General features: G+C 42.2%; 101 protein-coding genes and 2 tRNA genes (1 of these 103 cut by a window edge). 48 read left to right on the forward strand and 55 right to left on the reverse strand.

Annotation, left to right across the window (positions count from 1 at the left end):
- From A0128_RS03835 to A0128_RS03870, 7 genes are all read right to left on the reverse strand, one after another.
- A protein-coding gene (locus A0128_RS03835) for a M48 family metallopeptidase (protein WP_069606309.1) crosses the window boundary here: on the reverse strand, positions 1 to 490 show its 5' portion. 224 nt of this gene lie to the left of the window's left edge; only the first 490 of its 714 coding nucleotides appear in the window; the start codon lies at positions 488 to 490; its stop codon lies beyond the left edge, outside the window.
- Position 491: 1 nt separating this feature from the next.
- Positions 492 to 3,524: a type I restriction endonuclease subunit R gene (locus tag A0128_RS03840; RefSeq protein WP_069606310.1), complete on the reverse strand. Its 3,033-nt coding sequence runs from the start codon at positions 3,522 to 3,524 to the stop codon at positions 492 to 494.
- A 1-nt stretch (position 3,525) separates the two neighbouring features.
- Positions 3,526 to 4,452 (reverse strand): endonuclease NucS domain-containing protein, encoded by a 927-nt coding sequence (locus A0128_RS03845; RefSeq protein WP_069606311.1) that lies wholly within the window; start codon positions 4,450 to 4,452, stop codon positions 3,526 to 3,528.
- Complete coding sequence (locus A0128_RS03850) at positions 4,449 to 5,699, reverse strand: restriction endonuclease subunit S (RefSeq protein ID WP_069606312.1); 1,251 nt, start codon at positions 5,697 to 5,699, stop codon at positions 4,449 to 4,451. The genes A0128_RS03845 and A0128_RS03850 overlap by 4 nt, the downstream gene beginning before the upstream one ends.
- Positions 5,690 to 8,095 (reverse strand): type I restriction-modification system subunit M, encoded by a 2,406-nt coding sequence (locus A0128_RS03855; RefSeq protein ID WP_069606313.1) that lies wholly within the window; start codon positions 8,093 to 8,095, stop codon positions 5,690 to 5,692. The genes A0128_RS03850 and A0128_RS03855 overlap by 10 nt, the downstream gene beginning before the upstream one ends.
- A 191-nt stretch (positions 8,096 to 8,286) precedes the next feature.
- The gene (locus A0128_RS03860) at positions 8,287 to 9,180 is read right to left on the reverse strand and encodes a hypothetical protein (RefSeq protein WP_069606314.1); all 894 of its coding nucleotides are present in this window, start codon (positions 9,178 to 9,180) and stop codon (positions 8,287 to 8,289) included.
- A gap of 180 nt (positions 9,181 to 9,360) precedes the next feature.
- Positions 9,361 to 9,969: a TetR/AcrR family transcriptional regulator gene (locus tag A0128_RS03870; protein ID WP_069606316.1), complete on the reverse strand. Its 609-nt coding sequence runs from the start codon at positions 9,967 to 9,969 to the stop codon at positions 9,361 to 9,363.
- Positions 9,970 to 10,128: 159 nt separating this feature from the next.
- Here A0128_RS03870 and A0128_RS03875 point away from each other — a divergent pair, with 159 nt between their 5' ends.
- The 4 genes from A0128_RS03875 to A0128_RS03890 all read left to right on the forward strand — a co-directional run bounded on the left by A0128_RS03875 (position 10,129) and on the right by A0128_RS03890 (position 13,040).
- Entirely contained in the window at positions 10,129 to 10,992 is an 864-nt protein-coding gene (locus tag A0128_RS03875; RefSeq protein WP_069606317.1) for an SDR family oxidoreductase, read from the forward strand.
- An 88-nt stretch (positions 10,993 to 11,080) separates the two neighbouring features.
- Positions 11,081 to 11,692 carry a DUF1326 domain-containing protein gene (locus A0128_RS03880; RefSeq protein ID WP_069609095.1) on the forward strand — a complete coding sequence of 204 codons (612 nt, stop codon included), beginning with the start codon at positions 11,081 to 11,083 and terminating at the stop codon, positions 11,690 to 11,692.
- A gap of 4 nt (positions 11,693 to 11,696) precedes the next feature.
- Complete coding sequence (locus tag A0128_RS03885; protein ID WP_069606318.1) at positions 11,697 to 12,485, forward strand: DUF2182 domain-containing protein; 789 nt, start codon at positions 11,697 to 11,699, stop codon at positions 12,483 to 12,485.
- Positions 12,486 to 12,674: 189 nt separating this feature from the next.
- Positions 12,675 to 13,040 (forward strand): DoxX family protein, encoded by a 366-nt coding sequence (locus A0128_RS03890; RefSeq protein ID WP_069606319.1) that lies wholly within the window; start codon positions 12,675 to 12,677, stop codon positions 13,038 to 13,040.
- Between the two features lie 390 nt (positions 13,041 to 13,430).
- Here the strand turns inward: A0128_RS03890 and A0128_RS03895 are convergent, their stop codons facing one another.
- Positions 13,431 to 13,646, reverse strand: a complete 216-nt coding sequence (locus A0128_RS03895; protein WP_156781763.1) for a hypothetical protein — start codon at positions 13,644 to 13,646, stop codon at positions 13,431 to 13,433.
- Positions 13,647 to 13,892: 246 nt separating this feature from the next.
- Between A0128_RS03895 and A0128_RS03905 the strand changes: the two genes are divergently transcribed.
- Positions 13,893 to 15,389 (forward strand): ABC-F family ATP-binding cassette domain-containing protein, encoded by a 1,497-nt coding sequence (locus tag A0128_RS03905; protein ID WP_069606322.1) that lies wholly within the window; start codon positions 13,893 to 13,895, stop codon positions 15,387 to 15,389.
- A 93-nt stretch (positions 15,390 to 15,482) separates the two neighbouring features.
- On the opposite strand, the gene A0128_RS03910 is transcribed toward A0128_RS03905, so the two are convergent.
- Both A0128_RS03910 and A0128_RS03915 read right to left on the reverse strand, forming a co-directional pair.
- Entirely contained in the window at positions 15,483 to 15,920 is a 438-nt protein-coding gene (locus A0128_RS03910) for a carboxymuconolactone decarboxylase family protein (RefSeq protein ID WP_069606323.1), read from the reverse strand.
- A gap of 73 nt (positions 15,921 to 15,993) precedes the next feature.
- Complete coding sequence (locus tag A0128_RS03915) at positions 15,994 to 16,650, reverse strand: TetR/AcrR family transcriptional regulator (RefSeq protein ID WP_069606324.1); 657 nt, start codon at positions 16,648 to 16,650, stop codon at positions 15,994 to 15,996.
- Positions 16,651 to 16,789: 139 nt separating this feature from the next.
- On the opposite strand from A0128_RS03915, the gene A0128_RS03920 reads away from it, so the two are divergent.
- Entirely contained in the window at positions 16,790 to 18,178 is a 1,389-nt protein-coding gene (locus tag A0128_RS03920) for a flavin-containing monooxygenase (protein WP_069606325.1), read from the forward strand.
- A gap of 49 nt (positions 18,179 to 18,227) precedes the next feature.
- Here A0128_RS03920 and A0128_RS03925 read toward each other — a convergent pair whose 3' ends face one another.
- A complete protein-coding gene (locus A0128_RS03925; protein WP_069606326.1) occupies positions 18,228 to 18,584 on the reverse strand; it encodes a MerR family transcriptional regulator in 357 nt (118 codons plus the stop codon).
- 184 nt (positions 18,585 to 18,768) lie between these two features.
- On the opposite strand from A0128_RS03925, the gene A0128_RS03930 reads away from it, so the two are divergent.
- The gene (locus A0128_RS03930) at positions 18,769 to 19,191 is read left to right on the forward strand and encodes a nuclear transport factor 2 family protein (RefSeq protein ID WP_069606327.1); all 423 of its coding nucleotides are present in this window, start codon (positions 18,769 to 18,771) and stop codon (positions 19,189 to 19,191) included.
- A gap of 292 nt (positions 19,192 to 19,483) precedes the next feature.
- Here A0128_RS03930 and A0128_RS03935 read toward each other — a convergent pair whose 3' ends face one another.
- From A0128_RS03935 to A0128_RS03965, 7 genes are all read right to left on the reverse strand, one after another.
- Positions 19,484 to 20,344: an SDR family NAD(P)-dependent oxidoreductase gene (locus tag A0128_RS03935; protein WP_069606328.1), complete on the reverse strand. Its 861-nt coding sequence runs from the start codon at positions 20,342 to 20,344 to the stop codon at positions 19,484 to 19,486.
- 154 nt (positions 20,345 to 20,498) lie between these two features.
- The gene (locus A0128_RS03940) at positions 20,499 to 21,260 is read right to left on the reverse strand and encodes an ABC transporter permease (protein ID WP_069606329.1); all 762 of its coding nucleotides are present in this window, start codon (positions 21,258 to 21,260) and stop codon (positions 20,499 to 20,501) included.
- Positions 21,257 to 22,192 (reverse strand): ABC transporter ATP-binding protein, encoded by a 936-nt coding sequence (locus tag A0128_RS03945; RefSeq protein ID WP_069606330.1) that lies wholly within the window; start codon positions 22,190 to 22,192, stop codon positions 21,257 to 21,259. The genes A0128_RS03940 and A0128_RS03945 overlap by 4 nt, the downstream gene beginning before the upstream one ends.
- Before the next feature lie 114 nt (positions 22,193 to 22,306).
- Positions 22,307 to 24,679, reverse strand: a complete 2,373-nt coding sequence (locus tag A0128_RS03950) for a SpoIIE family protein phosphatase (protein ID WP_083244048.1) — start codon at positions 24,677 to 24,679, stop codon at positions 22,307 to 22,309.
- A 91-nt stretch (positions 24,680 to 24,770) separates the two neighbouring features.
- Positions 24,771 to 26,630, reverse strand: coding sequence for an exodeoxyribonuclease V subunit alpha (recD, locus tag A0128_RS03955; RefSeq protein ID WP_069609096.1), 1,860 nt, complete (start codon positions 26,628 to 26,630; stop codon positions 24,771 to 24,773).
- Positions 26,630 to 29,806, reverse strand: a complete 3,177-nt coding sequence (locus A0128_RS03960) for a UvrD-helicase domain-containing protein (protein WP_069606332.1) — start codon at positions 29,804 to 29,806, stop codon at positions 26,630 to 26,632. The genes recD and A0128_RS03960 overlap by 1 nt, the downstream gene beginning before the upstream one ends.
- Entirely contained in the window at positions 29,803 to 33,222 is a 3,420-nt protein-coding gene (locus A0128_RS03965; RefSeq protein ID WP_069606333.1) for an exodeoxyribonuclease V subunit gamma, read from the reverse strand. The genes A0128_RS03960 and A0128_RS03965 overlap by 4 nt, the downstream gene beginning before the upstream one ends.
- A gap of 110 nt (positions 33,223 to 33,332) precedes the next feature.
- Here A0128_RS03965 and A0128_RS03970 point away from each other — a divergent pair, with 110 nt between their 5' ends.
- Together A0128_RS03970 and A0128_RS03975 are read left to right on the forward strand one after the other, a co-directional pair.
- Positions 33,333 to 34,784: a RecQ family ATP-dependent DNA helicase gene (locus tag A0128_RS03970; RefSeq protein ID WP_069606334.1), complete on the forward strand. Its 1,452-nt coding sequence runs from the start codon at positions 33,333 to 33,335 to the stop codon at positions 34,782 to 34,784.
- A 256-nt stretch (positions 34,785 to 35,040) separates the two neighbouring features.
- Entirely contained in the window at positions 35,041 to 36,042 is a 1,002-nt protein-coding gene (locus A0128_RS03975; RefSeq protein WP_156781764.1) for a hypothetical protein, read from the forward strand.
- 53 nt (positions 36,043 to 36,095) lie between these two features.
- On the opposite strand, the gene A0128_RS03980 is transcribed toward A0128_RS03975, so the two are convergent.
- Complete coding sequence (locus A0128_RS03980) at positions 36,096 to 37,439, reverse strand: adenylate/guanylate cyclase domain-containing protein (protein ID WP_069609097.1); 1,344 nt, start codon at positions 37,437 to 37,439, stop codon at positions 36,096 to 36,098.
- A 303-nt stretch (positions 37,440 to 37,742) separates the two neighbouring features.
- On the opposite strand from A0128_RS03980, the gene A0128_RS03985 reads away from it, so the two are divergent.
- Positions 37,743 to 38,285 carry an SRPBCC family protein gene (locus tag A0128_RS03985; RefSeq protein ID WP_069606336.1) on the forward strand — a complete coding sequence of 181 codons (543 nt, stop codon included), beginning with the start codon at positions 37,743 to 37,745 and terminating at the stop codon, positions 38,283 to 38,285.
- Between the two features lie 25 nt (positions 38,286 to 38,310).
- Here A0128_RS03985 and A0128_RS03990 read toward each other — a convergent pair whose 3' ends face one another.
- From A0128_RS03990 to A0128_RS04040, 10 genes are all read right to left on the reverse strand, one after another.
- Positions 38,311 to 39,582, reverse strand: coding sequence for an amidase (locus A0128_RS03990; protein ID WP_245667196.1), 1,272 nt, complete (start codon positions 39,580 to 39,582; stop codon positions 38,311 to 38,313).
- A gap of 58 nt (positions 39,583 to 39,640) precedes the next feature.
- Entirely contained in the window at positions 39,641 to 40,057 is a 417-nt protein-coding gene (locus tag A0128_RS03995) for a DoxX family protein (protein ID WP_069606337.1), read from the reverse strand.
- A 296-nt stretch (positions 40,058 to 40,353) separates the two neighbouring features.
- Positions 40,354 to 41,886, reverse strand: coding sequence for an MFS transporter (locus A0128_RS04005; RefSeq protein ID WP_069606339.1), 1,533 nt, complete (start codon positions 41,884 to 41,886; stop codon positions 40,354 to 40,356).
- A 106-nt stretch (positions 41,887 to 41,992) separates the two neighbouring features.
- Positions 41,993 to 42,460 carry an SRPBCC family protein gene (locus A0128_RS04010; RefSeq protein ID WP_069609099.1) on the reverse strand — a complete coding sequence of 156 codons (468 nt, stop codon included), beginning with the start codon at positions 42,458 to 42,460 and terminating at the stop codon, positions 41,993 to 41,995.
- A gap of 65 nt (positions 42,461 to 42,525) precedes the next feature.
- Positions 42,526 to 43,035: an SRPBCC family protein gene (locus tag A0128_RS04015; protein ID WP_069606340.1), complete on the reverse strand. Its 510-nt coding sequence runs from the start codon at positions 43,033 to 43,035 to the stop codon at positions 42,526 to 42,528.
- Positions 43,036 to 43,037: 2 nt separating this feature from the next.
- Positions 43,038 to 43,586: an SRPBCC family protein gene (locus A0128_RS04020; protein WP_069606341.1), complete on the reverse strand. Its 549-nt coding sequence runs from the start codon at positions 43,584 to 43,586 to the stop codon at positions 43,038 to 43,040.
- A 15-nt stretch (positions 43,587 to 43,601) separates the two neighbouring features.
- On the reverse strand, positions 43,602 to 44,087 hold the full coding sequence (locus A0128_RS04025) for an SRPBCC family protein (protein WP_069606342.1): 486 nt from the start codon (positions 44,085 to 44,087) through the stop codon (positions 43,602 to 43,604).
- 50 nt (positions 44,088 to 44,137) lie between these two features.
- Positions 44,138 to 44,623, reverse strand: a complete 486-nt coding sequence (locus A0128_RS04030; RefSeq protein WP_069606343.1) for an SRPBCC family protein — start codon at positions 44,621 to 44,623, stop codon at positions 44,138 to 44,140.
- Between the two features lie 65 nt (positions 44,624 to 44,688).
- A complete protein-coding gene (locus A0128_RS04035; RefSeq protein ID WP_069606344.1) occupies positions 44,689 to 45,084 on the reverse strand; it encodes a DoxX family protein in 396 nt (131 codons plus the stop codon).
- Positions 45,065 to 45,460 carry an ArsR/SmtB family transcription factor gene (locus tag A0128_RS04040; protein WP_069606345.1) on the reverse strand — a complete coding sequence of 132 codons (396 nt, stop codon included), beginning with the start codon at positions 45,458 to 45,460 and terminating at the stop codon, positions 45,065 to 45,067. Before A0128_RS04040 ends, A0128_RS04035 begins: the two co-directional genes overlap by 20 nt.
- A 247-nt stretch (positions 45,461 to 45,707) precedes the next feature.
- Between A0128_RS04040 and A0128_RS04045 the strand changes: the two genes are divergently transcribed.
- The 4 genes from A0128_RS04045 (at position 45,708) to A0128_RS04060 (ending at position 49,068) form a co-directional block, all read left to right on the forward strand.
- Positions 45,708 to 46,139 (forward strand): acyl-CoA thioesterase, encoded by a 432-nt coding sequence (locus tag A0128_RS04045; RefSeq protein ID WP_069606346.1) that lies wholly within the window; start codon positions 45,708 to 45,710, stop codon positions 46,137 to 46,139.
- 49 nt (positions 46,140 to 46,188) lie between these two features.
- On the forward strand, positions 46,189 to 46,356 hold the full coding sequence (locus tag A0128_RS04050; protein WP_156781765.1) for a hypothetical protein: 168 nt from the start codon (positions 46,189 to 46,191) through the stop codon (positions 46,354 to 46,356).
- A gap of 188 nt (positions 46,357 to 46,544) precedes the next feature.
- Positions 46,545 to 47,360: a class I SAM-dependent methyltransferase gene (locus A0128_RS04055; RefSeq protein WP_069606348.1), complete on the forward strand. Its 816-nt coding sequence runs from the start codon at positions 46,545 to 46,547 to the stop codon at positions 47,358 to 47,360.
- A gap of 325 nt (positions 47,361 to 47,685) precedes the next feature.
- Positions 47,686 to 49,068, forward strand: coding sequence for a PP2C family protein-serine/threonine phosphatase (locus A0128_RS04060; RefSeq protein ID WP_069609100.1), 1,383 nt, complete (start codon positions 47,686 to 47,688; stop codon positions 49,066 to 49,068).
- Here the strand turns inward: A0128_RS04060 and A0128_RS04065 are convergent.
- The 6 genes from A0128_RS04065 to A0128_RS04090 form a co-directional block, all read right to left on the reverse strand.
- Entirely contained in the window at positions 49,046 to 50,623 is a 1,578-nt protein-coding gene (locus A0128_RS04065) for an aldehyde dehydrogenase family protein (protein WP_069606349.1), read from the reverse strand. The two genes, A0128_RS04060 and A0128_RS04065, sit on opposite strands and share 23 nt — an antisense overlap.
- Positions 50,607 to 51,971, reverse strand: coding sequence for a proline dehydrogenase family protein (locus A0128_RS04070; RefSeq protein ID WP_083244050.1), 1,365 nt, complete (start codon positions 51,969 to 51,971; stop codon positions 50,607 to 50,609). The genes A0128_RS04065 and A0128_RS04070 overlap by 17 nt, the downstream gene beginning before the upstream one ends.
- Before the next feature lie 158 nt (positions 51,972 to 52,129).
- Positions 52,130 to 53,371, reverse strand: coding sequence for a M48 family metallopeptidase (locus A0128_RS04075; protein ID WP_069606350.1), 1,242 nt, complete (start codon positions 53,369 to 53,371; stop codon positions 52,130 to 52,132).
- A 253-nt stretch (positions 53,372 to 53,624) separates the two neighbouring features.
- Positions 53,625 to 54,008, reverse strand: a complete 384-nt coding sequence (locus A0128_RS04080; protein ID WP_069606351.1) for a hypothetical protein — start codon at positions 54,006 to 54,008, stop codon at positions 53,625 to 53,627.
- 255 nt (positions 54,009 to 54,263) lie between these two features.
- Positions 54,264 to 54,923, reverse strand: coding sequence for a TetR/AcrR family transcriptional regulator (locus A0128_RS04085; RefSeq protein ID WP_069606352.1), 660 nt, complete (start codon positions 54,921 to 54,923; stop codon positions 54,264 to 54,266).
- A gap of 8 nt (positions 54,924 to 54,931) precedes the next feature.
- Positions 54,932 to 55,933: an NAD-dependent epimerase/dehydratase family protein gene (locus A0128_RS04090; protein ID WP_069606353.1), complete on the reverse strand. Its 1,002-nt coding sequence runs from the start codon at positions 55,931 to 55,933 to the stop codon at positions 54,932 to 54,934.
- A 177-nt stretch (positions 55,934 to 56,110) separates the two neighbouring features.
- Between A0128_RS04090 and thiM the strand changes: the two genes are divergently transcribed.
- The 11 genes from thiM (at position 56,111) to A0128_RS04145 (ending at position 65,696) form a co-directional block, all read left to right on the forward strand.
- The gene (thiM, locus tag A0128_RS04095; RefSeq protein WP_069609102.1) at positions 56,111 to 56,902 is read left to right on the forward strand and encodes a hydroxyethylthiazole kinase; all 792 of its coding nucleotides are present in this window, start codon (positions 56,111 to 56,113) and stop codon (positions 56,900 to 56,902) included.
- The gene (locus A0128_RS04100) at positions 56,899 to 57,720 is read left to right on the forward strand and encodes a sulfurtransferase (protein ID WP_069606354.1); all 822 of its coding nucleotides are present in this window, start codon (positions 56,899 to 56,901) and stop codon (positions 57,718 to 57,720) included. Before thiM ends, A0128_RS04100 begins: the two co-directional genes overlap by 4 nt.
- A 191-nt stretch (positions 57,721 to 57,911) precedes the next feature.
- The gene (locus tag A0128_RS04105; protein WP_069606355.1) at positions 57,912 to 59,045 is read left to right on the forward strand and encodes a sensor histidine kinase; all 1,134 of its coding nucleotides are present in this window, start codon (positions 57,912 to 57,914) and stop codon (positions 59,043 to 59,045) included.
- A 151-nt stretch (positions 59,046 to 59,196) separates the two neighbouring features.
- Positions 59,197 to 59,736 carry a TetR/AcrR family transcriptional regulator gene (locus tag A0128_RS04110; protein WP_245667197.1) on the forward strand — a complete coding sequence of 180 codons (540 nt, stop codon included), beginning with the start codon at positions 59,197 to 59,199 and terminating at the stop codon, positions 59,734 to 59,736.
- Positions 59,733 to 60,689: an MBL fold metallo-hydrolase gene (locus tag A0128_RS04115; protein ID WP_069606356.1), complete on the forward strand. Its 957-nt coding sequence runs from the start codon at positions 59,733 to 59,735 to the stop codon at positions 60,687 to 60,689. Before A0128_RS04110 ends, A0128_RS04115 begins: the two co-directional genes overlap by 4 nt.
- Before the next feature lie 124 nt (positions 60,690 to 60,813).
- The gene (locus A0128_RS04120; protein ID WP_069606357.1) at positions 60,814 to 61,560 is read left to right on the forward strand and encodes an enoyl-CoA hydratase/isomerase family protein; all 747 of its coding nucleotides are present in this window, start codon (positions 60,814 to 60,816) and stop codon (positions 61,558 to 61,560) included.
- A 12-nt stretch (positions 61,561 to 61,572) separates the two neighbouring features.
- Positions 61,573 to 62,370 (forward strand): alpha/beta fold hydrolase domain-containing protein, encoded by a 798-nt coding sequence (locus A0128_RS04125; protein WP_069606358.1) that lies wholly within the window; start codon positions 61,573 to 61,575, stop codon positions 62,368 to 62,370.
- A gap of 15 nt (positions 62,371 to 62,385) precedes the next feature.
- On the forward strand, positions 62,386 to 63,279 hold the full coding sequence (locus A0128_RS04130; protein WP_069606359.1) for a fatty acid desaturase family protein: 894 nt from the start codon (positions 62,386 to 62,388) through the stop codon (positions 63,277 to 63,279).
- A gap of 236 nt (positions 63,280 to 63,515) precedes the next feature.
- On the forward strand, positions 63,516 to 64,106 hold the full coding sequence (locus A0128_RS04135; RefSeq protein ID WP_069606360.1) for a CDP-alcohol phosphatidyltransferase family protein: 591 nt from the start codon (positions 63,516 to 63,518) through the stop codon (positions 64,104 to 64,106).
- A complete protein-coding gene (locus A0128_RS04140; protein ID WP_069606361.1) occupies positions 64,073 to 64,885 on the forward strand; it encodes a diacylglycerol/lipid kinase family protein in 813 nt (270 codons plus the stop codon). The genes A0128_RS04135 and A0128_RS04140 overlap by 34 nt, the downstream gene beginning before the upstream one ends.
- A 67-nt stretch (positions 64,886 to 64,952) precedes the next feature.
- Positions 64,953 to 65,696, forward strand: a complete 744-nt coding sequence (locus A0128_RS04145) for a phosphatidate cytidylyltransferase (RefSeq protein ID WP_069606362.1) — start codon at positions 64,953 to 64,955, stop codon at positions 65,694 to 65,696.
- 8 nt (positions 65,697 to 65,704) lie between these two features.
- Here the strand turns inward: A0128_RS04145 and A0128_RS04150 are convergent, their stop codons facing one another.
- From A0128_RS04150 to A0128_RS04175, 6 genes are all read right to left on the reverse strand, one after another.
- Positions 65,705 to 67,987: an NAD(P)-binding domain-containing protein gene (locus A0128_RS04150; RefSeq protein WP_069606363.1), complete on the reverse strand. Its 2,283-nt coding sequence runs from the start codon at positions 67,985 to 67,987 to the stop codon at positions 65,705 to 65,707.
- Between the two features lie 518 nt (positions 67,988 to 68,505).
- A tRNA-Ala gene (locus tag A0128_RS04155) sits at positions 68,506 to 68,578 on the reverse strand.
- Between the two features lie 15 nt (positions 68,579 to 68,593).
- Positions 68,594 to 68,667: transfer RNA gene (locus tag A0128_RS04160), tRNA-Ile, on the reverse strand.
- Positions 68,668 to 68,741: 74 nt separating this feature from the next.
- Positions 68,742 to 70,097 (reverse strand): YncE family protein, encoded by a 1,356-nt coding sequence (locus A0128_RS04165; RefSeq protein ID WP_069606364.1) that lies wholly within the window; start codon positions 70,095 to 70,097, stop codon positions 68,742 to 68,744.
- Entirely contained in the window at positions 70,081 to 71,295 is a 1,215-nt protein-coding gene (locus tag A0128_RS04170; RefSeq protein WP_069606365.1) for an acyltransferase family protein, read from the reverse strand. The genes A0128_RS04165 and A0128_RS04170 overlap by 17 nt, the downstream gene beginning before the upstream one ends.
- Complete coding sequence (locus A0128_RS04175) at positions 71,292 to 71,906, reverse strand: Crp/Fnr family transcriptional regulator (RefSeq protein WP_069606366.1); 615 nt, start codon at positions 71,904 to 71,906, stop codon at positions 71,292 to 71,294. Before A0128_RS04175 ends, A0128_RS04170 begins: the two co-directional genes overlap by 4 nt.
- A gap of 302 nt (positions 71,907 to 72,208) precedes the next feature.
- Here A0128_RS04175 and A0128_RS04180 point away from each other — a divergent pair, with 302 nt between their 5' ends.
- From A0128_RS04180 to A0128_RS04210, 7 genes are all read left to right on the forward strand, one after another.
- On the forward strand, positions 72,209 to 73,282 hold the full coding sequence (locus tag A0128_RS04180) for an SMP-30/gluconolactonase/LRE family protein (RefSeq protein WP_069609104.1): 1,074 nt from the start codon (positions 72,209 to 72,211) through the stop codon (positions 73,280 to 73,282).
- Between the two features lie 39 nt (positions 73,283 to 73,321).
- Complete coding sequence (locus tag A0128_RS04185) at positions 73,322 to 73,621, forward strand: ArsR/SmtB family transcription factor (protein WP_083244051.1); 300 nt, start codon at positions 73,322 to 73,324, stop codon at positions 73,619 to 73,621.
- Positions 73,622 to 73,690: 69 nt separating this feature from the next.
- Positions 73,691 to 74,866, forward strand: coding sequence for an acyl-CoA dehydrogenase family protein (locus tag A0128_RS04190; protein ID WP_069606367.1), 1,176 nt, complete (start codon positions 73,691 to 73,693; stop codon positions 74,864 to 74,866).
- Positions 74,867 to 74,887: 21 nt separating this feature from the next.
- Positions 74,888 to 75,928: a phosphotransferase family protein gene (locus A0128_RS04195; protein WP_069606368.1), complete on the forward strand. Its 1,041-nt coding sequence runs from the start codon at positions 74,888 to 74,890 to the stop codon at positions 75,926 to 75,928.
- The gene (locus A0128_RS04200; RefSeq protein WP_069606369.1) at positions 75,918 to 76,313 is read left to right on the forward strand and encodes a DUF6285 domain-containing protein; all 396 of its coding nucleotides are present in this window, start codon (positions 75,918 to 75,920) and stop codon (positions 76,311 to 76,313) included. The genes A0128_RS04195 and A0128_RS04200 overlap by 11 nt, the downstream gene beginning before the upstream one ends.
- A gap of 10 nt (positions 76,314 to 76,323) precedes the next feature.
- A complete protein-coding gene (locus tag A0128_RS04205) occupies positions 76,324 to 77,058 on the forward strand; it encodes a histidine phosphatase family protein (RefSeq protein ID WP_069606370.1) in 735 nt (244 codons plus the stop codon).
- Positions 77,059 to 77,174: 116 nt separating this feature from the next.
- On the forward strand, positions 77,175 to 79,286 hold the full coding sequence (locus A0128_RS04210; protein WP_069606371.1) for a sensor histidine kinase: 2,112 nt from the start codon (positions 77,175 to 77,177) through the stop codon (positions 79,284 to 79,286).
- Between the two features lie 4 nt (positions 79,287 to 79,290).
- Here A0128_RS04210 and A0128_RS04215 read toward each other — a convergent pair whose 3' ends face one another.
- Complete coding sequence (locus tag A0128_RS04215; RefSeq protein WP_069606372.1) at positions 79,291 to 79,965, reverse strand: glutathione S-transferase family protein; 675 nt, start codon at positions 79,963 to 79,965, stop codon at positions 79,291 to 79,293.
- Positions 79,966 to 80,158: 193 nt separating this feature from the next.
- On the opposite strand from A0128_RS04215, the gene A0128_RS04220 reads away from it, so the two are divergent.
- Positions 80,159 to 80,479, forward strand: coding sequence for a DMT family transporter (locus A0128_RS04220; protein ID WP_069606373.1), 321 nt, complete (start codon positions 80,159 to 80,161; stop codon positions 80,477 to 80,479).
- A gap of 311 nt (positions 80,480 to 80,790) precedes the next feature.
- Here the strand turns inward: A0128_RS04220 and A0128_RS04225 are convergent, their stop codons facing one another.
- Positions 80,791 to 81,381, reverse strand: coding sequence for a PaaI family thioesterase (locus A0128_RS04225; RefSeq protein WP_069609106.1), 591 nt, complete (start codon positions 81,379 to 81,381; stop codon positions 80,791 to 80,793).
- Between the two features lie 251 nt (positions 81,382 to 81,632).
- On the opposite strand from A0128_RS04225, the gene A0128_RS04230 reads away from it, so the two are divergent.
- Complete coding sequence (locus A0128_RS04230) at positions 81,633 to 82,667, forward strand: zinc-binding dehydrogenase (RefSeq protein ID WP_069609107.1); 1,035 nt, start codon at positions 81,633 to 81,635, stop codon at positions 82,665 to 82,667.
- A 124-nt stretch (positions 82,668 to 82,791) separates the two neighbouring features.
- On the opposite strand, the gene A0128_RS22425 is transcribed toward A0128_RS04230, so the two are convergent.
- Positions 82,792 to 82,914, reverse strand: a complete 123-nt coding sequence (locus A0128_RS22425) for a hypothetical protein (protein ID WP_282433216.1) — start codon at positions 82,912 to 82,914, stop codon at positions 82,792 to 82,794.
- A gap of 143 nt (positions 82,915 to 83,057) precedes the next feature.
- Here A0128_RS22425 and A0128_RS04235 point away from each other — a divergent pair, with 143 nt between their 5' ends.
- Together A0128_RS04235 and A0128_RS04240 are read left to right on the forward strand one after the other, a co-directional pair.
- Positions 83,058 to 84,692, forward strand: a complete 1,635-nt coding sequence (locus A0128_RS04235) for a hypothetical protein (RefSeq protein ID WP_245667198.1) — start codon at positions 83,058 to 83,060, stop codon at positions 84,690 to 84,692.
- Positions 84,693 to 84,969: 277 nt separating this feature from the next.
- A complete protein-coding gene (locus A0128_RS04240; RefSeq protein WP_069606374.1) occupies positions 84,970 to 85,572 on the forward strand; it encodes a hypothetical protein in 603 nt (200 codons plus the stop codon).
- A 67-nt stretch (positions 85,573 to 85,639) separates the two neighbouring features.
- On the opposite strand, the gene A0128_RS04245 is transcribed toward A0128_RS04240, so the two are convergent.
- Positions 85,640 to 87,085: a pectin acetylesterase-family hydrolase gene (locus A0128_RS04245; protein ID WP_069606375.1), complete on the reverse strand. Its 1,446-nt coding sequence runs from the start codon at positions 87,083 to 87,085 to the stop codon at positions 85,640 to 85,642.
- Between the two features lie 610 nt (positions 87,086 to 87,695).
- Between A0128_RS04245 and lon the strand changes: the two genes are divergently transcribed.
- The 5 genes from lon to A0128_RS04270 all read left to right on the forward strand — a co-directional run bounded on the left by lon (position 87,696) and on the right by A0128_RS04270 (position 95,224).
- Complete coding sequence (gene lon / locus A0128_RS04250; protein ID WP_069606376.1) at positions 87,696 to 90,200, forward strand: endopeptidase La; 2,505 nt, start codon at positions 87,696 to 87,698, stop codon at positions 90,198 to 90,200.
- Positions 90,201 to 90,250: 50 nt separating this feature from the next.
- Positions 90,251 to 91,375, forward strand: coding sequence for a DegT/DnrJ/EryC1/StrS aminotransferase family protein (locus A0128_RS04255; protein WP_069606377.1), 1,125 nt, complete (start codon positions 90,251 to 90,253; stop codon positions 91,373 to 91,375).
- Between the two features lie 183 nt (positions 91,376 to 91,558).
- Entirely contained in the window at positions 91,559 to 92,038 is a 480-nt protein-coding gene (locus A0128_RS04260; protein ID WP_069606378.1) for a Dps family protein, read from the forward strand.
- 275 nt (positions 92,039 to 92,313) lie between these two features.
- Entirely contained in the window at positions 92,314 to 94,407 is a 2,094-nt protein-coding gene (locus A0128_RS04265) for a methyl-accepting chemotaxis protein (RefSeq protein ID WP_069606379.1), read from the forward strand.
- A gap of 43 nt (positions 94,408 to 94,450) precedes the next feature.
- Positions 94,451 to 95,224, forward strand: coding sequence for a phytanoyl-CoA dioxygenase family protein (locus A0128_RS04270; protein WP_069606380.1), 774 nt, complete (start codon positions 94,451 to 94,453; stop codon positions 95,222 to 95,224).
- A gap of 20 nt (positions 95,225 to 95,244) precedes the next feature.
- Here the strand turns inward: A0128_RS04270 and A0128_RS04275 are convergent, their stop codons facing one another.
- The 5 genes from A0128_RS04275 to A0128_RS04295 form a co-directional block, all read right to left on the reverse strand.
- Entirely contained in the window at positions 95,245 to 96,192 is a 948-nt protein-coding gene (locus A0128_RS04275; RefSeq protein ID WP_156781767.1) for a hypothetical protein, read from the reverse strand.
- Between the two features lie 17 nt (positions 96,193 to 96,209).
- The gene (locus A0128_RS04280; RefSeq protein ID WP_069606382.1) at positions 96,210 to 96,782 is read right to left on the reverse strand and encodes an HD domain-containing protein; all 573 of its coding nucleotides are present in this window, start codon (positions 96,780 to 96,782) and stop codon (positions 96,210 to 96,212) included.
- Positions 96,783 to 96,902: 120 nt separating this feature from the next.
- Positions 96,903 to 99,263 (reverse strand): ammonium transporter, encoded by a 2,361-nt coding sequence (gene amt / locus A0128_RS04285; RefSeq protein ID WP_069606383.1) that lies wholly within the window; start codon positions 99,261 to 99,263, stop codon positions 96,903 to 96,905.
- Positions 99,264 to 99,761: 498 nt separating this feature from the next.
- The gene (locus A0128_RS04290; RefSeq protein ID WP_069606384.1) at positions 99,762 to 101,093 is read right to left on the reverse strand and encodes a peptidoglycan recognition protein family protein; all 1,332 of its coding nucleotides are present in this window, start codon (positions 101,091 to 101,093) and stop codon (positions 99,762 to 99,764) included.
- On the reverse strand, positions 101,090 to 101,680 hold the full coding sequence (locus A0128_RS04295) for a hypothetical protein (RefSeq protein ID WP_069606385.1): 591 nt from the start codon (positions 101,678 to 101,680) through the stop codon (positions 101,090 to 101,092). The genes A0128_RS04290 and A0128_RS04295 overlap by 4 nt, the downstream gene beginning before the upstream one ends.
- 110 nt (positions 101,681 to 101,790) lie before the next feature.
- On the opposite strand from A0128_RS04295, the gene A0128_RS22245 reads away from it, so the two are divergent.
- Entirely contained in the window at positions 101,791 to 101,952 is a 162-nt protein-coding gene (locus A0128_RS22245) for a hypothetical protein (RefSeq protein ID WP_173662767.1), read from the forward strand.
- Here the strand turns inward: A0128_RS22245 and A0128_RS04300 are convergent.
- A complete protein-coding gene (locus A0128_RS04300) occupies positions 101,949 to 102,497 on the reverse strand; it encodes an LA_3696 family protein (RefSeq protein ID WP_069606386.1) in 549 nt (182 codons plus the stop codon). The genes A0128_RS22245 and A0128_RS04300 overlap by 4 nt on opposite strands.
- 341 nt (positions 102,498 to 102,838) lie before the next feature.
- Positions 102,839 to 103,651, reverse strand: a complete 813-nt coding sequence (locus A0128_RS04305; protein ID WP_069606387.1) for a tetratricopeptide repeat protein — start codon at positions 103,649 to 103,651, stop codon at positions 102,839 to 102,841.
- Positions 103,652 to 103,685: 34 nt separating this feature from the next.
- On the opposite strand from A0128_RS04305, the gene ribH reads away from it, so the two are divergent.
- From ribH to A0128_RS04325, 4 genes are read left to right on the forward strand one after another with little or no spacing between them, the layout of a single operon-like run.
- Complete coding sequence (gene ribH / locus A0128_RS04310; protein ID WP_069606388.1) at positions 103,686 to 104,147, forward strand: 6,7-dimethyl-8-ribityllumazine synthase; 462 nt, start codon at positions 103,686 to 103,688, stop codon at positions 104,145 to 104,147.
- The gene (nusB, locus tag A0128_RS04315) at positions 104,148 to 104,564 is read left to right on the forward strand and encodes a transcription antitermination factor NusB (RefSeq protein WP_083244052.1); all 417 of its coding nucleotides are present in this window, start codon (positions 104,148 to 104,150) and stop codon (positions 104,562 to 104,564) included.
- Complete coding sequence (locus A0128_RS04320; RefSeq protein WP_069606389.1) at positions 104,557 to 106,626, forward strand: tetratricopeptide repeat protein; 2,070 nt, start codon at positions 104,557 to 104,559, stop codon at positions 106,624 to 106,626. The genes nusB and A0128_RS04320 overlap by 8 nt, the downstream gene beginning before the upstream one ends.
- A 29-nt stretch (positions 106,627 to 106,655) precedes the next feature.
- Positions 106,656 to 107,963 carry a HEAT repeat domain-containing protein gene (locus A0128_RS04325; RefSeq protein WP_427854340.1) on the forward strand — a complete coding sequence of 436 codons (1,308 nt, stop codon included), beginning with the start codon at positions 106,656 to 106,658 and terminating at the stop codon, positions 107,961 to 107,963.
- Between the two features lie 452 nt (positions 107,964 to 108,415).
- Here A0128_RS04325 and A0128_RS04330 read toward each other — a convergent pair whose 3' ends face one another.
- Positions 108,416 to 109,186, reverse strand: coding sequence for a hypothetical protein (locus tag A0128_RS04330; RefSeq protein ID WP_069606390.1), 771 nt, complete (start codon positions 109,184 to 109,186; stop codon positions 108,416 to 108,418).
- A gap of 93 nt (positions 109,187 to 109,279) precedes the next feature.
- On the opposite strand from A0128_RS04330, the gene A0128_RS04335 reads away from it, so the two are divergent.
- Both A0128_RS04335 and A0128_RS04340 read left to right on the forward strand, forming a co-directional pair.
- Positions 109,280 to 110,365 carry an AraC family transcriptional regulator gene (locus A0128_RS04335; RefSeq protein WP_069606391.1) on the forward strand — a complete coding sequence of 362 codons (1,086 nt, stop codon included), beginning with the start codon at positions 109,280 to 109,282 and terminating at the stop codon, positions 110,363 to 110,365.
- A gap of 261 nt (positions 110,366 to 110,626) precedes the next feature.
- Positions 110,627 to 111,082, forward strand: a complete 456-nt coding sequence (locus A0128_RS04340; protein ID WP_069609111.1) for a PaaI family thioesterase — start codon at positions 110,627 to 110,629, stop codon at positions 111,080 to 111,082.
- 107 nt (positions 111,083 to 111,189) lie between these two features.
- On the opposite strand, the gene A0128_RS04345 is transcribed toward A0128_RS04340, so the two are convergent.
- Together A0128_RS04345 and A0128_RS04350 are read right to left on the reverse strand one after the other, a co-directional pair.
- Positions 111,190 to 112,371 carry an Lcl C-terminal domain-containing protein gene (locus tag A0128_RS04345; protein ID WP_069606392.1) on the reverse strand — a complete coding sequence of 394 codons (1,182 nt, stop codon included), beginning with the start codon at positions 112,369 to 112,371 and terminating at the stop codon, positions 111,190 to 111,192.
- 498 nt (positions 112,372 to 112,869) lie between these two features.
- Entirely contained in the window at positions 112,870 to 114,066 is a 1,197-nt protein-coding gene (locus A0128_RS04350) for a helix-turn-helix domain-containing protein (protein ID WP_069606393.1), read from the reverse strand.
- Between the last annotated feature and the right edge of the window lie 1,277 nt (positions 114,067 to 115,343).

Raw genomic sequence — 115,343 nt, forward strand, 5'->3', positions numbered from 1 at the left:
CCCAACGAGTTTTCATCGATCGTATTGAAAACTCAACATTCTTAAGTTTTAAATTTTTTGACCATTTTTGAACTAAAGGAGCGGAGATTTCTCTCAGTCGATCTCTGTACCATTTCTTTAAAATGTTGTTCTTATTATCCCACGTTGTCGAATCGCTTACAAAAAGATCGATCGAATTGTGTTTTAGATCAAGGCTCTGAATATGTTCGCCTTTAAACACTCTTAGTAAATAACGTTTTCCGAGAAAATAATGACTTTCTCTGGCGATATATTCCCGACGAGATTCTCGCTCTTGGTGACTGAATTTTCTTCTTTGTTTTTTGATCCAGGCGAGTTTTGAAATGGCATAAACTCGAATTGTCTCAAAATTCATCGTGAACGGTGCAGAAATTCGAACTCGACCATTCGGCGGATAAACACTCAAATGAAGATTGCCAATATTTTTTTGGATGAATTCGACCTTAATATCTCCGAGTTGAAAGCTCTTCATCTTAATACTCGAATTGCTGAAAGATGATCTTAAAAATCCGTTCCACTTCATCTAAATCTCTATCCAAAAGTTTATAAAGAGTTTGTTTGATAATTCTTTCCTTAATTTCATTCCCTCTCCATTCATCAGGACGCTCGGAAAGAATGGAAGAATGGATTTTTAGAGCCAGTTCCTCCTTGTTTCCCAGGTTACCATAAAGAGCCCTTTGTCCTGGAGTTTGTATGTCTGCCGGCAGATCGTTCTCTTTTCCTCTCGCGACTTTTTTAGCAAGTTCTTCTATACCTTTGAGATATATTTCATAATTGATCGCTTCTATTTTTCTCTGATGGATTAACGTTGCGAGGAGCTCGCTCATTGCGCTGTAGAATGCGGGGTCCATCATATGGTTTCTAATGATCGTGATCCGAACGTTGTTTTCAATGGTGGCAGCACAGGAATCTTTACTATTTCGAATCGAATCGGGTAACTCTGCGATCGCTTTTGCAATCCCGACTCGATCGATGATTTCTAATAAAGGCGTATCGTGGAAATTGGAAACTTGTTTCGGTTCTTCAGCCTGAATGTAATAGTCGATCAGATGTCGCATATCCGCTTCGTATGCTTTGAGATCGATGATTTCGTTACTGGCTCTTCGTATCGTTTCCCTAAGTTTTAGATAAAAATCCATTTTTTCTTTGATTCTAATGATTTCTTCTTTTGAAAGACCGGATTCTTCCAATTCGTTTGCAAGAGCCGAATGAGCGCGTATAAAATTCACAGTCAATTTATACAAGTAAGCCCTTCGAAACTCGGTATCGAGAAGATCGAGTTCGTTCTCCGGATTTCCACAAAAATAGAAAATATAATCTTGGGTAGCCTTTGGAGGTTCGACCGGTTCGCAAAGAATTTCAAGCTCTTCTAGTGCGTCTTCGAGTCTTTCCCTCGCAGTATAAAGACGATCTTTTAGTAGGATTGCACTTTCGTCTTTGCCGAAATCGGAAAGATTCAAATCGGAAGTGTAAACCGAAACTGCATTTTCCACTTTTTTAAATAAATCTTTGTAATCTACGATGTAACCGAATTGTTTTTGTTCTCCGCCCAGGCGATTGACGCGACAAATCGCCTGAAAGAGAGCGTGATCCTGCATGGACTTATCCAGATAAATAAAGGAACAGGAGGGAGCGTCGAAACCGGTAAGAAGTTTGTCGACAACGATGAGAAGTCTCATATTACGCGGTTCGTTTATAAAAAGACTTTTCGCACTTTCTTCGTGCTGTTCTGCAGTAAGATTGCCTAAAAAATTCTTATACGAATGATAAATAAATTCTTTTTCGGTTTCGGTGTTTTCCCCGGTCGTCTCAGTTCGAAGATCTCCGATGGCGGGATTGTAAGACGTGATAACAGCACATTTATTTTTCAAAGAAGTAGATTGAAAGAGCTCATAATATTTGCATGCTTCGTAGATACTCCCTGCGACTAAAATCGCGTTTCCGAACTCCGAGCTCAGAATCGGCTTATCGGAAAAGTCGAAGATGATGTCGAGGACGATCTTCTCCATCCTTGATTTCGAGCTAAGAACTTTTTGCAAAGTTCCCCATTTCTTTTTCAATTCGTGTTTTTGAAAATCGTTGAGTCCTTTTGTCTTGGCTTGAAACCAAGCGTCTACTTTTTCGGGTGAAGAAAGTTTTTGGTCGATATCCCTCGCTTCGTACATCAAATCCAAAACGACTTCGTCTTCGACGGCTTCGTTGAATTTGTAAACATGAATATAACGTCCGAAAACTTCTAAGGTCGTTTTCTTATCTTTTCTGAGGAGCGGGGTTCCGGTAAAACCGATAAATACTGCTTCTTTTAAGATCGCCTTCATTGCCTGTTGTAATTTTCCGGATTGAGTTCGATGGGCTTCGTCCACAAAGATAAAAAGTTCTCCGATTGTTTTAACCGGATTCTTTTCGATCTCTTCCAAATACGTTTCGAAATCATCACCGTCTTTTTTTCCAAATTTGTGAATCAAGGAACAAAGAAGTCTCGGCTTCGGTTGACTCAATTGAAAAAGAAGGTCGGATCCGCTACTCGTTCTATGAATCTTTTCACCTGCACTTTCGAAAACACGTTTGATCTGAGTGTCCAATTCCTCTCTGTCAGTAATGATCGCCACTCTCGCGTTCGGATTGTTTTCTAAGATCCATTTGGCGAGAAGAACCATGACGATACTTTTTCCGGAACCTTGCGTGTGCCAGATGATTCCGCCTTCTTTTCGTTTGATGAATTCTTGCGCGGCTTTGATTCCGAAGTATTGATGCGGTCTTGGAAGTTTTTTTTGCCCTCCGTCAAAGAGGATGAAGTCATAGATGATTTCTAAAAATCGCGATTTATCGCAGAGTTTCGTCAGATATTTATCCAGAGAGAGAAGAGAATTGTCTTCGACGTCTTCCTTCCAGCCTAAGAAATACTTTTCCGAAGTGCCGACCGTACCGTAGCGAAGACCTTCCGTGTCGTTACCGGCAAAAACGAACTGGATCGTCGAAAAAAAATCCGGAATGAAGTCCTTTTGTTGATTTGTAATGTTTTGACGGATTCCCTCGCCGATCGAGTTGATTCCGCTTTTGAGTTCGATGACGCCTAATGCAATCCCATTTACATACAAAACCAGATCCGGTCTTTTTTCGGCTCTTCCAATAATCGTAACTTCCTCGGCGATTCCGAAGATGTTGTTCAGGGGATTTTTCCAGTCGATGACGTGGATGTTCTCGGTTTTAGAATCGAGATCGACTTTTACAGGAATCCCATAACGAAGAAGGGAATAGAATTCCTTGTTTTTGTCGTAGAGGTTCTTTTCGAAATTAGTAGCTGTTTTTTTTAGCGTCTCTGTGGCTCTATTTATCTGAAGATCCGAATATTCTGTTTTCTTTAAATACGAAGTCAGAAGATCCTCTTCGAGGTTCGAATTCTTTTTAGAACTCCAGTTCCCGAGATAATCATAACCCAACTTGTTTTGAAACAGGGAAATGACCCTGGCTTGTGTGGCTTTTTCCGACTGTCCGATTGTGTCCATGCTAACTCTTAAATAGTTTGAAGTTGACTTGATACCGATAGAATTCTATATTCTTTGCGACCGCGAGCGCCCGTTTGATTTTAGGATCGTCTTCCAAAGCGATGATGATCCCTTTCACGGTTTGATTTTCTTCTGCGAGTTCTTGCAGAACGTATCCCATATATCGTTGGATCTGGCCGATTACGGAATCGCTCGCTCTTCCTTTTTTGAGCTCGACGACCAAAAGTTCTTTTTTGTCTTTGCTGACGGCGAGGATATCGATGTTTCCCGTATCGACACGGTATTGTTGACCGACGGGCTCTCCGTCTTCCTCAAAGATATCGTATTCTTTACCAAGATCGGTTTGTTTCCAGTTGGAGACTAAAAATTCTTCCAGATGTTTTTCCAAACCGAAGACGTTCGGGTCTTCTACGGTTTCATCATTGGAGAATAGGGTCTGAAGTTTGCTTCCCGCCAAAAAAGATTCGATCTCGGAGGCATAACGTGTGACGTCGCTCACGGTTCCGATCGATCCGGAAGAATATTGCAACGCTTGGCTCATCTCTCTTCGATCGATGATTCTCGAAAACCATTGTACCTTTCTTCTGTGCGCGAGAATGGAATCGACCCGGTATTGATAGTTTTCCCGGATTTCGCCTACGGCGTATCCGCCTTGTCCGTTCGGAGAAAGGACGATGTCCCCGATCTGAAGACCTTTGGCGATCGTAAACAAGGCTCCGCACGCAAGTCCCGCGGAGATTTTATTCTTTGTCGGATTTGTCTTTAAATAAACCGGGATGAATGCTCGGTTGAATTCCTTTGCATTGACCGATAACTTTCCGCTTAGATCTTCGTCGATATCAAAGTCGCAACCGATAAACCCTTCCCGAAAACAGAGATCCGCGTGAACGCTCTTTTTCCCCAACATCACCCGCGCATATTGTTTCATACGAGTCGAATTGCCCCCGTCAGAAGTTGTTGCATCATTCCCTGTTTGAGAAGTTTATATTTTTCTAATTTACTTTCGAGTGCATCGATTTCCGAATCCAGATCGGAAAGAACGTTGGCAATGGCGGTTTGTTCGGCGAGAGTGGGAGGAAGGGGAAAAGTAAATTTTACAAAATCTTTTTGATATAAATGTAAAATTGTTGAACCTGCGGTGATTTGTGAAATGAATTTATCAAAGTAGAAGGAACTAAAAATGTAAAAAAGAAAATTAGGAAAAAAGGAAATATTTTTTGGCCTAATAACGAATACCCCACTATTTAATGTCGCAGGCCAATTAAGCAAATTCACAAAGGCAATTTTCCCAATTGAGCCATCCTTTGTTATTAGAATATCATTCTCCTTTATTTGAATATATTTGTCCTGCTCATATCTTTCCTGGTCTACGAAAAAGCATCTTGACCAGTCGATTGAGCCCTTGTGGAATTCAGTTCCAGTAATTAGCCGGTAAATCCCGGTGTTTAGATATTCTTTAGCTGTTAGTCCGTGCCATCCAATGCGCGCTTTTAAAAGTGCAGTCTCCCCAATCCTCTTCACCTCCCAGTCTTCCGGAATCAAGCCCACTTCAGTAAGTTTTGTTCTTTCTCCCTTTCCAAACCCAGGCAATCTCTTTCTCCCGGTCAACAGCGCTTGCATTGTCCCCTGTTTGATCTGTTGTTTTTTGGAGATCAGTTTTTCCAAACTCAGGATCAACGCATCCATATCGGAGAGAACGTTGGCGATGGCTTCTTGTTCGGTGAGGGTGGGGGGAAGAATTAAATGATACTTTGCGATTTGTGGAACAGTAAGTTGAGGTACACCAGTACTTTCATTTGCAAACTTTATGTAATTGTTAATGTATTCTTCAGTGAACTTGCCGTTTATTTTAAAAATGGGCGATAAAATTAGAACTCTTCCAATTGCTGAATACTGGTGATTTCTGAATACGGCATATCCAACTGTACCTCTGGCTGTTACCGTGACTGTGTTACTCTCATATTGTGGATTTGAGGTATACCCGTATAGACCTTTATCGGAAAGTGAATTCGAGAAAATTGGGTAATTAAAGAAAGAGTCCTTGAAGGTAGACAAAGTTGACATATCAAGATCTCCGCCTGCGGAAATATTAAAAATCTCGCCAATCCTCTTCACCTCCCAGTCTTCCGGGATCACACCGACTTCGGTTTGTTTGTAGCCTTGTTTCATTTCCATACAAACCCCATTCTTTCCAGATGAGAATTGACCTTGGTTTCGAGGTTGGCGACTTCCGAAAGAATTTCGGGGACCGGTGTATCATAACGTTCCGCTAAGATCTGGATTCTCCCCGTGAGTTTTTGGCTGATCCGGTTTCGTTCGGATTGGATGTCTTCGGCGAGGGACGCGATCCATTTTTTTTCCACGACTAAGGATTTGATTTCTTCGATCGAGAGGGCTTTGTATTTGGCTTCGACCTTTTTACTCAACTCTTGTTCTAAGGATTTGATCTTACGGGTAAGTTCGGATTCTTCTTCGCTGAGTTTTAAGAATGTGGAAATCATTTCCTTTTCTTCCTGAGCGCTCGGATCTTCCTGGATCGTTTTCAAACGATCCTTCGCGGACTTTGCGTTGACTCGATCTTTTTCGTTTTTACATTCCGCAAGAAGGCCTTCCTCTCCACCGTGTTCTTCCGCGAGTTCCTCCAGTTTTGAGGAAAGGGAATCCTTTTCCGATTCTAAGGTTTCGATTTCCTTTGTCTCCGCCAGAAAGTAGGTCTCAAGAAGAAGGGATTTCGGAATGATCTTGCCATCTTTTCGGACCGCCTTTCCGTTTTTATCGATTTCCACTTCGACTTCGTTCCCTACCTTCCAACCTTCGTCCACGATCAAATAGACGTCGTCTTGCATCGTTTCAAGCCAGTAGGTCATCAGATGTTGATAGATATCGTATTTGTCTATGAGCTCGATTCCGGTGAATGCTTCCAAAAGAGATTCGGAAAGATTTCCGATAAATTCTTTCGGTTTTGTTTTTTTACCGATCGTATTACAAAAATCTAAATTCCTTTTTTTCCATTTGGAAAAGATAGAATCCACCTGCTTGCCGTATTGGATAAATTCGGGATGAGAGAAGATCGTTTTTTTAATATCTTCCTTTGCAATTTTCAGTTTGTAATAGCCCGTTCTTTCTTCCTGAAAGAGAACTTCCGAAAGAGTAGGGTAGACGTTCCAAAACGGCTGGAGATCGTCGATATCCGATTTTGGAATACCGCCACGCAAATGGCCTTCTATGTCTTGGAGATCTTCTTCGTCTTGGTTGTCGATGTATCTCGGGATATTGAGATTGAATTCTTTCGTCGCTATTTCCAAGATCGGAACACTTCTGCTGTATTTCGGAATCGGGATCTGTTTGTTAAAGACGTCCACGATCTTATGAATGTCTTGTTCCCGAAGTCGGTTTTTGTTTCCGTCCTTTTCAAAACCCTTAGAAGCGTCGATAAAAAAGATATCCTTTCTGTTTTCCGCGTTCTCCTTATCGATCACCAAAATACACGCAGGAATACCGGTTCCATAAAAAAGATTTGCGGGAAGGCCGATGATTCCTTTGATATAACCGTGTTGGATCAACTTCTTACGAATTCCCGCTTCCGTATTTCCCCGAAAGAGAACTCCGTGCGGCAGAATGATAGCTCCCTTTCCATTGCTCTTGAGAGAACGGATCGCGTGTAAGAGAAACGCAAAATCGCCGTTTTTCGCAGGTGGAATTCCGAAGTTCTGAAATCGATCGAAGGGATCGTGATCAGCGTCGACTCCGTTACTCCACGACTTAAAAGAGAACGGAGGGTTGGAAACAAAGTAATCAAACTGTTTGAGTCCTCCTTTGTCGTTTAGGAAAAGAGGATTGGCAAGAGTGTTGCCCTGTTTGAGAGTCGCGTCCGCGTTGTCATGAAGAATCATGTTCATTCTTGCGAGAGATGCGGTCGCGATATCCATCTCTTGCCCGTAGAGAGTGATCTTCTTTCCTGCTTCGGCCGCGACCTTGAGGAGAAGAGAGCCGGAACCCGCCGTCGGGTCGTATGCGGTCACTCCGGATTTGGAAGACTGGGAAACTCCGATGATTTTAGCCATGATTCGGCTGACTTCCGAGGGAGTGTAGAATTGACCTTTGCTCTTTCCGCTTTCGGTTGCAAAGTGACGCATGAGATATTCATAAGCATCTCCTAATATATCGTCTCCCTCAGCGCGGTTGTTGGAAAAATCAAGAGCAGGATTTTCAAAAATGGCGATGAGATTGGTCAGCTTGTGGACCATGTCCTTCCCACTTCCTAATTTATTGGCATCCGCGAAATCGGGGAAGTCGGAGATTTGATTTGCTTCTCCGATCGGCCCGAGGATTTTTTTGTTGATCAGATCCCCGATATCGGTCTTGCCCTTGAGGGCCACCATATCCTTAAAACTAGAACCTTTGGGAACTTTGATCGCAGGAAATCCATCCTGTGCGAATCGGTCGCTGATGTATTTTACGAAGAGCATTACGAGAACGTAATCTTTATACTGAGAGGCGTCCATTCCGCCACGTAATTCGTCACAACTCGCCCAAAGGGAAGAGTAGAGTTCGGATTTTTTGATTGCCATAGATTGTTACAATTGGAGTCTTTTCACTCGGACAAGAGGGTCAAGTGGATTTTGGCAATGTCAGTAGGATAAAGAATTTTGTAATATAGCTGCGGATAATCGCCTTATCGGAAAGAGAATTCAAATTGGAATCAGCACTCAAATTTCTCCTTGAAAATGGAGGCCGATTCCAAAAGGAAATATTTTATCTCTTACTCATTCTCGTTCAAGAACGGGACACATTCGTGATACTTTTGTTTGCATTCGTCTGCGGCGATCGGATCTTGCGGAAAGTTTTTTTCGCAAGCGGCCTCCAGAACGATTCCGCTCAAAAACGCACCGGCTTTTTTCTGAAAATGGTGGAACTTGCGAAAATTTTTCTCACAGTAAGTTTTCATTTTTTGATTTTTTTCTAGCAAAAGTTTAGAAAGAAAGTTTTCAATCTTTGGGTCTGTCTCCGCTAATTCGGAAATTGAAAAAACTCCGGATACAACTTTCTCTTTATTCCGAATTACGTCATACGCGATTGAGCCGTCTTGTCCTATCTCATCAAAAAAGGTTCTCAGAAGAATCGAATTCTTCCCCTTATCCAAATCCAATACGGTTTTATTTTCTTCGTTATCGGATGGATGAATCTCAATGAGAAATCCCTTGGAAGGAATACTTCTGATCTTCTCTCCTTCCGATGATTCTATTTTTTCATTCTGATCGCTCATGAGACGAAAAGGGAGAGTCGGCAACTCTAAAAGCATAAACGGTAGCCATAACGGTGAAGTTAAGAGAAACCACTTGACTCCTTCGTTTCCAGTACCGAAAACTTTAAATTTATCCGATAGTCTGTAATCTTGTTCCGTTCGGATGGAGTCCACGAGATTCATTTTGCGGACGTTTTTCTTCTCGATCCAGGATCGAACCGAGAACGTAAGCTTTTCTCCGTTGAGCTTCATCTCTAAGGAATTGGCTTCCGATTCTTCTGCTGTTGTTTTGTCTTCCAAAACTTTGGTCGCAACTACTTTCTCTCCTTTTGGGAACACAGTAAAGCAGGATTGAAAAAGAAAAACTGCAATCGATATAGAAAGAATACTTGTTTTGATTCGGTTAGACATTGCGTAGATAGAATTCAATGAATTCTAATGAAGGCAAGGACTTTTTAATAATGGCTTCTTCGGGAAACGTCATAGTAAAAATAAATTCCATTTTACTAATGAACAAAGAAGTAATCAAGGAGAGAAGCTGTAGAATCCTGTGAGTCTTTCTATTTTCTTTTTTACTCCAACAACCATTCTTCACCCCTCCCTTCCATAGAACTCACCTAACAAAAGTAAACTTTCCTGAAACTCTTTCAGATATTCTTCTCTTCCCGTCATAAAATAAACTTGAACAGAACCTTCGTAAAGAATCACGATCTTTCTCGCGAACGATTGAATCTGTGCATTCGATAAAACCTGATTCTTCTTGATTGGATTTGTTCTTAAATACGAAGAAAAGATTTCTTCCCAATCTAAAACGACTTCTTTGATTTCGGATTCCGCGGAGCGGAGTTGTTCTTCATTGAGAGAAAGATGAGAAGAATAAGTCTGATTTGCAAACATGGCAAAGGGACAACCTCTGAGACGATCTGTCTTTGCTTCTTTTCGCAGTAAAACAACCCATGCGTTTACCAACTGTTTGAAATCGGAATAACGTGCTGTCAAAGCTCGAAAGAGTTCGTAATTTTTCTCCTTTCGAAGACGAAGGTATTCCAAACCCACGTCTCCTTTCTCGCGAAAGTATTTATAAAAACTTCCTTTGTGAACGCCGGATTTTTCGAGGATATCATTCACGCCGGTGTTTGTAAAACCCTGTTCGTAAAAGAGACGATCTGCTGCTTCGATTATTTTTTCCCGAGCTTTCATGGAACCCCTGCTTTTTATCAGCTTCTTTGTAAATTTCTGAATTCCCTCAAAAAGGACACTAAAAAATAGACGTGTTTGTCTATTTTTTAGTAGACGAAATAGTCTATTTCCCGGTAATTAAAAATAGACGTCTTCGTCTATTTTTGAAAGGAGAAGAATATGGACCGAATCTTGGTGGTTGGGGCTACGGGAAGTTTGGGGAAATTCGTAATGGAAGAATTGCGGAAGCAGGGTTATTGGATTCGAGTTCTCTCCAGATCTCCTATCAAATTAAAATTTTTAAATGGGATGTTCGATGAATCTGTATTAGGCGATCTTTTTGATCCGAACAGTTTGGAATCTGCGGTTTCCGGTATGGATGCAGTCATTTCTTGCGCCGGCGCTAGCCTGGATCTCAAAAACTTTCGGGATAGACGAACCTTCGAAGAAATCAATTTCAAAGGAAATCGAAACGTCCTCTCCGCGGCCGTTAAGGAAAATGTTTCCAAATTTCTCTACGTTTCCTTTTTATTGGTAGAAGGTATTCAAAAAACAGAATATATTAAGAGTCACGATCAAATCTCGGACTTAATTCGAAACTCGGGGCTTCGTTATACGATCATCCGTCCCACTGCTTTTTTCTCCATTCTTCTTAGTTTTTTGGAATTTGCAAAAAAAGGAATCGGCATCGTTATCGGAGAGGGTAACGCGAGAATCAATCCCATTCACGAGAAGGACGTAGCAAGAGCGGTGGTGGAAGCGTTGAAAACCGATATAAAGGAATTCAATATCGGAGGGCCGGATATTTTTACAAGAGACGAAATTACCGAGCTTGCGCTTCAAGTCACGAGTAAGAATCGGAAGCTACTTCACATTCCGATTTTCTTAAATCGAATTTTGGTTCGGTTTCTCCAACCTTTCAACAAAAGAATCTTTCAGTTTCTTCAGTTTGGCAACGTTGTTCACACCCTGGATGTAGTCGGACCTAAGTATGGAACCCTAAGGCTACGGGATTATTTCAAGGAAAAATTGGATTCGATTTAGAATATTATAAAAATCTTTAACAACATCCATGCCGTTTCGAGTTTTCGGCTTTGATACGAGAAAGTGGATTTTGGAAAGGAAGGATTGTATGAGTCAGGAAAAAAGATGGTTTTTGGAAGGGGATTACTTTGAGCACTGTAGTTGTGAAAGCCTTTGTCCGTGCTTGCTTAGCGGGTTTAAGGCTGAGCCGACTTACGGACATTGCCAGAGCATGCTCGCGTTTCATATTAAAGAAGGTGAATGTTCCGGTTTGAAGTTGGACGACTTAAATGTTGCGATGCTCGTCTTTACTCCGGGACCAATGGCGGAAGTTTCTTGGACCACGGGACTTTATATAGACGAACGTGCGAACGAGGAACAGTTCGATTCTCTCTTTCGAATTTTTTCGGGAGAGATGGGAGGGGCTCCCGCTTATATGAAATCTCTTACAACGAAGTTCTTGGGAGCAAAGAAAGTTCCCATTCAATACGAACTCAAAAGTGACAAAACGCGAGAGCTGAAGATTCCGAATATAGTGGAAGTTCAATTGGAATCCATTCGAGGACATCGCGGCAGAACCGTTTGGATCGATAATGTGGCACATGTCGCTCAAAAGATCGCACCGGGGAAGACAACAAAAGCCAAAGTAACGGACTATCACTTTGATTGGGATAATCCCGGTAAAAACGGTTTCTTAGGTCCCTTTCAATGGAAAGGTTAAGAAGATGAAAGTTTTTGAAGGTATTTTTCGCTTTCGTTTGAATTTAGAGCAGATCGTACTTTTGGGAATGATGTTGTTCCTTACTTCGATTTCTTGGATGGCAATGTATGATATGTCTTGGATGCATTGGGACGGAAGTCATCACTGCGAGAAACACGCCGAGGTCCCCTTTTTTACCTGGGCGATTCTCAATTTTTGCATGTGGGTTTTGATGATGATCGCTATGATGCTTCCTTCTTTTTTGAAATCCGTAATGATCTTTTCAAAGATGGATCAGAGTAAGGAGCACGGGAGAATTTTCTTTGGAATGGGAAGAGGAATTTTTATTATTCTCGGATATCTTTCCGCTTGGGCCGGATACAGCCTTCTTGGAACCTCTCTTCAGTATTATCTCCTTCGAATGAATTTGCTTTCTTCCAATCTCTCTTTGTATCATACGGAATGGATCGGCGGTTTATTGATAACGACGGGATGGTTTCAATTTAGCGGTCTCAAAGATAAATGTCTTTCTCAGTGTAAATCTCCTCTTGGTTTTTTTCTTACTTCTTGGAAGCCGGGTGCGTTAGGCGCCTTTCGGATGGGTTGGTCGCAAGGAGTTTATTGCGTGGGTTGTTGTCTTCTTTTGATGATTCTTATGTTTGTGGGAGGTGTGATGAGTCTTTCCTGGATGATCGGTCTTACCGCCCTGGTCTTGGCGGAAAAGTGGATCGACGGTAAACTTCCTGTTCGTCAGTGGACGGGAGTTGCTTTGATCGGTTGGGGTTTGTTTCTATTTATTGGGAAATCATTCTAAGCAACGTGAACTCGTGGATTTGTTTTCGGTTCACGATTTACAGAAGATCGATAGAAATTTGAAATTCTTTTTGAGATGTTATCGATAAGTCGGGAATTGTAGAATGGGATTTATTTTTTATTCTTCGACTTAAAAAAACTCTTCCCTTTAATTTCTTATCCATACAATTCTTTCCCAATTGGAGATTTCATGAAAAAAATTCTTTTGTATGCGATGGCTGTCTTTTATGTTTTTGCAGGACTCAATCATTTTCTCAATCCGCCTTTTTATCTGAGAATGATGCCGCCTTATCTCCCTTATCATTCTCTTTTGAACTACGTTAGCGGAATCGCTGAGATCGTCTTAGGATTGGCTCTCTTCTTGCAACCTCTGAGAAGACTCGCGAGTTTTGGTATCATTGCACTTTTGATCGCGATTCTTCCCGCAAATATCTATATGCTTCAGGCCGCGCTTTCAGGAACGGACTTTGGTGTTCCCGTCTGGGCTCTCTACGTTCGTCTTCCTTTTCAGCTCGTCTTTATCTTTTGGGCTTGGAGTGTGAAAGACGTCGAGTAATCGTTCTAACAAATTGTCATTCCGAAAAAGCTTGAAAACGGACTTGAAGTCCGTCTCCGTTACGATCACGGAAAGTTTTCCCTTAGGAAGACAATGCCCGATTTCTTTTTGTGATTCTTTTCAAGTTCCAGATTTAAGGTTATCTTTTTGTCTTTGCGTTAGGGATTTGGAAGGCGCGTAAGCGGCCCTTTCGGGGCCGGAGCGAAGCGGAGCCTGGAGAAGCCCGACCCACACACCGATTGAGATTATACTTTTCTTTTTTCGGTGAAACTTCCTTTTCTCCGAATGCGTGTGGGGAACGCCCGAAGTCCTCTTTGGTCCCGGATCTATTGGAATAGTAGAATATTATTATATATTAATTAGATTTGCTGAAAATCCGTTTTGTCGAGGTCAAAGGCTTCGCCGCGTTAGTAGAAATCCGGACATGCTATGATTTTTATATCGGCTCAGATTCAGCATTCCCGCGTTCCTACTCGTGATCTTTCCGCTTCCGTCAAATTCATAGATTTTTTGAACGTCATCGCAGGAGAGAAACGCCCTGGATGCGATTAATCTCCGGTCCTGATTGTCTTCGTTTATCCTATTGTATCTTTTTTTACTTTCCATATAGAAAAGCCTCTCCCTATTTTTCGGTTCCGCAATCAACAATTCCATTTCCTTTCTTCGAAAAGGAGGAAAGGGAGTATTTTTGGGTGAAATAAAGGGCTCTTCTATAAATTTGGCAAGAAAGGGCCTTCTTTCGACGGCTTTCCTTTTGAATTTTAACCTCGTCGTTTTTCTCTCCGTTCTGTTTTCGGAGATTCAATTGGGACGTTGTAAATTCTTTCCTAAATCTATGCGAGCATTCTTAAGATGATTAAAATTACAGGCCTGAATAAGGCGTTTACTTCCAAAGTTCTTTTTGACGACCTTAGTCTCACGATCAATCGCGGCGAACGGGTTGGTCTTGTCGGTCGTAACGGTCACGGTAAATCCACTCTCTTTCAGATGATTCTTGGTACCGTGGAAGCGGACTCGGGAACGATCTCCGTTCCGAAAGGTTATAAGATCGGTCACCTCCAGCAGCACCTTCATTTTACTAAACCGACCGTCCTGGAAGAATGCGCGCTCGGTCTTCCGGAAGGAGAAGAATACGAAACCTGGCAGGTTGAGAAAATTCTTTCCGGTCTTGGTTTTTCGGAAGCCGATATGGAGCGGAATCCTTCCGAGTTTTCGGGCGGTTATCAGATTCGGATGAATCTCGCAAAACTTCTTGTCTCCGCTCCCGATATGCTCATGCTCGACGAGCCTAACAACTATCTCGATATCGTCACCATCCGTTGGCTCGAGGAATTCTTAAGAGAATGGGAAGGTGAAATCATATTAGTAACTCATGATAGAAGTTTTATGGACGCCGTCGTCACTCATACGGTCGCGATCCACAGAACAAAGGCGATCAAGGTTCAAGGTGATACTGAAAAACTTTACAGCCAGATCAATCAATCCGAAGAGATCTATGAGAAAACTCGTTTGAACGAGGCTAAAAAACGCAAGCAGGAAGAAATTTTTATCGCTAAGTTCAAAGCAAAAGCGAGCTTTGCGAGCCGAGCTCAGTCCAGAGTGAAGAAGTTGGAAAAACAGGGTGAGATGAAAGCCCTGGAACAAATTCAAGATATGGAATTGTATTTCAACAGCGCTCCCTTTGCAGCGAGTCAAATGCTTTCCGCAGAAGATCTTTCCTTTTCTTACGATGGGAAAGCGCCATTCTTAATCGAAAATTTTTCCATCAGCGTCGGTAACAGGGATCGTATCTGTATCATCGGTAAAAATGGAAAAGGTAAGTCCACGCTCCTCAAGATGTTCGCGGGTGAAAATGTTCCTTCTCAAGGCAATGTAAAAAAACATCCGATCTTGAAGGAAGGTTATTTCGGTCAAACGAACAAACTCAATCTCAACGAAGCGGCTACCGTTGTGGAAGAGATTATGAGTTCCGATAAAGCCTGCACGGAGTGGCAGGCGAGAAACATCGCGGGTGGTCTTATGTTTTCGGAGGATCAGGCCCTTAAAAAAATCAAGGTCCTATCCGGGGGTGAAAAGAGCCGGGTCCTTCTGGGTAAAATTCTGGTAACTCCTTGTCATCTTCTCTATCTGGATGAGCCTACCAACCACTTGGATATGCAATCCTGCGATTCTCTCATTGAAGCGATCGATGAGTTCGAAGGTTCCGTCATCATGGTCACTCACAATGAGATGCACCTTCGCGCGGTTGCGACCAAGTTGATCGTCTTTGATAACGATACGATTCGGATCTTCGACGGTTCTTATGAGGATTTCTTAAACGACGTGGGTTGGTCGGACGAAGACTATTGATTGGAGTTCCCGCATTTTCGAAAAACCCCAATCCTTTTTTTTAGTCGTTTCTATATTAGAAAACTAGAATTCTTTCTTACGACAAAAAGATTCTTAGTTTGCGTGCATTCTTGTTGAAATTGCGATTCGATTCCAAGCGTTTATGGTGTTGATCAGAATCACGAGCGCTACGAATTCTTTTTCGCCGAAATGTTTTCTCACACGTTCGTAGGTTTCATCGGGAACACCTTCTTCCGAAATTTTTGTTATCTTTTCAGTCAGTTCGAGAGCCGCCTTTTCTTTTTCCGTATAAAAGCTCGCTTCTCTCCACGCGTCTAAAAGATAGATTCTTTTTTCCGCCTCACCCATGGCTCTTAGATCCGCAGTGTGCATGTTGATACAAAAAGCGCAACCGTTGATTTGAGAAGAGCGAATCTTGACGAGCTCGTAGAGAATGGGATCGATCCCGCCTTGTTTTGCAAATTCTTCCATCTTCATCATCGCTTGCAGTGATTCCGGATACACTTTTGCGTAATTCAATCTTGTTTCCATGTTATCTCCTTTTCTAAGAAGGAAGACGCGGAAGCGATCTAGGCTTGTGACAAAAGAGAAGAATTTTTTATCTTTATTTTATCCAATTCTGAAAGTAGGAGATCACGGCATTCGCCGCCTGTTCTCTCATCATCTTTGAGATTCGATTCTCCTGATAGTAACCTCTTTTCATACAAGCAAATGCGATCTCGACGCCGAGAGTCGCGACATCCGGTTTTTTTGGAAGAATCAAAGGTGTATTGAGATTTGCCAGTTGAACACGAACACCGGCGCCGATATGTTCGATCGTAATCTCTTGCGCGAGATAGGCGTTTCTGCTAAATGGACCGCCTAACACGAGCATGCTGGCGACCGGAGTTGAATCGTAATAATCGGATGCGGCGTTAACCAAGACCCCGACTAATTTTTCCCAATGAATTTTGGAATTCTTAGCTCCCTTTGCGACCAAGATCTCTCCGACCTTCGTAAGATGTTTTTCCGCAAGATGGGTAAATAGGGCATATTTGTCTGGAAAGAATTGATAGATACTGGCTCTCGGTATTCCCGAAACCTTTGCAATTTCAGGGATCGAAGTTTCTTCGGGACCGATCTTTTCGAGAATCTTCTCAGCGGTTTCTAAAACGATCGCGACTCTTTGTTGAGAACGTTCCTGAAGAGGAGCTCTGGATCTTGTAGAAGCCTTTCCATCCTTACCGTTCAAACGTCTTGTTTTTGAATTTAGGTCTAACATCTGTTATTTATAGTTTCTTTCAAAGGTCGAAAAATTCCTTGCGTTCAAATCCTGTCTCGCTAAGATCTCTCGAAAATGTAACATTTGTTGGATTTGAGATTTCGTCAATGAATGTTCTCAATCGGCAAAGGAGAATCGGATGAAGTCGAATATCAAAGTCTGCGTGGTCGGTGCGGGCCCGAGCGGAATTGCAGCAGCTAAGAATTGTGTTCAATACGGGTTAGACGTAGTCGTTTTTGAAAAGAATGATAAGGTTGGAGGGAATTGGGTTTTTAATTCTAAGACCGGACATTCGAGCGTTTACGAAAACACTCATATCATCAGCTCTAAGTTCTGGTCGGAATACGAAGACTATCCGATGCCTGAAGATTATCCCGAGTATCCGAATCACAAACAACTCCAAGCCTATTTCGAATCTTATTCAAAACACTTCGGAGTGTATAAGAAAATCCGTTTCAATCATACGATACAAAAGATCACAAGAACCGAGGAAGGAAAATGGAAGGTTGATTTTTCCGACGCTTCAAAAAAGAAGAAGGTCGAGATCTTCGACGTTCTTATGGTCGCAAACGGACATCACTGGAATCCAAAGTATCCGGAATATCCCGGAAAGTTCACGGGAAAATTCATCCACTCTCACGACTTTAAGGGAGTTACGAATGAATGGAAGGGTAAGGACGTTCTTGTGATAGGCGGTGGTAACTCCGCGTGCGACGTTGCAGTGGAGTCCGCGCGCGTCGCCAATAGTGTGAAGTTGTCTATGAGAAGTCCACAGTGGTTTTTTCCAAAATTTCTTTTTGGAATGCCTTCCGATGTTTTTGCGGCGACAACTCCGAGTTGGATCCCGTCAAAGATCAAACAGTTTGTTTTGACCAAGCTCCTTTATATTCTTCAAGGGCCCTATAAGAATTACGGGCTTCCCGAGAACACGACGTTGGCCCTAAGTCATCACCCGACGTTGAATTCGGATCTTCTGGATTTTATTCGTCATGGAAGAATCAAACCTCGACCTGCAATCAAAGCTCTTCATGGAAAGGAAGTCGAGTTTGTAAACGGAGTAAGGGAACATTTTGATATCATCTGTGCTTGTACGGGATTCTGGACGACGTTTCCATTTTTTGATAAATCTTTTATCGACTTTCAATACGTGGAGAAGATCCCGCTCTTTCGAAAGATGATGCACAACGATTATCAGAATCTTTATTTCATCGGGCTCTTTCAACCCGTGGGTTGTATTTGGCCGATGGCGGATTATCAGGCGAAACTCGCTTGTATGGAGATATTAGGAAAGTATCAAAGACCGAAAGATCTCAAAGCCGCTATTCAATATGAAATTAAACATCCTCACTTTACATTTGGAGGAGGACAACGGCACGCAGTGGAAGTAGATTACCACGCCTTCCGAAACGAATTAAAGACCGAACTTTTGAAAGCCGGAATTGATATTGGAAAACCACCCGGAGGAAAAAAATCTCTCTATAAGGTTTATTCAAAGATCGTTTCCCAAGAACCGGTCGCTTCGAAATAAATTTCTGCGATCAACCAACCCGTCTCCGGCGATCGGGGCGGGTTTGATTCTACGACTTTGTTTTTTTAAATTTTGTTAACTGTTCAAACACGGAATTTACGGTTGCGATTCGATTCTCCACTTTTTTGGCCGCCGCTTCCAGAGTAAAACCCTCGTCTAAAAGTTCTTTGATCAATAAGATTTTCTTTATATTCCGATAATCGTATCTTCTATTTTTTCCTTCTTCTTCCGTAAGAGAACGGATGATTCCTTTGTCTTCCCAGTAGCGAATTTTTCGAACCGGGATTTGTGTGATTTCGGAAACTTCCCCGATGCCGACTACGAGTTTCCCAAGAATCTCTAGATCAAGCTCCAATTCTTTTTGATTTGAATCTTCGTCTTTTGCGGGGTTAGGCTTTTTTTTCATCTTTTTTTACCGGTGATTTTAGGTCTGCAAGCTTCTCTTTAGTCATGGGGCGGGAGTTTTGGGATTTTTTAAAGAATAAAAAACAGGAAGATTACGGGAAAAAATTGTAGATTATCTACAATTTTGGTTTCGGCGATCGTCTATAGGATTGTAGATAATCTACAATTAAGGAGAATTAAATACAATGGAAAAAACAAGATCAAGCGCGGAAGTCGTGAAGGATTTTTTTAACGCATTTGGAAACGGAGATTTTGAAGGTATTCTGAGACTTTTTGACGAGGAGGCTTCGATCGTCGCCGTAAGAAATGACTTCGATCGATCGGGGCTTTACGGAACCTACAAAGGAAAGGACGGGCTTCAGAAGTTTCTTTCCAACTTGGGAAGTCACTTCGATACAAAATCTTTTTCGGTGGATTCCGTAATAGGAGAAGGCGACGTTGCGTTTGCAAACGGCAGCTTTGTTCATAAACTAAAGAATACCGGAAATCTGTTTAACAGCGACTGGGCACTGAAATGTATCGTTCGGGACAATCGGATTCTGGGTTATCACTTTTACGAAGACTCCGCGGCTTTCGAAAAGGCGAACGTATCTTCGGAAGGCCGTTGACTCCGAGCAAAAGATCGGAATTAAGAAATTCTTATTAAAAAAGAGTCCATCCTTCCAAGCAAAGACGACGTTCCGCGCAAAGCCTGATAGACTTGTGACTGTTAGGAGTTATCGGCGCAATCGATGTCGAAATTGAAAATGGAAGATGCAAAAATAAGTTCAAACGATCTCTCCATAGGGATCCGAATTGTGATCCCTATTTTTTTGTTTTTGTTTTGAGAATTTATAACGTCTTGAGAATCCCGATCACACCTCTAAAAGGATTGATCAATCTTACTTTTATCTATTTATTTTAATTTACGGCGTTTTTTCGGTTTAATCTTTTTTGAGCGGATCTAAGTTCCCCGTCAGCCAAAAGCAGCGTCCATTCCGGAAAATGTCTCACTAAAAAATATTGAAGCCAAGAATCCCAGGTTGCATAACCGATAAATTTTCTTTTCGGAAACCAGGAAACAAAGGCACGGGAAACCTTTTCCACGGAATGAGTTGCATTGAGTGCTGAACCCATTTCGATTTCTTTTACGAGGTCGGGTTTGTCTTGATTTTCCTTTTCTAAACCGGGAGTCTCCGTCGTCGGCGGTAGAAAAATCTTAACTCGAACGTTGTGAAGCATCATTTCTTGACGAAGAGACTGCGCAAATCCGGTGATGGCAAACTTACTCGCGGAGTAAGCGCCGTATCCATAGATTGAGAACGTTGCGAGCATCGAAGAAATCAGAACGATATCTCCGGAACCTTGTTTTATAAAATGATCCTGGAAGGCTCGAATCACGTTTACGTGACCGAAAAAGTTGATATCCATTAGATTTCGAAAATCGGAATCTTCCATGTCGTTTACCTTTCCCACTTTCGCATAACCGCTGTTACAGATCAAAAGATCCAAACCGTTCAGGATCTGGAGGGTTTTTTTCGCGGCCTTTTTTACTTGCGAAACATCGGAGACGTCTGCAATTACAAAGTCATAGATTGCGTCTTTGGGACCGATTTTTTTGAGCAATTTAACGGTTTCTTCCAGGGCTTTTTTTCCCCTTGCCGAAATCACGACGCTCGCTCCTTTTTGAGCGAACTCAAGAGCGAGGCCTTTCCCGATTCCCGTAGAACCTCCGGAGATGAAGATCTTTTTTCCCAAGAAAGAATTCTGATTTCGTTTCATAACGGCCACTTTTGATTTAAGCTGGAATACAAATGCGAAGAAACCGGGTTCTCCGCATTTGAGAGTGTAGCAAAGCGAGATTGAAAGGAAGGATCAAGGATTTTATTACATTCCCCTAAAAAAAAGAATGTAATAAAAATTGAATATTAAAATCTTATTTTTTAATTTTGTATCCGGTTTTAAAAATCAACCAAACTAAAAACATACAGACAGTCAGAAAAATGGAAACCATTCCTAAACTGACGCCCACGCTTACGTCCGCGATTTCATAAAAGCTCCAGCGAAAACCGCTCACGAGATAGAGAACCGGATTGAAAAGTGTAACCTTTTGCCAAAACGGCGGAAGCATACTCGCTGAATAAAAACTTCCTCCGAGAAACACGAGAGGAGTGATGATCAACATTGGAATGATCTGCAACTTTTCGAAGTTATCGGCCCAGATTCCGATGATAAAACCGAAAAGACTAAAAGAGATCGAAGTCAATATTAAAAATAAGACCATCACAAAAGGATGAGCTATGGTGACCGGAACAAATAAGGAAGCGGTCGCGAGCATGATTGTTCCTAAGATAACGGACTTGGTGGCGGCTGCACCTACGAATCCGATCACGATCTCGATCATGGAAATCGGAGCTGCCAAAATCTCATAGATGGTTCCGGTAAACTTAGGGAAATAAATTCCAAATGAAGAATTGGATATACTTTCCGTCAATAAAGACAACATGATCAGACCCGGAACTATAAAGGATCCGTAATCGACTCCATCCACTTTCTGAATTCTGGATCCGATGGCGGAACCGAACACTACAAAGTACAAGGATGTTGAAATGACCGGAGACGCGATGCTTTGAAAAAGGGTTCTCCAGGTTCTGGACATTTCGAAAATATAAATGGATTTGATTGCGTGAAGATTCATTCTGACTCCTTTACCAACTGAACAAAAATTTCTTCTAAGGAACTCTGAGTCGTATTCAGATCTTGAAATTCTATCTTAGCTTTTTTTAATTCTTGAAGAAGGGCAGATATACCGGTTTGTTTGGCGTGAGGATCATACGTGTAAACGAGTTGTTTCCCATTCTTAGATAGTTCCAAACCTTTTGTTTTTAAAGTTGCCGGGATTTTTTTCAAACTTTTATCGAGATCTACGAGGATCTGTTTTTTACCCAATTTCTGCATTAGAATTTTCTTATCTTCTACTAAGATCAATTCTCCCTTGTTCATCACTCCGATTCGGTCGGCGATCTCTTCGGCTTCTTCTATATAATGTGTCGTAAGGATGATCGTGACTCCGCTTTCCCTTAGGTTACGAACGATATTCCACATATCTTTTCTAAGTTCTACGTCCACGCCGGCGGTGGGTTCGTCTAAAAAGAGAACCGCCGGTTCGTGGGAAAGCGCCTTGGCGATGAGGACTCTACGTTTCATTCCCCCCGAAAGTGTAATGATCGTGCTGTCTTTTTTATCCCAAAGAGAAAGAGACTTTAAAAGTTTTTCAATATAATCGGGGTTAGGCGCTTTTCCATAAAGTCCGCGCGTAAAGCTGACAGTAGCCCAGACGGATTCGAAAGCGTGTACACTCAACTCCTGAGGAACCAATCCTATCTTGGAACGAGTGAATCGAAATTCTTTGAGAATATCCTTTCCGGCTACGTGAACGAAACCATCAGTTGGATTGACGATTCCGCAGATGATCGATATGAGCGTCGTCTTACCCGCTCCGTTGGGACCGAGGAGGGCAATGATTTCGCCTTCTTGAATTTCCAAAGAAACATTTTTTAAGGCCTGAAAACCGTTCGAATAGGACTTCGAAAGATTACTGATAGAAACAATGGAGGATTGCCGTTTCATATTTTTAATTCTTCTCTGATCTCGTAAAATACAATGGATAGAATGCCTAAAATAGCGGAACCTATTTTTCAGCCCAGCATGATTTAGAAAAAGAATCTAAGAAAGAATCTGCGTTTATTCCCCCAAAGTGATCGCAAGAAACGTCAGGTCGTCCATCAACTCTTGCGACTCTCTAAAAAGATAAAGGCACTTCAGATGTGAATCTAAAATTTGAGAGATAGGAGTTTGTAAGTTCTCTTGAAGATAAGAATGAAATCGATCTTCTCCGTAGAGCTGCATTAGATTCTTATCAAATACTTCGAAAGCTCCGTCCGAAAATAAAAAAAGCCGAAATGGAGAATCGAACTGATACGAGCGAGTGTCAAATTTTGCGGAAGCCTTGAGTCCGAGGATCGGGCCGGTCTTTGGCAAAGTGATTTTGGCGTCTTTGGTAAGAATGACTTGTTCGGGATGTCCTCCCGAAGCGTATTGAATTCTACCGGAGTTCGGATCCCAGTCTAGAATAAACGCGGTAAAAAGAGAATTCAGATTGTGGAACATCGGATGAATCTTTTGATTCAATTGTTCTAATATGATTCCCGGTTGCGAATCCATTTCCTCCACGGTATCATAGTCAGCTTTGATCGCCATCGTTAAGAGCGCCGCCTGGGTTCCGTGACCGGTTGCGTCCGCGATAAAAAATCTCCAAGAGCCGTTTTTTGTTTTTCGAATATCGTAGAGGTCGCCGCCGATCGGTCCCATAGGAAGATATAAGACGGACCAAGGAAAAGGCCAATTTTTAGCATGCGGATTTGGAAACATGGACTTCTGCAATTTTTCAGCGGTATGAAGATCCGATTGAAGGAGATTGAGCGCCTTATCCCTTTGCGATTCCAGATTTTTTCTCTGGGTGACGTCGCGGATGATCAATCCAACGTATTGATCTTTTTCTATGATCCAATGTGTGAGAGAAAGCTCTAAGGAAAACTCGGTATTATCTTTTTTTAAACCGATCATTTCGATCGTCTGAGAAGGGTTGTTCTTTCTTCTGGAAGTATAAAATCTCCGAAAGGCTTTTTTGTGTTTGTTTCGGATTCTCTCAGGAAGAATTCTTTCCAATGGAGAATCGAGTATTTCCTCTCCCTCCCAGCCGAAAATTTTCACGGCGCCTTCGTTCCAAAAAAGAATTTTTCCGGCTAAGTCGGACACAAGAATGGCTTCCTGAATCGAAGCAGAGATGGATCTGAATTTGATTTGAAGTTCCTGGTTGAGCGAGTCGGTAAACTTTAGAAGACTTCGATAACGTATCGAAATCAGAACGGATTGGAATGCGATAAACAATAAGAACGTATAAGGTACTATATACGGAGTCGGAATCCATCCTAAGCGAGAGAGCGTATCGTTTAATGCCCCGAACAAAAGAAGAAGACAAGATATTAAAAATACAATGGAGCCGGTTCTCTTGTGCAGAGCTGCTTTCGTCATCACCACGAAGACGACGACGATGAGGACAAACATAAAAATGAGATAGATCTCGAAAAGAGATTCCAATAGATCTCCCTGAAACATCCAGAAAATTCCTAACATGATAAAATTAGGAATTACGAATATACGATACGGGACCGGTTTGAGTTCGTTCGGAAACAGGGAACGGATATAACTTAAAAAAACCGCTGCGAGAAAAAACAGACTTCCTTGATCGATTCTAAATTCGAGTAAGGGAGGAAATTGAGGAAAGGCCTCGAAAATATAATGTTCTTCGGTAAAAAAGATTCTTAAACCTAAGATTGCGCAGACCAGTGAGAGATAGAAGGAGGAGGATTCTTCTTTGGTTAGAAGATAGAAGAAGAAACTGGAAAATCCAAAAAAAAGTAAAGCCCCAAAGGTAAGAAAGTCTAATTTTCTTTTGGTCTTATCGGTCGCGGTGATCGCTTGAAAGTTTCCTAATTCCGGCGTCCTTCTAATTCCGCCGACCCCTTCAAACCAATTCGAAATTTCTAATATGATTTCGAGCGGTTCCTTGTCCTTTTCGATTGGAAAGTGGACGATGGGTTTCCCGATTCTTCTTACTTCGGATTCCGGGCTTTCGGAAGGTTTGCCGAATTCCAAGAGCATTCTTCCGTTGATATAAACTCGATAAGCGTTGTGGATCTCATGAAACTTGATCGCGTATTCTCCGGGCTTGAGACCTACAACTTTGAGTTTGTATGTCGCCGTTCCGGATGCCTTTCCATGGAACGCCGGAAATTCGCTGTCTCCCCAAAAGCCTGGAACCTTGATAAACCCGACGAGCCCGTTTTTCTGAAAGCCTTCCTGAAGTTCCCATTCTCCTTCCAAAGGAAGAATTTTATTTTCGGCAAGTGTTTCTTTAGAAACGATAAGAATTCCGTTCTTTGCCTTTGGAGAAGAATCCGAAATTGGTTTGCAATTCGCCTGCAATAGGATCCATCCTCCGAAGGAAATCCAAAAAATAAAACGAGGGATCATTCTACCAAAGCGCCGAATCATGACGCTCCTTCATAATCGAAAAGGAAGAATTCGCAATCCTTTTATAAAAGATTTCGATTTTCTTGTAAATGATTCATTCGAAGACTGAGGTTTAGCGATTTCGGTCGATACGAAATCCGGTGTTTCGATCTTGTGTGTTTTCGATTCCGAATTCCCATGTTTTCGGATTTCCAGCAAGGATGACCTGGTTTTTTGCGCGAGTAATTCCGGTGTATAGAATCTGCCGATTGAGTAATTTGTGAGAATTGGAATCTTTTGATTCCGCGCTGTCCGGAATGTAAATTAGAATTGTCTCATATTCGGATCCTTGACTTTTGTGAATGCTCATTACGAACGCGGGTTCGTGTTCGGGAAGCGTGTCCAAGGCGAAAGGATAGAGGCGGTTGTCGATCGGAAAAACCGCGCGCAATTCTCCCGTGTCTCCCATTCGGAGAACGATTCCAATATCGCCGTTGAATAATTTTCTACTCTTGTCGTTTTGTGTGATCAGAATCGGAAGCCCGACGAAGTAGAGTCTTTTGGCGAGTCGTTTTGGAAATAAATTTTGAGAAGGGGAGGACGATATTCTTCCATACAAATCTTGCGCGGCGAGATTCATGATCTTTGTTTGAATCGATTCCACTCCCCAGTATCCGTTTCGAAACACGGTGAGACAACGAAATCTACCGAGTTCTATTTGAAACGTTTGGATAAAATCAATATTAGTAAATTCGATACCGTCTTTGACTTTCCAGAGCGCGATTCGGGATATCTGAGGTAAAAAAATTCTTTCCCAGAGTTGTTCGACAACGTCGTCGCGAGTTAAAATATTCGGATCGGGATTTGAAGAATTTTGTAACCAGACGACTTGACTTTCGTAGTCGATGTCCTCTCCGATTTTTTTGGTTTTTGGAAACGTGTCGTCGATCTTTGTTCCGAGATTTAGGTTTTCTGGTTTATACTTTAAAATTTCTTCCGCAAGGGTGACGATCTTGGAAACTTCTCCCATCGCATTTCTCTTCTGGCGGTTGCTTTCTTCCAATTTGGAAACGTAATTTCCCTTTTCCGATTCTAAGACCGAAAGGAAGTCGCTTAACACCGCGCCTTTATCCACCGAAGGAAGTTGGTTCGGATCTCCGATAAGAATCAAACGAAAGGAAGAATTTTTTGGCAATGCCTGAAACAATGAAAGCATCAGGTTCAGGTCCACCATCGACACCTCGTCCACGATAATCAGTCTATGAGGAAGATAACGTTCTTGATTGTAGTAAAAACCGCCTAACGATGGTTTGTAGGAGAGAAGTCCATGAATTGTCTGTCCTCTCAGAAACTGGTTGTCCTCCGAGTCCGATATTTTTTTGAGATTTTCCTGGATGGATTCAGTTAATCTCTGCGCCGCCCTTCCTGTCGGGGCGACGAGGGCGATCTGATCGGGGGAAGGAAGTTCGCCAAGTTCATTCAATATTTGTAATAAGAATGCGACGACAGTAGTCTTTCCGGTTCCTGGACCGCCGCTTATGATCTGAAACGAGGAGGAAAGACAGGATAGGATGGAATTCACTTGCCCTTTTTTTAGGGGAAAACTTTTGGATTCTAATCCTTTGAGAACTTGTGAGGCTTTTTCCAGATCCGGTTTGAGGTTAACGTTCTCTAAAATTCTTTCTTGAAGAAGAATTTCGAGTTCGGTCTTGGTTCGAAACGTCTTTTCAAAATAAATCCATTCAGAGTTTCCGATCTTTTCTACGATCAATGCGGGGGGCTTTGTTTTGAGAAAATTTTTCCATTCTTTTTGAACCGGAATACAGAGGTTTCCGTTTTCACCCGCTTTCCAGAGTTCATTCAAAATTTCTAATAAAACATCCGCCTCTTCTTCGGAACGTTTCGGATCCGTTTTCTTTTTGGATTCGAGTTGCGTAAGGAGAAGGATATCTTCCTTCAACTTAGTAGTCCAGGAAAGGAAAAGCTCTTCCATCAGAGAAAGTCCTCCCAATTCCTATTTGTCAAAAGACGTACGTTGTCCTTGATTTCGTTTAATCTTTCCAAGGACCAGTCGAAGTCGGAATAAATTCCTCTGTCCTCTTCCGTTTTCATTCCTCTGAGATAAAAGTAAAATACGCCGCCGAGTTTTTGAAGTGCTTCCTTTTCTCCAAAGAGATTTTTTAAATATTCGAAAAGGATCATGGCGTAGATATCCCTTTGAAGATCGTATCTGCTTTCCGGACTTTCAATACTTCTTTTCAGAGAATGAAAAGAATAGTCTTCGAGAAGATTGGATTTATAGTCGGCTAGATAGAATCGATTTTCAAATTCAAATACAAGATCGATGGAACCTTTTAAAAAATTTCCCGGGCCGCTTCGTTCCGGATCCAAGTCCAAGTGAAAGTCCATTTCCGAGATTCTTTTTTCATTCGGAATTTCCAACAAACGAAACGAAGTATTATTTTTTGCCGAGATGCTTGCGTTTAAAGAGTTCCAGAGAATTTCGCAAGCCCTTCTTTTGTAAATGTCCTTCTCCAACTCCGTATCTTTTTGTTTCGTTTTAGAAAGCTGAAAATAATCGAGGTGAAAATTCATTCTGGAAATAATTTTTTCATTGTTTAGAAGTTCTTTCGAAGCCGCAGTTTTAAAAAGAGAAAAGTTTAATTCTTCCAAAAGAAGATGTAAAAAAGAACCGGTTGCGGCAGAGGACGGAAGCGCGTCTTCGGTTTCCAGAGGAGAATCTTCGATTTCATCCGACTTTAAAAAATTTCCTTCTTCCAAAACGGAAATGGATTCGTTGTCTAAGGCGACGTTCGCTTTCGACTTTAAAGAAGAATAACTGTGAATCCAGATGGTCTTTGAAGAATAGGATTCTTGAAAGATCAACGGAGTAAAACGAACTTCCGGCGAAAGAGTGCGAGCACGAATGTTCTGATCCGTTTGATCCAAGGTTTGCGGAGTCCAAGAAATCGATTGAAAGAGCCGGGGATCGGGTTCGTTTTCCAGAATCGCCTGGAGTCTCGGATAAAGAATTTTAAAGTAGGCGGAGTCTCTCGTCTTCCAGTTGTTAAGCGGCGTGTAGAAAGGAAGATAGAGTCTGATTTTAGGCCGTGTGATACCGACATAAAGAAGTCGTTTGTTTTCGTTTAGATTTTGATAAGAATATTCTTCTTTGCTAATTTTACTTTCTTCTTCGTTGTCCCAGAGACTCAACTTCCAGATACGATGATTTTCCGATTTTACAAACGGGTAGTCATAGACATCGGGCACAAAATTTCCGGAAAGATTGAACAAAAATACGATGGGCCATTCCAAACCTTTGGACGCGTGTAAGGTAAGAATTTGAACTGCGTCTTTTTCGGTTTCCCTTTCAAAAAGTGGTAACTCTTCCTCGTTTCTTTTTTCGGATTGAAGTTCTTTCAATTCTTCTAATACTTCTTCGAGTCCGGATTGATTGGCGATTTGAAACTGGAGAAGTTTACGAAAAATCTGTCTATAGTTGGTTCTCTTTCTTTCCCACGCGATATCAGTTTCTTCGTCGGTAAGAAAAATCCTGCTATCTTCCTCAATGGATCGAAAGAGTTCAGCAAACTTACGATCCATCGCCAGCGTTTTCCATCGATCCAAGATCGACTTTTCATACGAATCGATGGAGTGTTCTTCAAAGTAGGGAAGGTGATTTGGATGAACCTGAAACAAGTCTCCCAAAAGAAGTTTTCGATACGAAGACGGTTTGTTCGGGTCGAGAAGACATTCTAAGATATTGCGTATCTGAATCGATTCCGGAGATTGATAGATCCCTTCTTGTTTATAAAAGGAACAAGGAATGTTTCGAAGCTTTAACGCCTGTTCAACGAGTTTTCCTTCGGCTTTGCTCTTGACTAGGATTGCGATCTCTTTGAAATTTATTTTCTTCTCCTGAAAAACTTTTGATTTTTCATCAAAGACGTCATAAGAAAACATTTTATCCGGAGAAACGAGTTTGAGAATTTCTTCCGCGATAAATTGTCCCCAGACAGTCCTTGCTTCGTCCGTCTTCCAAGTTTCTCTTCCTTGAAATCGAACGATCTGGATCGGACCTTCCTTGTGTTGAATGCTCAGGCGGACCTTTGTATCCTTTTCAGGATGTTTTACATCGGTATAAAGAATCGGTTGCGACTCGAATCCCTTTTCGACGATGGGGAAAAAACTTTGCCCTCCGTTTTTACCTCCGAAGATTTCGTTATAACCTTGGATAAGCTCGGGCACAGATCGATAGTTTACGTTAAGCGGAATCTCTTCGGCTCGAATTTCTTTGAGTTCTTTTTTGGCGCTCAAGTAGGTTCCGATATCCGCTCCTCGGAAACCGTAGATGGATTGTTTCGGATCTCCGATGAGATACAACGCTCTTTCGGATTCTTGCTCATTAGAATCTAAGAATAACTGAGAAAAAATTTCATACTGCGCGGCGTCGGTGTCTTGGAATTCATCTAAGATTCCGACTTGATAACGATTCTGAAGCGCCTTCTTAAGAAACTGATTTTTTAGAGAATCTTTGGTCTTAAGAATCATCTGATCATAACTTAGCCATTCTCCATTCTTAAATTCTTCCTCGACCATTTCTTTTGCGATAAGGGTCGTTTTTTGAAGAAAGGTTTCAGAGCTCAAGAGGGTGGAATCGTTGTTATACGGATATTTTTTTCCGCTTAGCAGTTTTGCGCCGGCGGTAAGAATCTGATCTCTGTTTCCTAAAAAATCGGATTCGGAAAGAAACGATTCTAGTTTGTTAGGATCCGTCCATTCTTTCCATTCCTGATGCTGAAGCCGATAGAGCGCGATTCTGAGTCTTTCCTTTGCGTCAGTCAAAATCCAGTTGGAAGGCGTTTCCGTTTCCACCGGATATTCCTGCAAAATCATATTACAAAATCCGTGTATAGTTGAAATCGTAACCTGATCGAGTTCTCTCGCCTCTTTGGTAAGATCGGATTGGAGCAGCTTTTTTCGAAGTCGCTCTTTAAGTTCTCCCGCGGCCTTTTCGGTATATGTAAGAATAAGAATATTCGTGAGAGGGATTTTGTGTTCTTGGATCAGATCTCCCACGATCTCCATGATCGTGTAAGTTTTTCCCGTACCGGCGGAGGCTTCTATAAAACTGGACTTTAATTTATAAGGGCGGCTTTGTTCGCTCATAGATCCTTCTTCCAATCTAAGAAAGGTTTATAAAAATCTTTTGCCCAGTGGATTGAGGAACGTAAGATCAAGTCCGGTGTTTGACGATAGAGTTTTACAAGAGAAGAAAGGCTTTCTCTTACGGAATCCAATTCTTCTTTGAGATAATTTTTCCACGCGTTCTCGTCGTCGAATTTTGCTACGTTATCCGGCGTTGTCTTTTTTCCGGAGCTTCCTTGTATATTTTTTACATAGTAACTCAGAAAAGCTTTTCTCGGAAAAAAGACCGGCTTCTCTTGGAGATAGAGTTCTGCTATTTTTTGAAAGTACTCTTGTCCCAGTGCGGATTCTTCCGGCAAATATTGTATGGGAAGAAAGTTTTTCTTTTTTGCGTCCTCGGAAGGCCGCGCTTTGAAAGAATAAATTTTAAAATTCTCGCCTAACGTAGAAAAGGCGACTCCGGTAAGAAACGGAAAACTCATGACTTTCCAGTAGTCCTTGTAGCCGTAAAAGTTTTCGGAAGGTTTGTCTTCGAGGCTCTTTGGAAAAAGCCAATAGAGAACTCCGTCTTTTTCGACGACGTGCTCCCATTCTCCTTTGATCTTTACGTTTTTACCGGATTGTAAGGAAACGGTAAGTTCCGGAATTTTTTTACAAAGATCTTCGGGCAGACCCGTATCTCCCAAACTCAAATAAGAATAATATCTTCCGCCTTGGAAGAGCGGCTTCCAACCTGCGAGGAGTTCGCTGGTAAGCTTGAGATATCCTAGTAGATCGGCTTCTTGGATTTTTCCGAAGACTGACTGAGGAAATCGAGCCGATTGTTTTTCTTTTTCTAAAATAGGAATGAGGGCGGAAGAGATCGTTTCCTCGTTCCAGGACCAAGGTTCTTTCGATACGAGGCTAGGCATCATTACTGCATGCATTTTTTTTAATATATTTGCTTCGGCGATCGCATCCAAGTCGAAAGGTTCTCCTTCGGCATCGGCCGGCTCTTCTTCGTCCAGATACATCCCTAATTTTTTTTTGAGATAAGTATCGAGAGGATCGCTGAGGAATTGGGAAATTTCACGAAGGTCGATTTCGTTCACTGGAAAATCAGTAGAAACTTTTTTTAAATCGTCGAGATTTTGAAATCGATCGAAAAGTTTTTGGCCGCGCCGATCTCCGTTTACCCAGGTCCTTGCAAAGTCGAAGCTCACGAGGCCCTGCGCCATCTCTTCCTGGGTATGTTTGTATTTTATACTATACGAATGCAACGGAAGTTTGATCGCTTCTTGAACTCCAAAAGATTCCATGATCTCGAAAAGATGAGAACAAGGTTCGAAGGTTTTGTCTTCTTGGAGATTTTTTCCCACATAACTCAAGGTCAGAGATTCCTTCGCGGAATGAATGGTTTCCCACAAAAGAGATTCTTGGATTTCTCTGCGGGAAATGTCCCATTCTTCTCTGAGATCTTTTCTGAGGTTGAGTTGGGATCGATCGTTGTTTCCCGGAAATTTTCCTTCTCCCAATCCTAAGATATAGATGTGTTTGAATGGAATCGGGCGCATCGGTTGTAAAAGAGAAATCGTAACTCCGCCGGTGAGGTAGGCACCCTTTCGATACGGGATTTGATCGAAAGTCTGTTCCGTGATGAACTTGAGAAGAGCGACTCCGTCTTTTTCGTTTTGGAGACGGATTCCGTCCCATTCGTTGAGAGATTCCAGCCATCCGAAAAAAAGTTTCGCTTCCTGTTCGTATTCTTCCGAAAATTCAAAGAGTTCTTCTAAAGAATTTCTTAATATTCTAAAGTATTCCGGATTCCATTGGTTGGTTTTATTTTTGAAGATGGAAAGGACGTTTCTTTTTGTTCTAAGGATCGTTTCCCAGAGTTGCGTGAGATAGAAAGAATTTTCTTCGGATTCCAAGTCGATCGGGGGAATTTTGTATTTTGTCCACGCAGTTTCCTTCGATAGAATCGAGGACAACCGAATTCTTCTCATACCATTCGAAATCTGAAAGGAATCGTTTTCACGTCCTTCTTCTTCGTAGATCATCCCGGTAGAATCGATTAGATTCTCCAGATCCAAAATCGATTGTGGATGAATTCTAAGCTTTGTCTGCAAAAGAGGGTTTCTAAGTAAACGGAGTAGGCTGTTTTTTTCAATCGTAGGACTCGAGCAGATTTCCCAGACGTTGATCAAACCTCTATACAATAAGGACGCGTCGTTTGCCTTGATGTCCGTGAGGGAATACGGAATTTTTTTACGAACGGGAAACGGATCGACCGCCTTTTCGTTTTGTGAACTTTGTAAAAGGATTCCTCCGTCTAACACCCATTCAACGGTAGGACGATAGGTCTTCATATCCGTCACGAGGATCGCAAAATCCAAATACGTTAACTTAGAATTCAGATTCATCTTATAAAGAATGTCGTTTGCGACTGCTTCCATTTCACGATACGCGGAAGGCGCGTTCCAAAACCGCACCGACGTGTCCGATGCGATTCCGATTTGTTCCCTTGTATTTTGTTTTCCATCCAGTAAAGTCCGAAGCGCGTCTAACTTTGGAGGAAACGTATGAGAGGTTTCGAGATGAGTCGAAGTGTTGCCTTCGATCTTCTCCATTCTCGCGGCTATATGAATCTGAGGATTGGACCAGCTTCGAGGACCGAAAGAATCTTTGTGATTCCGGTTTGCTCCCGTATGAAATTGATAGAGATAGATCGGAAGTCGATCCCGTTTGGAAAGTGATTCTAAAATTCCAAGATACGTATCCGAAAGATTGGACAAACAGAAAAGATGAAGAGAAGGAAATTCCTTTGGAGAATGATTCGGATTTTTTTGTGCTTCTTTCAAAAGAAACTGAACCAAGGTGCTCGGTTCTTTGGGATTGAGAAAAACTTTTTGATAGAGTTCTTTTTGAAAAAGATAATATTCGTCTTCCTTTGGAAAAGGAGAAGGGCGATGTGAGATCGAAGGAATTTCGATTCCTTTTTCTTTCGCCCAAGAAGAAATCCAACTCGATCGATTTAATTCGTAGTCTTTGATAAGCGAAGTCAGTTTTGAGCTGAGCGAAAACGCCCGAGGAATACTCTGTAAGAAAGAATTTAGAAAACGAATTTCTTTTTGATCTCGATTTTCGATCAGGAAGGTTAGAATCTTTCTTTGATTCGCTTCTTGACTCGGGAAGGTTCGATGAAACGGATCAAAATCAAAACCGGCTCTTCGGAGATAAAATTCTTCAAGAGTTTTTTCTAAGAATTGAAAACGAAGATTGGCAGTCAGTCCATTGATACGAGAAAGATTGAGATTCAACCAGAGTTTCATGTTCGTGCTGGGAATCACGATCACGGGTGCGTGCAAGGGAGCTACCTTTCTCTCCGCCAAAATATTTTTTGAGAGTTCGACCGCGATATCTTCGAGCGATAGACTTGTGATATGCGTGACTGACAAACGTTTCCTCTTTGGATCCCTTGAATTACGAGCATTCTAAGAATTCGGCGAGATGGCAAGTAATTACATTTTCTCTTGCTCTCAAAGATCGATAGAAGAATGTATTCTGAATGCCCTCCGTCTCCGAACTCAAAACTTTTTTTGGGATTTCTTCTTTTAGAACTTCGCAAGAGAAGATTATCACCGACGTTCTTTCCGGAAAGAACTGTCTCGTCATCATGCCTACGGGAATGGGCAAATCGATCTGTTATCAACTGCCCGCCTTGGCGATGGAAGGAATGACGATCGTCATTTCTCCGCTGATTGCCCTTATGCACGATCAGGTTTCAAAACTCAAAACCCTGGACATCGACGCCGGTTATATCAATTCTTCTTTGTCTAAAGAGGATCGGATTAAGAGTTATGAAAATCTAAAAAGAGGGAAGTATAAGATTCTTTATGTTTCTCCGGAGCGATTTCGAAAGCGCGCGTTTTTGGATGCGATTCGGGATCGAAAGGTTTCTTTGCTCGCGATCGACGAGGCACATTGTATCAGTCAGTGGGGTCACGACTTTCGACCGGATTATACAAAGATTTCCGAGTTTCGCGAGATTCTTCGCAGACCCGTGACGATCGCGTTAACCGCCACAGCAACCTCTGAGATTCAGAAAGACATCGTTCGTCAGATCGGTTTGGAAGAATCGGAGATCGAAGTTTACAACGAGGGAATCTGCAGACCGAATTTATTTTTAGACGTTCGCACTTTTGTCGACGAGCCTTCTAAGATGGATGCGATCGTGGATCTTCTGAGAAAACAAAAAGAAAGCACGATCGTATATTTTAATCTCATCAAAAATATAGAAAAGTTTAGCGAGAAACTCGATATACAAAAAATTCCTCATCGGATCTATCACGGACAGTTGGCTCCGGATCAAAGAAAACGTGTTCAAAATCAATTTCTAAAGTCGGACAACACGGTCCTTCTTGCGACCAATGCATTTGGAATGGGAGTGGATAAACCGAACATACGAACGATCATTCACGCGGAACTTCCATCGTCCCTAGAAAGTTATTATCAAGAGATCGGTCGAGCGGGAAGAGACGGCAATGCCTCCGATTGTCACGTATTTTATATCCAAGACGATCTTACCGTGTTGATGGAATTTATCGAATGGCAAAATCCGGACGAGATTTTTATCGGAAGAGTTTTTCAAACGATGCAACATTTAGGAGAAAAATTGTCTTCTCTTACTTACGAAGAATTACAGGGAAAAGTCGTTCATAGAAATCGTGGAGACCATCGTCTTCAGACCGTGCTCAACCTTTTTGAAAGACACGGAGTCACCTCCGGAGAATTGGAAAGAAATTCGCTGAGACTCAGAGGGCCTTTGCCGGACGCACTCCTATCTCCGGAACTCTTGGACTTAAAAAAGAAAACGAGTCTCAAACGTTTGTATCAGATGCTTCTTTATCTCAAATCCGAAAAGTGTAGAAGAGAATTTGTATATGAGTATTTTGATGCGGTCTTTCCCGGTTGTGGAAACTGCGACGTTTGTCGTTTGGCGAACGAATCCGATCGTTGAGAGTTGTCTTGCCGTATTTTCTTTCAAGTCGGACTTAAAGTCCGAAGCAAGCTTTTTTTCGTAAGAACTCGTTTGTCGGAACAATTGAATCGTTCAAAAAAGATTTGCTTTTATTCAGGAAGCGACGGTAGGCAGCCATTCGATTTTTTAAATTTTATCATGAGGAAAAAAATTTCCTTTTTCTTCTTTTGAAATTTGAAAAATTCTTTGTCTGTTTTGAAGTTGAACTCGATACCAATTAGAAATAGAGGTAATTATGATCGTTCGAATGATTTCGATTCTTCTTTCTTTGATGATTCTCAACTGCGCAAGTTGGGAGCGCCTGACTTCTTCGCAAAGATGGGAATGGATCGGTTCTTCCCATTACAAACCCACTCAGATTTTTGTAATCGATCCCAAAAAAGATTCTGAAATCGAAGCAGATGAGGGAACTAAGATTCAATTTCCAAGCGGTAGTCTTGTTGACGCCGACGGAAAACCGATTACGACCCCAACTCGTATCGAAGTTTCTGAATATTATAAAAGTGAAGATATCCTTTTATCCGGATTGACCACGGCTTCGCTTGGACGTCCGATTCAGACAAAGGGAATGATTCTACTAAACGCGTTTGTGGAATCAGGGGTTAAGGCGCAGGCGAATCCCAAAAATCCGCCGAAAGTTTCTTTTGCGGGAACTGCGGAGACCGGTTTTCAAGTTTTTTACGGAACCAAAACGAAGGAAGGAGTCGTAGATTGGTCGACGGAAGCTTCTAAGCCGACTAACGTATCGAAGGCGGATTTAGAATCGACTCAACCTTCTTTGGTGAAATCCCAGTCCGCTCAACCGAGTAAGGTGAGAATGGAATATTCGGAAGAGCCTCCGAATTACGAAGGCACCAGAAGCGGTCCGATCTATTATCCCGTCTTGAATCTGGGTTGGATCAACTGTGATCGATTTTTATATATGGGAGCCCGTTTGGTTTCTCTGGGCATCGAAGCAAACTATCCATCCTGGGAAGAAGAAACTACTTATCAATTGATCATCCCTTCGATCCGATCGGTTATGCCCGCGTATAAGGATGCGTCCAATCGAATCGTGTTTCCCAATCTTCCGCCGGGAGAAAAAACGATTGTCTACGCGTTGAAACGATCCGGTGTTACACGCTGGCAGATCTGGATTCGAGAAGCGATCGTCGGACAGGAAGAGAAACTGATTCCTCAGTGGGAATTGGTAGGTCCTAAGGCCTTGGAGAAAAGAATCCAATCTTTGAACTTTTGAGATCCCGAACTTTTCATTTGAATATTCTATTTATAGAATATTCAAATGCTATCTTACTCTGTGGAGAGTTTGTAAACCTGTACTTTTTGTTCCTTCCCTTTTACCTGAACCGGAGGCATTTTGACCGTGTCAACGCCTGAATTCAATTCTAAATAAACTTCTTCGGAAACTAAGAATTCGGATTCAAAAAATTTACAAAGCGATTCGATTCTGGAAGCGGTATTGACTGCATCTCCTATCACGGTGTATTCCATTCTACCTTCCGAACCGATCGTTCCGCAGAAGACTTCCCCGGTATGAACTCCGATCCCGATTTCAATCGCCGCCAAACCGGAAGCCGCTCTTTCGGAATTTAGTCCTTTCAAAGCCGCCAACATTTTTTTCCCCGCCTTTACCGCGTTGTTAGAATCCAATCCAGGTATCGTCGAAGGCTTAGGAGTTCCAAAGGTTCCCATAATCGCGTCGCCGATAAATTTATCGATGCTTCCGCCGGATTCGAAGATGGCATCGGTCATACGATTTCGAAAGTCCGTAAGAAACTTAGCAAGATCGACCGGATCCATCTCTTCGGACATTCTTGTAAAATTGCGAATGTCCGAAAAGAGAATCGTAACCTTTTGTCTCACACCGGGACCGAGTTCTCCTTCCGACTTACTCAATTCTTCCACGACGGATGGTGAAAAAAAACGAGCCAAAGAAGCGCGACGTGATTCCAAATTTCCGATTCTTCGTATCATCGAGATCGCTCGGTAGGTCGTGAAGGAAAGTATAAAACCGAGGATCAAAAATGGAATCGGTCTGAAAATCAAGTCGCTTAATATTACGCCCGAACCGAGGATATATTCTTTCCAATCGTTCGTGAGGGGAACCCCGGATTTAAGTCCGATAAAAATCAAACCCGACCAGGATACTAAAAATAAGATCATCGATAGAAGAACGAGTTTGATTCGAAACTGAAGAGCCGTTAGGGCGATCGGAACGATCAAAAGAAACAAACTCGGATTTTTTAGTACGTGAGCGAAGTTTTCGGGACTCACTTTCAGACTAAAATAAATCGGAAGACCGAGTGTAATAAAAAAATCGAAAAATAGACTCGCGTAATCCAAGAAAGGATTGATCGATTTTTTCTTTTGAGCGAGAACCCACGTGTTCAAAACGGTGCTTCCGAGAAAAAGAAAAAGAAACACTAGGTTTGCGACTAAATCCGATATTGTATTCGCGGTTCCAAAGACGAGAAAGAGAAAGAATAAGGAGATTCCATAACGAAATCGATTTACGATGATCGCTCCGTTTCTCTCTTCTTGTTCGAGAATCTCTCTTACGCTGTTGGACATACGATTCCTATCCAAAGAATGGGAGAGCGTCTCGTAAATTTTAAAGAGATAATTCTGAATCATACATTTTCCTTTTGGATCTTCTCCGGGTTTTGGGCGCTCTTTAGGATTGCATCTAACGTTCTTTTGATTCATTCTTTAAAAGAAGTTTTAGGCAAAGGACCGATTTGTGCGGAATATTTTTTCCCGCTGAGGAGCAAAGGGTCATCCATGCGATAAAAAATCTCAACTACTTCCTTTAAAAAAAATCACTTTTTCCTTTGCTAAACCGATTCCGCCGCTTCGAAAAAGAGAACTTACTTTTTATTTTTACATTTACAATCGATTTGTTGTGAGATTCTATTGAAGAAAAGGAGAGAATGGAATATGAAGATTTTATTATACATCATCGGCGGATTGGTTGCTCTCATCGCGGTTCTCGCCTTGATCGCGCCGAAAGACTTTCAATTAGAAAGGGAAATCGTAATCAACAAACCAAAAAAACAGGTATTTGATCAAATCCGATTCCTGAAGAATCACGAGCAGTGGAACGCTTGGTCCAAAAAAGATCCCAAGATGAAAAAGGAATTTAAGGGAATCGATGGAACCGTCGGCTTTATGAGTTCTTGGGAAAGCGAACATCCGGAAGTCGGGACCGCAGAACAAGAAATCAAAAGTATCCTGGAAGGTGAAAGATTGGAAACTCAGATTCGTTTTAAAAAACCTTTCGAGGCAAGTTTTATTTCTTACGCAACGACACAAGCGATCGGAGAAAATCAGACAAAGGTTTCATTGGGAATGTCCGATCGTATGTCTTTTCCGGTTACCGTGATCAGCTTTATCGTAAACGTTTGTTTTAATCAGCAAAAGAAGATCATCGATAATATGGATGAAAGTCTTTCGAATTTAAAAACGATCTTGGAAAAATAAAATAAGAGATCGTTCACTTCGCTTATCATTTCGGATATCGAAGATGCCACTGGGTGACGTTCTGATATTGTTCGGCTAACTCTAACACTTGTCGCTCCCCTTCGGGAGCGCCTACGATTTGAAATCCGATCGGTAAACCGTTTGTATCGAATCCGCAAGGTATGCTGATCGCGGGAAGTCCGTAGTAGTTACAAAAAAAAGTATTGTCGGCGGAAAGGGCGATCGGACCTTTTTTGGCTACGGATTGTATTTTGGGAACGGACTCCGTTGTCGTCGGTAGAATCAAAACGTCCACTTCTTTAAAAAGCAGATTTTTTATTCCCTTTCGATCCTCTTCCATTGTTCTGGAGTCGAAGTTAGGAGCGATGGGAATTTCCATATCTTGAAACGTATGTCCCAAAGAAAAGAGAACGTCTTTGATTTTTTCAAAAGTGTTTCGGACTTCCGGCGTTGCCTGAAAGTTGAGAACGTTCCCGATTCTAAATTTGGAAATCTTGTCGGTCGGTTTTCCCGCTTCGATTGTACGATTTACGAGAACGTTCATTAGAATTTTTGCATCCTCTACGCTTCGACTCATAAACGCGGCGTGGGCAATTCTTAAAATCTTTTCATCCGCTTTTTCACCCGCGAGAACTCCTTCCAAACTAATGGAACCATAAGTTGGTTTGAAACCGATAACGCCGCAACAAGCTGCGGGCAATCTACAGGAGCCGATCGCGTCCGTGTCCAATGTCGCATAACAAAGACCCGATGCGACTGCCGCCGCGGAACCTCCCGAAGAGCCGCCCGCGATGTATTTCCGGTTCCAAGGGTTGTGTACGGAACCAAAATAACTGTCGATCGATGTGGTTCCTATGGCGAGTTCGTGCATATTCGTTTTACCGATTATGATCGCGCCTGCCTCTTTGAGTTTTTTTACGGAGACGGCGTCTTCTTTCGGGATCCGATTTTGAAAGTGTTCAAAGGCGGCCGTTGTGCGGACTCCGGCGGTATCGAACATATCTTTGATCCCGATTGGAATTCCATGAAGGGGGCCTTTCCAGTTTCCGTTTTGAATTTCGTTTTGTGCGAGTTCGGATTCTTTGAGGGCTTGCTCCGCCGTTACGGTAATGAATGCGTTGAGTTTTGAATTGAGTTTTTCAATTCTTTCCAAACATTTTGTCACAACTTCTAGGGGAGAAATTTTTCCGGATCGGATTTGTTCGCTGAGATCGGAGATCGTTCCGTGGGTGTTGAAATTTGCATTTTCTTTTGAGTGAGAATTTTTCATAACTTCCAATAACGGAGTGGAAATCATGATTCATTTTCAAAATGATTTCCACTCTTTTTACGAAAAATAAGTCCCGGTTAAGAAATTATTTTTTAAATTTTGGAAGAATGTATTTATCCAGAGAAAACTTCCCGCTTCCCAAGACAAATACTACGACTGAAATCAAAAGATAAGTAAAGGCCAAAGTTTTTACTTGAAACGTATCCTTTGCGTGTGCGATAAAGAATGCGACGAACATCGTTATAAAAATTGGAATCACTGTTAGGCGAGTCAATAGACCGATTGTCACAAAAATTCCACAAAAGAATTCCGCAAATACGACAAGAATCAGAGAGGTTTTGGATCCGATCCCGATCAGATCCGGAAACAAGGGAAGAATCTGATCAAACCCGACCAGCTTCGAATATCCGAAGTGGATAAAGAGTCCTCCGAATATCAGTCGGAGTAGAAATGCGGCGACGTCCGTGCTGATAGGTCTGAGTCCGAATATTTTTTCTTTCATTTTAAATCCTCGAAATTTCCATTTATTTAAAATAAAAGCGATTGTATCATCGAAATGTAATCTTCTTTTATCTTTTTTTCGGAATCATTCAAGGGTTGGTTTTTATTTTTTGAGAGATTCGGATGGAATAAAAGTTTTCCCATTTCCCCTTCCTTTTTTCGAAGGGAAGAATTTTCCAAAAAAACATTTGAAGTTTCGATTTCAAATTCAGCTTTCATTTTTTCTTAGACGTTTCGAGATTCTTGTAAGGATTCGGATTTTATTAGGGGTTTCGACCAAGACCGAACTTTTTGAATTCATACTTCTTCTCCTTTTTCCAAACTCTTGCGTAGAGCGATTACCGCGATCGCCAAAATTAAAGCAATTCCCGCGCAAAGGACTGCGACCAACTGAAATGAATCGGTAAACGCTTGTTTGGCGGGAATGAGAAGCGAAGGGCCTAATTGTTCCGGTAATTCCTTAGCGATTGCGACAGCGGCGCCTAACGTTCCTTTGGCGGCCTCCATGGATTCAGGACTGATTCCCTCCGGAAGGATGTTCTTCATTCTACTTTTGTAAACTGCGGTTCCGATACTTCCTAAAACTGCGATTCCGAGCACACCTCCGAATTCAACTCCGGTCTCCGAAATGGAAGCGGCGGCTCCGGCTTTTTCCGGAGGGGCCGAACCAACGATCACGTCCGTTCCTAAAATTACCACGGAACAGATTCCCAGAGAAAGGATTACGGAACCGATGACTACGTAGCTAAGTCCAGTTTGATCCGTTACGAGCGAATAGAAAAGCATTCCGATTACCGTTAAAACCAAACCGGCGGCGACTACAAAAATGGGGCGTATCTTTCTTACGAGCATAGGCACCGTCATCGAGCCTACGACGTTTCCGGCGGCGGATGGAAGAGTCCAGAGTCCGGCTTCCATTGGAGACAAGCCGAGGACGAGCTGAAGATATTGTGCTAAGAAGAGAAAACTTCCCAGACCGACAAAGATAGTAAGACTATTTGCGATAAGAGCCGCGCTGAAAGCCGGGACCTTAAAAAGTTCCAGGTCGATCATCGGATCCTTTAGTCTTTTTTGTCTGCGAATAAAAATCACGCCAACTAACAGTCCAAAGACGATCGAAAGAAAGGAGACAATTCCCCATCCGTTTTCCGCAACCTGCTTTAAACCGAAGATGACCGAAAGTACGGATAGGAGGGAAAGGGCGGCGCTGAGAATATCCAGGCTGCCCGCGTATGGATCTTTGAATTCCGGTAAAAGTTTCGGTCCGACGATCAAAAGAAGAACCATGACAGGGACGCTCAAAAGAAACACGGAGCCCCACCAAAAATGTTCCAGAAGCAATCCTCCGATCAAGGGACCGATGGCGCCTCCGATGGAAAAACTAGTTCCCCAGATTCCGATCGCCACGGTTCTCTGATTTGAGTCCAAAAACATATTACGAATCAGTGATAGAGTCGAAGGAGCTAAAGTCGCCGCGGTAATTCCGAGTAAAGCTCGGGTCGCGATCAGCATTTCCGCGGTTTTGGAAAACGCCGCGAGAACCGAGGCGACTCCAAAAGCAAAGGCTCCGATCATAAGAAGTTTTCTTCTTCCGATACGATCCCCTAAGGTCCCCATCGTTACGAGAAAACCCGCGACCAAGAAACCGTAGATGTCTACGATCCAAAGAAGTTGAGAACCGGAAGGTTTTAAGTCTTCGGTCAGATGGGGAACCGCGAGATAAAGAACTGTAAGATCCATTGCATAGAGAAGACAAGGCAACGCGATCACGGCGAGCCCGATCCATTCCTTTCTTCCCGCGAGGTTTGTATTTGTTTGAGTCTGAGTCATTTTGTTTTTTCTTGATCCGGCCGATAACAGAGAGATATATTATTAGATTTGAATGTATCTTAGACGATGATCTATAGGAGTTAACGAAAGAATTTTTGTTAGAGAGTCAATTCTCCATTCTTACAAGTTCCGCTTCCAGCCTATCAAAGTTTTGCTCGTTTCCGATCTCTATGTATTTTTTTATTCTATCGAATTCTTCCCGAGTATCGAATAACATAGAAAATGCGACCTTGGTTTGATTTTCGATTTCCTCGAATGTAATCGTGGCTACGTAGTGATGTTGGGATACGTGTTCAAAGACGAGTCGTTCCGGTTTATTAATCTCCACAAAGACGCTGTGGTTTTCGTAGTCGGTTCCGTCAGGTCCGTGCATCACGAATTTCCAATTCCCTCCGGGTCTAAGATCGAATTCGTGAAACGTATTCGTAAAATCTTTTGGTCCCCACCAGAGTTTTAAATGTTCCGGAGCCGTCCAAGCCTTGAAAACCAGATCGATGGGTGCGTCGAAGATCCGCATACTTACGATTTCTCTTTCCGAAATTTTTGCGGATAGTTGTTTTTCTTTTTCCCTCATAGGATTCTCCTGGAGTGGGCCTCCCGGAAATAATATTTGAACGACCCACATTCCGTTTTCCTAATTTACTGTTTTGCCAGATACGCTTCGAGTTGATCCAGAGTTCCCGTGAATCCTTTATCCATCGATGGGAAGTTGTCTCCGAAAACTTTGATCTCTTCCGGTGTTGCGTTGATCGGCGTTCCTTTTAAACTAAGGGTGGTCTTTCCCTTTTCTTCCGTAAAAAGTACGGTATTTAAAATCTCCGCGGGCCAATTCTCCGCCATCGGATGACGGGTGATGCCGGCGTTCTCATCGGAAAAGGAAACTATATATACGAGCTTTTCCGGAGGTGTGATCTCCCGATAAAGGAATCTTCCCCACATGATTTGTCCGTCCGGCGTTTTCATACTGTAGTGAAATAATCCGCCGGGTTTTAAATCCAAATGAACGACCCCCATCGTAAGACCCGTAGGGCCCCACCATTCTGCGAGTCTTTTCGGTTCCGTCCAGGCTTTCCAAACGAGTTCGCGGGGGGCGTTGAAGGATCTTGAAAGAGTAAATTCAGGAATTATAATATTCATTCCTTCGCTCATCGTTATTTTCCTTCTCCGATTCTTTTTAGATTCTCTAAACCGGTTTCAAATTGTTTTCCGATCATCGCATCCATGTTTAAGAATATGCTAATCACTTTGGAGAAGAATAGATTCTTTCCATACATAACCCACGTAACCTGTGTCGTATCGCCGTTCTTTGCTAATGTAAATTCAGCCATATTATGGGCTTCGAACGGAGCTAAAAAATCCAGTTTGATGATGATCTTCGAAGGAGAATTCGCTTCCGTAATTTCCATACGACCTTTTCCGATATCCTTGTTCCCTTCCCACTCGTAAGTTGTACCGACTCCGTTTGTCGGGCCGCTATAAGTCTTTTTCATCGAAGGGTCGATCTTTTCCCAAGGAGACCACTGAGCCCAGGTATGAAAGTCGCTGATCAACGGAAAAACTTTCTCCGGAGGCGCTTGAATGGATATCGATCTTTGATAGCGAAAATCGTCCGGCTTTGTAGCTGCGACTACGAGAAGGATCACGATGACGACGATCAATAGACCGACGATAGAAAGTAAAATGAGTTTGAACATAGACATAAAATTCTCCGTATATTAGTTTGCGACTTTTGTAAGATAGTCTCCGAGTCGATTGAGGGTTTGATTCATACCTTCGATCGCTCCGTATTTCTCCACTACCTCGTCGCGCGCGGCCGCTGTCTGAAAGAGGGACAACATTGTCAGTTTTGTTTTTCCGTTTTCTTCTTCAAAGGTTACGGTGACGTGAAAATCTCCGGGGTGGTCTTCCATATCCGAGCCGTGCTTATATACAAGAAGTTTCGGTTTTACGACTTCGATATAAGTGATTCGATTTGGATAATCGGTTCCATCCGGTCCGTGCATGATTAATTTCCATACCCCGCCCGGTTTTACTTCCATCGTTTCGATCGTATTTGTAAAACCGTTCGGTCCCCACCAGTTGCCGACGTGATTCGGATCGGTCCAGACTTTCCAGACCAGTTCTCTCGGTGCGTCAAATACGCGTGAGGTGGAGATCTCTCGATCCGCGGTGTTTAATTTGTGATTGTTAGTTGCGTTCATAGCTTACTCCGTGCTGCTTCCGGATCGAATCCGACTTGATACAAAAAAATCTACTTTAAACTTTCGTTAAGTTTATCGATCATCTCGTTCCAACTTGCCTTGGTCATTTCGCTAATCTCTCCTGTCGGGAGTCCGATATGTTTCAAGGTAAGTTTTGTTTTGTCGCCCACTTCTTCGAAAGTCAGAGAGACGGTGGTCTCTTCAGGAAATTCTCCGGTGATTCCGTAATGGGACGCGGAAACCTGATTTCCTTTTTCGTCGGCGAATGAATCCGAATATACGATCTTTTCCGGAATTACGATTTCGAGATAGATCCCCGTGCTCCAAAACTCTTGACCTTCCGGAGAGCGCATTCCGAAGACATACTTCCCGCCGACTCGAAAATCATTTCTGCACGCGGGAGAAGTGAAGTTCTTCGGTCCCCACCATCGCACTAGATGTTCCGGATCCGTCCAGGCTTTGAATACGAGTTCCCTCGGCGCGTCGAAGATTCTCGTGACTACCACTTCATTGACTGTCTGATCTTTGTTTGTCATGTCGATCGATCCTTTTGAAATTATAATTTTGCTTTCTTTTTAGAGGTTTAGCACCTATTCGAATATTATGATAAACTCCAGACCCCCGGGAGCCTTCTGCTTTCAGGACGAAGCGCCCAGGAAAGACCGACTAACACGAGACCTACGAGAGGCATTACGATATGGACGGTTTCAAAGCCGGAAATTCCGGTGGAAATGGAAGCCGCAGTGAGATTAAAAAACATTCCTGCGTAAGCCCATTCTTTTAGAAGAGGAAATTTCGGAATCGAGATGGCGATAGCGCCTAGGAGTTTCCAAACTCCAAGAAGAGTAACGAAGTAAAGGGGATAACCGAGTTTGGACATTCCCTCTACAACTTCCGGTCCTTGTACCGTGTAGGCGTAAGCGGCAAAAGCGTAGTTCGCCGCGACGAGAACGGTCGTCACCCAATAGAGAATGGTTTTAATTTTTTCCTTGTTCATTGTCGAATTTCCTTTTGTTTTGTTGTTCGTTTTTCTCGTTCTGCTGGAGTTCCCGCAAATAATCATCCAGTCTATCGAGTCTGGCTTCCCAGATTTGTCTGTATTCGTCGATCCAATTAGCCACTTCTTTTAAGGGCCCTGTTTCCAAACGAGAAGGTCTCCATTGTGCCTCCTTGCCTCGGGAAATCAGTCCGGCTCTTTCCAAAACTTTGAGATGTTTGGTAATCGCGGGAAGACTCATGGCAAAGGGTTCTGCAAGTTGCTTCACGGTAACGTCCCCGAAACGAAGGGTTGCCAAAATCTTTCGCCGCGTCGGATCTGCCAGGGCGGCGAATGTGAGGCTGAGATGATCTTCTGTTGCTTCTTGTTGAACCATATGGTTAATTAACCTATAGGTTAACTTATCACTTAAGGAGAGATTTGTCAACCCCCCTGTAGAAAAAAAGCTCGAAAATGGACTTAAAAATTGAAAGAGCAAAAGAATACCCCCTGAAAAGCAAAGTGTCCATCGATTTCTAAGGTTTTATGAGCAAATTAATAATTTTATATCGAACTAAAATTCTCATGGAAGCAGAAACCGTTCATTCTGTTTTGTGAATACTGGTTTATAAATGGAGTGATTTATGAGTTTGATTTCAAAAGAGTTTCAGTATGAGATCCCGGTTCTTTGGAGTCAATGTGACCCAAATGGACATCTCAATGTGGGGAACTTTCAGGTTTATTTGCACGAAGGTAGAATGGTTGCACTCGAAGAGGCTGGTTTGGGTTATTCTAAAATGAGAGAAGCAAACATTGGCCCGATGATTCTCCGTTCCGAAACCGATTACAAAGCGGAGATTCGTTATCCGGAATCGATTCTTGTGACTACTCGTTTTGGAGAATTTGAGGGATCGAGATGTAAGATTTTTCAGAAACTCATTCGGAAATCCGACGGGAAGATCGCCTGCGATTCACTTTCTATTTGTATCATGTTTGATTTTGCTAAGAAAAGACCTTGGAAGTATTCGGAGGAATTGTTGAAGGCGTTCGAGATGCATTCGGTTTCTTCCGAATAGAAAGAAAGTTGAATTTTTTGGGGAGTTCCCACTTTGGATGGGATGCAAAATGAAATTTTCCTGGAAGGTGAATGCTCTTGAGTTGTCCCGACAAAGCGGACTCACCGAAAAAGACTTGAAATCGGACTTCAAGTCCATCCGAGATAGAATTTCGGAAAAACCCTTTCTTTTTACAAGCGTGTATACATCCGAATCCGAAAAACCAAGTCCCATTTAGAATTTTTTTGATTCTTTCAATTTTATGGAATTAGAATGGGATCATTCTTTTTTGTAAATTTGGAAATAACTTATGGAGCGAGGCGCAATATCGCTGTTAGTTTCTCAAAGTTGGGATTACAGAGATATTCAAAAAGAAATCAAGATTTTGCTGGTAATATCGATGGATCGCGTAAAGAGTATAGAATCATGTCCAATCCTTTATCTTCCGTTGAACCTTGGTCCTTAGTCGCAGAAGGATATACGAAATCCACAAAACAATTCTTAGAGGCCTATTCACTTAAGGCGATGGATCTCCTCGGATTAAAATCCGATGAGATTGTTTTAGACGTCGCAGCCGGTCCGGGAACGCTTGCGATTCCTCTTTCCAAATCCGTAAAGGAAGTCTATGCGATCGATTTTTCCCCAGCGATGATCGATGAGCTCAAGAAAGGAACCAAAGAAGCAAACGTTCAGAACGTTTTTCCTCTTGTGATGGACGGACAAAAATTAGAGTTTCCGCAAGATCATTTTGACGGAGCTTTTTCCATGTTCGGTCTGATGTTTTTTCCGGACAAACTCCAAGGACTCAAAGAAATCTATCGAGTTCTCAAACCGGGAAAAAAGGTCGCGGTTTCCGGTTGGGCCCCCGTCGCGAATTCTCCTCTCATGCAATTTTTATTCGGAGCCCTTCGTAAAGCAAATCCTGAAATCCCCGAACCGCAAACCAATGTTTCTAGTTTTGAAAATCCGGAATTCTTTCGTGAACAATTGACAGAGGCCGGCTTTCAAGAGATCGATATACTTCCGTTTTCGAATTCGATCGAAATTACGGATGCGGAGACGTTTCTCGATTCGATGATCGAAGGAGGAGCTCCGCTTCAATGGATGAAAAGCAAGATGAAAGAATCCGTCTGGAATGAAAAAAGAAGAATCATGTTGGAGCACGTTCAATCCCAACTCAAACAACTTCCGATTTCACTTTCTTCCGAAGCTTATATCGCGGTCGCCAAAAAGCCGAACTGATCGGGCGTAACCTTTCGATTTTTTAAAATAGAATGTCCATTTCGATGATTGGATCTCTCGGAATCTCATTGAGGGAACTTTCAGAATGGAGATTCTTTAAAAAACTATTTTCTGAACCCAGAGTTTCTGAATTCATTTTAAACGAAAGGACTCAAAGAAAAGAGTGCGTATCTTGGAATTTATGATATTCAAGGTACGTTCAACGATCCGTTTTGATCCACGAGTCAAGAATCGAATCCCCGGATTGTATGATTCAAGTATAGAATAGAGTCTCAAATACAATGTGGATATGGTTTTTGATCCAGAGGTTGAAATCCAAAAAAATATGACCAAGTTTTTTCTCCAGTTGAAAAAAACTCTGAAAAGTGAGATTACCTTCTCTCTTCTTCAGGGCGCTTTTGGCGTCGTTATCTTCTGGGCCGTCTTACGTTTTTATCTTCGTGATTCCGTCACACCCGAGCCTCAATGGGTTATTCTAAATTTCTTATATACCGTCGCCGTAACTCTTTACAGTAATTTTAGAATGGTCACAGGACGCTGGTCCGCGCTCCTCTGGGCCAATCGGTCTCTCCTATTTTCTTTACCCTTGCCGGCGTTTTACGGATACTTTACGTTTCTTGCACCCGAATATTTTCCAGTGATGTTTGTCTTTGTGATCAGCATTCAACTCCCCGTATTGGGTCTTGCGAGAAGCATCTATAGCACCTTGTGGTTTATAACATACTACTTCGTCTTTTTCACGTTGCTTATCGTTTTTAATCCGGAATACCTACAACTTCATATCAAATCGATCTTTGTCTTTTTGATCGTATTCTTTTTAATGCATGTTTGGCTTTTGCGCGCCTCCGAGAGTGTAAGAAATATGGGAAATCAACTTACCCGTCATCTCGTCGAAACCAAAAAGCACAAACGAAACATACAACGTCTAAACCGAGTGCAGGCTCTTGATCTTACACTTGCAAGGAGAGTGCAACAAGACACGCTTCCTGACCTAACGAGAGTTAAACGACCGGATCTGATTCTTGCGGCTAAATATTTTTCATTGGAAAAGATCGGAGGCGACTTTTACGACGTAGTCGATCTCGGCGAGGATCGAATCGGTTTTTTTATTTCGGACGTTTCGGGACACGGAGTGGCTTCCGCACTCGTAACGATGATGACAAAGGCGGCTTTTAGAAATCACTGCCAAGAGGTGAAAGAGCCCGAGTTACTCCTGAGTTTGGTCAATCGATCCCTCTGTGGAATTTTGGAAAAACAGGATCTTTTTGTGACCGCGTTTTATTGTATTTTAGACAAGGAAGGAATGTTGACCTATGCGAGCGCGGGACATCAGCCGGCCTTGGTGGTTCGAGGAAATTATACCGAGATTCACGAATTAAAAAGTGAAAACACGTTTATCTTAGGGATCGAACCGAATTGGAAATATTATTCTTCCAAACATCAATTAAAAAAGAATGATAAACTCATACTCTTTACGGACGGATTGATCGAGGCAAAGAACAAGATGGGAAGGGATTACGGAGAATCCTGTTTTGAAGAATTTCTTTTGGCGAATGCGAAACAACCCGCCGGAGCCTTTCTGGATCTAATGATGTTCGATTTGGAGGAATTTATGAACGGAAAACCTCCGGAGGACGATATCGCAATTCTCTGCGTCGACTATCGCCCGATCGGTCCTTCTCTTCTCACTGAATCAGATCCGCTGTAAAACCTCTCCTCATCGTATTCTCCGTAATCGTAACGGGTTCTAAAAAACTTTTGAGATAGTCAGGGCCTCCGGCTTTTGCTCCAACACCTGAAAGTTTAAAACCTCCGAACGGTTGTCTTTCAACCACTGCGCCCGTGATCGCTCGATTGATATAAAAGTTACCGGCTTCGATTTTCCGTTTTGCTTTTTCAATATGTTCCGGATTTCGAGAGTAGAGGCCCGCTGTGAGAGCGTAATCGGAATCATTAGCTCTTTCGATCGCTTCCTCGAATTTTTTTACTCGGAAGAATGTAACAAAAGGACCGAAGAATTCTTTCCTCGCGAGATCGCCGTTCCAATCGTCTTCTTCAAAGATCGTAGGAGGGACGTAATGACCTTTGTTTTTCAAGTCTTCGGATATTTTTGCCTGAAAGAGAATTTTATTTTTGTGATCGCCCAGAACTTTTTCCAGTCTTTGTTTTGATTCTTCGTTTATGACCGGACCGATTTTTGCGGAAAGAATTTCCGGAGAATCGATCTTTAAAGACGAAACCGCTTCCACAAATCTGGATTGAAACATCTTATAACAAGAATCTAATATAATCAATTTGGAAAGTGCGCTGCACTTTTGTCCTTGAAACCCGAATGCGGAATGAAGCGCCCCTTCGACGGCAAGATCCAAGTCCGCGTCTCCGTCCACGATGATCGGATTTTTTCCTCCCATTTCGCATAACGCACGTTTGATTCTTTTTGCATCGGGCCCAATATTTCCGCATTCTTTAAGAATCGAAACACCGACTTCTCTGGATCCGGTAAAGTTGATCACTGCAACTTCCGGATGTCTGACGATCTCAGCGCCGATCTCTTCTCCTTTTCCCGGTAAAAAATGAAAGACTTCGTTTGGGACTCCCGCTTTTAAAAAGAGTCGATAGAGATAAAGACCGATTGCTGAAGATTGTTCGGCGGGTTTTAAAAGGACTGCGTTTCCACATACGAGAGGTCCGGCGCACATTCCGGTTAGGATCGCCGCCGGAAAGTTCCAAGGCGCGATGACTCCTACGATTCCTTTCGGTTTGTAAGAATAAAGATTTTCTTCCCCCGGAAGATCGATTCTTTGTCCTTTGAAAATTTTTTCGTATTCACTCGCGTAGTATCTGCAAAAGTCAACGGCTTCTATGATATCGGCTTCCGCCTCCGGAATATTTTTTCCCGTTTCCAAAAGAATGAGAGCGCAGAGTTCGTCTTTGTTTTCACTGATCAGGTTTCCGGTTTTGCAAAGAATCGAAATTCTTTCCTTCGGATCGAGTTTGCTCCAATTGGAAAAATATTTCTTCGAACTCCGAATCGCCTTCTCAAGCGCCGAAGAATTACTAAGCGAATATTCGGTCGTGATCTCTTCTTTGTTTGCCGGGTTTGTATGTTTTTCTTTGGAAAGATTTTTGATTTCTTCTCCGCTTACGATCGCAGGGACGAAGATTGGAAAACGGTTTCGAATCTTTTGAATTGCAGGGGAAATCCATTTTCGATTTTCTTCTTTGGAAAAATCCCGGATCGGCTCGTTATAAAAGATTTGCATGTATTGATTCCTTTGGGTTTTTCAAAAGATGAGAGTAATCCATTCTACCCGTAATGAAGTTTTGAAGAAAACCCTGATTGGATGTGTTTTCCAAAAGTCTTCGTACGAGATAAGCCATTCCAGGAAGCACCTCGCCTAACGGAGTATATTCGCGGATCCTGTAGCCTCTGTTTTTGAATACGACTTTGTAAGAATCTCCCATCCCGTACAACATCTGAATTTCGAAATCTCTTTTGGAAATTCCTTTGTGTTCGGCGTAAGCAAGAATCGCGGAAAGACTTCGAATGTTATGCGACGCGAAAGCGGAAAGAATCTGAGGATACGAATCCAAAAGAATTTTCGCACATTCCTCGTAGTTGAGATCGGTTTCCTGTTTGTTTTCAAAAACCGGAATTTCCCAGCCTTTTTCCTTGGATCGAATCACTTCGTATTCCCAATAGGCGCCCTTTACTAAGCGGACCGTGATCGGAGTCTTTCTATTTTTAGAATATTCTAAAATATGAATTAGATCGATTTTGGATTCTTTAAGATAACTTTGGACTACGATTCCAAAATGAGGATAATCCGCAAATTCCGATTCTGAAAAGATCTCTTTCGCTAAAGAGATTAGGATTTCCTTATAATCGTATTGTTCCGCGTCCAGGTTTACAAAATAGTTTTTTTCCTTTGCGAGTCTTAAGATGGGGCGTAATCTTTCCTTTAGAACGGATACGGATTCATCGTGCGCCAAAGAAGAAATTTGAGAATACAAACTCGAACATTTGACGGATACGTTTACAAACGGACATTCTCCGTAATTCGTAACCTCGGATCCGGAGAAAGAATCTAAATTTTTTAAGATGTCGAGATATTGTTTTTGATAACCGGACGCTTCCTTTTCGGAAAGGGCGGCTTCTCCCAAAACGTCGAGTGTAAAGACTGAATTTTTCTTACGCAAGTTCTGCAGCTTTTTTCTTGCGTCCTCGAAATTTTTTCCTGCAATAAAATTCCCCGAAGTTTTGAGAACTGCGGCTCGAATGAAAATTCCAAAAAAATAAGAAATCGGAAATGGGCGAAGGAAGTTTCGGAACAAAGGACGAAGCCAATTTGGGATTTCCGTGTTTTTACTCAAGAGATAGAGAACAAAATGTTCAGTAATTTCTTTGTTGGAATGTAAGGAAGGAAGAACGTCCACAAAGCGGAACATCTCGACTTTGAGATTGGGATAACGAAAGGAAAGTCTGAGGAAGGCTTTGATCCAGAAATGTTTGGAAAGATAACGGGAAGAATGACTTTCATCCTCTTTGAAAATCTGCATTCCCAAGGTTTGCACCTTGAGTTCGATGTTTTCGGATGCAATCGTATTCATTTTGTTACCCTTTGGCAATATAAGCAAAAGAGAATGCGGTATTCCTTTTAAAGTCTAATGATCCTAAAAAAATTAGGAATTGAAAACCATAAAAAAAATATTTATATGAATTCTTGGTAACAAGCGTCTTCCAAACGGAAGACAATTTTGCGAAAAGTTTAGTTTTTCCAATCCTCCGCTAAACGAATTCTTTCCAGAGTCGTTGGGTGGGAATGATAGTAAAACACTTCGGCGGGATGCGGGTTCAATCTTCCCTGATTGTCCTTCGCCAATTTGATTTCCGTATTGATAAACGACTTCTTATCTTTTGTAAGAATGAGGGCTTCGATATCGGCTTCGGTCTCCTGAGCTCTGCTCATTGTGCTCCAAACAGGTCTTGTCAAAGATCCAAAAAGTGAAAGAAGTAAAAATAAAAACGGAAGTGTGGATGGGGAATAGAACTCCCGTAAAGAAACGGATCCTTCTGTTTTAAATTTCTGAAATAGAAATCCCAATAAAAAACATAAAAACAAGGTTTCTACCGTGCTGATCGCGATGTCTTTGATCTGATGATTGTATGTCCAGTGTCCGATTTCGTGTCCTAAGACGCTGATGATTTCTTCTTCCGTATGATTTTGAATGAGGGTATCATAAAGAAATATTTTTCTGTTTTGTCCCCAGCCCGTAAAATACGCGTTTGTGTGGCCCGAATATTTGCTTTCGTTGATCACGTAGACGTTCTCAACTTCAATCTGAGCTTTTTCACAGAGCGAGATGATTTTCGATTTAAGACTTCCTTCTTCTATCGGTTTGTATTCGTAAAAAAGAGGAGTGATTACGATCGGGAATAAGATCGAAAACAAAAGTCCGAAGATAAGAGCTACAACGGGCACTAAAAACTTCCAGGCTCTTTGAAATTTTTTAAGCAAGAATGCAATTCCAAGAGCGGCTACGCTTCCGCCTAACGCGGCGATCCCTAAGGATTTACCCGTATAAATCACCCAATCCAAAAAAGTCATTTTTGAAAAGCCGAATTGATGTTCCAGCACGAACCCGAAGTAATACTGAAACGGAATCGAGATTAAAAATTGTACCGCGTTAAAAATCAAAAAGAAGAATAAAACCGTGAGATAAAAACGATTGCCGGTCTTTTTCTCTAAAAAGGACTCGAGTTTTGTGGAAAGGGGGGAGAAGACAAAAATTCCGGCGACTACAAAATCCAATAGATCGGAAAGGACGGAGGCAAAAAAACCGCTCCTTGCGTATTCGATTCCTTTTTGAATATCGGTTTCGGTAAAGTATTTTAGAATTTGCTCATGTAGTTGAGAGGAGTTATCCCCTTGATAGGATAGGTATTTCATCGTGAGGGTAAATAAAATTTGAAATACGTAAAAGATCAGAAGGATTGTTTTGAGTTGCATTGTGATTCCCGAAGTTCAGAGGCTGAGTGATTCTCGAATGTTTCTTTCTTGAGTCAAGTAATTTCCGGTTTTGGAACACGCATTAGGGATACGGAAAGCGCGCAGCGTCTCGAACCTCTTTTCCTAAACTTATGTTTTCAAAAACGCCGTTCGAGATGAGTCGCTTTGCGACGAACTTGGAGTAGCCCGACCCGCCTGCTTTTTGTTAGACTTTTTGGATCGAAAATTTTGCAGGCGGGGAATGCCCAAATTTTTAGCGTTTGTCCGGAGGAGGAGGCGGTAGTGAGTCTCTGCATTTCGCGCTCAACTCTGCTTCGTGCGATTTCAGACAACGTATCGGCCCGCCGTTTTCGCGCGTGGAATCCTTACAAAATTTTTCTTCGTCGCTCGCACAGGCTTCTTTCATCGCCTTGTGTCTCGTTTCCATCTCCGCGAGATGAGCCTTGCACGAAGCTGAAAGTTTGGATTCGTTTTCTTTGAGGCAACGATGTCCTTCCGGACCCGGTCTCGAATCCTTGCAATAGGTTTCTCTTTCGGTTCTGCAGTTGTCCCTTGGACCTCCGCTTGGTTGTGTGTATGCGCTTAACAAAGGAAGGAAACATATTCCTATCACAATCGTGTTCCTTAGAAGATTCATCTAATCGCTCCATTGTAGTTTGTTCGAGTGAAATGAAATCTCGATCTACGTTGGTTTCGACCTTTTGTTTGGGGAGTTGGTTTCCTTTTCAACATTTTTGATCCTCAGGGAATCGGCTTTCATTGGATAAAAAGAAATGTTCGAATTTTTAAAGGATTGAAGAAAAATGAACCCTTTTGGCGAGAATGGGGTTATTTGATATATTAGAATATTATTATGAACTTATCGTGTTTTCTCTGCGAAAACCGTTTCTTCTTAGGATCGTTTTGGACTTGAATCCCTCATGAGACCCTGCCAGAGCCAATCGAAGGACTCGGATAATTCTTGTTTGAAGTCTCCTTCCGCGAGCCAAAGTTTTTTTCCGGCAAAGGCTTTTTGCGCCGATTCCGTTGGATGATTGTGCTGCCAGAGCATCAAAGCCAAAAAGAAAAATCGGAGGATGAATTTTCGCGCCTTCGTTAGGGTGAGTTCTTTTTCTTTTTTCATCCAAGATTTTGCGATTTGATCCATTCCATCCGCGGTCGCCTTCTTGAATGAATATAAGAATTCCGGATCTACGTTTGATTCTAAAATTCCGGGAACGATCAAACCCAAGAACATAAAAATCTCATTCTCCGTAAATTGTGCGAGGATCGTTTTTTTTACTTTTTCAATCGAATAAGAATCTTGTAAAAGAACTCGATCTAATTTTTCAAAAAAGTGATTCGCTTCTTGGAGATAGAGGGTAAGAAAAATTTCTTCTCTCGTTTTGAAATAGAAGTAGATGACTCCCTTTGTGACCTGAGCGGCCTGCGCGATATCGTTCGAAGAGGGCAAAGGAAAACGCTCTTTTAAGAGGAGTTCTTTCAGAGCGTTTACGATAGATTGTTTTCTTACTTCTTTTTCTTCCGGTTTGCGCGCTCTCTTCTTTTCCACAAATTGGATTATACTGGGAGCGGCAACATCCAGTCAACCGTCTCTCTGAGTGAATTTTCCAAAGGTCTTCGTTTCCATTGAAATTCGTTCTTGAGTCGATTGGAATCGTAGACTTGAATCTTTTCCAAATACTCCTGAAGAATTTCTTTTTTCAGAGTTCTTTCCGAACCGGTGATCTTGTGTTGGAGATAATCGAAGAAGGGCATCATCCTTACCAAGAAGGAAGGTGATTCTCCTTTGGGAGCTTTTGTTTTTGGACGTATCTTTTTGATCATCTGCGCGAGTTCCAATACGGAATGAGTATCTCCGGTCGCGATATAACGTCCCGATGCGGAATCGTTTTCATAGGCGGCGATGTGAGCCAATGCCACGTCACGCACATCGACATAGGAGAAAGACATCTTCGGAGCCATCGGTAATTTTCCTTGGAGAATGTCTCTTATCAAAACGAGAGAATCGGTAGGTTCCGTAAAATCGGGTCCGATCATCGTTCCCGGGAGAATCGTTACTAAGGAGATTCCGTATTGTTTTGCCAATTCCCAAGCCAATTTTTCGGATTTGGTTTTGGATATCGCATAAGGTTCGATTCCTCTTTCGTTCCAATGAGTTTCGTTGAGAGGAGCTTCTCCTTTTTTTACGGCTCCCACCGCGGCGATACTCGAAGTGTAAACGATTTTTTTAACTCCGCAAGTATATGCAGCTTCTATAATATTTTTGGTTCCTTCCACATTAGGCCGAATCACTTCTTCTTCCGGATGATCGGAAGTCAGGTTGAAGGCTGCCGCGACTTGAAACAAACCGTCCACACCCTTTAGCGCTTCGAGAAGGGAAGGTTTGTTCATCAGATCCGCATACACGAGTTCCACGCCAAGTTGTTTTAAGGCGGCGGTTTTTTTGGGATCGTTGAGATCTCGGACCGAGGCTTTTACCGAATACCCTTTTTCTTTGAGAAGTTTTACGAGTGAATATCCGAGATGTCCGTTGGCTCCGGTGACTAATACTGTTTTCATAGAGGCTCCTTATAATTGACTAACGGTATTTTAATAAAATTCTATCGGTCAATTAAAAGTCAATCGAATTTGGACAAGATAAATCTCAAATCTTCTTTTTTCCGGTTTTTATGGATGGATCGAAAATTCTTTACAGATCCGATTCTCGTGAAAGGAATTGAGGAAGTGGAAAATCAGATGTCAACAAACGAAATAAAAGAAAGAATTTGGCCCGCGATCGAGATCTTAGAAGATCTTTCCGAGCTTAGAAAACAGGCTCCCCTAACACATGTTATAACGAATATCGTAGTCACCAACTGGACAGCGAACGTCCTTCTTGCGATCGGGGCTTCGCCGGCGATGGTGATCGCTGAAGAAGAGGTCGCCGACTTTGCAGCGATCGCGAGCGGAGTTTTGATCAATATAGGAACCGTTACGAAGATGGACGCCAATGCAATGAGAATCGCCGCGACTGCCGCAAAGAAAGCGGGAACTCCCTGGGTTCTCGATCCGGTCGCCGTGGGAGCTCTTCATTTTAGAACCGAACTCGCGAAGGAATTACTTACTCAAAAGCCGACGGTCATCCGAGGAAACGCTTCCGAAATTCTTGCGTTAGCCGGCACCGTAGGCGGAGGAAAAGGTGTGGATTCGACGGCTCATTCTTCTGCTGCCTTACCCTTTGCAAAAGAACTCTCCGAAAAAACGGGCGCGATTGTCGCCGTCAGCGGCGAAATCGATTACATCACAAATGGAAAAGATACGATCGCCGTCCCCGGCGGCCATCCTCTTATGACAAAGGTCACAGGGGTCGGATGTTCTCTGGGCGCCTTAATCGCTTCTTTTTTGGGAATTCAAAAAGATCCGTTACGCGCAACAGTTTCCGCTTCGGCTGTGTTTGCGATCGCGGGTTCTAACGCGGCCAAAGAATCCAAGGGTACGGGAAGTTTTGCCGTCGCCTTTCTCGATCAGTTGAGTAATCTTTCAAAATGATAGTTACTTCTTCTTGGTTACAGGATCAATTCGTAAATTTGAATATTCGAATTGTTGATGTTCGTGGAAAAGTTCAGGACACACAACCGAGATACGTTCCGCTTCCGGAAGAATACGAGGCGGGTCATATTCCGGGTGCGGTCTTTGTGGATTGGACACGGGATATCGTAGACTTGGACGATCCGGTTCCGGTGAACGTCGCCGGCCCTGAAAAATTTAGGACCCTTATGGAAAGCCTTGGAATCGGAGACGAAACCTTTGTAGTAACGTATGACGATCACAATTCCATGTTTGCCGGAAGGCTGGCATGGGCGCTTCGCTATTACGGACACGACAAGGTAGCGGTGTTAGACGGAGGATTTAAGAATTGGAAGCTGGAAGGAAGAATGATTGAAACAAACGTACCTGCACAAACGTTTCCTTCGGCTAAGTTCACTCCTAAGATTCGAAAAGAATTACGAAAAACCGCAGATGAAGTGCAGGAACGATCTTCCGATGTCCTGCTCATTGACGGTCGAAAACCGGAAGTCTATGCAAAGGGTTTCATTCCTGGTGCGCATAATGTTCCTCATCCGAATCTTATCGATCCCGTCACCGGAAAATTTTTGCCCGGTGAGGAATTGAAACGAGCGTTTCAAGTTGCCGGAATCGACGTGGAACACCTTCCGGAAAAAATCATCGTATATTGCAACGGGGGTGTTTCGGCTACCGTTCCTTTGACCGCGCTCGAAATATTAGGAAAAAGCGATGTAAGCTTATACGACGGCTCCTGGAACGAATGGGGAAAAGATCCGTTGCGAGCAAAGAAAGAGATTTAATTTGCACACTTTTTAAACAGAAGTCGTATTCCTTCCTCTCCTTGTCGATTTTGAAAGAATGAAAACATCAATTCCCGCAACGAAGAGAAAGAGCATTGTATTTTCGAAAAACATTTGTATTTTGCAAGACCGCAGAGAATGATGTTCCACGTTTCGAGAGATGTTCTCTTGGAAACGAATTCTAAACTACGATGTTCTTTGAAAAAATAAATCGAATCTACGGAAGAAGGGACTATCTTACTCGTAAGAAAGCGTATCATCTTTATGTAACCGACCTCGTCATTTTTATCGTCTCTGTCGCCGCTTGTCTTCTTTATATTCGGCAAGGAATTCGAGTCGGATTTTTGATTTTTGCGATATCCGCTCTTGTATCGATTCTTTTTCTATTGTTCGATCGACTGGAAGCGGCAATTTATTCGATTCTCTATTTGAGCCTTTTCGCTTTGACGTTCGGAATCTTTTTCGGAATGCAAAATGGAAATGTCTACTTTTCTATGGCGACGATCATCATCTTATTCTTACATTTTTCCAATAGCAAACTTACGATCGCAGTTTCTTGTTATACGGGAGCCTTGATGGCGTTCCGAATGTATCAGTATTGGGGAAGGGGGGAATTGAGTTCCGCTTTTATTTTCGATACCATTTTGAAATTTATATTATTCTGCACTCTTGCAATTATAACGGTTCGAGTTCTTACGAGTCATAAAAAAGAAAAAGAAGTTTTTATTCGAGAGATTCATCACAGAGTTAAAAACAATCTTCAGATTCTAAGCGGGTTTGCGAACTTACACCAAAACAATGGAGTAAGGACCGGAGACAAACAGATCGAGAGCTTTAATGAGAGAATTCTAATGTTATCTAAGATCCACGACGCCATTTACAAATCGGAAACGGATTACGAAGTAGATCTCAACAAAGTATTGGAAGAAATCGTTAGTTTGATAAGAATCCAAAATGTTTCTTCGATAGAGTTGATTCACAATAAAAACGGGGCTCCTCTGAGTATAGAAATTTCGGTTCCTTTTGCTATGATCGTCTACGAGTTGTTAAACAATGCGGTTCGTCACTCCGGCAAAGAAAATCAAGAAAGTAAAATCACCGTCGAATTGAATTTTACAAACAATCGATACGCGCTCACGGTTTTGGATGCCGGACCCGGAATCGCAAAAGAATCCACCTGGTCTCAACCAAAGACGACGGGCTTTACTTTGATTTCGATTATGACACAACAGTTAAAGGGAACCTTTCGATTTGATTCGAACGAGTTCGGTTCCAAAGCCGTTTTGGAATTTTCAAATCAAGACTTGTTCGCAAGCCTTCTCTAATCACTTCAGATTTAAGAATTTTCTAAAATGCTTTAAATTCTGTAGAACCTGAAAATGGATCAAAAAATATGTTGACTGGTCTATTTATTTATGCTCCATTTTGACAATGAGTGAAAAAGGGGCAGCATCCAAAGGACGGATGATCAGGGCGATGGCTTTCTCATTGGAAACTCGAGGTTATAACGGAACCGGTTTAAACGAGATCGTTGAATCTTCGGGATCTCCGAAAGGATCTATCTATTTTCATTTTCCGGGTGGAAAGGAAGATTTAGCCGCGGAGGCGATTACTACTTCCGGAAGAGAGATGGGAACGATGTTAAAGGCTCTATTACATTCTTCTAAATCGCCTTTGACTGGAGTTGGGGCGATCTTTAAGGCCTTGGAACGAAAGCTGATTGAAACCGATTTTAATCAAGGATGTCCGGTTGCAACGACCGCGTCGGAGACCGCCTCCCAATCCAATCCGGTAAACGAAGCTTGTAGGACTGTCTTTGCCGAATGGAACGGCGAACTCGAAGACTATTTTGTTAGAATGGGTTGGGAAAAGAAAAAAGCCGCCGCGTTGGCCACTCCGATTCTTTGTCTTTTGGAAGGCGCGATTCTATTGTCCCGAACCAATCGAGATCCTGGTCCGATGAGGGCCGCCGCGAAAACCGTAAAATTATTGATACAACAAGGAGAGAAGGAATGAAACGTTATTGGATTATTTTTGGAAGTATAGGAGCTTTAGTTTTAGGCGTTGTATTCGCATTAGGATATCCTAAATTAAAAATTGATAAAATTTCTCAGACGGAAATTACAAATAAAAACTCGATACAATTTCGTAATCCGGGAGTTCGTTTTACACTTTTGAGAACCGCGAGCGCGGATACTTCCGAGGCTTTTTTGTTCGAAGGCGGAAACCTATTAAGAAAGAGGATCATTTCCCATTCCGCTCTGCTTGTGGAGCACCCCAAGGGAATATTTTTATTCGATACCGGACTTGGAACGGATATTAAGGAACAATTCGCGCTAAAACCGGTTCATCTCCAAATCCTAATGGCGTATAAGGATCATATTCCCGCGGTGGATCTTCTTAAAAAAGAAGGATACGATCCGAAAAAAATAGGAAGAGTTTTTCTTTCTCACATGCACTGGGATCACGCGAGCGGGATCAAGGATTTTCCTTGGGCAAAAATTTTAACCACTCAAGAGGAACGTCATGCAGCTATGACGTCTAACGCAAGACACGGTTATATTCAAAGACAATTTGACGGAGACCGGATTGAATGGGAAGACGTAGTTTTTCAAGAGATTCCTTACGAATCGTATTCCAAAAGTCTGGATCTCTTTCAGGACGGAAGTATCGTGTTTGTTCCGATGGCCGGTCATGGAGGAGGTTCTATCGGACTCTTTATCAATCTCTCTCCTGAAAAAAGATATTTTTTTACCGGTGATATTAGCTGGTCGAAAGAAGGATTTTTACTTCCCGCGCACAAACCCCGTCTTTCGAGAAGAATCGCAGATAAGGATTCGGAAGCTCTCGGAGAAGAGCTGGCGAAAGTCCACGATTTGATTCTTAAAAAACCCGAACTCGCAGTAGTTCCCGCTCACGATTCGATTGCACAAGAAAATCTTGCAAACTTTCCAAAATGGAATCAGTGATCTGATTTTAATCCGACTTGAGATATATTCCCGAGTCGGATGGACAAAGAATTTTTTCTTGCTTAAAGATTCTAAAAGTTAAAGATCGTGCCCTGTTTCCATTCTTTCTTAAACGGGTATAAAAATGAACTACGAGTGCCTATTGACGGATTTGAAGAATCAAATTCTCGTCGTCACGTTAAATCGTCCTCAAAAATCGAATGCTCTTAATATTCGGATCAGGGACGAATTGGAAGAAGTTTTCGATTCCAATCGAGACAACGACGAGGTCCGCGGAATCGTTTTAAATTCTTCCGGAAAACATTTTTCCAGCGGATACGATTTGGAAGAAGTCGTTCAAACCAATCTACAGTCCTTTCGACACAGAATATTAGAATATCATAATTCCATTTACAGCTTTCCGAAACCCGTGGTGACGGTTTTGAAGGGATTCGCTTCTGCGGGAGGTTTTGATCTCGCACTCTGCGGAGATTATATCATATCGGAAAGAAAAGCCATGCTCTTTCGTCCTGAAATTCGCTTTGGTGCTCCTCCACTTTTGACGACTCTCACAAGAAAGGTCGGTCCCACCAAGGCTCTGAGTTTGACGTTAAAAGGAGATCCGATTCGGTCGGTTTCCGCATTGGAACTCGGCATCATAGACGAGATCTACGAAGGAGAGAATATTTTACAACACGCGATTCTTACCGCTTCACGTCTTTCCCAATGGAATCCAAAGATGTTAAAGATCTTAAAAGGAATCTCGAACAATTATTTTTTTGGAAGTTTATACGAGAATTTTAGAAAAGAGTTCGACGAGTTTGCCGTTTTCTTGGAAGATCCTGCATTCTTAACGCAAGTGCAAAGTTATGCAAAGAGCATCAGGCAATAAAGGAAAATTAAAATGGGCAAACGTCTCAGTCTGATCGGATTTCTTTTTCTACTCTTAACGATTCCGGTAAAATCCGATCCAAGTCTGGAATATTTGGAATACTACCCGAAAGATTACGACAAGAACAAGGGAGTTCTTGTGATCATTCATAGCAAGGCTTATGATTGGGATAATTATTTAAAATTCGGCAAATCGATTGCGGATGTTTTACACGTTCCGTTGGTGATTCCTGTCTTTAAAAAAGAATTCTGGGATGACTACGCCGTCGTTATCAACGGAGATCAAAGAGGGGATCTTTTTTTGCAGGAGATTCTCAATAAAGTAAAAGCGGAACACGAGGTAAATATCGATCGTTTGTATATGTACGGACATTCGGGAGGAGCTCAATTCACACATCGTTATATTCTAATGTATGGTCCTCAGGTGAAGAAGGCGTTTATCTCCGCGCCTGGATGGTATACGTTTCCCGATTCTGAAAAAAACTTTCCGACCGGTCTCAAAAAGAAGAAAAATTTTCCGGGAAACGTTTCTCTCGAATTTAAGAATTTCTGCAATACACAACTGAGTGTTACCGTTGGAGAATTGGATACTCTGGATCCGGCGATTCCCAAAGACGGATCGTTTGGTAAAAATCGTCTGGAACTTTCTAAAAATTGGGTCACTTCGTTGAACCGTTTTTTAAAACAAGAATGTCCGGAAGTTCCGGAAATTCCCCTGTATGTCACACCCGGACAAGGTCATTCCGGTTCGAGTAATTCCGCGCAGAAAGGAAGAGTCATCGAATTTTTGACTCAAGAAACAAGAAAATAGGAATATTCGGTTTATATGATATATCAAAATCCGATTTCTTCGATTTCTTTTCCAGAAGACGATTGGGAAAGAAAATTTGAAAAAAGAATCCGAAAACAGAAGGGACTTGTTTTGTTAGTGAGTTTGCTCGTCGCCGGGATTTTGTATTCCGGAATTTTCGGTTTGTATTTATTGTTTCAAAACGGATATTATTTGGTTCTTCCTTTTTCAGGATTGTTGTTACACGCTTGGATGATTCTTTTGGTACACGAAGGCGCTCATAGAAACTTGACTCGATCCACTTTGGATCGTTGGATTCTAAATCTCGCGTCGGCCTTGGTCTTTCTTCCGTTTTATGGAGAACCGTTTCGAAAGATTCATCTCTATCATCACGCGCATACAAATGATATAGATGATCCGCTTTGGCCGGATTGGAAAAAAAATCTTTTTCGGAATCGGAGAAAATTGTATGTTCTCGTGGAATTGATTCCTTTATTTTCAAGTGTCGCCGCGATTCTTTTTTCTAAACGAAATTCGTCGAAGGTTGAGAAACGTTCTTCGTCTGTCGGCTTGCATTCTCAGGTACGTTCGATTTTGTTTTTATGTTTTTCTTTTTCGATTTCAATCTTTCTGTACATAGAATTAAAACCCAATCTCTGGTTTGTTTTAGGTTCCTTTCTTTTTGCAAACGTATGGGGATCCTTGAGACATTGGTGCGAACACACGGGTCTTCGAAGTGATTTAGAGAGTAACACATTCTCTTTTCCTTTGGGTATGGGAATTGGAAATCACGAAACTCATCACGCCGACCCGAGTCTTTCTTGGATTTCACTGAGTGCGGGGTTGAGAAGAAGGGAAAAGACGATCACCCTCAGAGGTTGTTTACAAGGGATCTGGTCGAATTCCAAATACATACATTACGAATCCTGATGAGTAAAATAAAATGAATCCGCTGTCCGAGTCTCTCCTTTACGGCGATATAAGATACGAGTTCAGATTATAAGAAAATTATATTTTTCTAAATATCTCTTAGGGATTACTGCGAGTTTTTATAAGGACGTCTGTTTTCATTCTAAAAAAGAATTGCAATCCGATGAAAATTCCTTATTCCAGATGTATTTTGAAATTGCACATAACGTTTTTGTATAAAATAAGGAAGTTGAGATATGTCCGGTAGAGCCTGGGTAAAAAACATTCCCAATTCGATTACGTTTAGTCGTGTTCTCTTATTTCCCGTTCTTATTTATTTGACCTTTCGGGAAGAAAGGTTTCTCTTTTCTTGGATTTTCTTTATAGCTTTATTGTCCGATATTTTGGACGGTCTAACGGCGAGAATTTTAAAGGTTCAGTCCGCTTTCGGGGCGAGAGTGGATTCGATTGCGGATTTATTGACTTTCTTTTCAGGAATTTATGGAATTCTAATATTCGAACCGTCGTTTGTATCCGATTTTCTTCCTTGGATCATTATCGTTCTAAGTTTATATTTTGCGGAGATGATCTATTCCTTAATTAAATTCTCTTCCATTTCGAGCTTTCATACGTATGCAAGTAGGATTGCGGCTTACGCATTGGGAATTTTATTTATGACCTTGTTCTGGTTTGGAGCCTGGAGTCCTCTTTTATATCTTTCCTTTTTTCTTTGTTCCTTTGCATATGTAGAGGAAATTGTGATTCTATTTTATCTAAAAGAACTAAGACCGAACGTTCGAGGAATGTATTGGGTATGGAAACAAAACAAGAACGTTTTGCAATCTTAAACGGAAAGAGCGGTTATAAGAACCAATCGGAGAATCTGATTTTAAGAACCTATTTAGAAGGGAATGGAATTCCTTGTAAGGTTACCGATTTTCCGGGACACGCCAAAGAGATAGCGAGAGAAAGATCGAACGCTCAAGAGATCATAGTAGTTGGGGGCGACGGAACCTTACACGAGGTTCTTTCTTCTTTGAGTTTTCCGTTTCCGAAAATTCGCTTGGTTCCTGCTGGAACCGGAAATTCGCTCGCGAGGGATCTTGGTCTTGGTAGCTGGAGAATGTCCTTGGATAAATTGATTTGGGGAAAAGAACTGAAGATTGATCTGATGAGTTTAGAAGTAAAGACAACTGAAGAATCGTTCTCCTGTGTTTCCGCGAGTACGGTTTGTTTCGGATTTCCTGCGAAGGTTACTCAGATGGCGAATCGGTCTTTCAAACGGTTTCGAAAATTTTGTTATCCGATCGCGGCCGGTCTAGGTTCCTTTGTCAATACTCGGGAATCGTATATGATTTCTTATGATCAGTCTTCCTCCGAGAAAAAATCTCTAACCGGAGCAATTCTTAACAATAGCAAACACGTTGCAAACTTTGTCGCTTTTCCAAACGCGGATCTATCGGATGGAAAGTTTGACGTCGCTGAACTGGACGCGGGAAGTATTAAACAGTCAGTACATAACCTTTCCATTTTGAGTAAAACGTATTTTTACGATCCGCCTAATCGACTCAAGGCGACTTCTTCCTCCGTGAAATACGAACGTCCTAGTCTTCTGATGATCGACTGAGAGGTTTATGAAAATGTAATGGAGTTTTCTTTAAGAATGATTCCAGGCGCGCTGAGGATTCACGCTCTTGGATAAGGAAGTTTTTCCGGTTTTTCTTTTTATACTCGTAGGCTTTTCGTTAGGAGGTCTTTGGTTTTTTATCTCAGGAAGAAAAAAGAATCCTGAAGAAAGAAAAAAAAGAACCGCAAAGTATTGGTCGTACGCCGGAATCGTAGTCGGAGCGACCTTTCTGTCCACGTTAGGCGGGATTTACTGGAGCCTATTTTGTTTTTTGGTTTCAATCGGAGCAATCTACGAACTGAAAAGAACGGTTCGTGATTTTTCCGTAGGATTGCAGATTGCGATAATTCTATTCGGCATTTTGACTCTTGGTCTATTTTGCAAGAGCGGTTTTCTTTTCTCGAATCGAGTCCTGGTTTTGATCTATCTCAGTGTAGCCGTTTTCGACGCGTTTAGTCAATTGACCGGGCAGAGTTTGGGAAAAACCAAAATGGCGCCTCAAATCAGTCCTAACAAAACATGGGAAGGGTTTGCAGGAGGGATCTTATTTACAGCGTTGTTCGGCATTTTCTTCTTCTGGGTGATCGGTAAGAACGTGATCGAATCCTTACCGCTCACGTTTGGAATCGCGATCTTGGGTTTGAGCGGTGACTTGAGTGCGAGTTGGTTGAAGAGAAAAGCAAAGATCAAAGATTATTCTAATCTCCTTCCGGGACACGGAGGAATTTTAGACCGTTTCGATTCTCTGATCTTTACTCTTGCGAGTTTTGTTTTGTTAAGCGAATTGAAAGTCTACTCTATTCGATTCTAAAAACAATCCTACTTCAATTCCCCGAAAGAAAGAACGTTGGTCGGACAGTTTACGACACAGGCCGAACAACGGACGCACTGAACGTTGTCCATCGGGATTCCTTTGTTGGCGTAGCTCATAACATCAATTCCCTGATGACAGACCTTTGTACAGATATTGCAAGAGATACATTTTTTCTTTTCGGAGAAAATTCTAAATCGGCTGAACTTTGCGTAGATATGCATGAGCGCGGACAGAGGACAAAAAAATCTGCACCAGACTCTTCCGCTTAAAAAGAAATACGCTCCCACTCCGACAACGCCGGCTAACATCAAGTCTACGACGACGTCATACACCTTCTTTCCGCTATCTCCTAGACTTCCCAAAACGTGAGTAAAAGGAAACCAAGAAGAAAGAAAAATTTCACTCAGCTTGAGGATTGTAATCACAGTTGCAAAAAGAAGAATCCACTGTCCCGCATTCTCTAATTGATTCGCGAGTTTTCCATGAGGCATCTTGGTTCTTGTCTCGTCGCCTAATGTTTCTGCAAGACCTCCGCAGGAGCAAATCCAACCGCAATAAGCTCCCTTTCCGAAACGATAGACGAGATAAGGGATAACGACAAAGGTTTGTAGAATGCCGTAGACCAACCAGAAGGTTGTAATCCCTGCGTTGTAAAAAATTCCCATATTCAAAGGCCACGCGAGAATAAATCCGTATGCGTTCCAATAAGCTCCGTATGGAAAAACCTGCGTTAGTAGAAATCCGTTAGGATCACCTAACAGACCATTTTGCCCTAAGAAGGGAAGTATGATTTCCGGTAAAAGAAAGAGTGGAAATACTTGGATCAGAATTAAAGTCCAGGTTTGTTTTCGAATATACTTTGTGGGCCTTGCCTTCATTCTTCTCAAACCAAAAGTGAGAATGGTGAGAGAATACAAAAGAGTATAATGAAATCCGGGTTGTTTTCCTAAAAACAAAAAGTCAAAATATTTACCTCCCGCATAAACTGTGATAAAATAAGCGGCCGCGGAAAATATATAAATATTTTTGAATGTATTCCAAAAATCGGAAAACAATTCCTTCCTTTTTTTAAAGAGATGAATTGAAAACGGAAGTCCGAGGCCTAAAAAGGCAAATAGGGATACGAGAGCGATCAGAGAGTAGGTCGCACTTCCGTAAAAAGACGCTTTTCCAAAATAGACTACGTTTGCAAAAAGAATCATTTCAATAAATCCGATCCAATCCCAAAAACGTTTTTGATTCTGAATTCTAAGTCCTATCTTTTTTAAAAATTCTATCGGAGCACTTGAACCGATTTGAATCAAAACGCTCGAGTTTGTAATCGTTCGAGAAGTGTCGGCCTTGTTTTTTGATTCGGTCTTTCGGAGTTTGACTTCTTTTTCTCCGATTTCTTCCACTTCGCTTTCATTTAAGAATTCTATCTTTCCCTCTTGGATCAGCGATTCTAATCTCTCTTTATTCTCAAATTTGGGGCGCACGAGTTCTTTCCCTCGATAAGAAAGTCGAGTTGAGTTCGCATAATCGCTGATTGCGATCGCGGCCTCTATCGCGGAATCTCCTCCGCCGACGACGAGAACGTCTTCTTTTTCAAAGTCTTTTGGGTCGATCAATCGATGATAGACTTTGGGCAATTCTTCTCCAGGCACTTGAAGATTTCTTGCGTCTCCGCTCTTTCCGATCGCAAGGATCACTTCCTTTGTCAGAAAATTTTTTCCATTTTCGCATGATACCGAAAAGCCTAAGTTGTCTTTTCGAATCTGTGTTACCCGAGCTCCGATTTCCAGGGGAAGATTCCATTTTTTGAGCGAAGACTGAAGGTCTTCCAAAAGACTTTCTTTGGTGCCGTTGAGAATTCGAATCTCCGAATTTGTATGCAAATCCTCCGGCTCTGCGAAGATCGGTTTGCCTTTTGGATAACTTTTTACCGTGTGAAAGGAATCATTGGATTCTAATATAATGAATTTATAATTTAATTTAGAGAGTTCGATTCCTGCGGAGATTCCGGCCGGTCCGGCTCCGACGATGAGAACGTCGTAAATAAGATCGTTTGTCTTTTTGGTTTGAGAAGAATTTTCATTCTTTCTTTTGATTTCTTGGACTACTTTGTATCCGCTCTCAACTGCGAATTTGAGAAGAGGAAGTCCCGTTAGATCTCCGATTACTCGAATTCCCGGCAAAGAACTTTCAAAGGAATCCGTGACTTCCGGATAGATTTCTACGGGGCCTTCGGGGGCGTTGTTGTGCAACCAAGAGAAATAACGGGAGAGGAGGGGAATCTTTACCTTCATGAATTTTCCTTTTTACTCGGAGATTGGATTCTATTCTCGATTTGTTTCTGTTTCCGAAAGTCGGAAGTTCGTCCGGTATAAGATTCTACTTGATTCTAAAAAAGTTACAAGGTCTTTTTAAATATAGGATCGCGGAGGAAGGAAGGGAATTTATAAAATTCTAATATACTCTGCAGATTGTATAAGAGTCTGTTCCCAACTTTTCGTTAAGCTAAAGGTCTTTGCATCCGCTAATCTCTTCGGGAACGTCATGGCGATTCAATTTTATCCTTAGACGGACTTTAGTCCGGATCCAGTAAATTTTAAGAAAAAAATTTGTCGGAACAAGGAGGAAAGCTCTGAAAGCAGATCTTGCGGTGATCGGTGAGGGCGAGAGCAAAAGTAGGAACTCATACTTTTTTCGAATTTCAAAAATACATTCAAAAAACAGAATGTATTTCTCTCCGATAAAACAAAGAGAATTCTAAACTAAAAGTAAGAAGGGGGAAAATCACCGAATTTTGAGGGAAAATTCGGTATGGAGCTTGTCGGGATCGAACCGACGACCTTCTGAATGCAAATCAGATGCTCTCCCAGCTGAGCTAAAGCCCCTTATCAAATACCGGATGGGCCTGATGTGATTTGAACACATGACCCCACGCTTATCAAGCGTGTGCTCTAACCAGCTGAGCTACAGGCCCGGTAAGAGACATGTTTTTAATTGAGTTCTCAAAAGCAACAGTTTTTTAAGAAAAAAACGTTCTCGGTTTTTAAACTAAAATCCGTCTCTCCGATAAACTCGGATCTGGTGATCTAAGAAATCCGAAATTACAAGATATCGATTGTCCGGAGAAACGTCGAGGCCCGTCGGCTGATTTCCGGCTTCCCAAAATTCCTTAACCGTATCGGTCGCCGTGTCAATGACGTAGACTCTTCCAAGGACCAGTCCTTTTTTGAGATAACCTTCCGTCGGATTGTTCGGTCCTCGGCAAGAAACGTAGAGATACTTTCCATCGGGAGAAAGTGCAATCGTATTCGGTTTATCGAATACAGGAATCGTCTTTTGAACCTTCTTTTCTTTGAGGTCATAGACTTCGATTTTGCTACAGCACATATCGGAGACGTAGATTTTATTTTCAACAGGACCGGGAACGATATGTCTTTTGTTACCGGGAGGTCCGATCGTATCGATGAGCTTTTCTTTTTCCATGGAATAGATTCCGAGTCTTCCGCCGCTCGATTCTTGATTGCTCGCGGAGAACTGAGCGATATACAATTCCTTTCCGTCTTTAGAAAGAAGAAGTCCTCTCGGAAGTCCGATCTTATCAGTCTTACGAATTTCGGTTTTTGTTTTTCTATCGATTACGGAAATGTCTTCGCTGATCCAATTGGAACAATACACGAGATCTCTCGTAGGATCGTAGAGAAGAATCTTAGACCATTTTCCCGAAAGATCCACCGTCGCTTTATACGCGAGAGTTTTTAAATCGAAGACGTGGACCGCGTTAGCCTGCATCTGGCTCACCCAGAGTTCGTTGTGTTCCGGGATCGAGATCGTTTCCACAAACCCAAGTTTCTTTTTATATTTTTCGGGAGGCGAAAGGCGAACGGTTTCTCCCGTTTTGATATCGAGAACGTCCATCCCTTCGTCCTCTAAAAGAGGAATCGCGAGTCTTGTATTATCGATAAAACGAACGCTCTTGGGTTGTAGACCCGTTTTCAGACGCATCGTAAAACGATGAGTCACACCTTCCTTATCAAGCGCGATCAGCTTCTCGTTCAAGTCCGCCGCGCTCTTCGCATAATATGAAGAATTTTGAAAACCGGGAGAGGACAGTTTTAATTCGATTCCTTTTCCGTCCGAGTAAACGGGAACTTCCATTTCGACGAGTCCGATGCTCTTATCTGTTTCCAAAACCTTAAAGGGAAGAATCTCGTCTCCCGTTTTTACGACGGTTCCTTTGTAAGGATGGATGCTGAATTTTACGAGAGCGCTTCCGCTTTTTTCCCGGTTGGAAGGAGAGGATATCAGCGAAGAATTTCCGCTCTCGCAACAAACGAGAAATAGAAAGATCGGAACCAACAGGAACGCGTTCGGTTTGAAAAACGATTTTTTAAATTTTGAGTTCATTGGACACTCCGGAGTATTTTGAGTCTTTTTTTGGCGGAATTTGATTTCCGAGGATTAAGTTCACCCATCGGAAAGGACGTATTAGAAAATGATAGAATGCTAATGTGATTGAAAGGACTAAAAAAAGATGAAGCAGAAACTTTTCGGCGATTCCAAAGGAACTTTGGACGACGTAAAACCCCGCGAGCAAAGAGACGGGATGATGTACGAGATAAATCGGCAAACTCGCAGTTCTCATATATTCCGTATATTTGTTCTTAAAGTCGAAGAATTTTTGAAAGACTCCGATTAGAAGTCGAATCATGAGCCAACCGGTCGCGCACTTCAAAGCGATATGAAGAATTCTTCTCCAACTTCCCGTATAACCGAAGTAAGACCAAAACGGATCGATTCTACTGATCTCATAAAAACCCCAGAAGCTGAGGAGGGCGAGACTTCCCCAGATCCAAAATTTATCGGACTGAGGTTCTAAGAGAAGAATCTCCTTTGAAACAAGAAGGCTTCCGCAAAGAAAGAATGCATAGTTGTAAACAAAGTTCACGGGTTCGATCGCGTACCAGGAATCGTCCTTCATATAAAAAAGATTGATCGCGCAAGTTCCTACGACGCTGATCAACGTAAAGGTAGAGACCGTTTTTAATTCTTGAATGAATGTCTTTTGATTCGGTTCCTTTTTGAGAAGAGCCGCGAGCGGAAGTGTGATTCTTCTTATGAAAAGATGGAGGATCGTAAAAAGAATCAAGAAGTAAAGAAACCATAGGTGAGAAGGCCGAATGTTTCCATTTAAGAAAATTCTAAAATAGAAATCCAGATAAGAATGATATTCCCCCGCTTGCAAAAGAGAAACGAAGGATTGCATCGGTGCGAAGAGTAAAATTCCGATCACCGTCGGAATGAAGATCCGAAAGATCCGCATCTTCAAAAATTCTTTGAGAGTTTTGGATCGAAAGATTACTTCTGTGAAATACCCGGAAAGAAAAAAGAATAGGGGCATTCTAAAAATGTGGACCCATTCTCCGAATACGTCGAAGATCTCGGATCGTTGTTCGTTTCGAAGCGGATATTTGATTTCGGCCGCGTAGACGATCGCTACGTGAAATACAAGTCCGAGCAAAAGGGCAAAGGAACGAAGATTGTCTAAGTAAAAGAGTCGTTTTCTGTTATTTTCTTTTACTACTAAAGATGGCTTCGAGTTCAAGCATCCACCGTGTATTTAAAAAGGGCTTCTCGGATAATCAAAGTGGAAGGATCTTCTTTTTGCTGTTCCACCATTTTATCTTTTACTAATAGACTGATGGAATGCACCAAGTCCTGGTGTTCCAAACCCACTCTTAATATCGCCCATTTCATAAAGTGATTGAGATGAATTCGATACGAGGTTCCGTCTTGTTCTCCGTGAGTCTGAGAAAAATTGATAAGCGCAGAGGTTACTAAATTCTTCTTGTCCGCTTTCAATAAGGAAGCGATTGTTTTGTTGGTTTCTCTCAATCGTGAAGAAAGAATTTTCACGACCTTCATAGAAAAACCGGGATTGGTTTGTATGAGATTAAAAAAGGCTCCTTCGTTGATCGCGATGAGAGAGACGTCGGTTCTTGCGACCGCTCTCGCGCTCCGAGGAGTTTTGTCGATCAGTGCCATTTCGCCGAACATATCCCCCTCTTTTAATTCTACGAGGAGTTTATAAGCTTCCTTTACTTTTTTGTGAATGCCTACTTTTCCTTTTACAATCAGATACATCACTTCCGCTTCCTGATTCTCTTCAAAGATAATGTCGGATTCCTTATATTCAATGCCCAGTTTATGGACCATGGATTCGGATATTTTCATAGTTCGTAGCTGACCTTATTTATAATGTGAAAAGAATTCTGATCTGAGAATGGTTCAAAATTTTTCGGAGAGGTCTGCACCAGCTTCGAGGGTTAGGGAACCAGAATCAATCAAAATCTATGATCCTTTTTTATCGCAAAAACGACAGGTTCTCATTTTGGATTTTTTTAAAATCGTTATCGAATCATAGGATGAATAGAAACTTATAATTGTGGAAATTCATGTTGACTCTTCGTCCGTCTCGATGTTCCTTTAGGGTCTTTAGAACTCACGCTGGAGGAAGCATGAACCGGACACGGATTCTTGCCGTTTTTTCAATTCTTATTTTATTCGGAATTGGATTCTATATATTCAAACCCTCTCCGATTGATCCTTTGGCTTACTTTCCTCCTCCCGCTCCTGCGATGGAAGGCGCCTTTGCCCCCAATCAATTGTTAGTGGATGCGGAATGGATCGCGCAAGGAAAGTTGCAAGGCCCGGAAGATATGGAAGTGGATGATCATGGAAACATCTACGCGTCCTGCGAAAACGGGAGAATCATACATATTTCTCCGGAAGGGAATATCAAAGCGCACGCTGCTACCGGCGGGCGACCCTTGGGTAGCAAACTTCTCTCGGATGGACGTTTGATCGTCGCCGACGCGGACAAGGGTCTTTTGGAGATTGGTGCGAAGGGGGAGATTAAGGTTTTGAGCACGGAAGCGGACGGCCTCCCGTTTCGATTTACTGACGATCTCGACGTAGCCAAGGACGGTACCGTTTACTTTTCGGACGCTTCGGATAAATACGGAAGTCAGGAATATCTCTATGATTTGATGGAAGCAAGGCCGAACGGAAGACTCTTGAGATACAATCCTTCCACGGGCAAATCCGAGGTTTTGTTAAAAGAATTATATTTTGCTAATGGGATTGCGCTTTCTCAAAACGAAGACTTTGTTTTAGTCAATGAAACGTATCGTTATCGAATTCGACGTTATTGGCTCAAAGGCCCCAAGGCAGGTCAGAATGATTTTTTTATAGAAAATCTTCCCGGATTTCCGGACAATATCTCCGCAGATGGAAACGGAACTTTTTATCTCGCACTCTTTACGGTTCGAAATTCTTTGTTGGATTCTATCTTACATCCGCGCCCCGGGCTCAAATCCTTTATAACAAAACTTCCAAAGTTTCTCTGGCCAAAGGCGCAACCATACGGATTCGTTCTTCTTTTGGACGAGAACGGAATTCCTCTTCGGAGTTTTCAGGAACCGTCCGGAAAACATTTAAAGGCGATTACTTCCGCAAAATATAAAAATGGTTTTCTCTATTTAGGCAGTCTTCATAATGATCGAATCGGAAAATATAAATTGAATCCGTAGTGGAACGTTATGCGGAACGGATTTTATTAAGAAGCAAGAATGAAGAAAAAAAAGAAATTTCCTTTTGAGACCGAGGCGACGTTGCAATTGATGTCCGCGATATCGGATCCGGTAAAACTCAAGATCGCAAAGATTCTTTCTTGTCACAGGGAAGTAAAAGCCGGGGACGTCGCGAAAGAATTTGATATTTCAAGAACTACGATCTCTCACCACTTGAACAAGATGAAACTTTTAAATCTTGTTTCCTCTAGAAAAGAGGGAAAGGAAATCTATTACTCTGTTGATAAAACTCTGATCGTAAACACTCTAAAAGAAGTTGTAAAATTTTTGGAATCCTAAAAGAATTGCGATATGTCGATGAGTGTGAACATATAAATATGTAGGCCGCCGATTTCTAAGGGAGGAAGAATGGATTTTACAATACCAGATGAAGTGGAAGAAGTTAAAAAGAGAATTCGCGATTTCGTAGAAAACTACGCGATTCCCGCAGAGGCTCATTACGATTACGATCACGGAAGAATGCCCGAGAAAGTCACCGAAGAGCTGAGAAAAAAAGTAAAAGAACTCGGGCTCTGGACTCCGCACCTTCCTAAATCCGAAGGTGGTCTCGGTTTGGACATGGTCGGAACCGCGATTATATTCTCCGAACTTGGAAGATCTCCGATCGCACCTTATCTCTGTAACTGCGACGCACCCGACGAAGGGAACATGCATCTTTTGCATATCGCCGCCAATAAAGAACAAAAAGAAAAATATTATTATCCGTTAACTCAGGGAAAAATTCGTTCCGCATTTGCAATGACGGAACCTCCTCCCGGCGCCGGCGCCGATCCTCAAACTCTTTTTACAAACGCGGTCAAAGACGGAAACGAATACGTCATCAACGGTCACAAATGGTATTGCACGGGCGCGAACGGAGCCGCGTTCCTGATCGTGATGTCCAAGGTGGCGGATTCTTTTAGAAGAACCACGATGTTTCTAGTTCCGACGGATGCTCCCGGTTATACGATGGTAAGAGAAATCGGAGTGATGGGTTCTCACGGTCCGGGCGGTCACTGCGAATTAAAATTTGAAAACGTCCGAGTTCCCGAATCTTCAATTCTCGGAAGAGTGGGGGAAGGATTCAAATGGTCTCAAGAACGTCTGGGGCCCGCTCGTCTAACGCACTGTATGCGATGGATCGGGCTCGCAAGACGATCGATGGAGATCGCGAGAGAATACGCGCTCAAGAGACAGGTTTTCGGACAAAGAATCGCGGATCATCAGGGAATTCAATGGATGTTCGCGGAATCCGCGCTCGAAATAGAATCGGGATATATGCTTACTCTCAAGGCGGCTCATACTCTTAGAGCGGGCGAAGACGCGAGACAGATTATTTCCATGGCAAAGTGGAGCGTTTCCGAAACTCTCTGCAAGGTGATCGATCGTGCGATTCAAATCTGCGGATCCCACGGTTACGGAAGAGATATGAAATTGGAATTGTTTTACAGAGACGCAAGAGCAGCGAGGATCGCCGACGGACCGAGCGAGGTCCACAAGATGGTGATCGGAAGAAATTTGGTGAGCGGAAAACACGATTTTTAGAATATTAGAATCTACTAAACTATGAACGATACAGAATTAAAGAATGTTTTGGAAGGATATCTTTCCGGACGACTGAAGGGAAAAACCGAAATCCACGCGATGGTTTCTCTGAGCGGAGGAGCCTGCCAGGAAAACTTTTTAGCGGAGCTTAAAGTTTTGGACGGACCGGAACAAGGATCCTATGAAACCGTATTTCGAACCGACAAAGGAGCCGCCTTGCTGGCTTCTTTGAGTCGTGAGGACGAATTCGGAGTTTGTGATCTCGCTTACAAAGCGGGAGTCAAAACTCCGAGGCCGTTTTGGCTGGAGACTGATCGTTCCGTTACAGGAAGTCCGTTTTATTTTATGCAAAAAATTTCAGGTAAGGCCACCGGAAGATACATCGTAAAAGACGCTTCGCTTAACAAAATTCGCAAACAACTCACTGTCGATCTCGCAGAGAATCTCGCCAAGATCCATTCCGTGAAACCCGAAAGCTGTAAGGACGAGAAGTTAAAAAAGACTCTTTGGATGGGACAGGATCCGAAAGACAAAGTTGTCGCGACCGGCTCGATTCATTCTCTTCGATTGGAATTGGAGAGAATGAAGGAAAGTTATCCCGCGATGGAAATGATTCTCAACTGGTTGGAGAAAAAAGCAAAACCGTCCGAGGACGTCGTATTGATTCACGGAGATTTTAGAACCGGAAACTTTATGGTCACTCCGGACGGCCTACAAGGAATCGTGGATTGGGAGTTCGCTCACTGGGGCGACCGTCACGAAGATCTGACTTGGCTTTGTATGAGAGATTGGAGATTCGGAAAGTTGAATAAGGAAGCGGGCGGATTTGCAGATCGTTCTGAATTCTACGAAGCGTATGAAAAGGCTTCCGGCGTAACTTTGGATTCTGCGATGGTCACTTATTGGGAAGTGATGGGAAATCTACGATGGGCGATCGGTTGTATCGGCCAAGCCGAAAGACATCTTTCCGGTAAGGACAAAGGGATAGAGCTCGCGGCGATCGGAAGAAGAGCGTGTGAAATGGAATACGAAGCGATGAGGATCATAGAAAATGCAAGATAAACCGAGTTCAACGGATCTTCTGGATGCGATTCAGGATTTTCTAATGAAGGAAGTCCTTCCTCAATTCAAAGATAAGGATTTATTATCTTACAAAACATTAGTAAGTTGGAATATGTTGGGAGTGATCTCCCGTGAGATTCGTTCCGGAGAAGAATTGCTCGATAAAGAGCTCTTAAGACTCTCTAAACTTTTAAAAAAGAACGTTTCCTTTCCGGTAACCCTCAACGAAAAAAAGAATCTCGCACATACATGGAACTTCGAACTTCGCGATAAGATCCGAGAAGAAAAATTATCAGTTGAAAATACGGAATACTGGAATCACGTCAAAGAAACCGTGAGAGAAAAGGTGGAAGTCACCAACCCTAGATTCACAACGGAAAGTTAAGTAAGAATTCATGTCCGTCGTTTATCTCGTTCGTCACGGCCAGGCCAATTCTCAAGGATCGGATTACGATCTCCTCACTCCGCACGGAAAAAAACAAGCCTTCGAGCTCGGAAAGTTTATGGCGACCAACGGAGACGTTCCAGATCGGATCATCACGGGAACGATGCGTAGACATTTGGAAACCGGAGAATCTTTTTTAGAAGGTGTTCGGTCCGTCGCGGGAGAACAGGAAAAATTCTCCATAGATTCTTTTATACACAGAGACGCGGGCTGGAACGAATTCGCTCCGGAACTCTGGGGTTCTTATTCTAAGTTGATCGCTTCGAAAAAACCCGAATTCGAAAAAACTCTCGCTCAATTCGGCAAAGTCAGGCTGAAGGGCGGGATTCGATCCGCGGCTTTGTTTTTCAAATTGACTGAAGAAATTCTCAGAGTTTGGAGAGAGGGAAAAGAAACTCCGGATGGAATCGAAACGTATAAACGTTTTGAAGAAAGAGTATTCAATTCTTCTAATGTTTGGTTTTCTCCTTCGGATAAGGAAAGAAATTTTATTTTCACATCGGGAACTCCCATATCTTTAGTGTTAAATCGACTTCTACGCCAAGACGAGGATAGTTTTGCCTGGATGCCTTGGATCTGGAACACGTCCGTAAGCACGTTTCGCTGGGTCAGAGGAAAATATCTTCCCGTTTCCATAAACGGCGTCCCCCATCTGCAAGAAAAAAACAATCGCACTCTATTTTGATCTTATTTTAGGGATAATTTTATTTAGAATCCCGCTTTGAGAGTCTTATCTATGAGAAAATAGGTCGACGGAAAGAACGATTAACGTCTATACTGTTCGTCGTTTGTGAGCGATTGATGACAATACGACAAAGTCATTCTCGACCCTCGATACCCAAGGCCGGAATTTGGATATTTTGGATCAGTACAATCTTAGTATTCGTTTCCTTTTTTGGAAATTATTACTACGAAGAGAGAAACGTAGACAGGCTCATAGACAATATTCATTGGACGATTTCTTATCTTTGTGCAGCGGTCCTTGCATGGATCGGATATATCGCTGCGGAAGGCGGCATCCATCGTTTTCGACTCTGGTTTGCGCTCGGACTTACCGCCAACGCGCTCGGGCAACTTTCCTGGGCGATTCAAGTTTATCTGGACTACTATGTCACTCCCACACCAAGCGATTATCTTTTTCCGTGGGTCGCGCCTTGTTTTGTCATCGGCTACTCTATTATAGTTATTGAATGTAATAAGGAAAGAACCCGCGCTGTAATTCTCGACGCACTCGGTTTGACCACTGCGATTCTAACTCTTTCCTTGGCTTTATATCTTCCTCAGAGAGAAGGAGTTAGCGTTTCACAACTGCTTCCTTTGATCAATCATCCAGTTTCGTTTTTGACCGCGGCCGCGCTCGGAGTTCTTTTGATTCCGCTTCTTCGTCTTCAACCGGATCGTTACTGGTTTATGTTTCTGTTGGGAATGTGGGGAACGGGCTTTAGCTGGTTGATATGGAATACACTTTTTATTTCCGACATTCCCCCGGACGGAACTTTTCTCAACGCGGGTTTTTCCGTTTCCGCGCTCGTCATGGGTTACGGTTCTTTGACTTGGTTTCCAAGGTTCAATGAAAGTCCGATATGGGAAAGACGATACGAATCCGCGCTTCGACTTTTGCCTTTGTTTGAAGTTGTCGCGAGTTCGATCACGATCGTTTTAGCGGGAACTCTTCCCGGTCTTCCGCAAGGTGTAAGAATCGTAGCTTGGACCGGAACTACCATCGTTGTAATTATCGCGAGCGTGAGACAAAGTTTTTTAGTAAGCGAGATGACGGAGACCGAACAAAAGATTCGTTCGATCAACGAGGGTCTGGAAGGAATCGTCACCAGACGTACGGAAGAATTAAGAACCGTAAATCAATATCTCGTTTCCAAAAACGAACAAGTCCTCAATGCAATGGAAGAATTGAGGAGCGCGCAGAAACAACTCATTCGTTCCGAAAAGATGGCCGTGCTCGGACAATTGGTGGCTGGGATCGCTCACGAACTCAATACTCCTCTCGGCGCGATCGTTTCTTCCAATGAAGGAATCCGTTCGGTGTTGTACAATTCTTGGGAAGGATTGTTGAGGGACTATTCCGGTTTTACGGAATCTCAAAAATCAAAATGGGAAATCTTGTTCTCTAAAGGAATTTCTCCGAGAGAATTTTACGATACAAAGGAAGAGAGAAACAAAAGAAAAAAAATCTCCGTTTTGTTAAGCGAACAAGGAATCGCAGAAGGAATGCGTATCGCCGATATTCTTACCGATTTGGGACTCAGTCCCGAGGACGTTGTAGAAGTATTGAAAGGATTGAACAAGAAAGACAATCTTCTTTTGATCGCACAAAACGCACTTTCGCTTTCAAGTCTTGCGAGGGCGAGTTTTACGATTGAGAAGGCGGCGGAAAAAGCCTCTCTTGTAATTCAAGCTCTAAAAGAATACGCATACAAGGATCGTTCCGGAACCGCGATGGGACCGGTGGACATCCGCAAACAATTAGAAACGGTTCTTACTCTTTATTATTCCAAATACAAGACCGAAGTACAAATCGTCAGAGATATGCCGGAGACTTTGATGGCTTGGGGAAACGCGGAAGCCTTGACTCAGGTTTGGACGAACCTCATAGGGAACGCGCTTTACGCGATGAACTACAAAGGAAAGATGAAAATTTCCTGTAGTGCATCTCCGATGAGTTGGGTGATATCGATTTCAGACAGCGGCGTAGGAATCGAAGAGACGATTCGGGATCGTATCTTCGAACCTTTTTTTACCACAAAACCTTCCGGCGCCGGAACCGGACTCGGTTTGGATATTTGTAGAAGAATCATAGACGATCATAACGGCAAAATCTCCTTTGAAACTTCGGAGAAGGGGACCACTTTTTTTGTGGTCCTTCCTATCCGGAATCCGAACTCGGAATCCATATAAGATTCTATTTTCCTAATATAGCTTGTCCTTTCTTTTTGAGTTCTTCCGCGTCTTTTTTGTGATCTACTTTGTTCGGGATGTCCTGTCCTTTTATAAAAGCCGGGCGTTTCGCCAATTCTTCATCCCAACGTTTTAAATTCGGAAATTCGTCCAAAGAGATTTCAACCCAATCGTGAACGTTCACCCAGGGCCAGGTCGCGATATCCGCGATGGAAATTTCTTTACCGCCGAGATATTTAGCTTCTCCTAATCTACGATTGAGAACTGAATAAAGACGTTTGGTTTCGTTTTGATATCTTGCGATCGCAAAAGGAATTTTTTCGGGAGCGTATTTTAAGAATACTCCGGCTTGCCCTTGCATCGGACCGACTCCTCCCATCTGAAACATCAACCACTGAATGACGACGCTTCTTTCTTTTGGATCCTTTGGTAAAAGTTTTCCCGTTTTTTCAGCGAGGTAAATAAGAATCGCACCGGATTCAAAAACCGTAAAGTCGCCGTTGTCCTTGTCGATGATCGCCGGAATTCTTCCGTTAGGATTGATTTTTAAAAACCATTCTTCTTTTTGTTCCAATTTTCCGATGTCGATCGGATAAACTGTATAAGGAATTCCTAATTCTTCTAACATGATGGAAGCCTTTCTTCCGTTTGGCGTCGAGGCCGTGTATAATTCTATCAATGACATTCTCCTTTTGTCTTTTGGAAATCCGCTTGGATTATTTTTCTTAGACTGAATGGATTGTAAATGTATTCGGAAAAGTTACAATTAATAAAACGACTTGGACTTTTTTTTCAACCTTGTTTTGATTTAGACGATCGGCCCGGCGTAAACAATAGCTTGTCACGGAACCGACCCTTTAAAGATTGGAGCTATGGCTTGGATCTATCTCATCATCGCATCCGTTTTTGAAATCGGTTTTACTACTTGTCTAAAACTCTCCGAGAATTTTTCAAAACCGGTTTGGACCGTTGGTTTTGGAATTTCGGCCGTTTTGAGTCTTGTATTTTTAAACAAAGCAATCCAGACGATTCCAATCGGAACGGGATATGCGGTTTGGACCGGTCTGGGTGCGGTGGGAACCGTTCTTGTCGGAATCCTTCTTCACGGAGAACTCTTGGATTTTTGGAGAGGATTCTTTCTTTCCACATTGATTCTTTCCGTTTTAGGTTTGAAATTTCTCGTCGCTGAATAAAGGTTTTGCGCGAAGCATTTTTACTACAAAGAGATTTGTCTAAAGAATTATAAAAATAGAATATTCTTTTGATGGAATGTATTTGAGCGGCCTAATCTAAGAATTCAATTCGATCCTATAGAAGTCCTTTCTTTCTCCTTCCGTTTTTTGGGTCGCGAAGGACGTCACACGATTCAAACAGATCGAGGCCGCCGCAACTAAGAGTCAAAAACATCTTCGTAATATCAGCGACGGTTTGGTTCCGGACTGTTCGTAGGATTGATTCAACTGAACTGAATACATTCCCAAAGAATAGGATGAAACCGATTCTTCTAAGATTGTTTTAATTCCGCGTTTGCCTTTTGACGTTTGAGACGTTTCCGGATTTCTTTTCCTCGTTTCTGATTCACTTCCAAAACTTGGAGAAGGACGTCGATCGGAAAAACCGTTCCTTGGAACATTCTTCTCATCGTTCTTTCCGACATGTCATACCAACGAGCTTTTGAAGAGACCAGAAGTTCGCCCGTTTTGGAAAGATGAATGCTCGCTTTTGTGTAGAGCCTTCTTCTTCTTACCATCGTCACCCAACAACGAACCTCCACTTCTTCCTGAAGAGGAACCGCTTTGTAATAACGCATATACAATTGATCGGTCATAACGAAGTGGCCTAGATGAAAACAAAGAACTCCTTGCGCTTCGTCGAGAAGAGTGGCGAGGACTCCGCCGTGAGCATAACCGGGAGCGCCTTCGAATGATTTTTCTATTTTAAAAGGAAAACGAACTTCACCACTTTCTTCGTGAAAGGGAAAACTTGCGTGGATGCCCTTTGGGTTATCGGGGCCACAGCCAAAACAATTTTTATGATGCCAGTCTTGACCGTTCTGACTCGCTTTGATCTCCCGGTAGATTGTCTCAGGTTCCATTATTTTCCTCCGGAAGGAATTTGGATTCTTACAAACGTTTCGATTTAACAAAGGAAACGATTCTTCTTCCATGAAAAAATCGGAGGATATGGATTCAAGTGCGAAAAGCTTAAAAATTTTTGAGAAGATGTGGCGAGCTTATTTTCGATTGAAAGAAGTTTGTGTCAGAATTTTGATTCTTTTTCAATTCACCTTGACTGAGGACTTTGGGATCTTATTCTACGTTGCGTTTCATCAAGGGAGAATTTTTCATGAAAGCCGCAATCTTAGAATCCGGAAAAAGAAGTTTAGAAATCCGCGACATAGCCGTGCCGAATGTGGGCCCGGGTCAAGTAAAAGTAAAAATCAAGGCCTGCGGAATCTGCGGTTCGGACGTACATCTTGTAGTTCATGGAACGCTCAAGTGTAAACATTTTCCAAGAGTCCCCGGTCACGAATCTTCCGGAGTGATCGAAGAAGTAGGGGAGAATGTAAGTCGTTTTAAAAAAGGAGACCGAGTTGTGATCGCTGCGGGAACTTCTTGCGGAGTTTGTTCTTATTGTAAAGCGGGTCACGAAAATCTTTGTAAAGAACTCGGAGTTTTCGGTTTTGATCGGGATGGAAGTTTTGCGGAATACAACGTCGTGGAAGAACGTTATCTCTACGCACTTCCGGACGCGATTCCTTTTGATCAAGGGGCGATTCTTGCCGACGCGGTTTCCACTCCGTATCACGCGATTCGATATCGGGGGAATATCGTGGACGGAGACACGGTTGCGATCTTCGGTTGCGGCGGTTTGGGAATTCACGCCGTTGCGGTTGCAAGAGCGCTTACTACCGGAAAGGTGATCGCGCTCGATGTGGATAAAGGGCCGCTTGAGAACGCGGTAAAATATGGAGCCGACGAAGTCATCAATCTCAAAGAGGTCAGAAATCCCGGAAAGGCTTTGAAAGAAGTAAGCAAAGGGGTCGATCTTCTCGCTGACTTTTCGGGTTATATGTCCAACATCGAAGAGTCCCTAAGGGCTATGAATCCAGGCGGAAGAATCGTTCTTGTCGGAATCGGAAGACAACCCTTGAAATTTCAGATTCCTTTTATACTCATCGAAAAGATGATCTCGGTTTCGGGATCCTATGGTTCGGATAGAAGGGCGATTCCGGAGCTGATCGATCTCTATCTAAAAGGAAAGATCAACCTTACCCATTCCATCACTTCCCATCATTCATTAGAAGATTTGAATGAATGTTTGGAAGCCTTGGACGAAAGAAAAGGAAATCCGATTCGGTTTATCATTCAACCGAGTTGAAAGTTTTTTGGATTTCGCGTAATCGAATTCGTATTAAAAAAGATGAGAATTGTTCCGGCTCGGATCCATTCTTGAAATTAGAAAATAGAATTTCAAAAATGGATCGCGTTTCGTTTAAAAAGCGTTAGGCGGCGACCTTTCCGATTTCGATCGCTTCCTGAACCGGAATGAGCTTTCCGGTTTTTACGTCGTAAACAGATGAAAACACTTCGGATTCCCAGATTATAGTTCTTACTAATCCAGACATCGTTTCAATCTTCTGAATTCTAAGTTTAATATAGCAGATTATTGATCTACTATAACAAAATTAAGTTAATTAAAAAGGAGAGGCAGGTAAGAATTTTACGATATTCCTATTGGTTTTGGGAACCGGAACGCTTTCTGAACTCGATGTCTTCTGGAAAAGTAGGAACTCCTTCTTTTCTTGGGAACAAGGTGGAATTCTTAATTGTAGCGATCGTTATAAAAATCTTGCATTTTAAAAATCAGGATTTAGGTTGGGGAGAATTCCTCTGCAATATATATCGTTTGTTATTTAAAGGTGATCCTGTGAAAACTCAGATTCGTAAACTCATACTTCCCGCTTCGGTTCTTTTTTCGATTCTTCTCGTATTACCCGTATTAGGCGCTTTCTCTCTTAAGGATATTCCGCATTCGATCGGGCCGGACGGAAGGGAACTTTCCAAACAGTTTCTTGGGTTTTTGAGGGGAGTCGCCAAAAAGGTTCAATACGACGGAAGAGCATTAGAATTTCATAATTATATAGAGGCTTCCTTAGAGAAGTTTGAATTAAAAAAACTCTACAACTCTGAGTTTCTTCAGAAAGACGAGGACGGAACTCACTGGGTAAGTTATAAGGGAAAGTTCTCACCGGAAGGTTATAAGATCAGTCTTGAAGACAAGAGGATGAAGACGATCGCAGTTTCTTCTTTTGGAGATTTCAGCGCGGAATTCGATTTGAGACACAATCCGAAACCACTCTACAGCGGAACTTCCTATTCTGGAAATTTAGATCTTACGACTCATCTCGGGCCCTTCACTCACAAACACGCCGTGATGGCGATGGAATCCTCTCTCAAATTTTTGGATCCTCAGAATATAAAACAAATCGACGCACCGACTACCCTAATATTCAAAAAAGTGAATCATCCGGAAGCTAGAAAAGTGTTAAACGACTTATCTAAGTCCTTTCCGGATCTTGCAAAATTCTTAAACTACTATTTCGGTTTAGAATCTCTTTTGGTTTTGAGCGAGGAGAAGGCGAGTAACGGAGAAGGTTTTGTTACAAAGTTCAATTTTAAAGGTTCCATTTCCAGAAATCTTTCGGACGACTACGAAGAGTTAGGCGATTACCTGGATTCTATTAAATATCTTGGATGGGTCAATATCAAATTGGAGAATCCAAAAGGTAAAACCCTGGCTGAAATTCGACTTAACTCCAAAACTCCGGATATCTCCTTTAAATTTATCACCAAACACGGAAAAATTCTTCCTTACGATTCCAAAGGAAATCAATTTCCGGAAGATTCCTTTTCAATCGTTTCTCTCAATCATTTTCCATTTCAAGTTCGGGTTTCTCTCGAAGCAAATCTCTACGGACTTTTGTTGGAGAATCCGGAGATTTTTCTTTCCGGTCTTTTTGTAAATCATCCCGATAACGCTTCCCTTTCCTTTAAGATCACAAAGATCGAAAAGTTCGACGTCTCCGGCGGTTTTTCCTACGTCATTCCTACTTGGGCGATCAATTTGGTCATTCCCGGTAATTTAGAATCGATCATTCACGAGTTTACCGAAACCCTCGTCCACGCAAACGGCGATAAGGGAACCAAAGTTGCCCTTTCTTGGAACCGAGATTCTGGAAAAACTCTGATGAAAACTCATATAGAATCGGAATTTTTGGATAATTTTTTTATTCGTTTCGGCCTCAAGATCTGGAATCACAAGGTTCTTCCCTCCGAGGAAGCAAGAGACGATATTAGAAAAGTTTTTATCCGTATGGTGGATTTAATTATCAAAGATATTTAATATTCTTTTCGATAAAACGTATGTTTACGATGCGGCAGGGATCGATGCGTAGTCAAGTTATTGAATGTTCGACGAGCGCCTGTTTACTAAGAGATACACAATAACTTGACTCGAGCGGAGAGCCCGTCCGCCGCCCAAATTCATATTCCAAATTTCTAAAGCCGGTTTAAAAAGTTCCATTTTTTGCGGAGTTTTTACTTTTTTTCTTCAACGTTTTGACCGTGTTGCACCCGAAAGCGCATATCAGACATTAAACCCCCTTTTAAGGAACAATAGAATGATGGAAATAAATAAAGTATCGAGCTCGAATAGATCTAAAGGAGAATCCCCTTCTTCGTCCGGATTTTTTAGATTTTCTAAAAGTATAATATTAGGTATTTTGATTTTATCGATTGCGGTTTCTTGTAAACCGAAACAATCCGAAGAGGAAAAGTCCGATGCTCTCTTTCTGAATTTAATTATGGCGAGTGTTCTTTTGAATCCGTGTAATACCGGAGTTCGTTTTAGCACGAATCCGACGAATATCACGGTTGCAGCCGGTCAGAGTCTAACCGTTTGCGGCGATCAAAACGCAACTCCGACTCTTACTTTCGCACAAGCAGGTTCTTATAAACTGACTGCAATCAGTGGAACTCAAACGCATAGCTCGAGTAAGTGTAATTCGATTTATTCCGATTTTTCGATTACAGTGAAAGATCCGAATAACACTTTGATTCTAACCAGTTCTACGACGGCTGTAACTTTGGATATCACTGCGGCGGCTAACAGTCAATATACGCTCACGGTCAATGGAATGTCCACTTCTTCCCCTTATACTTGTCAAGGTTTGAGAGCCTCCCTTTCGACCAGCCCGGCGCTTTTGACGATCACTCGCCTTTGAAATTCCGATTTTAAATTCGGAAGAATGAATCCGCGCCGATCTTTTTGAGACCGCGCGGATTTTTATTTTAGAGACCTGTGATCGTTCCGCAAGTCGTGAGTAAATCTTTTGCGTTCCCATAGGACTGATCGGAAGTCGCTACGCCCAGGGCCAGATTGATTTTGCTCTTGTTAAAATTCGAGTTCACACAACTTCCACCGCTATTGGAACACTTCGCGTTTCCGGGTTTGGTTCCGGATGCGAGCGTCGTCAACCAGGTTACGAAGTTGGTTCCTCCGGCATTGACTCCGTACATATCTTCCGAGGTCGTGATCGTATGAACGTCTCCCGGCGCGATGTAGTAGGAATAATTCGTCGCTCCTCCGGAGATTCCATTCATAGAAGTTACGGCTTGTTGCGACCATCCGCAAGTAGCTCCGTCCGTTGACGCAGGAGTTCCGTCGGGAACGGTGCTTCCATCGGTATCTCCGAATAACGCGGAGTAGGTTTTGGACGAGTCATAAGGATCGGTCGCCTTCGCGTCCGAATACGTAGGAGCGGCGTTGATGATGTTCATAACTTTGTAGAAGAATCTTTGATTCCCGTCAAAGAGAGCCGCATACTGTCCCGTCTTGTCTGTGGAGTAAAACGTCGAAACCTTTGTGAAAAAATCCTGTATGGATGCTCCACCACCAGTTAGATAGTTGCCTGCAATTCCAGTCACCCAGGTAGGAAGATTCGGATCCGCTCCCCATTGTGTACTTAAATTTGTAAAGAATCCAGCAGGAACGATTCCGTTAGATGCATCGGAAAGCATATTCACTTTTACGGATGCATTGAGTCCTCGAACCGTTTCTCTTACGATTGGATAATTCAACAGAGCTCCGTATCCTCCCGCGCTCTGTCCGGTAACAAATACGTTTTCCACTCCTGAATATTCCGTCTGAATGAATTTTAACGTAGCGAGGACGTTGTCATATCCGCGGTGTTTGATTACGGCCGCGGCTCCGGTATTTGGATTTGTATAAGTCATATCCTTAGAACCGATATGTAAATCTCCGGAACAATAGGGAATGAATACTACGTCGTAATCTTTGAAAGGATTGGATGGATTTCCCGCGTTCATCACACCTTGGAAAGCGATTTTGACAAACTGATCCGGCACCACATTGAGTGCGTTAAAGTAAGTCGTAGTGTTGGTCCCGAAACAGTTGTATCCGCTCCAACAAGCTCCTCCTCCCATAAAATTGATCAGAAGTTTTTTATTGGAGGTGGCTACTTTTTTTCTATATAAGGAGAATGTTGTATTCCCTTCGATTCCTGTACAGGAAGGATTGAATGCCCGATTTGTATAACCCGCACCGGCGACACTTATCGTCCCGGAAGTAGGAGTGATCTTTTCGTAAGGTGTGTATAGAAAATTCGCTACGACCAATCCTAATATTTTTTCATCTTCATTCTCGTCGTTTTTCTTGCATGCACCGGAAGTGAAAACAAGACAAAATGCCATGGCCCATAGAATCTTTTTATTCATCTCTTGAACTCCTCATCTATCACTCGTTTTTATATTTTTGAACTGGCCAATTATAAAGCGTGCTGGAATGAAAGTCAACCGATACCGCAAAAAACGAAAGAAGAGATCGTAAGTTCTTTCTTTGTAGTTTATGGAAACGGATCTTTTTGAATTCGAAATCAGTTTAGATGCGAGGATTTTTTATCTCAAAGAGAAGAAGCTCCGGATTTGATTCCTTCTTAAAATGATAAAAACGGTGAATTTGTTTTATAAATAAAAACTCGAAGTAGAATGAATTCCCGGCTTGTAAGGACGAAACATTTTGGAATGATTCGGATCCATGTAAGAATGATCCGTGGATCTCTTCGAAAAGTAGGAACTCCTTCTTTTCAAAACCTCAGAAGGACTGCAATCTTCAAAATTCGGATTCGAATTTCGCTTTTCCTTTCGACTTAAGAAGTAGGAACTCCCAAAAGTTCAGATTCTCTTTCTCAAAAAAGAGACAGTCTGTCTCTTCTACTCAACGATTTTAGAAGGAAAATGGATCGGATTTTATTTGAGAATCCTTTCCTCTGTAGGAACCTGGACAAATCCGGCAGTTGTCGGAACTTTTTAAGGAATAGGAGACCTATTGGAACCATTAGAGGATTTATCCGGAATCGATGATAACCTGATCGTCCCGTTGGATTCGATCTTACCGCCGGAGCTATTTTTGATTCCTATCAAATCGCGCCCCGTCTTCCCGGGAATCATCACGCCTCTGATCGTACCCAGCGGCAAATTTGCAAAAGCGGTGGAAGAATCTCTGAAAGGGAATTCTTTTCTCGGACTTGTTCTCCTCAAAGACGAAGAGAACGAAAAGGAAACTTCGGAAAACATCTATCAATTCGGGGTCGTCGCAAAGATATTAAAAAAAGTGCATCTACCCGACGGTGCAGTCAACATTCTTATCAATACCGTACGTCGTTTTAAAATCAATTCTTACATGAGCAACGATCCGCTCGTCGCCAAGGTGATGTATCCCGAAGAAGAACCGGGTGCGCCGAAAAATACGATCAAGGCGATGATGAGAACCTTGCTCGTTATGACCCGGGAGCTCGCTCAGAACAATCCTCTTTTTACGGAAGAGATGAAACTTACGATGCTCAACGTAAACGAGCCGGGAAAGATGGCGGACTTTGTCTGTTCCATTCTCAACCTCGAAAAAGAAGAATACCAATCCGTCATCGAATCCAACGTCTTGAAGGAGAGAATTGAAAAGGTTCTTCTTTTCTTAAAAAAAGAAATCGAACTCGTTTCGATTCAAAGAGAGATCTCGGATCAGATTCAGGATAAGATCGATAAACAACAGAGACAATTTTTCTTAAGAGAACAACTCAAAGCGATTCAGAATGAACTCGGAATCAAAGACGATAAGTTTGAAAAGAAATACGAAAAATTTTTAGAACGTCTCAAAACGATCAACGCGGATCCGGAAGTCATCGAAGAAGTCACGAGAGAACTCGATAAATTCTCCTACGCAGACCCGAATACGGGCGATTACAACGTTATACGAAATTACTTGGACATCTTAGAATCCCTTCCTTGGGAATCCGCTCCTTCCCGAGAGATCGATCTCGACAAAGCCAAACGCACGCTGGACCGAGATCACTACAAACTCGAAGACGTAAAAGACAGGATCTTAGAATTTCTTGCGGTCAAAAAATTAAAGGCCGACGAAAAAGGCACAATTCTTCTTCTCGTGGGGCCACCCGGCGTCGGTAAAACATCCATAGCAAAATCGATCGCCGAGGCTATGGGAAGAAAGTTCTTTCGTTTTTCCGTCGGCGGTATGAGGGACGAAGCCGAGATCAAAGGACACAGAAGAACTTATATCGGTTCCATGCCTGGAAAGATCATTTCCGCACTTCGCATAACAAAAGAAAAAGACTGCGTGATCCTTTTGGACGAGATCGACAAACTCGCGGTCGGAATCCAAGGAGATCCGGCTTCCGCGCTCTTGGAAGTTCTGGATCCGGAACAGAATAAGAATTTTAGGGATCATTATCTTGATCTTCCATTCGATATTTCGAATGTGTTTTTTATCGCGACCGCGAATACGTTGGATTCCATTTCCAGAATTCTTTTGGATAGAATGGAGATTATCAATCTTTCCGGTTATATCACGGATGAAAAGGTGCAGATTTTTCAGAAGTATCTCTGGAAAAAAGTCCTGACCAAAAACGGAGTGGCGCCCTACGGAATCGATTTTGAAAAAAAGGCGATCGTCGCTTTGATCGATTCTTATTCTCGAGAGTCCGGAGTTCGCGGTCTGGAAAAAGTAACCGATAAACTTGTACGCAAGATCGCGATGAGAATCGTCAAAAAAGAACCTTTTCCAAAAGTCATTCACGAAAAGGATCTCGAAACATTCTTAGGAGTTCCTAAGTTTACGGACGAAAGAATGGTAAAGGCCCTCGTTCCCGGAACGGCTCTCGGGCTTGCTTGGACTTCGGTCGGAGGAGCCACTCTTTTGATCGAAGCGCTTTTTGTAAAAGGTAAGGGCGGGATTCTTCTTACGGGAATGATCGGAAAGACGATGGAAGAATCTTCGAGCATCGCTTTGAGCTATATTAAGAATTTCTTAAATAGAGACGACTTGTTTGCGGATAGGTTGGTCCACTTGCACGTTCCCGACGGAGCTACTCCGAAGGACGGGCCTTCCGCCGGAATTACGATGGCTACCGCAATTCTTTCTCTCGCCTTGGGAATCCGAGTTAAGCCGGGTTTTGGAATGACCGGAGAAATCACTCTTACGGGCGAAGTCCTCGCGATCGGCGGGCTTCGGGAAAAGATCGTCGCGGCTAAAAGAGTGGGAGTCCACAAAATCATCTATCCAAAAGATAATCTCCAACACTTGGAAGAAATTCCTGATTACGTAAAAAAAGGAATGTCCTTTTTTCCGGTAAGTCGATTTGAAGAAGTCGCCAAACTGATGTTCGACGAAAAGGTTCTCCTAAAAGCGAATCCTTTGCTCGAAAATGCGTTAAAGGCGAAAGCCGAGCCGATAGGTAAGGCCGCGAAAAAGAAAAAGACGGCCGTTAAAAAATCTTCTCCCTCCAAAAAGAAGACGGGCGCTCGAAAAAAGAAGAAGTAGTATTTTAGAATATTCTTAAATATGAATTTTAAAAAAAAGCAGGAGGCCTAATGGGCGTTCCATTTATTGACATCAAGAGGTTTGAACCGGGACTACTGGAAGAATGGGAAGAAAAAGTAAAAGTCCTCAGTAAGAATGCGAGTTTTATCGGAGGCGAAGAAGTTTCTCTTTTAGAAAAAAATCTTGCGACTTACGCGCAGACAAAATATTCCATCGCCTGTGCAAACGGAACCGACGCGCTCCAATTGGCTTTGAGAGCCTTGGGAGTGGGAAAAGGCGACGCGGTTCTGCTTCCGGATTCCACATTCTGGGCGACCTTTGAAGCGGTAGTAAACGTCGGAGCAGATCCTTATACAGTGGATACAAATCCGGATGATCTTCAGATGGATTTTGCGGAATTCGAAAAAGCAGTCGAAAAAGTAAAACCTAAGGCGGCCATGATCGTTCACCTCTACGGTTGGGGTTCTTCTAAAATCGAAGACTTTCGCAAACTCTGTAAGTCCAAAGGAATTCCTCTCTTGGAAGACGGAGCTCAGTGTTTCGGAGTCAAATACAAAGGTGAATCTCTTTATAAGGACGCAGTGATCAGCACCACTTCTTTTTATCCTGCGAAGGTGTTAGGCGGCGCGGGAGACGGCGGCGCGGTTTTTACAAACGACGAAGAACTTGCAAATAAAGTAAGAATGCTTTCCAATCACGGAAGAATTTCTCATTACGCATACGGCGACGTTGGTTGGAACTCGAGATTGGATACTCTGCAAGCCGCGTTCTTAAATATCAATCTTAAACATCTGGAAGCAAGAATCAAATCTCGCAGAGTAGCAGCGCAAAAATATTATGAAATACTCCCAAGCCTTGGGATTCAAGTGATTCATCCGCCTAAGGACTACGAAGAAAACGGCTATTGTAACGTCACTCTCTCCACTCCGGAAGAAAGACCGAACATCCAAGAAGTCCTCAAGGAAAAAGGAATCGGTTTTGGTAATATCTATCCGGGAGCGATGAGTGATCAACCCGGCGCGAAACCTTATATCAAAGGTAAGTTCGGGGAAAAACACTTAACAGGAAGAATATGCGCCTCCGTTCTAAACTATCCGCTTTTTCCTTATATGAAAGAGGAAGAACTGGAAGAAGTTTTTGCGGCGATCCGAGAATTCAATTCTCGAAAAAAATAAATCTCCATACCTTAAGGAGCGGACTTTTCCGCTCCTTATATCTTTTAAAAAAACACTTGTCTTCAAAACGCGCTTTCTTACAATTCCTGCATCCTAAAAAGTAAGACAGGGATTAACTGGAATGCAACGGATTTTTCTTGTCCTTCCTTGCAAAAGGTCTAATATGAAATAGGGGATCTGACAATGAATATAGATATAGGAATTACTGAAAAAAATCGAGATACGATCAACACAGGGTTGCAAAAACTTTTAGCCGATACTTACATTCTTTATTTTAAAACACACAGTTATCACTGGAATGTGACCGGCCCGCAATTCAACACGCTTCATCTCATGTTTCAAACACAGTACAACGAACTTTGGCTTTCTATCGATTTGATAGCCGAGAGGATTCGCTCTTTGGGATTTTTCGCGCCTAGTTCTTCCCATCAACTTGGAAAGCTGACTTCGATTCACGAGGAGGGAGGAGTTCCGAATGCGGAGGATATGATCCGTCATCTTGTGGCCGGACACGAGACCGTGATTAGAACCGCGAGAGCGCTTTTACCCGCGGCGGACGAAGGAGGAGACGAAGTGACTCTGGACCTTCTTACACAAAGATTGGAAGTACACGAAAAAACCGCGTGGATGTTGAGGAGTATGTTGGAAGTCAGAAATCCTTGATTTCCGTTTAAACCGACATCGTAAAAGGGCGTGTTCGTTTGAGCGGACGCGCCCTTTCTTTATAAGTAACTCTTTTTACTTTTTTAAAATATTCTAAACTTAGAATTCGGGTTTAGAGTAATATTTTCATCTTTAGTAAAGTCTTATCCTTTTCAGAAGAGTGAGATGTATTTGATAAACGAAGTCCTACGTTTAATTTTATATTTCTTTAGTAATAATTTCTTGAAAAAGATATAAAGCTCGGTTCCACTCTTCTCCTCCAAGGAATAGAAACCGTGATACAGAAAATCTACAATCTTTCCCTTCTTAAAAAACTTACTTTGGTGATTCTTCCCACCCTTGTTCCTCTTCTTTTGTCTAGTTTTTTCTTTTTAAAAGAATTTTCGGATAAGAGCGAGTTTACGCGCAGAGAAGTCGGCGGGATTGATTTTTTCTTTGGAGCCATCGAGCTCTATTCCAGGCTGGTTGATCGCAGAAAAGATTTCTTCTATTCCATGAAGGGAAAAACTTCGGTCGAAGTATTGAAAAAAAGCAACCAAGCAATGGAAGACCAACTTATCAAGTTGGAGAATTTAGAAAAAGAAATCGGCTTTATGGAACGTTCTCCCGAGTTTCTTTCCACGATGAGAAAAGAATGGAATGGGCTCCACAAAATTCCGGACGCCAATCTTGATATCGACGTCGTTCTCAAATCCCACGAACCGATTTTTAAAGCTCTTATGGAGTATCAGGAATATATCGCACAAGATTCCAATCTGATATTGGATTCTTATCCTGAAACTTTTTACGTTCTTTCGGTTAACATTTTGTATATACCGAACATCATAAGCGACATGGCCCTCATTCGAGGAACCGGTTATCAATTATTGGAACAAAAAAATCCAAACTTTTATTCCAAGGAAGCGATTCAGATACTGAATAAAATCCATCATATCGAAAGCAATCAAAAAGAAGTCACCGCGCTTCTCAAAAGATCAGTGAATCAAAACGGAATCATCAAGAGTAAATTTGAAGAAAGAATTCTCAACCTGGATAAAAACGTAAAACTGAATTTGGATCTTTGTAAAAAGACTTTTACGGGAGAATCCGTTGAAACATCCGATGCCTTTTTGAAACGGATGATCGCATTCGTAGAAGAATATAAGATATTGGAAAGGGATCTTTTACTTACGACCCAAGAATTACTCGAAGAAAGATTGAAGGCCGACCGTTTGAGGATTGTGTTTGCTCTTTTGGGGTTGTTGGTTTTACTTTTGGCGACTACGATCTTTTGTTATATCGTGATTCGTTCTATCATCGATCCGGTTCATAAAATCACTCTCGGTTTAAAACAAGCGATGGGAGAACGAGATCTCACGATCCAGATCGACGCGATCTACCAAAATGAAATCGGAGAGATCACAGTCACAGCCAATGAATTCTTAAAATATCTTTCTTCTTTGTTTCAAAATCTTTCCCGAATGGCGCATAACTCAAATCAGATCGTAAATCAACTAACGGACTCTATACGAAATCTAAATCAATCCGCTCAGTCTCAAGCCGCAGGTACGGAAGAATCCTCGGCCGCTCTCGAGGAGATTGCTGCTTCTTTACAAAACGTTTTGCATTCCGTAGAAGGGGAAGCAAAGGACGCTCAGGATTTGAAAGTGAGATCCGGAGAACTCAAAACTTCGATGGGACTCGCCGGCGAAAAGCTGATCGTTCTGAGCGATTCCGTTAGAAAGACCGCAACGGCCGCGGTGGAAGGAAAGGATACGATTCTTCAAGCAACAAAGGCGATCGACGAAATCCGAGAGATGGCAAAACAGATCAATTCGATTACGTTGTTGATCACCGGGATTTCCGATCAGACAAATTTGCTTTCTCTTAACGCCGCGATCGAAGCCGCGAGAGCCGGAGAAGCGGGAAAAGGTTTTGCCGTCGTCGCGGAAGAGATCTCGAAGTTGGCGGATCGTTCCGCGTCCAGCGTTAGGGATATTGAAAGGCTCGTTTCGAACACTCATGAAGCCGTGACCAAGGGCTCGAACAACGTAAACACCGTTGTTACTTTTCTTTTAGAGCTGATCGAAAACACCAATCAATATCAGGAAGAAGTAGTGAGCCTCGTAAACAACGTAAAGGAGAATACGATTCGAATTGATCGGATCACAGAAACCATCGTAAAAGTTTCTTCCGAATCTTTACAGATTGAAACCGCTACCAAAGAACAAAAATTATCCACGGATCAGATTGCGGATACGATTCAATTGATTACAACCGAGTCTCAGGCGATTGCGACTAACTCGGACGAAGTTTCTAGAGTCGCTGAAAAGATTCAACACCAAGCCAACGAATTGAATTCGATTCTTTCCCAGTTTAAGTTTTCTTAGGATTTTTTATTTACAAAACTCCGGGGAACTTTCAGCATGAGGCGTGTCTTATCGGGAGGAATTTGCAAAAAACGGTTATTTTCTTTTTGAGAATTTCTTTTCCAAGGACGAGCTTTCAATCGTTTCAAAGATCGTACTCGATGCCGATCGACGTTGGCGCGAAATATACGACTTCTCTGAAAACGTAAACAGCGCTTATTTGACGGGCGAAAAGTTCTTACCCGATGTTCAGGACCGAGAACGATTGTTCGGGTTTATTTCCGATCATAGGCTTGTTGCCATTGCGGACGCTTTAATAAAATCAAAAGTATTCTTTTTGAATACTCAGCTTTTTTATAATCCAAAATCCGCTTCTAAAAAACCGTATTGGCATCGCGACGTTCAATACTTGGGCGTTGAAGAAGAGAAGCAGAAGAGTATCATCCGAAAAGATATCGTATTACATTTTAGAATTCCGTTCGATGACGATCCGGGACTTGAATTCATTCCGGGTTCTCATCTCAGATGGGATACGGAGTTGGAGAGAAATACGAGATTGGAATTAGAGGAGAGAAGGAATTTCGACGCACTACCGAATTCGGTAAGAATTCCACATAAGCCCGGCGATCTGCTCGTTTTCTCCGCGCATCTGATTCACAAGGGAGTTTACGGCCTGAAACGAAGTTCATTCGATATTCTTTATACGTCTTTTCCGAGTTCAAGCAAGGAAGTGCAAAGAACGGGACATTTTCCAAACTCAGATTCCGCATTTTTGGAGAATCCGATTTTTGAGACGAGCGTTTTGTCTATGGATATCGAACCGACTTTGTGCGAGTGAAAAGGCGGATTCGATGAAGATCATTTTCGATTCATCAGACGGTTTTCCAAAAAGTTGACGATCAGCGCCTGTCTCGCCGATTCTTGCGTATAGTCGTCGAGTCCTATCGTATCATCCGGATCGGAAAAAGGGGTTCCAAATCGAATTCTTTCCTCAGGTTTGAATAACCAGATCGGCCAGATAAAATAATTCCAAACTGATTTTTTGATGCCTCCTCGATAGCGCATGACGTGAGTTCCATTTTTACCTTCGACTAAAGATTCATTTTTGAAATTGGAACTTCCGTATACGGTAGAATCTAAACTCATAAAACCGAGCGAAACCACGTTGAGCATCCATCCCAAGCCGTAGCCTAAACTCAGAGTCGTATAATCAAGATTAAATTGAATTTTTCCTTCCGCCAAAAGAACGGCTTCTTGACGGCTGAGATCTATGCTGATCTCGGATTTAGGAATTCGAACACAAGTTTCCGAAAATTTAGAACGTATTACATTATTCGAATTTTCTTTCCGAATCTTATTGCAGAGATGCGGTTTTTCTTTTTGCATCTCCGCGTATTGTTCGAGTTGGAATTTCCATTTGGCATCATCCAGATAAACGGGCTCTCTGGTTTCAACGGTGGAACAATAATCGGATTTGAACAGGACGTTCGGAACCGCTTTCTGAATCAAAGTTCGGAGTTTATCCGAAGGTTTTCCGTTGAACATTTCGTTTCTATCGTAAATATCAAAGACTGAAATTTTATTTTGACCCTTTTCGCTAACGCAATCCAAAGAACCTAATTTATCTCCGACGATTTGCGAGTCTCCGTCCGAAATTCGGATCAGGATCGGTTTATAAACTACGTCTTCGTCCGACTGGAAAATTTTTTCCTTGAGAGGAATTTGTTGCGTATCAGTGGACAGCCAAATGCAGGAAAAAGAAAGGACTAGGCCTAAAGTTAGGACCAACCGAAAAGAAGATATCAAAAAGAATCTCCGTAGCATCAAGGTTTCTCTTTTTCAATGTACCGATCGTAGTCTTCTATCTTTTGTTTTAGTCGATTTGCTATGTAAGAGTCCGCGCTTTTCAGCCCATCGTAAATGAAAAGAGATTCTCTCTGATACGTTCGTTTCTTGTCGTTATCCCAATAATAGGGTGGAGCGTATAGATTGGAAATCCGATCCGCCATCTTTACGATCCAAATTTCTCTCGGTTGTTTTTTGATTCTTTCTATGGAATCGATCATCTTCTTTTCTTTCTCGGGAATTTTTTCATCCTTTGAAAGAGCCAAAACCCCGTCCGCGACGTTCCTCCCAAATCTCGAAACGACTTCCTCGTATTTTAAATCCGTATCTTCGATCGTATCGTGGAGTATGCCGCAAAGGATCGCCAAATCGGCGTTTATCGTTTTATCAAATTGTAATGCGTTCGAAATTTCCAAAACGACACTTCCGATATGGGTCAGATATTCCACTTTTTCGTTTTGTTTGACGCCGCCGTATTTTTGTCCGTCATGCAAGCGAGAAGCCAATTCCCACGCTTCTTGAACACGATTAACAGACCATTGTTGATTCATAATTGAATAACAATTCAGATTCAAAAAATTGAACTAACATTTATTGCGAAATCAAAGCGGACCATATACACCGATCCGCGATTTAAGAATTTGAAATATATAGAGAGCGAAAAAAAAAGATCAGCCGGTTATGAGTTCCGGAACCACTTCTTTTTCGACTCTAAAATTTCTTACCAAAGAATTTAGAATAGCCGCGAGTTGTTTTAGAAAATCTCCGGTTGCGGTCAACTCTTCGGACTGTGCCGAAATTTCGTGAAACGCCGTGCTGACGAATTCAATGGATTCGTAAAGTCCTTTGATTTCAGTCGAACGGTCTACGATATTGCTCATGATAATCTCGCTCTGATCAGCGACCGATGTATTGAGGCGATTTAGACTTTCAATGAGGTTGGAGTAATGCGCGCTGTTCTCTCGGATTGAAATTTGAGTTTGCGCGAGGGTTCTAAATTCTTCCGTAAGATTTTTAAAAAAGTCTACCGTGGTTAGAACCGTAGACTTCCCGCGATAGACGGCGGATTGAATCTCTCCTAAAATTTCCGTGGCTTTTTTTGTACTTTCTTGTGTGCTGGATGCGAGTTTGTTGATTTCTTCCGCTACAACTCCGAAACCCTTTCCGGAATTACCGGACCGAGCGGCTTCGATAGACGCGTTGATCGAAAGCATTCCCAATTTTGCCGAGATGTCGTTTAACAATTTAACCAGACTTTCCACTTTTTTTGCGGAAGTCCCGATATCGTTTATATCAGCTTCCAGGTGATTTAATTCCTGAGTGCTAAGATTGATATTCTTCACGGAGCGTTCAGACTTTTCCGAACTTTCCTTGAGATCTAAATCGAATTGTTGAAAGCCGAAAACCAATTCGTTTAACATTTTCTTTGCTTTTTCCTCGATCGTTTTTTGTTCCATCGCAGAATTGGAAATTTTCTGAAACGAATCACGAAACGTATCGAAGATAGCGGTGACTTCTTCCAAACTCGCCGCTTGTTCCTGGATGTTTTGACTCATGTTTCCCCAGGCTGAGGAAATTTCGGAAGCCGAGTTTTCGAGTTCTCCCGATTTTTCTTTAATCGTAAAAATCATTTCCCCAAGGTTGGAAAGATATCGGTTCATTAAGAATGCGATTGCGCCGGCTTCGGTTCCGGAATCCACGTGAATCTTGCGCGTTAGATCTCCGCCGCCTTTTGAAAGATCTTTTAGCGAATGGATCAGATCGATCCAGCTCGAGCCCGCACCGTGCTCGCTGATGTTCAAACCTTTTTCTTCATAGTCTTCGTTGACTCGAATTCCGATCGTAATTCTTAAAATCCAAAAAAGGAGCAAGCCAAGTCCGAAGGCCCAGAGTGCGCAAGTTACAACTCCGATTGTTTGCGGAAATATTCGAATATCTTGATTTTTTGATAGAACAGGAAGTAATAACGTTCCAAGAATTCCGCAAACTCCGTGAACCGGGAACGCACCAACTACGTCGTCTAGTTTTAAAACTTTTTCCAAAAACCAAGCGGAAAGAACGACTGAGATTCCCGCGATCGCTCCTAAAAGAAGCGACGCGGACGGAACGAGTACGTGACAACCCGCGGTGACTGCGACGAGTCCGCCCAAAACGCCGTTCATACAATCTTCAACGGAGGCGACTCTGTATAAGACCCAAGAAACTGAAATCGCAAGAATTCCTCCCGCGCTCGCGGAGAGGCTTGTATTGAGAATGATCAGAGGAACGTCTTCCGAGAACGAAAGTGTACTTCCGCCGTTAAAGCCGAACCATCCAAACCAAAGAATAAAAACTCCCAAGACAGAAAATGTAAGATTATGACCGTGAATTTTTCTAGGAGAACCGTCTTCTTTAAACTTATCTTTTCTAGCGCCAAGAACGATCACTCCGGCCAAAGAGATCCAACCGCCTAATGAATGTACGACGGTAGAGCCTGCAAAGTCTACAAAACCGAGTTTGGCAATCCAGCCTCCACCCCAGGTCCAGTGTCCGAAAACGGGATAGATAAATACGGAAACAAGAACTGAAACTACTAAATATGCAGAAAATTTAATGCGTTCTGCGACCGCGCCCGATACGATCGTTGCGGCCGTTCCCATAAACGCGACTTGGAAAAGGAAGAAGGCAAATTCTTTTCCGGATTTCAGACCTTCCAAAAAGAAATGATTGGTTCCGATCCAACCGTCGTTGGAATAACCGAACATAAGACCGAAGCCGATACAAAAAAAAGCAACGGTGCCTACGATATAATCCATTAAGTTTTTGACCGCGACGTTGATCGTATTCTTGAGTCTGGAAAGACCGGTTTCTAACATAAGAAAACCGGCCTGCATAAAAAATACCAGAGCGGCGCAGATGATCAACCAGATCGGATCTGCGGTTTTAGAAAGTTCTTGCGCGGGAGAATCGGCGAAGAGTGGGATCTGGATGCCCAGTAAAAAAAGGACGAGGAGTAGAGATTTTTTTTTCAAATGATTCTTAACTTGTTTCATAGATTCTAACTGTTTTTACCCCTCAGGCAAAATCGAAAACGAGCGTTTGCTAACGTAGGTTTCCGAAATGGAAAGGGTAACTCTATATTATTCTTCAATCGTTCCGAAATCGTATCGGAGTTTTCGAATCACATTCGATTCCTAAATGAGTGAATTGAAACCGTAGTTTCGATCCGCAAGTTGTAAGTTTGAAAAGAATTCTTCCAAGCTAACAAACAGAAGATTTTTTTATCAACGTGAATAACGAGGAATTTATTTCCCCTTCTAATTGGGAAAGAATTTGGAAGGATCTTACGATCAATGATTTATTCGGAGGACCGAAAATTTTTGTTAGGCGATGTCGTACATACCGGAATTTTTACCAATCGATGCTGTATAACGTTTGTAAATCGGAAAACTTCAAAGCTCTTAATTATAAAGTGGGAACGAGGATGTGAGGAAGATCCGAAAGATAGAAATATTAATTATAAAGATGACTTAATGATGGCAAAAGAATTCTTAAGGTTGAAAGAGACTAAAGAGAAGAATCCATTCGTTGCTCTGTCTTTCATGCCAATTTTCTTCCGGAAAAAAGGATCCGCCTGCGAGTTCTAAGACCGCTTTCATATAAGGTTCACCCGGATCAAAATCCTTTCCATCCAAATGAATCGATCCGCCCCATTTTTTCTTTGCCTGCGTATGCGAATAGACGCCTCTCAACGATTCCACCTTTTCGTTGCTGAGAGGAATTTTGTATTTTTCCGAAAGTTCTTTTACGAGACGAACGACGGCTTCGGTCTGTTCCTTGTTTGCGAGGAGCATTTCCGTATCTTTGCCTACGATTTCCACTTGGAAACAATTCGCATTTGTTCCCGTCGCAGCCGCGGCGGTATCAAGGATAGAATCAAGAAGCTGATAGATTTTGCCGTCTTTATCGGCGAGAAATGTTGCAGATAAATTCCGTTTTTCTAATACTTCCAAAGTTTTCTGATAATCCGGAATCGCTGTATAATGTAAAACGATACAATCAGGGCGAATTGTACCACGATGATTGTATCGAAGTCTTTTGTCTTCGAGAGCCTTTCCTTCGGAGGTCTTTTCTATCGAGTTCAATTCGATCGAAGGAGCGGGTGTATTTCCTCTTCCATGAGAATACGTTTGAACGATCTTTTTGCCCGTCGCATCCACGAACTTTTCCTTACGGATCACCCAGCCTTGGATAAATCGATCCTTCCATTCGGTCTCGGGGTAAAACTTGCCTTGGATTCTTGAAAAAATCGTGGAAAGAATTTTCTCTCCTCCGCAATCGCTCGTATCTATAAATCTTCCGAACTTCTTTTTGCTCTGAGAATGAGTGAAGACACCTTTTCCCGAAGCGATGTCGTAGTTATTTAGAGGAATTGAATATTCTTTAGAAAGACTCTGGATCAAATCGCTCAGAGCTTTGAGTTGACTTTCATTTTTGAGAATGGATTCTCCGGAACCTTCCCAAGAAACATGAATCGTAAAATCGTCCATGCCGGGAGCGGCGCGATAAAGAATTTTAGCGGGTTCTTCCACTCCGTAGACGGCTCCGTTTTCTAAAACGAGAAAGTGCACCATCCAACCGGAGGATTTGCTCTTTTCCAAATATTCTTCCGCTTTGAGAGAATTTGTATGATGGAGAAGAATCGATTTTACTCGAAAAGACCAACGCTTTTTGCCGATCGATGTCAGGGATTCTTGATCGAAGCCCAAGGTTAGAAATGGGAGAATCGAATTTTTCCCTTGTGAAATAGATTCTTTGCTAACCGAAGCACAACCGAGAAAAGTAAAAAAAAGAAATAAAAAGAATTTTCTGAACGAGTTCATGCTACTGAAACCTTTTCTCTCAGACGGGTGAGATCTTCTCTTAGTTTTTCCAGAGACCTGGAAAGTTTTCTATGACGATTGATCAAGTCTGAATATTCAGAAATTCTAAAGTTATTCCCGTTCTTCTTTGTGGTTTCCTCTTCCTGCGGACCTAAGGGAATATCCTTGAAAATTTCGGAAGAAGAATCGAATTCCATCGTGAGTTTTAGATATTCCGCGGAGCAAGAGGAATAGAATTCGGGAGAAAACTTCGACTTCGAGGATTCTAATTGTTTTTCGAGCCCGTCCTTTGCGGTTTTCAAAAACGAAAAAAGGGACTGATTGTCTTGGACGACTTCGTTTAACGATTCTTGGAGATGGACAACCGTTTTGTTTTTGGAATGAAGGATTCCCTTCTTCGCTTTAAAATAAATCAAATAGATGAGTACGACTGAAATGATAAAAATGGAGGAAAAAAGAAAGAAAGTCCGTTTTCCATAGATCCATTCGAGGGTTTCCCACTGAAACAGGTCCGGATCGTAGGCCGCGATTGCCAATCCAGAAAGAAAAAGGAGGAGAAGCGAGAAAAAAGCCGTTCGAAATGCCATTCGAATTCATGACAGATTTTTTGCCCGACTTTGTCAAGGAACCTTCTTGGCGAAAGAAAACCGTCTCACGAGTTTAAGATCGACTCCGTGTAAATCCGATACTCTTAGAGATGAAAGGATCTGCTCCTAAAACGGTTTCTCAGTCCAAAGTGGTAAACTTTGGACTTTATAAGATTAAAAAAACTCTCCGCGAAGAGGGTTTTGAAGTGGTGGAAAAACCGGATGGAAAGATCACGCTTGTAATCCGAGTCGGAAAAGAAAAACAAAGTTAAACAAACTTTGCCAAGCTGAGTAAGAAACTTCCAACTCCTAACATTCCCACTAAAATCCAACGAGTCTGAGTCGAGATCGTCTTGTGAATTTCCGTAATTTCCGATTTCATTTCCACTCGAAGTCCATTAAAATCGGATCGAAGTTCGTTCTGATTGTTTAACGTTTCTTCTCGAAATTTGTTCTGAAAATCCTGAATCGAAGAACGAAACAAATAAAATTCTCGGTTCGCATCCAGTTTAAACTGGCTCATTTCATCCCGAAGAAGATGAATTTCTTCTTTGGTTTGAACTCGCATGCCGCGAACGTCTTCGTGAAGTTCTTTTATCTCCTCTTTGATGGCGGAAGTTTCCTTTTGAAGTCTTCTTTCGAAGCCGTTGGAAGAAAGACCAAGAACTTCTTTTCGAAATTCATTCAGAGTTGTGTTTAGAAATTTACGGAACTGTAGAGATCCATCCAGGCCGAGAATTTCTTCCAATTTGTTCGGAATATTATGTACCCAAATCATAGGATTAGAATGATCTTTGATCGGCGATTGCTCAAGCATTTTTTTTTACCTCTTAACCGGAACGGTTCCTGATCGTTTTGAGGGGAGGTGGGTGATTGAATTTTTTTCTCGGATTTTTAAAAAAATTAGAAAATTCTAAAATAGTTTTTTTAGCAAAGGAATTATTTCCAAAGAAGAAAGGGCGCTATTGAAATAAGGAAGGGATTATTTTTCAAGCGAATCCGCTCTTTGCGAAGCTCAAGGTCCGCAAAGGAAAAATCTTTTTGAAGTTTTATCTGATTCTGCAGCGAAGAAAATATTGTAACGAATGAAATGGGCGAGAACCTTTTCGCAATTATATAATAAAAGTATAATTTAACTAATTATTGTATAATTACAAATTAAAAGGAATCAGGATCCGTTTCGGGAAGTTCTACTTCTTCTTTTTTCGGCTCCGGTTTTAGAAAGTCGGGGCATTTTTCTTGGAGACGTTCGTGAACTTTCCACTTGTCGCCGGCAAGAGGCATAACGCGTAAGTAGATTCTATAATTTCGAACGGAACCTTTGCAATAGCCGCCTTTGAGATAAAGGTTCCCGAGAAGTTTTCTCGCTCCGGGATGAGCGGGTTCCAACTCGATGACTTGATTTGCGAGACGCACAGCTTTGTCAGGGTTGTTAGCCGCGAGTTTTCTTGCTTCTTCCCAGGCGGGCACGGTTTCTTTTTCATACCTTCTATAAAGATCGACGTTTCCCATCTGGAACAATCGAAAGATGATCGCGTCTTCTTTTCCGTTCTGGCAGATTCCATACCAGACGTCTTCTTCCCTTTCCGTGATTCTGTTCGCGCGGATTCCCGCGAGTTTAGAACCGTCGACACAACCCGTAGCTTCAAAAAGGTCTTTCATCGCTTGGGGAGAAGTCGCGAGAATTCTTCTGGCACCGTTTTCAAATGTGGCGATCTCATCTTCCGGAAGAGAATCCTCCGGATTGGGAATATCTAAGAGGCCCGATAAAACTCTCAGTTTGATGGAAGATTCTAAAACCCATTCCGGAAGATTTAAGGATTTTAAAAACTGATCTTCCTTCTGAAAAATTCTTCGATAGACGGAACAGTCGATCAAGGTTAGAATCAGGGACGAAAATAAGAAGAAACGCGTAGAAAGGGAGAAAAACGATCCTGAGAGGACTTTTTGATTTGCCACAATAGGTAACATGTGATTTCTCAACAATAGAATCAATCAGGAATCTATGATCCAAGAACTGAAAGCAGATCTAAACGGCAAGGGACAAAAACACTGCGTGATTGTTTCCCGCTTTAATGAATTCATCACCGATAGCCTTTTGAAAGGCGCTCTCGAATCCTTTCGGATGCACGGAGTCAAAGAAGAAGATATCACCGTGGTAAGAGTGCCGGGCGCCTATGAAATGCCCGTGGTTGTCGCCAAAGCCGCGGCTTCCAAAAAATACAACTCCATCATCTGTTTAGGCGCGGTGATCCGAGGCGCGACCGCTCACTTTGATTTCGTTGCGGGAGAATCCGCAAAGATCGGTTCGATCGGCGTCCAGTATTCCATTCCGGTTGTGTTTGGAGTTTTGACCACGGACACGATTGAACAGGCGATCGAAAGAGCAGGGACCAAAGCCGGAAATAAGGGTGCGGAATCCGCAGCCACGGCGATTGAAATGGTCAACTTGCTTTCCCTTCTTTAAATGTCAGCCAGACGTACTTCCCGCGAAATCGCCGTAATGGCACTTTACCAATTGGAACTCACCAAACCTCCGCTCAAGGACGTTTTGAAGTTCAAGTGGTATGATAAAAAAACAGAACAAGAAGAAAGGGATTTCGCCATTTCCATCGTAAATGGGGTTGTGAAAAATCAGGAACAGATCGATACTCTGATAAAGAAGTATTCCAAGAACTGGGACTTTTCCAGGATCAGCGTCGTGAATAAAGCGATTCTTCGTTTGTCAGTGTATGCATTGTTGTACAGCTGGGAAGTTCCGAAGAACGTTACGATCGACGAAGCGGTGGAACTCACTAAAGAATTTGAAAGTGAAGAATCCGCGCGGTTTGTAAATGGAATCTTAGACGCAATTCTCAAAAACGAAATCAAATCCGATGGATGAAAAAGAAATCCGAAAAAACAGGCTGTTCTTAGAAGGGATAGAGGAAAAAGAACTCTATTTCCCCGAAGACAAGGAGCCTGTTCGGATTCGCAGAACATATAATAAACTTCTAATATTCTGGATTCTTCTCGGAGCCGTTGTCTTGGGGGCCTTGAGCTTCGCGATTTACTACCAATTCTTCCGTTCTCCTTCTCCCGGTTCCGAATTTGCCGGAGGATTTAACAAAGATCTCGTACAAAATAAATCCGATATCAATCGTCTTTTGGAAAGACCGTATCTTCCGGACGGAAACGCAAATCCGCAACTCACAAAGTGTATCAATCTTTATAAGGAACGATTCACGAGAGAAGCATTCGATTATTGTAATGAATTCTTAGATTCCACCGGAACTCAGGAAGAAAAGTCGATCGCACTTACCGTGTTAGGCGTAATCCACGACGAGAGCGGACGTTATCCGCAAGCGATCGAACGTCTTCAGAAAGCGGTTCAATTTGATCCTAAGAATTTTTACGCTTACTACAATCTCACTCTCGCTTACAAACACGCCGGAAGATTCGCGGACGCGAGAATGGCTGCTCTCAAAGCAAAAGAGATCGCGCCGAACGACCCGAGAATTTCCTTACTCGCCGGAAACCTTTTCAACGAATTAAACGATCCCGACGCGGCGATCGACGCTTACAAAGAAGGACTTTCGCAATCTCCGGACGATATGTATCTCACTTACAATCTGGCGGTGAGTTATTTTAAAAAAGGCGAGATTCCGCAAGCGGAAGAAGAATTTAAGAAAGTCGTAATGAAGTCTCCTTCGGGAAGATTAGCGGCTCTCTCTCATTCTTATCTTGGGAATATCGCCTACAACAAACAGGATTATCCGAGCGCGGAATATCATTTCCGTCAGGCGAGCGCGCTTTCTCCGAACGAAGCCAAGTATCTCTACAACCTCGCGGTCGTTCTCCAGAAGAACGGAAAAAAAGAAGAAGCGCTGAAATATCTGGAACTCGCGAGAGACGCGGGTGCGAACGATCCTGAAATCTATCGTCTGATCGCGGAAGGATTTTCCAATTTGAATCAAGGGGAGATGTCGATCTCCGCTCTTCAGAAAAGTTTGAAATACAATCCGACCGATTTGGATTCTCTCTTTCAACTCGCGGAGGCTTACTATAACAAAGGGGATCTTCTTTCCGCCGAAGAAACATACAGAAGAATCGTATCTTCCACTCCGGGTGATAGTTTTACGGAAACGGCCTTGATCAACTTAGGCGTGGTTCTGGATCAGATGGAACGTTATGGAGAAGCGATCACGGCTCTGAATCGAGTGCTCGAACTCAATCCGAAAAATGCGAAGGCGTATCATACTCTCGGGCTCGTTTACAAACATTCCGGAAACGGAACTCTTGCGATCGAAAATTGGAGAAGATCCACGGCGCTTGAACCTGAAAACGTACAAAGCCGGGAGGCTCTGGGAGACTATCTTCTGGAGAATAAATTCTTTAGAGAAGCCGTGGAAGAATACACGGGTGTGGTAAAACACAAAGACGACGCATACAAGGTCTATCTCAAGATGGCGGAAGCCTATATGGGAATGCAGGACGATTCCAATGCGGAGAAAATTCTATTAAAAGTTTTGAATGCTTCCAGAGACGGAAGCGATCTAAAGAATGCTCATAAAAAATTAGCCCTTCTTTATAATAAATCCAAGGATCCGGATCTAAAAAACCGGGCGAAGGACGAGGCGTTTCGTTCGGCTCACATGGATCCGGAAGATATGGAAGGTCGCCTCGTACTTGCAAAAATTCTAATAGACTCAAATTCGATTTTGGATCGTGAAAAAGCCATCGACGAGTTGACCGCGATCGTTCGTTCGGACGTAAGACCTAAGACCGCCGCGACCGCCTATAACTATCTCGGAATCTGTTATTATAAAAACGGAGAATACAAAAGGGCGGTGCGCTCGTTTCAGAGTTCGATCGACTTGGATCCTTCTCTTTCCGAAGCGTATGAAAATAAACGCGCCGCCTCCGCCGCACTGGAAGAATCCACTCGAAGGGAGGGATTTTTCTGAGGCTCTACTTCACAAACGTCTTCCTTTTGATTCTACTCACCATTCCGATCGCAGCGGCAGAAACTCCTAAAGACGAATTCAAAGAAAAGGTCCTGAGTTCCGGAAAAACTCAAGGAACCGCGATTTCGGAAATTCGATCACGAGGTCGATTGGATCTCGTAAAAGAATTACTTCCGATCTTTCAGAACGAATCCACTGACGAAAAAGTTCAACTCGCGATATTAAAGTTATTCGGGGAACTGGATGATCTGGACGGTCTCGCTCAAAACTGGGTCAATGTTTTAGATTCTACCTTTCAAAAGACGACTAACGTAATTCTTAAAAAAGAAATTCTCCTTTTGGCTGAAAAGAAAAAAGAGAAAAGATTGATCTATTCGGTGATCGCGGCGTTTGCAGATCCTGAAACTGAAGTCAGGCTTTTGAGTTATAAACTCATGCAACTTTTAAGAGACGATCGAGCGCTTCCGATTTTGCTAGACATGTCTCTTTCCAAAGATCCGGTTCAGAGGTTGTACTTTTTAGAATCTTCTCTGATCATAAAAGACGAAAGAATTCAAAATCAGATTCATAAATTGGCGAACGACGAAAGCGCGGGTGTGAGAAAAAAATATCTTATCGCGATCAATCGACTCGGGATGACTGAAAAATTTTCTCAGTTTCAGAAATCTGCGACGAGCGATCCGGACGACGACGTCCGACTTGTAGCGCTTGAAATTCTAAAAAACAAAAGAAACCGTCAGAACATCTCTCTTTTTTACAAGGGTTTGAACGACGCCAATCCGGATATAAGAAGAGTTTCTTTGGAGGCGCTTCTCATCTTTCAAGACAAACAAGGAGCAAAGGCGATCTCCGAACAATTGACAAAAGAAGATACTCTCTTTCTCAAAGCGCGGATGATCGATCTTTTACTCGATCTTGGAAACAACGGGGGAGGCCAGGGAATCCTCGCCGTTTTAACAAACGGAGAGGAAACCGAACTGAGAACCAAGGCAGCTTACGCGGTGGGAAAGTTAGGCGCGAATACAAGTTCTGCGGAACTCACGAAAATTCTTTCCGAAGAAAAAGAGAACATGGTCAAATGGCAACTGATTCATTCTTTGGGAGAACTCAAGGATAAGAATGCGGTGCCCGCGTTACTCGTCCTTGCAAGAAATCAGCGAGAAAAGTTGAACCTGAGATTGGAAGCCGTCGTAACGATACGAACGATCAACGATCCGGATAGCCTCCCTTCCTTATTTGAAGCCTATGTTTCGGAAACCGAAAAGTCTCTGCGTGTGGAATTAGAAAACGCAATGCGAGAGATCTTGAATTTAAAGTTTCCTCCGAGAATGCCTTAAAACGTTTTCCTTGTCTTCCTTTCTCTCTCATTTTCACTTCACCTCTTTCTAAACAATTTTTTTCAAAAAGAATTTATAAAATCTTTTTTTAGATTCTTGATACGGCGGTAAAAAACTGAACTTTATAAAAACGTTCGATCCAAAAATTCTTTAAAATTTCAAACGACTTCTGACAAACAGCCGTCAAAAAAATGCACGCAGGCTCGGTTTCGAAAATTCCCGCGTGCGAGTTCATCGAGTTTGGGAGTCAAAGAACACAACACTTTCAAAAAGCGCTAATTGTTCGGCAAATATTTCATCGTAAAAAATTCTTCTAATCATACTCCAACTCCTCTGAAGTAACGTGAAACCGGAAACTTTTCGCTTACGAAGTCGCTGCGAGTTGATTGTAATCGCTTCCCGTAATTCGACATGAAAAGAATCATTATTTCAGAATATTCAAAAACTATGAATTATTCTAAACGTTTGTAGTAACCCAATGAGATATTGGCAAAAAGCCCTTGATCGTGAGCTTTGTGAAGACCCAGAAGTCCGTATTGATTTTCGAAAGCCACTGGGTTCGGAGAATCCGTCCAGGCGTTGGGCCAAAATCGGATCGAAGGTTCTAACATGAGACCTTCACTTCCTCCGAGAGGAAAAAAGCGATAGTAGAGACCGAAGCCGACGGAACGTGTTCTATAATGGTGAGTAGATCCAGGCGCCACGTATTTGGCTCCATATAAGAATTCGGATTCGATGGCCTTTTGCACCGTGAGATCCAAAAAATTATTGGTAGAAGAAAGAGGGGGAACCCAATTCTGAAAACCGTTTCCTTGAATTGGAAGATCGGATCGAATTCCCAGAGCCTCTGAAAGATAGAGTTCGTCCGGACTCGTATTGGAATGAACTCTGTAGTAGTGTTCTTTTACTTCCAGACGAATGTCGAAGTTGGGAGTAAAGAGATAGCCGATTCCAAAGCCGGTCGTATAAGGAAGATTGACTCTCAGGTCTTGTTTGCGTTCGCTTTCGTTTAAACCCGCTCCTCCCGCCGCGTCGAAATTTAGGTTTGAACCGTGGGAATATTCAAATACAAGATTCTTTCCATAATAGGTTCCCGCGAGATTCCAACCTCCCAGGATCGGCTGCGAAAGCCCCCCTTGGAGAGACACACCTTCCGCACTCAAAGAAGAGAGATACGGTAAAAAAAAAATGAGAAGTAGGGTTCTGATTAAGATCCTTGACATAAAGGTTCCTCCGAATGCAGATTACTTTACCTTAGAATCAAGGTCCGGTCGCCCCGCCCCATTGGGTGGAACCCGTTTTTTAAGGAGAAAAAGATGAATCTGGATTTCGGATCCTTTGTCATCGTAGGAGGGTTGGTTCAATCGATTCTTCTATCCTTATTTTTCTTTCGTCTGAAACAAAAAGGAAGCGATAGTCGATATCTTGGTTGGGCCTTTCTTCATCTTTCCGTATTATTTTTAATCGGCTTGGGATTTCATACGGGTTGGGCTTTGGAGTTCCCTCATCTTTCGAGAGTGGGATTTCCGATGGGGGCGCTCGCGGCTCCACTCTTCGCGATCGCTCTACAAAAATATTTCGGATATCCGAAAGATAAAATCTGGACTCGCTTTTCTTTCTTTGTTCCGTTTCTTATTCTTTTGTATTCGATTCCTCATTATCTCTTAGGCCCTGAAGAAAAATTAAAATACATTTTGGAAGATAGAATCGCTCCTCACGCAGAATGTATTCGGATGAGTTTGGTTACCCTTCTTTCCAACATTCTAATCTTTGGAAGAATCTACGTTCGTCTCGGGGAACTTGGCAAAGAATTTCCAGCCTCGGTCTTTAGGGAAATTTTTGTCTTTCGAAGATTTGTGATTCTTTGCATTGGACTTCTTTTGATTTCGTTTTTTCTCTTTCTCATCGATTCCAGGTTTCGAGCGGAAACCGTATCCAACGCCGCGCTTTCTTTTTGGGTGATAGGATTTGCCTGGTTTCGAGTCTACGCGGAAAGTTCCGAGACCGAGAGTTTGAGTCCGGAAGAAAGAGAAGAATCCAAATACAAGAAATCATTGTTAAGCGAAGAGACGGTTCGGGGAATCGGAGAAAAAATTTTTAAAATTCTCAATTCTAAAGAATCCTATCTGGATCCTGAGTTTGATCTGGGAAGTTTAGCAAAGGAGATCGGCATTTCCACACACACCGTATCCCAAGTGATCGGAAGATACTTTCAAAAAAGTTTTCTGGAACTCTGCAGAGAATATCGAATTCGAAAGGCGCAGGAACTTTTAAAAAAAACGGATCACCCAGTTTTACGAGTGGGTTTAGACGCGGGCTTCAATTCGAAGACGAGTTTTTTACGGGCCTTCAAAGAAGAAGAAGGAATGACTCCGAGCGAATACAGAGAAAAGTTTCAATGATTTATTTTCGGCCAAACAATCTCCTCTGAAAAATTCCTAACAAAAGAGGACTTAAAACCCGTTTCCAAGTGAAAGGCGGAGATTTTTTTTATGAGCCGAATTCTTTCGAAGCTATTATTAATTTTATATTCAAACTATAAAAAGAAAAGAATCATCTCGAGAGGTGAAAACTTTTGAAAAACATTCCTGATTTTGATTCCACATTTCTTGTTTCAAAAAAAGAATTTTCTTCTGAGAGTAAGTTTATTTTATCAGAAGCTTATGTCAGAAATAACAAATCAAAATTCAACGGAACACTATCGAAAACTGGAGAACATGTATCACGGCGCTCCGGTCAATGTTTATTTTAAACCCTTGCTTACGATCGGAAAGGGCACGGCGGAACTCAAGATAGAAATCAGAGAAGATTTTTTTCACGCGGCCGGTGCCACACACGGGGTCGTTTATTTCAAAGCGGCGGATGACGCGGCTTTTTTTGCGGCCAATTCTCTCGTAAAAGGAAACTTCGTTCTTACTTCGACATTTCACCTAACACTGCTTAGACCGATTCAGTCCGGAGTCTTAACCGCGAAAGGATCCGTGATTCAAAACGCGACTCATCAGATCATCGCGGAATCGATTCTCGTCGACGAAAAGGGAAGAGAAATCGGAAGAGGAATCGGCAACTTTGCAAAGAGTACGATTCCCTTGACGCCCGAGATCGGATATAAACTGTAAAAAGAATTTTATAGATTCCTTTTTCGGAAGTAGAAATGTATCGCAATTTTAAAACTTCCTATCGATTTGAAATCTTTTGCTTCGCTTCGCTTCGCTTCGGTTTGCTGTCAGTTCGCAACACAACGGATGTCGATAATACTCTGTTTGTCTTGAGTAGCAACTCTACCATTGAGAAACCAGACTATCATTCCGCCGGATGGAAGGTTGGAATAAGTAGTCGAACTCCAATACAACCCAATTGTCGTATTGGGAAAGGAAGCGGAAATACTGGGGGAATTCGCAGAATAATCGACAATACTTTGAAGCTCGTTGACGCTCGGTAATCTCCAGTCGTTTCTTCCCGCGAAATTGATTCCATTCAACGCGCCGCAGGCTCCGATGGCGCCGTTTAGATCGTTGGTAACAGAAACACCGGCGCAGGTAGTAGGAGCTAGACCATTGGAACATTTTTGCCAGATGAGTCCCGTATTCTGATCCGTAATCGAACCGTTTCCGTTATCCACAAATGCAAAAGCAGGCGTTGTGTTTCCGGCCACACAACGAATATTCAAAGCCGTTGCTTTTGAAGTGGGGATAACTTTATTTCCTACGACGTCGCTAAAGCTGACGGTCCAAATATTTGCGACGTTTCCTGAATCCGGGGAATTCGTCATATAATTGATCCCCGCAAACGTATTCGGAAACGAAGCTATATCGATTTGAGGAGCATTGGAATAATGGAGAAGAGAAGCCAATTCTTTTACCGTGGGCAATCTCCAGTCGGTTCTACCGGCGTAACCATTTCCTCCGTTCTGGGTATTTAAGGCTCCACAGCTTCCCGCCGGCGCAGGGGCCGATGTTGCCGTCGTCCATGTAAGCTGGGTCGGTGCGCCCGTTGCACAAGTTGGCCCCGATTGACCTTCCGGACAACTTTTCCAAGTCAGTCCGTGAAATTGATCCAAGGTTGTATAATCGTTTGGATAGACGCAGTGTTGTGTGGGGACAGAGAAAGACCTTGCATTGGGAATATTATTAAAGGCTCCGTCCAATCCGGTTCCTAAACAGGCAACACCTGTTCCGACCGTATTCCAGCAGCTTGTCTGTCCCGTATCGACAATACCTCCCGGATTGAAGACGAAAGCCGGTCCAGGACAAACGATGGGACTTGGATTGGAACTTCCTCCGTTATTAGAAGAATTTAATTTTGATATGTATTGAAGCATCCCGTACGGCGGATCCGGTTTTTCCGGCGGACGTACACAAAAATATTGTGTGAAGGCGATCAGAACAAAAATCATAATTTGAAACATAAAAAACCTCGATGCGGATGAACGATTCTGGATTCTTAAAAAGTTTTATAAGTTTTTTTTAAGAATTCTTTGAATATTCTCGAATGCTTATGAATTACATTCTTGTGAAGTCATATTTGCAGAATGAAGTGTTCAGGTTATATTATGAAATTCTGTTATGGAGAATGTGAAAAGGCCTTGGAGACGCGTTGTTTAGATTGCAAAGCAAAGTATAATTCTTACTTTTGAATCTTTGGATAACAAAGGATGAGGAGTCTTCACTGGATTCTTTGCATTGAGAATGGAACGAGACACTTTTCTTTTTATCTAAGATTCTTTTTTTGAAAATCGGGAAGCAAAGAATGTTGTAAGGTTCGAAGAGGAAATTAAAACCGGTGAATTTTAGAAAACAAATCGATCTGAACCTTAGAAAAATTCAGATCGATTGTTGATTTCTTCCGTCCGGATCTTGGAAATGGGACAGGTTTCTTCTTAAAAACTAAATTTTACAAAACAAGCTCAAACTTGAGCTTGTAATTCAAGATTCTGGATCGGTCTTTCTATTTGAATCAGTCGCTGCCTCAGTTCTTTCGGAGATTTTTCTTCAAATTTTATGCAGGCCCTGCGAAAGGAAGAAGGAGAATTGAAACCGCAGGCCAGGGCGATTTCTAAAAGATTCATATTCTGATTCATTACAATCATTTCCTTCGCGGTTTCCAATCGATGGTAATTGAGAAAATCGGAAAAACTCAATTTCTTATATTGATTCAAATAATAAGAAGCTTGGTGAACGGAAAGCCCTACGTAAGCCGAAAAATCCGGTAAACGAATTTCCTCGTCTAAGAATTCTCGATTTAAAACAAAACGATTGATTTTTGCGTCGATGATGTCAACGTCCAGACCTTCTATTAAATTTCTGGAATTCGTCGGATTGAGACTTTGTGCTTCTTGTTTTTCGAATTCGGAATCCGATTCTAATTTTAATCCGTTCGAAAGATCGCTGAGATGATTTTTTTTCCAGAAGTCCGGAAAATTGTATTCGAGTATAAAAAAGTAAATCACGAAAAAACCGGGTACGGCAACGGAGATAAGAATTAAATTCGATATTCCGGTCCAAAGGCCGATCGTATGGCTAATGATCGCTAGAGCGACTGCGAAATTTTGGATCGGATAATTGTAATAGATTCGTTTCATACGATTCTTTCTGATATAGGAAAAAATCCAGACGCCAGAAACAATCTGTAGTAAAAATATCAAAGTTTTTCCAAGATAAATGAGAGAATGCAAATTTTCCATGAAGGATGATAAAATCAAGATCGTAGGAAAACTGAAAAAAGCCCAAAGACTATAACGAAGCGGATCCCGCAACCATCCGACTACGTTCATTACGTAGAATGTAGAGGAAAGGCTGGCGCAGATGGCAAATCCAAAAAAGTACGAATAAAAAATTCGATGTTCATTTTTGAGTAAGGTCCCGATCGGTAGGGTAATGTAGGAGAAAGCTCTTCCTTGACCTAAAATCCAGAAGAAGACGCTTAATAAAAAGATTCCTCGGACTAAATTCAATCGATCCAATTTTGCCTTATATATACCGGAAACCCCTGTCAAAAGACTAATTACAATACTAGCCGTGTAAAAATATTCTAAATATTGATTTATCCCGTTGTCTAAGGAACTTAGATAATTTAGTAAATCCAAATCTGGAAAAAAACCCATCGCAATCACCACTCCTGTTCTTTTCTTTCGCTTTCTTTTGCTCCTAAGAATACGGACGCAGAGAAAACGTTTTCTTCATCACTCTTTTTTAAAAAGAAAAAGACCCTTTTTAAAAATCAAAACCTACAAAGATCAAAATTCATTCTTCTTATTTTTATTTTAGAATGGAATCCTAAGATCTTAGATTTCTTTGATAAACTTACAAGTAATCCGAGGAAAAATCCTTTCAGTATATAAACTGAAGAACGATTCTGAATCACGTTATTCTTCTCTTTCTGTGAATGTCTTTCGCATATGAGATTTTAGAGTCACAAATTGTTAAGCGAAGTGAAGTCCGTTGCAAAGAAGTCCAGAAATCGATGTATTTATGTCAAAGATAAGAAGAAGTTGAATTCAATTCTTATGAGATCCGTAAAAAGTATGAGTTCCTACTTTTTCGTTTCTACTGGATTTCTAAGCAAATATCCCTTTTTTACAGGTCTTTTTTCAGCGCTTTCCGGTAAAATATTTTTCCCCTTTTTACTGGAGTCTTCCTTGGAATTCCACTGGGAAATCAATAAAAAAATTCCTGTCTGAATGACATGTATTTCCAAAGGATTAAGGCTGATCTCCGATTTAGATATCGATTTATTTCTATAACTTGTTCTATGAAATATTTTTCAATTTTGGAATTCTTGGAAAGAATTCTATATTATAGATTAAGAATGTAGTTTAAGGCGAAACCCTCTACAGGAGTCGTGAGTGATTTTCTATCGTTCTTCTCAAATCGAAATCACGTCTCGGATTTATTCTTTTAGTAATGGCCGATTCTTTCTCTAAACTTGAACGTTTGTTATACAATGCCGACTTCGTTTTTTAAAAATGGAAAAAGGGATTGAACTTTCTCATCAATTCGTATAGAACAAATTCACTTTATTACTCGTCTCGCGGCTTTTTGCTATCTCGTAAGTTTTCTTTTTAACGGCTTTATTTTGTTTGAAATGATTTTGAGTGATCTGAGGGAGTTTTTGAGATAGGTTTTGCTGTGAAGAAGATTGATGTCGCTCATCTTTGCTTCGCAAAGAACCAACGCCTTGCTTCGCGGCTTTTGGCTATCTCGTGGTTTTCCTTTTTAACGGCTTTATTTTGTTTGAAATGATTTTGAGTGATTTGAGGAAGTTTTTGAGATAGTTTTTGTCGTGAGGAAGATTGACGTCGCTCATCTTTGCTTCGCAAAGAGCCAACATTGTGCTGAACGACCCATAGGGAGTGAGGCACTGAGTTTCGCTTCGCGGCTT

Origin of the sequence: Leptospira tipperaryensis (genome assembly GCF_001729245.1) — a bacterium.
GTDB lineage: Bacteria > Spirochaetota > Leptospiria > Leptospirales > Leptospiraceae > Leptospira > Leptospira tipperaryensis.

What these genes read in the sequence shown, in the direction of transcription:
- A0128_RS03840 (WP_069606310.1), bottom strand. Translation starts at nt 3,524, where the DNA reads ATGGACACAATCGGACAGTCGGAAAAAGCCACACAAGCCAGGGTCATT.
- A0128_RS03845 (WP_069606311.1), bottom strand. Translation starts at nt 4,452, where the DNA reads ATGAAACAATATGCGCGGGTGATGTTGGGGAAAAAGAGCGTTCACGCG.
- A0128_RS03850 (WP_069606312.1), bottom strand. Translation starts at nt 5,699, where the DNA reads ATGGAAATGAAACAAGGCTACAAACAAACCGAAGTCGGTGTGATCCCG.
- A0128_RS03855 (WP_069606313.1), bottom strand. Translation starts at nt 8,095, where the DNA reads ATGGCAATCAAAAAATCCGAACTCTACTCTTCCCTTTGGGCGAGTTGT.
- A0128_RS03860 (WP_069606314.1), bottom strand. Translation starts at nt 9,180, where the DNA reads ATGTCTAACCGAATCAAAACAAGTATTCTTTCTATATCGATTGCAGTT.
- A0128_RS03870 (WP_069606316.1), bottom strand. Translation starts at nt 9,969, where the DNA reads ATGAAAGCTCGGGAAAAAATAATCGAAGCAGCAGATCGTCTCTTTTAC.
- A0128_RS03875 (WP_069606317.1), top strand. Translation starts at nt 10,129, where the DNA reads ATGGACCGAATCTTGGTGGTTGGGGCTACGGGAAGTTTGGGGAAATTC.
- A0128_RS03880 (WP_069609095.1), top strand. Translation starts at nt 11,081, where the DNA reads ATGAGTCAGGAAAAAAGATGGTTTTTGGAAGGGGATTACTTTGAGCAC.
- A0128_RS03885 (WP_069606318.1), top strand. Translation starts at nt 11,697, where the DNA reads ATGAAAGTTTTTGAAGGTATTTTTCGCTTTCGTTTGAATTTAGAGCAG.
- A0128_RS03890 (WP_069606319.1), top strand. Translation starts at nt 12,675, where the DNA reads ATGAAAAAAATTCTTTTGTATGCGATGGCTGTCTTTTATGTTTTTGCA.
- A0128_RS03895 (WP_156781763.1), bottom strand. Translation starts at nt 13,646, where the DNA reads ATGGAAAGTAAAAAAAGATACAATAGGATAAACGAAGACAATCAGGAC.
- A0128_RS03905 (WP_069606322.1), top strand. Translation starts at nt 13,893, where the DNA reads ATGATTAAAATTACAGGCCTGAATAAGGCGTTTACTTCCAAAGTTCTT.
- A0128_RS03910 (WP_069606323.1), bottom strand. Translation starts at nt 15,920, where the DNA reads ATGGAAACAAGATTGAATTACGCAAAAGTGTATCCGGAATCACTGCAA.
- A0128_RS03915 (WP_069606324.1), bottom strand. Translation starts at nt 16,650, where the DNA reads ATGTTAGACCTAAATTCAAAAACAAGACGTTTGAACGGTAAGGATGGA.
- A0128_RS03920 (WP_069606325.1), top strand. Translation starts at nt 16,790, where the DNA reads ATGAAGTCGAATATCAAAGTCTGCGTGGTCGGTGCGGGCCCGAGCGGA.
- A0128_RS03925 (WP_069606326.1), bottom strand. Translation starts at nt 18,584, where the DNA reads ATGAAAAAAAAGCCTAACCCCGCAAAAGACGAAGATTCAAATCAAAAA.
- A0128_RS03930 (WP_069606327.1), top strand. Translation starts at nt 18,769, where the DNA reads ATGGAAAAAACAAGATCAAGCGCGGAAGTCGTGAAGGATTTTTTTAAC.
- A0128_RS03935 (WP_069606328.1), bottom strand. Translation starts at nt 20,344, where the DNA reads ATGAAACGAAATCAGAATTCTTTCTTGGGAAAAAAGATCTTCATCTCC.
- A0128_RS03940 (WP_069606329.1), bottom strand. Translation starts at nt 21,260, where the DNA reads ATGAATCTTCACGCAATCAAATCCATTTATATTTTCGAAATGTCCAGA.
- A0128_RS03945 (WP_069606330.1), bottom strand. Translation starts at nt 22,192, where the DNA reads ATGAAACGGCAATCCTCCATTGTTTCTATCAGTAATCTTTCGAAGTCC.
- A0128_RS03950 (WP_083244048.1), bottom strand. Translation starts at nt 24,679, where the DNA reads ATGATTCGGCGCTTTGGTAGAATGATCCCTCGTTTTATTTTTTGGATT.
- recD (WP_069609096.1), bottom strand. Translation starts at nt 26,630, where the DNA reads ATGGAAGAGCTTTTCCTTTCCTGGACTACTAAGTTGAAGGAAGATATC.
- A0128_RS03960 (WP_069606332.1), bottom strand. Translation starts at nt 29,806, where the DNA reads ATGAGCGAACAAAGCCGCCCTTATAAATTAAAGTCCAGTTTTATAGAA.
- A0128_RS03970 (WP_069606334.1), top strand. Translation starts at nt 33,333, where the DNA reads ATGCCCTCCGTCTCCGAACTCAAAACTTTTTTTGGGATTTCTTCTTTT.
- A0128_RS03975 (WP_156781764.1), top strand. Translation starts at nt 35,041, where the DNA reads ATGATCGTTCGAATGATTTCGATTCTTCTTTCTTTGATGATTCTCAAC.
- A0128_RS03980 (WP_069609097.1), bottom strand. Translation starts at nt 37,439, where the DNA reads ATGATTCAGAATTATCTCTTTAAAATTTACGAGACGCTCTCCCATTCT.
- A0128_RS03985 (WP_069606336.1), top strand. Translation starts at nt 37,743, where the DNA reads ATGAAGATTTTATTATACATCATCGGCGGATTGGTTGCTCTCATCGCG.
- A0128_RS03990 (WP_245667196.1), bottom strand. Translation starts at nt 39,582, where the DNA reads ATGATTTCCACTCCGTTATTGGAAGTTATGAAAAATTCTCACTCAAAA.
- A0128_RS03995 (WP_069606337.1), bottom strand. Translation starts at nt 40,057, where the DNA reads ATGAAAGAAAAAATATTCGGACTCAGACCTATCAGCACGGACGTCGCC.
- A0128_RS04005 (WP_069606339.1), bottom strand. Translation starts at nt 41,886, where the DNA reads ATGACTCAGACTCAAACAAATACAAACCTCGCGGGAAGAAAGGAATGG.
- A0128_RS04010 (WP_069609099.1), bottom strand. Translation starts at nt 42,460, where the DNA reads ATGAGGGAAAAAGAAAAACAACTATCCGCAAAAATTTCGGAAAGAGAA.
- A0128_RS04015 (WP_069606340.1), bottom strand. Translation starts at nt 43,035, where the DNA reads ATGAGCGAAGGAATGAATATTATAATTCCTGAATTTACTCTTTCAAGA.
- A0128_RS04020 (WP_069606341.1), bottom strand. Translation starts at nt 43,586, where the DNA reads ATGTCTATGTTCAAACTCATTTTACTTTCTATCGTCGGTCTATTGATC.
- A0128_RS04025 (WP_069606342.1), bottom strand. Translation starts at nt 44,087, where the DNA reads ATGAACGCAACTAACAATCACAAATTAAACACCGCGGATCGAGAGATC.
- A0128_RS04030 (WP_069606343.1), bottom strand. Translation starts at nt 44,623, where the DNA reads ATGACAAACAAAGATCAGACAGTCAATGAAGTGGTAGTCACGAGAATC.
- A0128_RS04035 (WP_069606344.1), bottom strand. Translation starts at nt 45,084, where the DNA reads ATGAACAAGGAAAAAATTAAAACCATTCTCTATTGGGTGACGACCGTT.
- A0128_RS04040 (WP_069606345.1), bottom strand. Translation starts at nt 45,460, where the DNA reads ATGGTTCAACAAGAAGCAACAGAAGATCATCTCAGCCTCACATTCGCC.
- A0128_RS04045 (WP_069606346.1), top strand. Translation starts at nt 45,708, where the DNA reads ATGAGTTTGATTTCAAAAGAGTTTCAGTATGAGATCCCGGTTCTTTGG.
- A0128_RS04050 (WP_156781765.1), top strand. Translation starts at nt 46,189, where the DNA reads ATGAAATTTTCCTGGAAGGTGAATGCTCTTGAGTTGTCCCGACAAAGC.
- A0128_RS04055 (WP_069606348.1), top strand. Translation starts at nt 46,545, where the DNA reads ATGTCCAATCCTTTATCTTCCGTTGAACCTTGGTCCTTAGTCGCAGAA.
- A0128_RS04060 (WP_069609100.1), top strand. Translation starts at nt 47,686, where the DNA reads ATGACCAAGTTTTTTCTCCAGTTGAAAAAAACTCTGAAAAGTGAGATT.
- A0128_RS04065 (WP_069606349.1), bottom strand. Translation starts at nt 50,623, where the DNA reads ATGCAAATCTTTTATAACGAGCCGATCCGGGATTTTTCCAAAGAAGAA.
- A0128_RS04070 (WP_083244050.1), bottom strand. Translation starts at nt 51,971, where the DNA reads ATGAATACGATTGCATCCGAAAACATCGAACTCAAGGTGCAAACCTTG.
- A0128_RS04075 (WP_069606350.1), bottom strand. Translation starts at nt 53,371, where the DNA reads ATGCAACTCAAAACAATCCTTCTGATCTTTTACGTATTTCAAATTTTA.
- A0128_RS04080 (WP_069606351.1), bottom strand. Translation starts at nt 54,008, where the DNA reads ATGAATCTTCTAAGGAACACGATTGTGATAGGAATATGTTTCCTTCCT.
- A0128_RS04090 (WP_069606353.1), bottom strand. Translation starts at nt 55,933, where the DNA reads ATGAAAACAGTATTAGTCACCGGAGCCAACGGACATCTCGGATATTCA.
- thiM (WP_069609102.1), top strand. Translation starts at nt 56,111, where the DNA reads ATGTCAACAAACGAAATAAAAGAAAGAATTTGGCCCGCGATCGAGATC.
- A0128_RS04100 (WP_069606354.1), top strand. Translation starts at nt 56,899, where the DNA reads ATGATAGTTACTTCTTCTTGGTTACAGGATCAATTCGTAAATTTGAAT.
- A0128_RS04105 (WP_069606355.1), top strand. Translation starts at nt 57,912, where the DNA reads ATGTTCTTTGAAAAAATAAATCGAATCTACGGAAGAAGGGACTATCTT.
- A0128_RS04110 (WP_245667197.1), top strand. Translation starts at nt 59,197, where the DNA reads ATGGCTTTCTCATTGGAAACTCGAGGTTATAACGGAACCGGTTTAAAC.
- A0128_RS04115 (WP_069606356.1), top strand. Translation starts at nt 59,733, where the DNA reads ATGAAACGTTATTGGATTATTTTTGGAAGTATAGGAGCTTTAGTTTTA.
- A0128_RS04120 (WP_069606357.1), top strand. Translation starts at nt 60,814, where the DNA reads ATGAACTACGAGTGCCTATTGACGGATTTGAAGAATCAAATTCTCGTC.
- A0128_RS04125 (WP_069606358.1), top strand. Translation starts at nt 61,573, where the DNA reads ATGGGCAAACGTCTCAGTCTGATCGGATTTCTTTTTCTACTCTTAACG.
- A0128_RS04130 (WP_069606359.1), top strand. Translation starts at nt 62,386, where the DNA reads ATGATATATCAAAATCCGATTTCTTCGATTTCTTTTCCAGAAGACGAT.
- A0128_RS04135 (WP_069606360.1), top strand. Translation starts at nt 63,516, where the DNA reads ATGTCCGGTAGAGCCTGGGTAAAAAACATTCCCAATTCGATTACGTTT.
- A0128_RS04140 (WP_069606361.1), top strand. Translation starts at nt 64,073, where the DNA reads ATGGAAACAAAACAAGAACGTTTTGCAATCTTAAACGGAAAGAGCGGT.
- A0128_RS04150 (WP_069606363.1), bottom strand. Translation starts at nt 67,987, where the DNA reads ATGAAGGTAAAGATTCCCCTCCTCTCCCGTTATTTCTCTTGGTTGCAC.
- A0128_RS04165 (WP_069606364.1), bottom strand. Translation starts at nt 70,097, where the DNA reads ATGAACTCAAAATTTAAAAAATCGTTTTTCAAACCGAACGCGTTCCTG.
- A0128_RS04175 (WP_069606366.1), bottom strand. Translation starts at nt 71,906, where the DNA reads ATGGTCCATAAACTGGGCATTGAATATAAGGAATCCGACATTATCTTT.
- A0128_RS04180 (WP_069609104.1), top strand. Translation starts at nt 72,209, where the DNA reads ATGAACCGGACACGGATTCTTGCCGTTTTTTCAATTCTTATTTTATTC.
- A0128_RS04185 (WP_083244051.1), top strand. Translation starts at nt 73,322, where the DNA reads ATGAAGAAAAAAAAGAAATTTCCTTTTGAGACCGAGGCGACGTTGCAA.
- A0128_RS04190 (WP_069606367.1), top strand. Translation starts at nt 73,691, where the DNA reads ATGGATTTTACAATACCAGATGAAGTGGAAGAAGTTAAAAAGAGAATT.
- A0128_RS04195 (WP_069606368.1), top strand. Translation starts at nt 74,888, where the DNA reads ATGAACGATACAGAATTAAAGAATGTTTTGGAAGGATATCTTTCCGGA.
- A0128_RS04200 (WP_069606369.1), top strand. Translation starts at nt 75,918, where the DNA reads ATGCAAGATAAACCGAGTTCAACGGATCTTCTGGATGCGATTCAGGAT.
- A0128_RS04205 (WP_069606370.1), top strand. Translation starts at nt 76,324, where the DNA reads ATGTCCGTCGTTTATCTCGTTCGTCACGGCCAGGCCAATTCTCAAGGA.
- A0128_RS04210 (WP_069606371.1), top strand. Translation starts at nt 77,175, where the DNA reads ATGACAATACGACAAAGTCATTCTCGACCCTCGATACCCAAGGCCGGA.
- A0128_RS04220 (WP_069606373.1), top strand. Translation starts at nt 80,159, where the DNA reads ATGGCTTGGATCTATCTCATCATCGCATCCGTTTTTGAAATCGGTTTT.
- A0128_RS04225 (WP_069609106.1), bottom strand. Translation starts at nt 81,381, where the DNA reads ATGGAACCTGAGACAATCTACCGGGAGATCAAAGCGAGTCAGAACGGT.
- A0128_RS04230 (WP_069609107.1), top strand. Translation starts at nt 81,633, where the DNA reads ATGAAAGCCGCAATCTTAGAATCCGGAAAAAGAAGTTTAGAAATCCGC.
- A0128_RS22425 (WP_282433216.1), bottom strand. Translation starts at nt 82,914, where the DNA reads ATGTCTGGATTAGTAAGAACTATAATCTGGGAATCCGAAGTGTTTTCA.
- A0128_RS04235 (WP_245667198.1), top strand. Translation starts at nt 83,058, where the DNA reads ATGTCTTCTGGAAAAGTAGGAACTCCTTCTTTTCTTGGGAACAAGGTG.
- A0128_RS04240 (WP_069606374.1), top strand. Translation starts at nt 84,970, where the DNA reads ATGATGGAAATAAATAAAGTATCGAGCTCGAATAGATCTAAAGGAGAA.
- A0128_RS04245 (WP_069606375.1), bottom strand. Translation starts at nt 87,085, where the DNA reads ATGAATAAAAAGATTCTATGGGCCATGGCATTTTGTCTTGTTTTCACT.
- A0128_RS04255 (WP_069606377.1), top strand. Translation starts at nt 90,251, where the DNA reads ATGGGCGTTCCATTTATTGACATCAAGAGGTTTGAACCGGGACTACTG.
- A0128_RS04260 (WP_069606378.1), top strand. Translation starts at nt 91,559, where the DNA reads ATGAATATAGATATAGGAATTACTGAAAAAAATCGAGATACGATCAAC.
- A0128_RS04280 (WP_069606382.1), bottom strand. Translation starts at nt 96,782, where the DNA reads ATGAATCAACAATGGTCTGTTAATCGTGTTCAAGAAGCGTGGGAATTG.
- amt (WP_069606383.1), bottom strand. Translation starts at nt 99,263, where the DNA reads ATGAAACAAGTTAAGAATCATTTGAAAAAAAAATCTCTACTCCTCGTC.
- A0128_RS04290 (WP_069606384.1), bottom strand. Translation starts at nt 101,093, where the DNA reads ATGAACTCGTTCAGAAAATTCTTTTTATTTCTTTTTTTTACTTTTCTC.
- A0128_RS04295 (WP_069606385.1), bottom strand. Translation starts at nt 101,680, where the DNA reads ATGGCATTTCGAACGGCTTTTTTCTCGCTTCTCCTCCTTTTTCTTTCT.
- A0128_RS22245 (WP_173662767.1), top strand. Translation starts at nt 101,791, where the DNA reads ATGAAAGGATCTGCTCCTAAAACGGTTTCTCAGTCCAAAGTGGTAAAC.
- A0128_RS04300 (WP_069606386.1), bottom strand. Translation starts at nt 102,497, where the DNA reads ATGCTTGAGCAATCGCCGATCAAAGATCATTCTAATCCTATGATTTGG.
- A0128_RS04305 (WP_069606387.1), bottom strand. Translation starts at nt 103,651, where the DNA reads ATGTTACCTATTGTGGCAAATCAAAAAGTCCTCTCAGGATCGTTTTTC.
- ribH (WP_069606388.1), top strand. Translation starts at nt 103,686, where the DNA reads ATGATCCAAGAACTGAAAGCAGATCTAAACGGCAAGGGACAAAAACAC.
- nusB (WP_083244052.1), top strand. Translation starts at nt 104,148, where the DNA reads ATGTCAGCCAGACGTACTTCCCGCGAAATCGCCGTAATGGCACTTTAC.
- A0128_RS04320 (WP_069606389.1), top strand. Translation starts at nt 104,557, where the DNA reads ATGGATGAAAAAGAAATCCGAAAAAACAGGCTGTTCTTAGAAGGGATA.
- A0128_RS04330 (WP_069606390.1), bottom strand. Translation starts at nt 109,186, where the DNA reads ATGTCAAGGATCTTAATCAGAACCCTACTTCTCATTTTTTTTTTACCG.
- A0128_RS04335 (WP_069606391.1), top strand. Translation starts at nt 109,280, where the DNA reads ATGAATCTGGATTTCGGATCCTTTGTCATCGTAGGAGGGTTGGTTCAA.
- A0128_RS04340 (WP_069609111.1), top strand. Translation starts at nt 110,627, where the DNA reads ATGTCAGAAATAACAAATCAAAATTCAACGGAACACTATCGAAAACTG.
- A0128_RS04345 (WP_069606392.1), bottom strand. Translation starts at nt 112,371, where the DNA reads ATGTTTCAAATTATGATTTTTGTTCTGATCGCCTTCACACAATATTTT.
- A0128_RS04350 (WP_069606393.1), bottom strand. Translation starts at nt 114,066, where the DNA reads ATGGGTTTTTTTCCAGATTTGGATTTACTAAATTATCTAAGTTCCTTA.